The 111,578-nt window shown below is 65.5% G+C and carries 102 protein-coding genes, 1 tRNA gene and 1 pseudogene (1 of these 104 running past the window's edge); 27 read left to right on the top strand and 77 right to left on the bottom strand.

Annotation, left to right across the window (positions count from 1 at the left end; genetic code table 11):
• A protein-coding gene (locus U9J39_RS21150) for an MFS transporter (RefSeq protein ID WP_115710830.1) crosses the window boundary here: on the bottom strand, positions 1 to 1,089 show its 5' portion. It extends 246 nt beyond the left edge of the window; only the first 1,089 of its 1,335 coding nucleotides appear in the window; it begins with the start codon at positions 1,087 to 1,089; its stop codon lies beyond the left edge, outside the window.
• A 302-nt stretch (positions 1,090 to 1,391) separates the two neighbouring features.
• Between U9J39_RS21150 and U9J39_RS21145 the strand changes: the two genes are divergently transcribed.
• Positions 1,392 to 1,928: an ureidoglycolate lyase gene (locus tag U9J39_RS21145; protein WP_326347967.1), complete on the top strand. Its 537-nt coding sequence runs from the start codon at positions 1,392 to 1,394 to the stop codon at positions 1,926 to 1,928.
• 38 nt (positions 1,929 to 1,966) lie between these two features.
• Here U9J39_RS21145 and U9J39_RS21140 read toward each other — a convergent pair whose 3' ends face one another.
• On the bottom strand, positions 1,967 to 2,488 hold the full coding sequence (locus tag U9J39_RS21140) for a DNA-binding protein (RefSeq protein ID WP_115710832.1): 522 nt from the start codon (positions 2,486 to 2,488) through the stop codon (positions 1,967 to 1,969).
• Positions 2,489 to 2,704: 216 nt separating this feature from the next.
• Positions 2,705 to 4,246: a methyl-accepting chemotaxis protein gene (locus tag U9J39_RS21135; RefSeq protein ID WP_326347966.1), complete on the bottom strand. Its 1,542-nt coding sequence runs from the start codon at positions 4,244 to 4,246 to the stop codon at positions 2,705 to 2,707.
• Between the two features lie 206 nt (positions 4,247 to 4,452).
• Here U9J39_RS21135 and U9J39_RS21130 point away from each other — a divergent pair, with 206 nt between their 5' ends.
• Positions 4,453 to 4,962 carry a GNAT family N-acetyltransferase gene (locus tag U9J39_RS21130; protein WP_326347965.1) on the top strand — a complete coding sequence of 170 codons (510 nt, stop codon included), beginning with the start codon at positions 4,453 to 4,455 and terminating at the stop codon, positions 4,960 to 4,962.
• A gap of 91 nt (positions 4,963 to 5,053) precedes the next feature.
• Here the strand turns inward: U9J39_RS21130 and U9J39_RS21125 are convergent, their stop codons facing one another.
• The 10 genes from U9J39_RS21125 to U9J39_RS21080 all read right to left on the bottom strand — a co-directional run bounded on the left by U9J39_RS21125 (position 5,054) and on the right by U9J39_RS21080 (position 13,318).
• Complete coding sequence (locus tag U9J39_RS21125) at positions 5,054 to 5,857, bottom strand: enoyl-CoA hydratase/isomerase family protein (protein ID WP_326347964.1); 804 nt, start codon at positions 5,855 to 5,857, stop codon at positions 5,054 to 5,056.
• On the bottom strand, positions 5,854 to 7,098 hold the full coding sequence (locus U9J39_RS21120) for a CaiB/BaiF CoA transferase family protein (protein WP_115711730.1): 1,245 nt from the start codon (positions 7,096 to 7,098) through the stop codon (positions 5,854 to 5,856). Before U9J39_RS21120 ends, U9J39_RS21125 begins: the two co-directional genes overlap by 4 nt.
• Before the next feature lie 59 nt (positions 7,099 to 7,157).
• Complete coding sequence (locus U9J39_RS21115) at positions 7,158 to 8,123, bottom strand: Bug family tripartite tricarboxylate transporter substrate binding protein (RefSeq protein WP_115710840.1); 966 nt, start codon at positions 8,121 to 8,123, stop codon at positions 7,158 to 7,160.
• Positions 8,124 to 8,183: 60 nt separating this feature from the next.
• Entirely contained in the window at positions 8,184 to 9,122 is a 939-nt protein-coding gene (locus tag U9J39_RS21110; RefSeq protein ID WP_115704811.1) for a LysR family transcriptional regulator, read from the bottom strand.
• Positions 9,123 to 9,474: 352 nt separating this feature from the next.
• The gene (locus tag U9J39_RS21105) at positions 9,475 to 10,647 is read right to left on the bottom strand and encodes an MFS transporter (protein ID WP_326347963.1); all 1,173 of its coding nucleotides are present in this window, start codon (positions 10,645 to 10,647) and stop codon (positions 9,475 to 9,477) included.
• A gap of 45 nt (positions 10,648 to 10,692) precedes the next feature.
• Positions 10,693 to 11,421: an Imm52 family immunity protein gene (locus U9J39_RS21100; RefSeq protein WP_326347962.1), complete on the bottom strand. Its 729-nt coding sequence runs from the start codon at positions 11,419 to 11,421 to the stop codon at positions 10,693 to 10,695.
• An 8-nt stretch (positions 11,422 to 11,429) separates the two neighbouring features.
• Complete coding sequence (locus U9J39_RS21095; RefSeq protein ID WP_326347961.1) at positions 11,430 to 12,029, bottom strand: Tox-REase-5 domain-containing protein; 600 nt, start codon at positions 12,027 to 12,029, stop codon at positions 11,430 to 11,432.
• Positions 12,029 to 12,376, bottom strand: a complete 348-nt coding sequence (locus U9J39_RS21090; RefSeq protein ID WP_326347960.1) for a hypothetical protein — start codon at positions 12,374 to 12,376, stop codon at positions 12,029 to 12,031. Before U9J39_RS21090 ends, U9J39_RS21095 begins: the two co-directional genes overlap by 1 nt.
• Positions 12,360 to 13,028 (bottom strand): DUF4123 domain-containing protein, encoded by a 669-nt coding sequence (locus U9J39_RS21085; RefSeq protein ID WP_326347959.1) that lies wholly within the window; start codon positions 13,026 to 13,028, stop codon positions 12,360 to 12,362. The genes U9J39_RS21090 and U9J39_RS21085 overlap by 17 nt, the downstream gene beginning before the upstream one ends.
• A complete protein-coding gene (locus tag U9J39_RS21080) occupies positions 13,025 to 13,318 on the bottom strand; it encodes a YciI family protein (protein ID WP_326347958.1) in 294 nt (97 codons plus the stop codon). The genes U9J39_RS21085 and U9J39_RS21080 overlap by 4 nt, the downstream gene beginning before the upstream one ends.
• A gap of 242 nt (positions 13,319 to 13,560) precedes the next feature.
• Between U9J39_RS21080 and U9J39_RS21075 the strand changes: the two genes are divergently transcribed.
• The gene (locus U9J39_RS21075; protein ID WP_326347957.1) at positions 13,561 to 15,279 is read left to right on the top strand and encodes an ABC transporter ATP-binding protein; all 1,719 of its coding nucleotides are present in this window, start codon (positions 13,561 to 13,563) and stop codon (positions 15,277 to 15,279) included.
• 479 nt (positions 15,280 to 15,758) lie between these two features.
• Here U9J39_RS21075 and U9J39_RS21070 read toward each other — a convergent pair whose 3' ends face one another.
• On the bottom strand, positions 15,759 to 16,937 hold the full coding sequence (locus U9J39_RS21070) for an MFS transporter (RefSeq protein WP_326347956.1): 1,179 nt from the start codon (positions 16,935 to 16,937) through the stop codon (positions 15,759 to 15,761).
• A gap of 124 nt (positions 16,938 to 17,061) precedes the next feature.
• Complete coding sequence (locus U9J39_RS21065) at positions 17,062 to 17,346, bottom strand: hypothetical protein (RefSeq protein ID WP_116313091.1); 285 nt, start codon at positions 17,344 to 17,346, stop codon at positions 17,062 to 17,064.
• A 376-nt stretch (positions 17,347 to 17,722) separates the two neighbouring features.
• On the opposite strand from U9J39_RS21065, the gene U9J39_RS21060 reads away from it, so the two are divergent.
• Both U9J39_RS21060 and hisC read left to right on the top strand, forming a co-directional pair.
• The gene (locus U9J39_RS21060) at positions 17,723 to 17,863 is read left to right on the top strand and encodes a hypothetical protein (protein WP_198036002.1); all 141 of its coding nucleotides are present in this window, start codon (positions 17,723 to 17,725) and stop codon (positions 17,861 to 17,863) included.
• A 76-nt stretch (positions 17,864 to 17,939) separates the two neighbouring features.
• A complete protein-coding gene (gene hisC, locus U9J39_RS21055) occupies positions 17,940 to 19,010 on the top strand; it encodes a histidinol-phosphate transaminase (protein WP_116313093.1) in 1,071 nt (356 codons plus the stop codon).
• A gap of 363 nt (positions 19,011 to 19,373) precedes the next feature.
• Here the strand turns inward: hisC and U9J39_RS21050 are convergent, their stop codons facing one another.
• Complete coding sequence (locus U9J39_RS21050) at positions 19,374 to 20,591, bottom strand: oxygenase MpaB family protein (RefSeq protein WP_326347955.1); 1,218 nt, start codon at positions 20,589 to 20,591, stop codon at positions 19,374 to 19,376.
• A 334-nt stretch (positions 20,592 to 20,925) separates the two neighbouring features.
• On the opposite strand from U9J39_RS21050, the gene U9J39_RS21045 reads away from it, so the two are divergent.
• Positions 20,926 to 21,501 carry a TetR/AcrR family transcriptional regulator gene (locus U9J39_RS21045; protein WP_326347975.1) on the top strand — a complete coding sequence of 192 codons (576 nt, stop codon included), beginning with the start codon at positions 20,926 to 20,928 and terminating at the stop codon, positions 21,499 to 21,501.
• A gap of 5 nt (positions 21,502 to 21,506) precedes the next feature.
• Here U9J39_RS21045 and U9J39_RS21040 read toward each other — a convergent pair.
• Both U9J39_RS21040 and U9J39_RS21035 read right to left on the bottom strand, forming a co-directional pair.
• Positions 21,507 to 21,617 (bottom strand): annotated as a pseudogene (locus U9J39_RS21040) (methyl-accepting chemotaxis protein); the annotation flags it as partial.
• Between the two features lie 96 nt (positions 21,618 to 21,713).
• Entirely contained in the window at positions 21,714 to 22,172 is a 459-nt protein-coding gene (locus tag U9J39_RS21035; RefSeq protein ID WP_326347954.1) for a hypothetical protein, read from the bottom strand.
• A gap of 224 nt (positions 22,173 to 22,396) precedes the next feature.
• Here U9J39_RS21035 and U9J39_RS29470 point away from each other — a divergent pair, with 224 nt between their 5' ends.
• Complete coding sequence (locus U9J39_RS29470) at positions 22,397 to 22,609, top strand: SymE family type I addiction module toxin (protein ID WP_442784915.1); 213 nt, start codon at positions 22,397 to 22,399, stop codon at positions 22,607 to 22,609.
• 124 nt (positions 22,610 to 22,733) lie between these two features.
• On the opposite strand, the gene U9J39_RS21030 is transcribed toward U9J39_RS29470, so the two are convergent.
• The 12 genes from U9J39_RS21030 to U9J39_RS20975 all read right to left on the bottom strand — a co-directional run bounded on the left by U9J39_RS21030 (position 22,734) and on the right by U9J39_RS20975 (position 40,501).
• Positions 22,734 to 23,582, bottom strand: coding sequence for an OST-HTH/LOTUS domain-containing protein (locus U9J39_RS21030; RefSeq protein WP_326347953.1), 849 nt, complete (start codon positions 23,580 to 23,582; stop codon positions 22,734 to 22,736).
• Between the two features lie 201 nt (positions 23,583 to 23,783).
• Complete coding sequence (locus tag U9J39_RS21025; RefSeq protein ID WP_326347952.1) at positions 23,784 to 25,505, bottom strand: hypothetical protein; 1,722 nt, start codon at positions 25,503 to 25,505, stop codon at positions 23,784 to 23,786.
• Between the two features lie 98 nt (positions 25,506 to 25,603).
• Positions 25,604 to 27,064, bottom strand: coding sequence for a hypothetical protein (locus tag U9J39_RS21020; protein ID WP_326347951.1), 1,461 nt, complete (start codon positions 27,062 to 27,064; stop codon positions 25,604 to 25,606).
• Positions 27,065 to 27,653: 589 nt separating this feature from the next.
• The gene (locus U9J39_RS21015; protein ID WP_326347950.1) at positions 27,654 to 29,438 is read right to left on the bottom strand and encodes a hypothetical protein; all 1,785 of its coding nucleotides are present in this window, start codon (positions 29,436 to 29,438) and stop codon (positions 27,654 to 27,656) included.
• A 300-nt stretch (positions 29,439 to 29,738) separates the two neighbouring features.
• Entirely contained in the window at positions 29,739 to 30,923 is a 1,185-nt protein-coding gene (locus U9J39_RS21010; RefSeq protein WP_326347974.1) for a ribonucleotide-diphosphate reductase subunit beta, read from the bottom strand.
• Positions 30,924 to 31,068: 145 nt separating this feature from the next.
• Entirely contained in the window at positions 31,069 to 31,212 is a 144-nt protein-coding gene (locus tag U9J39_RS21005) for a hypothetical protein (protein ID WP_326347949.1), read from the bottom strand.
• 152 nt (positions 31,213 to 31,364) lie between these two features.
• The gene (locus U9J39_RS21000; RefSeq protein ID WP_326347948.1) at positions 31,365 to 34,304 is read right to left on the bottom strand and encodes a ribonucleoside-diphosphate reductase subunit alpha; all 2,940 of its coding nucleotides are present in this window, start codon (positions 34,302 to 34,304) and stop codon (positions 31,365 to 31,367) included.
• 493 nt (positions 34,305 to 34,797) lie between these two features.
• Positions 34,798 to 35,418 carry a 1,6-anhydro-N-acetylmuramyl-L-alanine amidase AmpD gene (ampD, locus tag U9J39_RS20995; protein ID WP_326347947.1) on the bottom strand — a complete coding sequence of 207 codons (621 nt, stop codon included), beginning with the start codon at positions 35,416 to 35,418 and terminating at the stop codon, positions 34,798 to 34,800.
• Positions 35,415 to 37,046, bottom strand: a complete 1,632-nt coding sequence (locus U9J39_RS20990) for a sigma-54-dependent transcriptional regulator (protein ID WP_326347946.1) — start codon at positions 37,044 to 37,046, stop codon at positions 35,415 to 35,417. Before U9J39_RS20990 ends, ampD begins: the two co-directional genes overlap by 4 nt.
• Before the next feature lie 24 nt (positions 37,047 to 37,070).
• Positions 37,071 to 39,233, bottom strand: coding sequence for a sensor histidine kinase (locus tag U9J39_RS20985; protein WP_326347945.1), 2,163 nt, complete (start codon positions 39,231 to 39,233; stop codon positions 37,071 to 37,073).
• Complete coding sequence (locus U9J39_RS20980) at positions 39,230 to 39,547, bottom strand: PP0621 family protein (RefSeq protein ID WP_326347944.1); 318 nt, start codon at positions 39,545 to 39,547, stop codon at positions 39,230 to 39,232. The genes U9J39_RS20985 and U9J39_RS20980 overlap by 4 nt, the downstream gene beginning before the upstream one ends.
• A gap of 6 nt (positions 39,548 to 39,553) precedes the next feature.
• On the bottom strand, positions 39,554 to 40,501 hold the full coding sequence (locus U9J39_RS20975) for a cytochrome C assembly family protein (RefSeq protein ID WP_326347943.1): 948 nt from the start codon (positions 40,499 to 40,501) through the stop codon (positions 39,554 to 39,556).
• Positions 40,502 to 40,643: 142 nt separating this feature from the next.
• Here U9J39_RS20975 and ffh point away from each other — a divergent pair, with 142 nt between their 5' ends.
• Both ffh and U9J39_RS20965 read left to right on the top strand, forming a co-directional pair.
• On the top strand, positions 40,644 to 42,038 hold the full coding sequence (gene ffh, locus U9J39_RS20970) for a signal recognition particle protein (protein ID WP_115710869.1): 1,395 nt from the start codon (positions 40,644 to 40,646) through the stop codon (positions 42,036 to 42,038).
• 52 nt (positions 42,039 to 42,090) lie between these two features.
• Positions 42,091 to 42,633, top strand: coding sequence for a hypoxanthine-guanine phosphoribosyltransferase (locus U9J39_RS20965; RefSeq protein ID WP_115681168.1), 543 nt, complete (start codon positions 42,091 to 42,093; stop codon positions 42,631 to 42,633).
• 100 nt (positions 42,634 to 42,733) lie between these two features.
• On the opposite strand, the gene U9J39_RS20960 is transcribed toward U9J39_RS20965, so the two are convergent.
• The 6 genes from U9J39_RS20960 to U9J39_RS20935 all read right to left on the bottom strand — a co-directional run bounded on the left by U9J39_RS20960 (position 42,734) and on the right by U9J39_RS20935 (position 48,424).
• Positions 42,734 to 43,348, bottom strand: coding sequence for a LysE family translocator (locus U9J39_RS20960; protein WP_326347942.1), 615 nt, complete (start codon positions 43,346 to 43,348; stop codon positions 42,734 to 42,736).
• Positions 43,349 to 43,452: 104 nt separating this feature from the next.
• On the bottom strand, positions 43,453 to 44,115 hold the full coding sequence (locus tag U9J39_RS20955; RefSeq protein WP_326347941.1) for a LysE family translocator: 663 nt from the start codon (positions 44,113 to 44,115) through the stop codon (positions 43,453 to 43,455).
• A gap of 88 nt (positions 44,116 to 44,203) precedes the next feature.
• Positions 44,204 to 45,085, bottom strand: coding sequence for an AraC family transcriptional regulator (locus U9J39_RS20950; protein ID WP_442784914.1), 882 nt, complete (start codon positions 45,083 to 45,085; stop codon positions 44,204 to 44,206).
• Entirely contained in the window at positions 45,049 to 45,939 is an 891-nt protein-coding gene (locus tag U9J39_RS20945) for a 2OG-Fe(II) oxygenase (protein ID WP_326347939.1), read from the bottom strand. Before U9J39_RS20945 ends, U9J39_RS20950 begins: the two co-directional genes overlap by 37 nt.
• A complete protein-coding gene (locus tag U9J39_RS20940) occupies positions 45,936 to 46,697 on the bottom strand; it encodes a lytic transglycosylase domain-containing protein (RefSeq protein WP_115710879.1) in 762 nt (253 codons plus the stop codon). Before U9J39_RS20940 ends, U9J39_RS20945 begins: the two co-directional genes overlap by 4 nt.
• A gap of 5 nt (positions 46,698 to 46,702) precedes the next feature.
• On the bottom strand, positions 46,703 to 48,424 hold the full coding sequence (locus U9J39_RS20935; RefSeq protein WP_115710881.1) for a proline--tRNA ligase: 1,722 nt from the start codon (positions 48,422 to 48,424) through the stop codon (positions 46,703 to 46,705).
• Positions 48,425 to 48,617: 193 nt separating this feature from the next.
• Here U9J39_RS20935 and U9J39_RS20930 point away from each other — a divergent pair, with 193 nt between their 5' ends.
• Positions 48,618 to 49,301: an RNA pyrophosphohydrolase gene (locus tag U9J39_RS20930; RefSeq protein WP_115681175.1), complete on the top strand. Its 684-nt coding sequence runs from the start codon at positions 48,618 to 48,620 to the stop codon at positions 49,299 to 49,301.
• Positions 49,294 to 49,875 (top strand): CNP1-like family protein, encoded by a 582-nt coding sequence (locus U9J39_RS20925; RefSeq protein ID WP_115681176.1) that lies wholly within the window; start codon positions 49,294 to 49,296, stop codon positions 49,873 to 49,875. The genes U9J39_RS20930 and U9J39_RS20925 overlap by 8 nt, the downstream gene beginning before the upstream one ends.
• Positions 49,876 to 49,948: 73 nt before the next feature.
• Here U9J39_RS20925 and proB read toward each other — a convergent pair whose 3' ends face one another.
• The 5 genes from proB to U9J39_RS20900 form a co-directional block, all read right to left on the bottom strand.
• Positions 49,949 to 51,067, bottom strand: coding sequence for a glutamate 5-kinase (proB, locus tag U9J39_RS20920; RefSeq protein WP_115681177.1), 1,119 nt, complete (start codon positions 51,065 to 51,067; stop codon positions 49,949 to 49,951).
• A 51-nt stretch (positions 51,068 to 51,118) separates the two neighbouring features.
• Positions 51,119 to 52,216 carry a GTPase ObgE gene (gene obgE, locus U9J39_RS20915; RefSeq protein ID WP_115710887.1) on the bottom strand — a complete coding sequence of 366 codons (1,098 nt, stop codon included), beginning with the start codon at positions 52,214 to 52,216 and terminating at the stop codon, positions 51,119 to 51,121.
• Between the two features lie 112 nt (positions 52,217 to 52,328).
• Positions 52,329 to 52,589, bottom strand: a complete 261-nt coding sequence (rpmA, locus tag U9J39_RS20910) for a 50S ribosomal protein L27 (protein WP_012353931.1) — start codon at positions 52,587 to 52,589, stop codon at positions 52,329 to 52,331.
• 39 nt (positions 52,590 to 52,628) lie between these two features.
• On the bottom strand, positions 52,629 to 52,940 hold the full coding sequence (rplU, locus tag U9J39_RS20905; protein WP_006576525.1) for a 50S ribosomal protein L21: 312 nt from the start codon (positions 52,938 to 52,940) through the stop codon (positions 52,629 to 52,631).
• Between the two features lie 196 nt (positions 52,941 to 53,136).
• Positions 53,137 to 53,346: a hypothetical protein gene (locus tag U9J39_RS20900; protein WP_326347938.1), complete on the bottom strand. Its 210-nt coding sequence runs from the start codon at positions 53,344 to 53,346 to the stop codon at positions 53,137 to 53,139.
• A gap of 86 nt (positions 53,347 to 53,432) precedes the next feature.
• Between U9J39_RS20900 and ispB the strand changes: the two genes are divergently transcribed.
• Both ispB and U9J39_RS20890 read left to right on the top strand, forming a co-directional pair.
• Positions 53,433 to 54,362 (top strand): octaprenyl diphosphate synthase, encoded by a 930-nt coding sequence (ispB, locus tag U9J39_RS20895; protein ID WP_115681179.1) that lies wholly within the window; start codon positions 53,433 to 53,435, stop codon positions 54,360 to 54,362.
• Positions 54,363 to 54,479: 117 nt separating this feature from the next.
• A tRNA-Pro gene (locus U9J39_RS20890) sits at positions 54,480 to 54,556 on the top strand.
• 60 nt (positions 54,557 to 54,616) lie between these two features.
• Here the strand turns inward: U9J39_RS20890 and U9J39_RS20885 are convergent.
• Complete coding sequence (locus tag U9J39_RS20885; protein ID WP_116313116.1) at positions 54,617 to 54,937, bottom strand: helix-turn-helix domain-containing protein; 321 nt, start codon at positions 54,935 to 54,937, stop codon at positions 54,617 to 54,619.
• Entirely contained in the window at positions 54,918 to 55,256 is a 339-nt protein-coding gene (locus U9J39_RS20880) for a type II toxin-antitoxin system RelE/ParE family toxin (protein ID WP_116313117.1), read from the bottom strand. Before U9J39_RS20880 ends, U9J39_RS20885 begins: the two co-directional genes overlap by 20 nt.
• Before the next feature lie 319 nt (positions 55,257 to 55,575).
• Between U9J39_RS20880 and pilB the strand changes: the two genes are divergently transcribed.
• The 6 genes from pilB (at position 55,576) to U9J39_RS20850 (ending at position 61,458) form a co-directional block, all read left to right on the top strand.
• Positions 55,576 to 57,300: a type IV-A pilus assembly ATPase PilB gene (gene pilB, locus U9J39_RS20875; RefSeq protein ID WP_115710891.1), complete on the top strand. Its 1,725-nt coding sequence runs from the start codon at positions 55,576 to 55,578 to the stop codon at positions 57,298 to 57,300.
• A gap of 65 nt (positions 57,301 to 57,365) precedes the next feature.
• Positions 57,366 to 58,637 carry a type II secretion system F family protein gene (locus tag U9J39_RS20870; RefSeq protein ID WP_062801799.1) on the top strand — a complete coding sequence of 424 codons (1,272 nt, stop codon included), beginning with the start codon at positions 57,366 to 57,368 and terminating at the stop codon, positions 58,635 to 58,637.
• A gap of 3 nt (positions 58,638 to 58,640) precedes the next feature.
• Positions 58,641 to 59,564 carry a prepilin peptidase gene (locus U9J39_RS20865; RefSeq protein ID WP_326347937.1) on the top strand — a complete coding sequence of 308 codons (924 nt, stop codon included), beginning with the start codon at positions 58,641 to 58,643 and terminating at the stop codon, positions 59,562 to 59,564.
• Between the two features lie 93 nt (positions 59,565 to 59,657).
• On the top strand, positions 59,658 to 60,284 hold the full coding sequence (gene coaE / locus U9J39_RS20860; protein WP_018006249.1) for a dephospho-CoA kinase: 627 nt from the start codon (positions 59,658 to 59,660) through the stop codon (positions 60,282 to 60,284).
• 209 nt (positions 60,285 to 60,493) lie between these two features.
• Entirely contained in the window at positions 60,494 to 61,252 is a 759-nt protein-coding gene (gene zapD, locus U9J39_RS20855) for a cell division protein ZapD (protein WP_115681185.1), read from the top strand.
• A gap of 17 nt (positions 61,253 to 61,269) precedes the next feature.
• A complete protein-coding gene (locus U9J39_RS20850; RefSeq protein ID WP_326347936.1) occupies positions 61,270 to 61,458 on the top strand; it encodes a DNA gyrase inhibitor YacG in 189 nt (62 codons plus the stop codon).
• Between the two features lie 22 nt (positions 61,459 to 61,480).
• Here the strand turns inward: U9J39_RS20850 and U9J39_RS20845 are convergent, their stop codons facing one another.
• The 5 genes from U9J39_RS20845 to secA form a co-directional block, all read right to left on the bottom strand.
• On the bottom strand, positions 61,481 to 63,520 hold the full coding sequence (locus U9J39_RS20845) for an OPT family oligopeptide transporter (protein ID WP_326347935.1): 2,040 nt from the start codon (positions 63,518 to 63,520) through the stop codon (positions 61,481 to 61,483).
• Positions 63,521 to 63,609: 89 nt separating this feature from the next.
• Positions 63,610 to 64,056 carry an NUDIX domain-containing protein gene (locus U9J39_RS20840; protein WP_115710898.1) on the bottom strand — a complete coding sequence of 149 codons (447 nt, stop codon included), beginning with the start codon at positions 64,054 to 64,056 and terminating at the stop codon, positions 63,610 to 63,612.
• The gene (locus tag U9J39_RS20835; RefSeq protein ID WP_116313122.1) at positions 64,053 to 64,958 is read right to left on the bottom strand and encodes an ATP-binding protein; all 906 of its coding nucleotides are present in this window, start codon (positions 64,956 to 64,958) and stop codon (positions 64,053 to 64,055) included. The genes U9J39_RS20840 and U9J39_RS20835 overlap by 4 nt, the downstream gene beginning before the upstream one ends.
• 86 nt (positions 64,959 to 65,044) lie before the next feature.
• Complete coding sequence (argJ, locus tag U9J39_RS20830) at positions 65,045 to 66,283, bottom strand: bifunctional glutamate N-acetyltransferase/amino-acid acetyltransferase ArgJ (RefSeq protein ID WP_326347934.1); 1,239 nt, start codon at positions 66,281 to 66,283, stop codon at positions 65,045 to 65,047.
• Positions 66,284 to 66,424: 141 nt separating this feature from the next.
• Positions 66,425 to 69,202 (bottom strand): preprotein translocase subunit SecA, encoded by a 2,778-nt coding sequence (gene secA, locus U9J39_RS20825; RefSeq protein WP_111519097.1) that lies wholly within the window; start codon positions 69,200 to 69,202, stop codon positions 66,425 to 66,427.
• Between the two features lie 257 nt (positions 69,203 to 69,459).
• Between secA and U9J39_RS20820 the strand changes: the two genes are divergently transcribed.
• Positions 69,460 to 69,963 carry a hypothetical protein gene (locus U9J39_RS20820; RefSeq protein WP_326347933.1) on the top strand — a complete coding sequence of 168 codons (504 nt, stop codon included), beginning with the start codon at positions 69,460 to 69,462 and terminating at the stop codon, positions 69,961 to 69,963.
• 69 nt (positions 69,964 to 70,032) lie between these two features.
• Here the strand turns inward: U9J39_RS20820 and lpxC are convergent, their stop codons facing one another.
• From lpxC to coq7, 18 genes are all read right to left on the bottom strand, one after another.
• Entirely contained in the window at positions 70,033 to 70,950 is a 918-nt protein-coding gene (gene lpxC / locus U9J39_RS20815; RefSeq protein WP_326347932.1) for a UDP-3-O-acyl-N-acetylglucosamine deacetylase, read from the bottom strand.
• Between the two features lie 153 nt (positions 70,951 to 71,103).
• On the bottom strand, positions 71,104 to 71,610 hold the full coding sequence (locus U9J39_RS20810; RefSeq protein ID WP_326347931.1) for a peroxiredoxin: 507 nt from the start codon (positions 71,608 to 71,610) through the stop codon (positions 71,104 to 71,106).
• A gap of 476 nt (positions 71,611 to 72,086) precedes the next feature.
• Complete coding sequence (gene ftsZ, locus U9J39_RS20805; protein WP_092306216.1) at positions 72,087 to 73,280, bottom strand: cell division protein FtsZ; 1,194 nt, start codon at positions 73,278 to 73,280, stop codon at positions 72,087 to 72,089.
• A 179-nt stretch (positions 73,281 to 73,459) separates the two neighbouring features.
• Positions 73,460 to 74,692 carry a cell division protein FtsA gene (ftsA, locus tag U9J39_RS20800; RefSeq protein WP_012353950.1) on the bottom strand — a complete coding sequence of 411 codons (1,233 nt, stop codon included), beginning with the start codon at positions 74,690 to 74,692 and terminating at the stop codon, positions 73,460 to 73,462.
• Complete coding sequence (locus tag U9J39_RS20795; protein ID WP_115681192.1) at positions 74,689 to 75,627, bottom strand: cell division protein FtsQ/DivIB; 939 nt, start codon at positions 75,625 to 75,627, stop codon at positions 74,689 to 74,691. The genes ftsA and U9J39_RS20795 overlap by 4 nt, the downstream gene beginning before the upstream one ends.
• 27 nt (positions 75,628 to 75,654) lie before the next feature.
• A complete protein-coding gene (locus U9J39_RS20790) occupies positions 75,655 to 76,638 on the bottom strand; it encodes a D-alanine--D-alanine ligase (RefSeq protein ID WP_326347930.1) in 984 nt (327 codons plus the stop codon).
• Complete coding sequence (gene murC, locus U9J39_RS20785; RefSeq protein WP_115681194.1) at positions 76,635 to 78,059, bottom strand: UDP-N-acetylmuramate--L-alanine ligase; 1,425 nt, start codon at positions 78,057 to 78,059, stop codon at positions 76,635 to 76,637. The genes U9J39_RS20790 and murC overlap by 4 nt, the downstream gene beginning before the upstream one ends.
• A 21-nt stretch (positions 78,060 to 78,080) precedes the next feature.
• Complete coding sequence (murG, locus tag U9J39_RS20780; RefSeq protein WP_115710909.1) at positions 78,081 to 79,151, bottom strand: undecaprenyldiphospho-muramoylpentapeptide beta-N-acetylglucosaminyltransferase; 1,071 nt, start codon at positions 79,149 to 79,151, stop codon at positions 78,081 to 78,083.
• A complete protein-coding gene (gene ftsW, locus U9J39_RS20775) occupies positions 79,148 to 80,389 on the bottom strand; it encodes a putative lipid II flippase FtsW (RefSeq protein ID WP_018006235.1) in 1,242 nt (413 codons plus the stop codon). The genes murG and ftsW overlap by 4 nt, the downstream gene beginning before the upstream one ends.
• Positions 80,386 to 81,900 carry a UDP-N-acetylmuramoyl-L-alanine--D-glutamate ligase gene (gene murD / locus U9J39_RS20770; protein WP_326347929.1) on the bottom strand — a complete coding sequence of 505 codons (1,515 nt, stop codon included), beginning with the start codon at positions 81,898 to 81,900 and terminating at the stop codon, positions 80,386 to 80,388. The genes ftsW and murD overlap by 4 nt, the downstream gene beginning before the upstream one ends.
• 64 nt (positions 81,901 to 81,964) lie before the next feature.
• Entirely contained in the window at positions 81,965 to 83,134 is a 1,170-nt protein-coding gene (gene mraY, locus U9J39_RS20765) for a phospho-N-acetylmuramoyl-pentapeptide-transferase (RefSeq protein ID WP_012353957.1), read from the bottom strand.
• Between the two features lie 13 nt (positions 83,135 to 83,147).
• Entirely contained in the window at positions 83,148 to 84,548 is a 1,401-nt protein-coding gene (locus U9J39_RS20760) for a UDP-N-acetylmuramoyl-tripeptide--D-alanyl-D-alanine ligase (protein WP_326347928.1), read from the bottom strand.
• Positions 84,545 to 86,110 (bottom strand): UDP-N-acetylmuramoyl-L-alanyl-D-glutamate--2,6-diaminopimelate ligase, encoded by a 1,566-nt coding sequence (locus tag U9J39_RS20755; RefSeq protein ID WP_326347927.1) that lies wholly within the window; start codon positions 86,108 to 86,110, stop codon positions 84,545 to 84,547. The genes U9J39_RS20760 and U9J39_RS20755 overlap by 4 nt, the downstream gene beginning before the upstream one ends.
• Positions 86,111 to 86,120: 10 nt before the next feature.
• A complete protein-coding gene (locus U9J39_RS20750) occupies positions 86,121 to 87,926 on the bottom strand; it encodes a peptidoglycan D,D-transpeptidase FtsI family protein (RefSeq protein WP_326347926.1) in 1,806 nt (601 codons plus the stop codon).
• A complete protein-coding gene (ftsL, locus tag U9J39_RS20745) occupies positions 87,926 to 88,237 on the bottom strand; it encodes a cell division protein FtsL (RefSeq protein WP_018006229.1) in 312 nt (103 codons plus the stop codon). Before ftsL ends, U9J39_RS20750 begins: the two co-directional genes overlap by 1 nt.
• A complete protein-coding gene (gene rsmH / locus U9J39_RS20740; protein WP_115710920.1) occupies positions 88,234 to 89,223 on the bottom strand; it encodes a 16S rRNA (cytosine(1402)-N(4))-methyltransferase RsmH in 990 nt (329 codons plus the stop codon). The genes ftsL and rsmH overlap by 4 nt, the downstream gene beginning before the upstream one ends.
• Before the next feature lie 7 nt (positions 89,224 to 89,230).
• A complete protein-coding gene (mraZ, locus tag U9J39_RS20735) occupies positions 89,231 to 89,659 on the bottom strand; it encodes a division/cell wall cluster transcriptional repressor MraZ (RefSeq protein WP_018006227.1) in 429 nt (142 codons plus the stop codon).
• Between the two features lie 437 nt (positions 89,660 to 90,096).
• Positions 90,097 to 90,720: a 2-polyprenyl-3-methyl-6-methoxy-1,4-benzoquinone monooxygenase gene (coq7, locus tag U9J39_RS20730; protein ID WP_326347925.1), complete on the bottom strand. Its 624-nt coding sequence runs from the start codon at positions 90,718 to 90,720 to the stop codon at positions 90,097 to 90,099.
• 336 nt (positions 90,721 to 91,056) lie between these two features.
• Here coq7 and U9J39_RS20725 point away from each other — a divergent pair, with 336 nt between their 5' ends.
• The 4 genes from U9J39_RS20725 to U9J39_RS20710 all read left to right on the top strand — a co-directional run bounded on the left by U9J39_RS20725 (position 91,057) and on the right by U9J39_RS20710 (position 94,478).
• Complete coding sequence (locus tag U9J39_RS20725) at positions 91,057 to 92,190, top strand: porin (RefSeq protein WP_115681201.1); 1,134 nt, start codon at positions 91,057 to 91,059, stop codon at positions 92,188 to 92,190.
• A 172-nt stretch (positions 92,191 to 92,362) separates the two neighbouring features.
• On the top strand, positions 92,363 to 93,364 hold the full coding sequence (locus tag U9J39_RS20720) for a Bug family tripartite tricarboxylate transporter substrate binding protein (RefSeq protein WP_115710924.1): 1,002 nt from the start codon (positions 92,363 to 92,365) through the stop codon (positions 93,362 to 93,364).
• A 164-nt stretch (positions 93,365 to 93,528) separates the two neighbouring features.
• A complete protein-coding gene (locus tag U9J39_RS20715) occupies positions 93,529 to 94,032 on the top strand; it encodes a MarR family winged helix-turn-helix transcriptional regulator (protein ID WP_062801825.1) in 504 nt (167 codons plus the stop codon).
• Positions 94,029 to 94,478, top strand: a complete 450-nt coding sequence (locus U9J39_RS20710) for a hypothetical protein (RefSeq protein WP_115710926.1) — start codon at positions 94,029 to 94,031, stop codon at positions 94,476 to 94,478. Before U9J39_RS20715 ends, U9J39_RS20710 begins: the two co-directional genes overlap by 4 nt.
• A gap of 75 nt (positions 94,479 to 94,553) precedes the next feature.
• On the opposite strand, the gene U9J39_RS20705 is transcribed toward U9J39_RS20710, so the two are convergent.
• The 4 genes from U9J39_RS20705 to U9J39_RS20690 all read right to left on the bottom strand — a co-directional run bounded on the left by U9J39_RS20705 (position 94,554) and on the right by U9J39_RS20690 (position 100,385).
• A complete protein-coding gene (locus U9J39_RS20705; protein WP_326347924.1) occupies positions 94,554 to 96,236 on the bottom strand; it encodes a long-chain fatty acid--CoA ligase in 1,683 nt (560 codons plus the stop codon).
• Positions 96,237 to 96,424: 188 nt separating this feature from the next.
• On the bottom strand, positions 96,425 to 97,087 hold the full coding sequence (locus U9J39_RS20700) for a TetR/AcrR family transcriptional regulator (RefSeq protein ID WP_116313128.1): 663 nt from the start codon (positions 97,085 to 97,087) through the stop codon (positions 96,425 to 96,427).
• Positions 97,088 to 97,155: 68 nt separating this feature from the next.
• The gene (locus tag U9J39_RS20695) at positions 97,156 to 98,289 is read right to left on the bottom strand and encodes an aminopeptidase (RefSeq protein WP_326347923.1); all 1,134 of its coding nucleotides are present in this window, start codon (positions 98,287 to 98,289) and stop codon (positions 97,156 to 97,158) included.
• The gene (locus tag U9J39_RS20690; protein WP_326347922.1) at positions 98,286 to 100,385 is read right to left on the bottom strand and encodes a molybdopterin-containing oxidoreductase family protein; all 2,100 of its coding nucleotides are present in this window, start codon (positions 100,383 to 100,385) and stop codon (positions 98,286 to 98,288) included. The genes U9J39_RS20695 and U9J39_RS20690 overlap by 4 nt, the downstream gene beginning before the upstream one ends.
• Positions 100,386 to 100,673: 288 nt before the next feature.
• Between U9J39_RS20690 and U9J39_RS20685 the strand changes: the two genes are divergently transcribed.
• Positions 100,674 to 101,876: an ABC transporter substrate-binding protein gene (locus tag U9J39_RS20685; protein ID WP_326347921.1), complete on the top strand. Its 1,203-nt coding sequence runs from the start codon at positions 100,674 to 100,676 to the stop codon at positions 101,874 to 101,876.
• A gap of 92 nt (positions 101,877 to 101,968) precedes the next feature.
• Here the strand turns inward: U9J39_RS20685 and U9J39_RS20680 are convergent, their stop codons facing one another.
• The 6 genes from U9J39_RS20680 to U9J39_RS20655 form a co-directional block, all read right to left on the bottom strand.
• Complete coding sequence (locus U9J39_RS20680; protein WP_115681210.1) at positions 101,969 to 103,030, bottom strand: ABC transporter ATP-binding protein; 1,062 nt, start codon at positions 103,028 to 103,030, stop codon at positions 101,969 to 101,971.
• Complete coding sequence (locus U9J39_RS20675; RefSeq protein WP_018003713.1) at positions 103,027 to 104,025, bottom strand: ABC transporter ATP-binding protein; 999 nt, start codon at positions 104,023 to 104,025, stop codon at positions 103,027 to 103,029. The genes U9J39_RS20680 and U9J39_RS20675 overlap by 4 nt, the downstream gene beginning before the upstream one ends.
• Positions 104,026 to 104,038: 13 nt before the next feature.
• Complete coding sequence (locus tag U9J39_RS20670; protein WP_115710936.1) at positions 104,039 to 104,971, bottom strand: ABC transporter permease; 933 nt, start codon at positions 104,969 to 104,971, stop codon at positions 104,039 to 104,041.
• A 3-nt stretch (positions 104,972 to 104,974) separates the two neighbouring features.
• Positions 104,975 to 105,952 carry an ABC transporter permease gene (locus U9J39_RS20665; RefSeq protein WP_012353976.1) on the bottom strand — a complete coding sequence of 326 codons (978 nt, stop codon included), beginning with the start codon at positions 105,950 to 105,952 and terminating at the stop codon, positions 104,975 to 104,977.
• A gap of 115 nt (positions 105,953 to 106,067) precedes the next feature.
• Complete coding sequence (locus tag U9J39_RS20660) at positions 106,068 to 107,654, bottom strand: ABC transporter substrate-binding protein (protein WP_116313130.1); 1,587 nt, start codon at positions 107,652 to 107,654, stop codon at positions 106,068 to 106,070.
• Between the two features lie 66 nt (positions 107,655 to 107,720).
• Positions 107,721 to 107,921, bottom strand: a complete 201-nt coding sequence (locus U9J39_RS20655; protein ID WP_147299319.1) for a hypothetical protein — start codon at positions 107,919 to 107,921, stop codon at positions 107,721 to 107,723.
• Between the two features lie 56 nt (positions 107,922 to 107,977).
• Here U9J39_RS20655 and U9J39_RS20650 point away from each other — a divergent pair, with 56 nt between their 5' ends.
• Entirely contained in the window at positions 107,978 to 109,171 is a 1,194-nt protein-coding gene (locus tag U9J39_RS20650; protein ID WP_115710942.1) for a M20 aminoacylase family protein, read from the top strand.
• An 87-nt stretch (positions 109,172 to 109,258) separates the two neighbouring features.
• The gene (locus U9J39_RS20645; RefSeq protein WP_115710944.1) at positions 109,259 to 110,284 is read left to right on the top strand and encodes a DUF2891 domain-containing protein; all 1,026 of its coding nucleotides are present in this window, start codon (positions 109,259 to 109,261) and stop codon (positions 110,282 to 110,284) included.
• 21 nt (positions 110,285 to 110,305) lie between these two features.
• Here the strand turns inward: U9J39_RS20645 and U9J39_RS20640 are convergent, their stop codons facing one another.
• A complete protein-coding gene (locus tag U9J39_RS20640; protein ID WP_116313132.1) occupies positions 110,306 to 111,253 on the bottom strand; it encodes a DUF3047 domain-containing protein in 948 nt (315 codons plus the stop codon).
• Between the last annotated feature and the right edge of the window lie 325 nt (positions 111,254 to 111,578).

Below are 111,578 nucleotides of genomic sequence, written 5' to 3'. Positions count from 1 at the left end.
GCCGCCGGCTGCCAGCGCCAGCGCGGCGAGCGACAGCGCGGTGTTGTGGCTGAACACGGCGCTCAGCACCAGGCCCGTGGCGGCGCAGCAGAACGGCACGATCAGGTGCCAGCGGCGTTCGCGCATGCGGTCGGAGCTGCGGCTGACCAGGATCATCGAACACACCGCCACGCCGAACGGGATCGCGGTGAGCAAGCCCACATCCAGCACGCTTTTCACGCCGGTCTGCTTGATCAGCGTGGGCAGCCAGAAGGTCAGCCCGTACTGGCCCATCACCGTGCAGAAGCAGATCATCGTCATTTTCAGCACGCGCGGATCCGTCACCACGTGGCGCAGCGACATGTGGGCGCTCTTGTGCGCATTCTCCGCGGCGATATTGCGCTCCAGCAGCGCCTTCTCGTCCGCCGTCAGCCAGCGCGCGGACTGGATGTTGTTGTCCAGGTACCAGAGCACCGCCACGCCCACCAGCAGCGACGGCACCGCCTCGATCACGAACATCCACTGCCAGCCGCGCAGGCCGTTGACGCCGTGCATGGCTTCCATCACCCAACCCGACAGCGGCCCGCCAAAAATGCCCGAGATCGGGATCGCGGCCATGAACAGCGCCACCATGCGCGCACGCCGGTGCGACGGGAACCAGTAGGTCAGGTACAGGATCATGCCCGGATAGAAGCCGGCCTCGGCCGCGCCCAGCAGGAAGCGCAGCACGTAGAACTGCGTGCTGGTCTGCACGAACATCATCGCCGCCGAGATCAGGCTCCACAGGATCATGATGCGCGAGATCGTGGCCTTGGCGCCGATGCGGTGCATCAGCAGGTTGCTGGGCACCTCGAAGAAGAAATAGCCGATAAAGAACAAGCCCGCGCCCAGGCCGTAGACCGCCTCGCTGAACTGCAGGTCGGCCAGCATGTTGAGCTTGGCAAAGCCCACGTTGACCCGATCCAGGTAGGCCACCACGTAGCACAGCATCAGGAACGGCAGCAGCCGCCAGGCCACCTTGCGGTACACCGCGTCCTCCCTGGCCTGGGCGTGCGGCTGCGGCGCGGCTATGCCATCCGGCCCGGCATGCGCGGTTTCAGTCGGAATCATGGAAGTCTCCCTTGGTTGTTCGAGTCTCGACGCAATGCGGTCGCAGCCGGTTTATCGTCATACCGGTCTGACCAGTTGATGCCGAATGGTAGGGAGCCACCTCGCCGGTGTCAAGGCGATGTCACGTGGGGAAAGCCCTCAGCGGCATGAAATCGGCCAATGGGAGGCCGCCCGGCGCTTGTGCTTCGCTATGACTTGCTGCAGAATCCGGCTCAACTGGTCTGACCAGTAGAGCCATTCACGGAATCGCTCGCGCGGCGTTCAACTGCTTGCCGGTGATTCTCAGATCTGGAGACTTATTGATGGAAACCACGCTTGCGCGCATGGCGGGCGCCCGCATGCGCCTGCACCCGCAGCCGCTGACCGCAGCTGCCTTTGCGCCCTTTGGCGACGTCATCGAGACCCGTCCTGCAGGCGATCCCGGCGCCTTTCCGATCAACGGCGGCATGGTCACGCGCCACCATGACCTGGCCACGGTCGAGCTCGGCGGCGGCCGTGCCCTGATCAACCTGTTCGAGGCCAGCCCCTACGCCTTTCCGATGGAGATCGCCATGCTGGAGCGCCATCCACTCGGCAGCCAGGCGTTCATTCCGCTTTCGGAGCGCCCTTTCCTGATCGTGGTCGCGCCGCCCGGGGACACGCTCGAAGCCGACTCCGTCAGCGCGTTCATCACCAATGGCAGGCAAGGCGTCAATTACCGCGCCGGTGTCTGGCACCACATGCTGCTGGCCATGGACGCGCCCTCATGCTTTGCCGTGGTCGACCGCGGCGGCGATGGCAACAACTGTGAAGAGCGCTGGCTGGCGCAGCCGCTGCTGCTTGAACTGCCAGGCGCCTGACAACGCGAAGGCATGGCGCGGTACTGCCCCGCGCTGGCTCATGCCACCAGCTTGCGCAGCCGTCGCTCCATCGCCGGGACGATGTTTCCGGCGCTCCTGGCCAGATTGACCTGCATCGCGGCCGCAGCGACGTCCCTGAGCGAGGGCTCGATCTCGTATCCCTTGCCGCTCATCCACAAGAGCACTTCCCACAAATGCCAGAGGGAACTTGCGCCTTCGTGCACCGGCGGGGGAAAGGAGGCCGGGTGGCCGAGCATCAGCTTGCGCATGTTCTGGCGCGACATGCCGAGGGTGTCGGCAATGTCCGTCAGGCCAACGAGGTCCGGTGCCGCTTCGATCAGCGTGGCGGACGGCATCGCGCGCCTGGCATTGGTAAGCGCGCTGACAATGGCGTCGGCCGCTGATTCCGCTTCCCGGTCGAACGTGAGCGCAATCCGGCCGACCACGCCGGTACCGACGGTCGCATCATCGCACCCGGCTTCATAGAGGCGTTCGACCAGCGTGTCGGGATCGCTGTCATCCGCCGACAACTGGTATCTCAAGGTGAACGCGTATTCCATGGCGGTGGTGTCTCCTTCAGCTCGACCGACATCACGACTTCGTGCCGATGCAAGCAGTTGACTAGCAGGCCAACAAGGCTAGTCGCACCAGAAAAGGTTGTCAGATGACAACTTTTTCCATGAGGCGTTCGTGGCCAGAAAGACGGTGGTAGTTCCGCGCGCACAACAACGACGACGTTCAGACCTGCGGTAGCGGAACGGGCATCGCCCCTTCGCTTACGCCACCGCCACCCCACCCAACCTGAACACCGCCACCGCCTCGCGCAGCGCGCGCGCCTGTTCCGCCATCGACTGCGTCGCCGCCGAAGCCTGCTCGACCAGCGCGGCGTTCTGCTGCGTGACCTCGTCGAGCTGGCCGACCGCCTGATTGACCTGCTCGATGCCGTGGCGCTGCTCGCCCGACGCCGCCGCGATCTCGTTGACGATGCGCGAGACCTGCGCCATCGCCGCCGTCATCTCTTCGATCGTGCCGCCGGCGTTGCCGACCAGTGCGTGGCCGGCCGCGACGCGATCGACTGCAACGTCGATCAGCGCCTTGATTTCGCGCGAGGCCACCGCGCTGCGCTGCGCGAGCGTGCGCACCTCGTTGGCGACCACGGCAAAGCCGCGCCCCTGCTCGCCGGCGCGCGCCGCTTCGACGGCCGCGTTCAGCGCCAGCAGGTTGGTCTGGAAGGCGATGCCTTCGATCACGCCGACGATATCGCCCACCTTGGCCGAGCGCTCCGCGATCTCCTGCATGGTGGCGACGACAGCGCCCATCACATCGGCGCTGCGCCCCGCGATATCGCGAGCCAGCGCGGTCTGCTGCGAGACCTGTTCGATGTTCTCGGCATTGGCGCGAACGGTCAGCGTCAGTTCATCCATGCTCGCGGCGGTCTCCTCCAGCGAAGCCGCCTGCTGCTCGGTGCGCGCCGACAGATCGAAGTTGCCGTTGGCAATCTGCGCGCTGGCCGCCGCTACGCCCTCGGCGTTGCGACGCACCAGTCCGACCACATCGGACAAGCTGTGCTGCATCTCTTGCAGCGCCTGCATCAGCGCGGCGATCTCGTCCTTGCCGCGCGTATCGATGCGGCTCGACAGGTCGCCCCTGGCAACGGTCTGGGCCACGTTCAGCGCACGGGACAGCGGACGCGTCAGGGCACGGCTGAACACCATCGCGCCTGCCAGCCCGCAGACGAACGCGGCAAACATCAGCGCATAGCTCAGCGTGGCGGCACGGCTCGCCTTGGCTGCCGTCTGCGCGGACACGGCCGCGGCGTCGGACGCGATCAGTCGCGCAGCTTCCTGCAGCAGCCGCGCCGGTTCGCGGTCCACACCAGCCACGACGCGGTCACCTGCAGCCGGTTCGAAACCAGCCGCCTTGAAGGACTCGAAGCCGCGCCGATAGCCCTCGCCCATCGCGGCGTGCGCGCTGGCGAACTGCGCGACCAGCTCCATCGATTTGCCGTCGGGCAGGCGCCTGGCCAGCACCGCGCCACGCTCGCGGATCGCCGCCTCGCGCGCGCCGAAGGCGGCCCAGTGCTTGTCGAGCCGGGCCGCGTCGCTGCCGCTCAGGATCGTGTTCTTCCACTCCTGGATCTGCTCCTTGAAATCCACCAGCATCGCCGTGACCAGCCGTTCTTCCTCGACCCTTTCGAGCACCACATGGTTGTAGTCGTCAATCGATCGGTTCAGGGTGCTCAGGCCATACAGCGCGCCGGCGAACATGACGATAAGCGCCGCCGCGAAGGCGAGCGGAAGTTTGACTGCGATCTTCATTACGGATTTCCGATGGGCATGGGGACGCCCCAGCGCAGGCGCTGGTTTGGCATGGCTCTTATCGGCAGGGAGATCCGTAAGTTGAGTCGGAAGTCGGAGTACGAGGCACGGGCTCGTGCCCTCGCATCCGGTACCGCAAGTGGGAGAACTGGGAGGCGTACACTGCGGCATAACTGGTTCGCAACCGGCCGAGCCAGCCTGCCCCCATGACTATGTCCGTCCCGCTGATCCACTCCGACCGCCTGACCTTGTCGCCCTTCTGCGGCCACGACGCGGCCGAGGCGTGGCCCTGCATCACCCCCACGCTCGCCCGCTACATGGAATGGGATCCCGCCCCGTCGCCCGAGGCGTTTCGCGACGTCTGGCAGGCGTGGCTGCCGGCTATGGAAAAAGGCACCGACTTCGTCTTCACCGTCCGTCGGAGCGGCGACGGTCTTTTCCTCGGCCTGGCCGGGCTGCATCATGCCGACACGCCGGCGCCGGAGTTCGGCATCTGGATCCGCGAAGACGCCCATGGGCACGGCTTTGGCAAGGAAGCGGTGCTGGCCGTGTGGGCGTGGGCGACGGCCACCCTGCGGCCGGCGCGCTTTGTATATCCGGCCGCCGAGCAGAACTGGAAGAGCCGCCGGATTGCGGAAGCGATGGGCGGCGTGGTGGTGGGCCGGCAGCCGGCGCCCAAGTTTGTGCGAGTGGTTTATTCGGTGCCGGTGAAGTAGCCGGCCCGCCGAACGGCAACAGGCAGCCGATCCGTACCGGCCAGCGAAGTGGCCCGACGCCTTTATCGATAGCCTCGGTCGAAGCGGGGATTCAACGCCCCTTCCACACCGGCGGACGCTTGCCCACGAAGGCTTCCACCCCTTCCCGGAAGTCGTCGCTGCCATAACACTGCCGCACCAGGTCATCGGTATCGGCCACCGCCGCTACGGTCTGGCGGCGCAATGACTCCTTGATGACCGCCTGCGTCACCGGCGCCAGTGCGCCAAGCCGCTCGCACAGCGCGGCGACTTCGGCTTCCAGCGCCTCGGGTGCATGCACGCCTTCAAGAAAACCGCAGGCCAGCGCCGCATCGGCATCGAGCACCTGCGCCAGCAACAGCATGCGCCGCACCGGCTGCAGTCCCCACGCCGCGCGCAGCTTGGCCAGGTTCTGCGCCGACAGCGTATTGCCCAGCGTCTTCGCGATCGGCACGCCGAAGCGGGCCTTGGGCGTCGCCAGCCTGAAGTCGCACGCGGTGGCGATGGCCAGCCCGCCGCCCACCGCCCAGCCTTCGATGACCGCAACCGTAGGCATCGGCAGCTGCTCGACCAGCGCGATGCCCTCGTCGATGCGCGCTTCATACGCGACCCCGTCGTCGCTGCCGGAAAACTGCCGGAACTGCGCGATGTCGGTCCCCGCGACAAAGGCCTCGCCGCCGGCGCCGCGCAGCACCGCCACGCGCGCGCCGGCGGTGCCTTCCGCGGCCAGCACGCGGCAGTGTTCGGCGAGCTGCCCGTACATTGCCCACGTCATCGCATTGCGCGCGGCCGGGCGGTCGAACGTCAGCGTCGCGATCCTGCCCTGCCTGGTCAGCGTGACCCGGCCTTCGCCGGCCGCCTGCAGCGGGGCGCTCATGCGCCGAACGCGCCGGCCGCGGCCAGCGACTGCTGTTCGTCCTGCGACATCCCCAGCTCGGCGAGGATCTCGGCGGTGTGCTGGCCCAGCAGCGGCGGCGGGCGCCGCACCTGCTGCGGCGTGCCGCCCATCTTCACCGCGAAGCCGATATTGGGCACCTTGCCCTCGATCGGATGATCGATCTCGATGCGCATCTGGCGGTGCCTGCCGTGCTCGCTGTCGAACGCCTGCGGATAGGTCAGGATCGGCCCGGCCGGAATGCCGACGGCTAGCAGTTGCTCGATCCAGTAGTCGGCACTCTGCTTGCCGAAGCTCTCTTCCAGCGCGCCGATCAGTGCCTGCCGGTTGGCCAGGCGCAGCGCGACCGTGGCAAAGCGTTCGTCCGCCAGCAGGTCGGGCCGGTCCAGCGTCTTGCACAGCAGCTGCCACAGCTTCTGGTTGGTCGCGCCCATCACGAAGTAGCCATCGGCGGCCTTCATCGCCTGGTACGGCGCGCTCATGCGGTTGGCGGTGCCGAGCGGCTCGGGCTCGCGCCCGGTGCCCCAGTATTCGCAGGTGTCCCACACCGAGAACGCCAGCGCGGAATCGAACAGCGACGCATCGACATACTGTCCCCTGCCGGTCTCTTTCGCGCCGATATAGGCGGACAGCATGCCGTAGGTCGCGAACAGCGCACAGCCGATATCGGCCACCGGCACGCCCGCCTTCACCGGCGCGCCGCCCGGATAGCCCGTCACGCTCATCACGCCCGACATCGCCTGCGCCATCAGGTCGAAACCCGGCCGCGTCGCCCACGGCCCGCTCTGGCCGAAGCCCGAGATGCTGCAGTAGACCAGCTTCGGGTTGATATGGCTGAGGGTCTCGTAGTCGATGCCCAGGCGCTTCATCACCCCGGGGCGATAGTTCTCGACCAGGATGTCGGCGGTTTCCGCCAGCCGGTACAGCACCTCGCGGCCGGATTCGGTCTTCAGGTCCAGCGTGACGCTGCGCTTGTTGCGGTTCATGTTGAGGAAACCCATGCTGTCCGGGCCCTTCATCTTGAACCCCATCGAGCCGCGCGTCTGGTCGCCGCCGTCGGGCGGCTCGATCTTGATCACGTCGGCGCCCAGGTCCGCCAGCAGCATGCAGGCGTAAGGGCCGGCCATGACCTGGCTGACATCGAGCACGCGTACGCCGGCAAGCGGCAGGCGCGCAGCGTTGGCGTGGGTTGTGTCGGCGCTTGCGTCGCGGGAATCCATCATCGGTTGCATCCTGGGAAATTGGTTCGTGCTGCGTGCATCGGTGCGTCGGCGGTCGCCCATCAGCTTTCCGCCTTCACGCCGGCGTCCTTGATCACCTTGGCCCATTTGGCCGATTCCGCGGTGATGTAGGCGGCGAACTGCTGGTTCGATCCGCCCGAGTCCTCGGCGCCGAAGCTCTTCAGCCGCTCCGCCACGTCCGGCATCGCCAGCACGCGGTTGACGTCTTCGTTCATGCGCTGCGCCAGCGCCGGCGGCATCCCCTTCGGGCCGACCAGCCCGTACCACGACGCCGCGTCCAGGCCCGGGAAGCCCGACTCCGCCAGTGTCGGCACGCTTGGATGGCTGGCCGCGCGCTTCAGGCGCGTCTGCGCGATCGCGATCACCTTGCCCTGCTGGACGAACGGCGTGGCCGCGGTCATGGTGTCGAAGGCATAGTCGATCTGGCCGCCGAGCAGGTCCGCCACCAGCGGGCCCGAGCCCTTGTACGGCACGTGGACCACGTCGATCTTCGCCTGCATCCGGAACAGTTCCAGCGCCAGGTGCTGCGCCGAGCCGATGCCCGAAGAGCCGAACGAGATCTTGCCCGGGTTCTTGCGGCACAGCGCCACGATGTCCGAAACCGTGCGCACCTTCTGTTCCGGACGGCAGGTCAGCATATTGGGCGTGACCCCGACCATCGAGATCGGCGTGAAGTCCGCGCGCGGGTCGTACTTGACGTCCAGCAACGCCGGCGCGATCGCATGGCTGTTGACATGCGCCATCAGCAGCGTGGTTCCGTCAGGCGGCTGCTTGGCCACATAGGCCGCGGCAATCGCACCGGTGGCGCCGGGCTTGTTCTCCACCACCACGCTGGTGTTCCACATCACGCCCAGCTTCTGCCCGATCACCCGCGCCAGCACGTCCGTGCCGCCGCCGGGGGCAAAGCCCACCACGATACGAACCGGCCCCGCCACATTGGCCGCGCGCACCAGGCCGGGCACCGCCAGCCCGGCCGCGGCCGCCAGAAGAAATTGCCTGCGCTGCATTGCGTGTCTCCTCTATCGTTTGGAGTCCATCTTGCGCAATGCACCGGCCCAGGGCTATCGCTATTTTCGGGATTCAGGTTTCGCGTTTTGCGCAAGCACCTGCAGCACGCTCAGCGCCGCCGACGACAGCACCCCATGAGGCCGATGGCACAGCACAAAATGCCGCGCCGCCCACTCCCCCGCGATCGGCAACCGCACGAAGCGGCTGCCCCCCGCCACCTCGCGCGCGATCGCCTCCGGCATCACCCCGCCGCCCAGGTTCTGCGCCACCAGCGCCGCGATGCTGTCGAACCCGCTCACCCGCATGCGCATCCGCAACACCCGCCCCGCATCTTCCGCCAGCCGCTCCAGCCCCACGGAAATCGCCGAACTCTCGCCCAGCACGATCAGGTCACAGTCCAGCACGTCCTCCGTCGTCACCTTCCTGCGCTTCGCCAGCGCATGGCCGCGCGCCACCACCAGCACCAGCCGGTCGCTCCGGTACGGCGCCGTCGGCAGGTCGACCACACCCAGGCTGCCTTCATAAATACCGATATCGACAGTGCCCCGGCGCAGCGACTGCTGGACTTCCTGGCTGTTCATTTCCTGCAGGTCGATCCGGACACCGGGGCATTCCGTGGCGCAGCGCTGGATGTCGAACGGCAGGAACTGGATCACGGCGGACTTGGGCGCGGCCACCCGCACCACGCCGAGGTCGCCGCCGACGAAGGACGCGGCGTCGTCCTGCATGCGCTGGACGGTGTGGGTAATGCCGCGGGCGTGGGCCAGCAGCGCGCGGCCGGCTTCGGTACAGGCCATGCCATGGGGCAGGCGCTCGAACAGGGAAACGCCGAGCTGGGATTCGAGCTCGAGGATGCGGCGGGAGGCGGCGGCCGGGGCCAGGTGGAGGCGTTCGGCGCCGCGGGTGATGCTGCCCTGGTCGGCGACCGCGATGAAGAGCTGGATCGTCGTGAGGTCGAAATGCAGCCGGGGTTGGCGCGAGTGGGCGGGGGACGTCACGATGGTCTGCGCGCGGGTCGGCGTCGTTGGGTCGAGCTACGGAAGGAAGTTGGAGAAACTGCCACGAGCAATAGCTGCGCGTGCTCGCCCATTTTCCGCTCAACATCGAGCCCCGGCAATTGCCGGTTTCCCGTGTCCAGACAAGGCCCCACCAACAATCACCGCAGCGTCCGCAACGCCTGCTTCAGGATCTTCCCGACCGCATTACGCGGCAGACCACCGAGGAATTCAACGGCTGTCCCCCGCTTGAATCCGGTGAGCCGTTCCCGGCAAGCGACCAGAATATCCGCCTCCGTCACCGGCGTCCCCCGGCTTGCATACTACGACGTCACGGGCATCTTGCACCCACCTATCAAGGGAGGCTTTGCCTTACTTTGGCCAAGGCAAGAAAAGTAAAACACCCCACCAACATCACGGCATCAAGGAGGATTGGGGCTTCCGGCGAAAAATATTCCGACAAGAAGGGAGTGATCGCTTGTCCGGCGGCCTGGCATAGAAAAGTGCTGGACCCCAGCATGCCATAGACGAACGGGATCTGCTCCAGTGAATAGCTGTCAGTCAGCAAGCGGTGAAAGCTCGTGAAGTAAATAGAGACCCCCAGCCCACCCACTGCGAAACCAAGGCCAAGCAACAGCGACCAATGCTGTGTGAATAGTGCTGCCAAGGGTTGGGTGCACAGTAAGGTCAAGGCCAGGGCCAATCTGTGTCGGATAGAAAGTCTCGACGTCCATGGACTGACGAGGAATAAGGCCAATCCTCCGGCCGCTGCCATCGTAAACGAATAGCCTAACTGCTCGGGCGAGAGCCGATGTGCTGCAACTGCATAGATTGGCCAGCCCGCCAGCCACAATCCCAGGCAGAAGAACTGCACATGGTGAACGAACAAGATGCTTTTTTGCTGCCGAAGGGCGTGAATCTGATCCGAGAACTTCGTTGAGCTTCGTTCCTTCCGGCTAGACTCGGCTCGGGTGGAATCTTGTCGATGGCTCGTAACCAGAAGGCATAACGAATACAGTAGCGCCGGAAAGACAAAGGCAGCCTGGATACCGAAGTGAGCCACAAGCACGCCGCCGATGGCAGGTCCAATCAACCGGCCGGTGTTCTGTGATAACACATAGCTTTCATTGACAGCGTCGAAACCGGGAAGGCCAGCCCTCCGGTTCAGCAACGTTCGCCAGGATACAACGAACAATGACAAGCCCACCCCCTCCACAAAGCGTGCCGATATCACCCAAAATGCATGGTCGCAGCAGGCCATCACAATGCTACTGACGAGAGAACATCCCAGGCCGGTCAGGTAGTAGCGACCCGCATTGCCCGGGCTTATGATCAATCCGGCGCAAGGCTGAAATAACGTTCGCCCGAGGGCGGCTCCGGCGAGGAACATACCTGCCTCAAAGGCAGACAGGCGCAGGCTCGCCGCCAGGATTGGAAAAAAGCCGGTAGCGGTAGTTGATGCAGTCCAGAACAGTGCACCCTGTAGGAAAACTAAGATAGCGGCGCTACTTGATTGGCTTCTTGTCACCTCATGTTCCTTACCGCCTGACAGGTCTGCAGCCGACAGTACTTTCTACAGGTCAATGTATCTCGGTAGCAAGTCTTGATCGACGAGCCGAACCTCAATGGCATTTGCCGCCCTGACGTGTTCCGGATCGGTGCCGGAAAAAGGCGCGTCGGTTACGCTCACGACAATCGTTCCCACTCGCTTGTTGTCCTCGTCGGGCACGCTAATCAGTGCGCGAGCTTCCGGAATTTGCTGCTCCGTGAGGAGCATCGGCAGGTAGAGCATCCAGCCTACAGCAGGACGATCCGGAAAGACTTGAACATACTTCTGTGTATCGACGGTAGCGACTAACGGGCGCCAGATCTTTACCGCCTCGCTCAAGACCTTGGCAACCGTGGACCAAGGGCCCAATCGACTCGCTGGAGGCTTAGACCCTAGAGTAAGACTCATCGCCGACGCCGCACCGTCAGCCCGATCAAAAAAGTAAGAAATGGACGCGCCTTGCGACTTCGCGAGCTGCCCATTCCATATGACGAAGGTCTTTATGGCATTCTCTCCTTCCAACTCCTGGTCCAGGACCGACAGTGCAGCCGTGGTGGGGCCTTGTCTGTCGAAGACCAAGTACCGGTAAGAGTCCTCTTTCGTGTCAGCTGCCAACAGCCACGCGGATTCATCGAGCAGCGCGTCTTGTGTTCCCAGAAATCGCGTTAGCTGCTGGACGAGGGACAGATGATCTTTCAAAGTGAGCCGTGGATCGGATGCGAGCCTAAATCGCAGCTTCAGTTCGTGTGACATAGCCAGTATCAGGGAATGAAGACGACCTCAATACGCGGCGCCGCTTCTCCGATCGCCTCTCGCATATACGCGAACGATATGGGCTCCATGAAATGCCACCGCAATCGCGTCGGTGGAATCGGCTGCGCTGCTTGTTCCTGCCGTACAGCACTGGCAGTCATTACTGCAAAGATCTTTTTTTGAAACGGATAACGAAACTCCCCATCCGCATCAAAAAACTGGTCATAGGTAGATTTCGCCTCTTTCAAAAGACACTGTCCTGATGCAAAACCATCGAACCTAACGCCGTTGAAGCTCCATTCGCACAGAAATCCTTCAGCCGCATCCGGCATACCAGAGACGCGGCGCTGATACGAAATAGCTTCGGCGCTCCACCCTGCTGTCGGCTGAAGCACAATCCCGCCATGATCAGGTGGACATTCTTCACATCTATCCTTTTCTTTTGCCGGAGACTCAGCACGTGAGATAGGAGTGGTTCTCGAGTTCTCAGCTTCCTCCGTCCGTTGACGCGCTGCCTCCGTTGCAGCGCCGGCCGCCGCTGCGGCTCCAAGCCACTGAAGCACTCTTGACGCGATCAAACGGATAGCAGGAATTGCAAGCGTCGCCATCAACCGGTCTCCTTGAGAACGAGCTTCATCACCGCCGACAGGTCATCCAGTCTTTGTTGCGGGGTTGCTCCCGGCTTCGAGAGATAAGCGCGGATTTGGCGATCCGTTGCTATCTGCGGTGCATCTGCGCAGAGATAGAGCAACTTCACGATGCATTGAGTCGACAGAAGACCTGACTCTGCCGCCAAGCTATAACCCGCTTGCATTCGGCTGCAGATTTCCTCTCTACCCGGGGTCCGCAACAATTCCGGACGATGGGCCAGAAACTGTTCGCATACCGCGCCGACGAAGTTCTGAATTTCTAAGTGCCGCAGCGCCTGCCATTGCGTCTCACTGAGCGTCAGCATGCTGTCTCCCTATCCAGACTCTGATGCCCTTGTCCAGGAAATGCCATTCGTGGATATGACCGAAGAATTCCGTCCGTTGATCGCCTGCCATCAATTGAAAAAGAGCTGCCAGCACACGTGGGTCCCAAAACCGCAAGAGCGCAGTTCGTCCGTCGGGCAGCTTAACGTCGAGTCTCACCTGCAGCAGTTGTGAAAGCCCCGTGAGATCAGCTTCGGCGATGAGCCAGGTGACGGCCGGCGCCGCCATTTCCAGTGAGATCAAGTCACGCAGGACTACTTCATTTGCCTGCGTCGCATCAACCAACCAAGGGCCCGCATGTGCGAGCGCGTCATCCGCTGTACCGGAGAACAAGGCAACCACCACGCCGGGCAGGTGTTCAAGCTGTCGCTCCCGATACTGCTGATACAGCGCGCCGTCCACCAGGGCATACAGATAATGCGCGTTGCATGCTTGCCCAAGGTAGTTGGCACAATGGGGTCGTGGCAACGGAGCAAATCCGCAAAGATATGCGGCCGATTCTGCAAAGGTGATGGAAACGGCTGCAGCCGGTAAGCGGACGTGGTCGCGTTTTTGGAAGCCCGAGTCGGCCGGTGCGCGTGCGACAGAAGAAGTAACGAGTTTTCTCAGTTTCAGGTCGAAACCAAGACTCAAAGCGTCATCGGTTCATCGAAAGCCCTTTGCCAGCTGTGGATCTCCACGCGCTCGCGTAGCCCTTGCGTCCAGAACGGGTCCGTTTGAATGAGGGCCTCGACCTCCGCTCGGTCCGCAGCCCGGACAATCCAGAGCCCGCCAACCGCGCCTTCATTCGGAGCTTCGCGCAAAGAACCGGCGATCGGGATCATGTCGCGATGCTGGGCTAGCCAATCGAGATGGGTCTGCAAAAAAGCGTTGCGCAGAGCCAGCTGGTCAGGCTTGTCGTGGAAGCGAACGGCAAAGATCATGGTTTTCCTCGATTACGGCGTTGATCTCGCTAGGCGTCTGCGAGGATTCTCGCTGCGTCGCAGCCAGCCTTCCCCGCATATCGCGAATCGACAGAAAATTCTTCTGCAATGTTCCGAATACTCTGACGACCATTGTCTGGCAACACACCTTAATCTGCGAGCAGATGGGTCTCGAACAGTGTGAAATGACCAAGTCTGGTCCAGAGACCCCGCATGACTTCGATCTCTGAAGGTGACCCGCGATGAGGTTTCTGTTGGATTTGTATAAGGACTGGATCTTCGCCTACCGAATCGCGGTCAGAAAGTACCCAGGCTTGCCAATGCACTTCTGCGGAGCAACCCTGTTTGTAGCGCTGTCCGCGGCATTATCAACGCTTGTTCCCTACCTCTTGCGTGAGACAACCAATGCTCTGTCTGTAGACGCCACGCTTGGCGCTACCGCCATGCCGGTGATTCTGGCAGCCGCGTACGGACTCGCCTGGACAACCGCGCGCGCCTTTGAGTGGCTGAAAGCGATGATTTTCACGGCCGTCCTCGCCAGGTGTGATGCCGCATTCCACGGCGCCATCTTTGCCAGACTGATCAGGGCTGACTACCCGCGCCTGAATGCGGAGGACCCAGGCAAGCTGGTCTCAGTCATTGCGCGAAGCCGGGCCGCTTTCAGTGCAATCACGTTTTCGGTGTTCTGGGCAATCATCCCGATTGTTCTCCAGCTGGTACTTTCCAGCGTCGTTCTGTGGCAACTGACCGACGGCGCGTTTGCTCTCGGATTTGCCGTCTCCGTGTTGCTTCTCTTTGCCGCGACATGGTTCCTCGCAGAGCAAAGCAAAAGCGCTCATGAAGAGATCTTCAGCGGTGTCGACATGCTGTCGAGCCATCTGGTTGAAAGACTCGGATTCATGCTGGACATCAAACTCAACAAGGCATATGCGAGAGAAGATGCCGCGTTGCACCGCACGCTTGATGTCTATATCGGCAAGATCACCCGCGGGAACATCAGGCTCGCACTTCTTCTCGCGGCGCAAGCCATCTGCACCGGCCTCTTGCTTACGCTTTTCTCGGTGACGACTGCATACGGCGTCACGCACTCCGTACTCCGTGCGGGCGATTTCGTCATGGTTGTTGGCTACGTCGTGACACTGGCGATGCCATTCACCAACCTCGCGGGATCGCTGTCCGATTTGCGCCGCAACCATCTCGCGCTGCGCGAGGGTTTTGGCCTGCTGGAGATGCCAATCGAGCGCAGTGAATCCAGCGTACACATCGACCATGCTGCGAAGGAAGTCTGCCGCATTGAGAACGTAATTGTCACGCAAGCCGGAAAGCAGATTCTGCGGGACGTGAATATCACTATCAGGCAGGGCGAGCTTGTCGCGCTCATCGGGCCATCGGGTGCGGGCAAATCGAGCCTGGTTCACCTGATGCTTGGACTCGCGCGCCCCGCGGCTGGCACAGTCCATCTATTTGGTGCGGAGGTCAGCAAACTGTCGGTCAGCGATATCGCAAGCGAAGTCGCTGTCGCACCTCAGGCGCCGATGATCCTGACCGGCTCACTCAGGGAGAATCTGACCTACGGCTGTGACAACCCGCCTTCAGAACGCGCGCTGCACGAACTCGTTGCCTTGCTTGAATTGAATGAGATCGCCGCAGACGGAAACGACGACATCCTGGATCGTCCGCTGGGCATTCAAGGCAGGGACCTGTCAGGAGGGGAACGCCAGCGCGTCGCGCTGGGTAGAGCGCTCGCTCGCCGCCCGGCGGTCCTCATTCTGGACGAACCCACCTCATCGCTCGATCCACAACGCGAGGAGCGCATCTTTGCGCGTGTCCGGGAGCGGGTGCCAACGCTGATCGTGGCAACGCATCGACATGCGCTGGTCCGGGCGGCAGATCGTGTATATCGCATTGCAGACGGTAGCGTCCAGGAGCACTCCCCTGAGTGTTGCAAACACCTAACTTGAGATGTTTCTTCGGCCGTCTTGGGAAAGTTCTGATTCCCCAAGCCGAAAACAAGAACCACTCTGTAAGTGCGCCCTTCTGGTCAACAGCGGATCCCGTCCGGCGAACCGCTCAGGTTCAGTGACATGCCCATCCGCGGGCCATGGTCCTTAGGGAGGTTCGCAATGCCTGCACTGCAGGGGTTATCCGGCGCACCAGCCGGTACGCTTATCACCATCTCGGAGTTGCATCGTCTGGCAACTCTGCTTGGTTGTGGTTACGACATTGACGCCACCATGAAGAAAACGGCCACTGGGTGGTTATCTTCACCATTGCCGATCGTCGCTACGGACTTAGTACAGTACGGGGCCAGTTAAGGCGCTGGCGCCGGCTCGAGTCTCTTCTGGCGTTCTTGAGATCACATTGCCAACACCACGACGCTATGCGTTTGCATACTGAAACATGGACTTTTTCTCGGTCCGGCGTGCTGAGCACCTGACTGTCAGCGCATGCGCCGCAGTGTTGCAGCTGAAACAAGCGTGGAAATCGTACAGACAACGGCGACCGGCAGTGCTGAATCGTTGTAGGCAAGACTCGCCAGGAACGCGACAGCCCCGCCGGTCAACGTCTGCAAGCCGCCCAACATGCCAGCGGCAAAGGCACGGTACTCGGCGGCGACATTCATGATCCACGCGTTGGCGATGGGTACGATAAGGCAGTAGCCCAGCTGGGCAGCAGCCAATGCTGCCAGGAAAAGGGGCAGCGCGTGCGCTTGGGTGATCGAGAGGAGCAATAGTCCAAGCGAGGAAAGGCCTAGACATAAAATGCCGGCCGCAACAAGGCTGCGCTCAGGTACGCGTGCCATCAACGCGCCGGAGCACAGGTAGCCGATTACGCCGACCCCTGCGAAGCCGGCAAAAACGATCCCTATCTCAGTGACTGACATGTTGAAGAGACTAGCCAACAGGAATGGTTTGACCACCAATAAAGTGGTATAGCCGCCTTGAGTCGCACACAGCAGGATCAGCGGGATCCTGGCTGTCATGCAAAGACTAGTCAAATCACGAAGCGACATCGTCCCGCGGGAGGGCCGGAGATCATGAGCAGCCGCGCCGGCCGGAGGCGGAAATATTGCGAATAGCACCGGCACCGCGAGCAGAGGCATGCAGAACGCTGCAAACATTGCGCGCCACCCCCACACAGCGGCGATCCATCCGGCAGCCAATGGAGCAATGATGCTGGTCGCTTCCAATGCGGCTTGCCCGTAGGCAAATAGTTTCCTGTATCGCTCATGGGCCAAGAGGTCACGCATTAGGGCCCGGTTTCCAACCGCGCCTATTGCATTTACCGCAAACATTGCCAGCAGCGCCGCCGCAAAGGCCAGGTAGCTTTGGGCAGCCGCACTCAGTAGGCCCAGCAAGCTGGCCCCCACGGCGCTCACGGTTACGCTGCGCAGTCTGCCAATATGATCGACCAGCCACGGCGCGACAAGGAAAACTGCCGCGCCCACCATCAAGGTCGCCGAGAAGAAGGTCTGAAATCTCGCCTGACTGACGGCAAGGTCGGCGCCAATCAGAGGAAGGACGGGGCTGAGCACATCGAATAGCGTCGCCACCAGTATTGTTCGGAAGACCAGGCAAACATAGACGATGGTTGTTTTTAATTTCTGGCGGTCGGTCATTTGCGGTCGGGAGACACCATCGCTGTTGCCAACGGCATCGTTCTCAATGGTGTCCCATATTGCAGTATGAGAAGTGCCATGGCATGGGGAATCGTCTCGGCGTGCCATGGCCGATCGCCGTATTTCAAGCAGCTAGAGCTTCATGCTGATCGAGGCAATGGAGCTTCCGCCCGCAAGATCTACGTTTTGCGCTGCCGGCGCACCAAATATCAATGATGTCTTTGTGCTCCGGATAGCGCAGGGAGAAGTAGTTGGAAAATTCCTCCCACTGGTCCTGATTAAGCATCTCATGCAGTCTGTCGAAATCCTCCTTCGGAAACGGAAGATCCATGTGCAATCGAAATGCCGATTCCTTTTCAGGGGTGGCATGATCGCAGAATACCTCGGCGTTGTATTGATACCTGCCCATCTTCAGTTTCTCCTTGATTCGAAAAGTTGGCGGCACTATCGCTGCCACTTTCAGCGTATGAGCAGACCTATAGATTGGCAAGTTATTGCATCGACAATTATTTCTATCGAAGCATTGTTGCCTTAACCAACAGATGACCCTCCGAAATGACGTGAAGAATCACGTAGCGAATAGCGCGGAGCGATACTGATGTTTGCGATCCAAGATTGATGTTTGCGCATCGAAGGAGAGCGCTGATCATGCCAACGCGTTGGTGCGTCGACGAAGATCTGTCGCGAACTTTTAGACCAGCTCTCAGAATTTCGCCTTCACGTACGGGATGTACTCGGTCTTCATATCGAATGATTCGAAGCATTTTGCCATCCTGGCCGCACGCATGGACGACGAGGATCAGGCAGAATTTGCGATCGGAATGAAGTACGCTTATGACGCATACATCCGCGGCAGCCTCATTGCGCACGTTGTGCAACGAACGAAGGCATGTATGAGCAAGGCAGAGCTGGAACTGCTGGTCTGAGTACTCTTCAATAGCAGATTGCCCACGCATGTGGTGCAAGCCGGATTGGACGACGCTCTCGATTCAAGGAGCTAGGATGAGTAAATTCTGGAGTCCGGGGTTGGATGGTTTGGCCCCATATACGCCGGGCGAGCAACCTCGGCAGAGCGGCCTGGTCAAGCTCAATACCAACGAGAGTCCATTCGGACCGTCTCCCGCCGTCGCCGATGTCCTTCGGACTTGGCCCATCGAGCAACTGAGGCGCTATCCTGATCCGGATTCGACCGCGTTGCGTGACGCACTGGCGCGCGAGCACGGCGTTCGCGTCGACAACGTGTTCGTCGGAAATGGCTCCGACGAAGTGCTGGCACATACATTCTGCGCACTGCTCAGACATGACCGGCCAGTTCTGATGCCGGACGTGACCTATGCCTTCTACCGGACCTACTGCGCGTTGTATGGCATTGCGTATAAGGCGATTCCGCTCGATTCCGAGTACCGCATCAATGTGTGCGACTACGAGCAGTCCTGCGGCGGCGTGGTCCTCGCCAACCCGAATGCGCCCACCGGCATCGCGCTGGCCTGCACCGACATCGAGCGCATGCTGGTATCGCATCTGGATCAGGTGGTCGTCGTCGATGAAGCCTATGTGGATTTCGGCGGCGAAAGTGCAATCGGGCTGATAGATCGCTATCCCAATCTTTTGGTCGTCCGTACCTTCTCCAAGTCCCGGGGCTTGGCGGGAATACGGGTCGGATACGCGCTCGGCCATATGGCATTGATTGACGGCTTGAACAGAGTCAAGAACAGCTTCAACTCGTATCCCTTGTCGTCACTGTCGGTTGCCGCGGCTATTGCTTCGCTGGGGGACGCCCACTGTTTTGCCAAGACCGTTGCCGAAATCGTTCGACTGCGCCAGCTGGTGACCGAGGAACTCAGACGCCCGGGGATGATCGTCCTTCCGTCATCGGCCAATTTTCTGTTCGCAGCACATCCGGCTTGTCCAGCTTCACGCCTGATGGCCGGACTGCGCCAGCACGGTGTCCTGGTCAGGCATTTCGTGAGCCCGCGGATTGAGAATTTCCTGCGCATCACCATCGGCTCGGAAAGCGATTGTGATGCGCTGGTGATGGCGCTGACGAAGGTGCTATCCGATCAGTCTGGATGAAGTTCCTAGCCGCCGTCGGGGCGCGATGCGCCCAGCTTGAACCTATGCGTTCCTCATTGAACGTTTTCGGCAAATTTAACGAGCCACCTATGTCAGATTGATTGTCGGTCGATACCTATGATTCGCCACAGTCCGCCCTATGTGGAGAAGCAAGCGTTGTCGATCTCTCGCGCAGATCGCGAACGGCTCAACGGTCACAAGGGAAGCGTCATCTGGTTTACCGGGCTCTGCCTTTTCTTTGTTAGTCGGCATTCCGATCAAGCGGTACACCTCCAAGGATGTCGATTTCGCGTTGATCTTCTACGCTCGGTCGTTTCGCCAACGTCGGCCAAGCCCAAGGTGGCTTCGGCAGTGTCGCCGCCGTCACGCACCCGCAAGCGTCCTGGGCATCCCCGCTCCCGAGTACGCACTCAGGTTGTGCTGATAAGTCGTCTCCCCCTTGAGCGCCGCGATCTGCTGATCGAACGCCGCCAGCGTGGCGGCGATCTTGCCCTGCCGGACCTCGGGGTCACTCCGCTCAAGCAGGCGCTGGTATCGGTTCGAATTGGCGAAGACCGGCATCAGCCCGCTCCACCAGTTGCGTTGCACGCCCAGCTTGTCGGCAAAGTCATCGCCGTGGAACAGCCGGCAGAAAGCGTGCATCAGACCCACCGCCGCGTCTGCGGGCATGCCCAGGGCAGGCCCCAGGCGTTGGGCGGCCGCATCCAGCATCTTGGCCGTCAGCGTCGCGGCGGCCTGATCGGGCTCGCCGGCGGCTGCATCGATCAGCGCCAGCATTTCCGCGCCGGACGCCTGGTCGGTCACCCGGCGGTAGTAGCGGTCTTCAATCCCCAGCAAGTGGGCCACCAGTTGCCACACGTGGTAGAGGTCGCGGAACTCGTCGGCATCAAATTCAATGCCGATCTTCTCCAGCGCGTTGAAGGGCACGTAGGTGAAATCCAGCCACGTGCGCAACATATCGAGCTGGCTGATGGGCATGCCGCGTTGCGTGGTGTCCCATCCGCGCGCCAGCAAGCCGACCCGGACGCGGGCGTGCAGAATGCGAACCTGCAAGGTATGTATATAGCCCGGCGCGCCGGCCGCCAGGCCGCCCGGGCGCAGCGTCTGCTGCTGCCAGACGGCCGTTTCCAGCAGGCGCCGCGGCGATTGCGCATCCAGGTTGCCGGTGGCCATCAGTACGCTGGCAATGGCCGGAGAACTATAGGTATGCGCCAGCGACCCCGGCCCAAGCGAGATGCTCGTCCACAGCGCGCCAATGCTCAGATAGGCTTCGGCCCCGCGCCGTATGCGTTCGGGATCCACCCACGGCGGAATCGATTCGGCCTGCCGGAGCAAGGTGTCGATGGCCTCGGGCGGGCTCGACAGGCTTGCGCGCCCTTCCCGCAGGCCCGCTTGCAGGATCGCCGGATGGCCGGCCTGTCCGCTGTTCAGCGCGGCGATGGCCGCATCGGCCAGCGGATCGGCGCTGGCGGCCATTTCCATCACCAGCGCCGCGGCTTCGGCGCCGAAACGCGCCGCAAGCGCGGCCTGGTCAATTGCACGGCCCGGCAACGCGGGGGACAGCCTGCCATCATGCGACATTCGGGTCTCCTGGATCGGCGGGAGAGCTGCATGCAGCCCTCTTATAATTCTTGGCCAAATGGACGGGTCGTTCTATAACAAGAACGATAAAGGAAACGACATCGTTTCCTTTATAGGACGCCCGATGCCGATGCGCAAGTCCATGCTTTCCCTATGCGCAGATGCGGGCCGCATCTGCCGTGGCACTCCCCCAATCAGGCCGACAGCGGAGAACAGTATTGCAATGCGCAAGGGCAGAGAAACCGCAATGACGGCGGCGCCATCCGGACAACCACCCGTGCGGCCATCCGGACGTCCCTCGCTGGAACGGGCCGGGCAGCTTGCCGACACCATCATGGATCACGCCACCCGGCTCTTCATCGAGCATGGCTTTGGTGCCACCAGCGTGGAGGCCATTGCCGCCGCCGCCGGCATTTCCAAGAAGACCTACTACACCCGCTTTGCCGGCAAGGCAGAAGTCTTCGAGGCGGCCGTGCTGCGCTACGTGGCGCAGAACCTGCGAACCGGACAGCCGGCGCAAGCCGACAGCGAGCCGCTGGAGGAACGCCTGGTCCGCATGGCCTGCGAGCTGCTCGAATGGATCCTGCGACCCGAGGTCCTGGGCCTGTATCGCGTGACGATTGCCGAAGCACCACGGTTTCCACAACTGGCCCGAACCGTAGTCGACTTCGCCATCCTCGGCGCGGCACGCTCATTCGAGCCGGTATTCCGCACATGGGCTGCCGGCAATCCGAGCGATGACGAGATCGCCTTCGTGGCCTCGCAGTTCCTGCAGAGCGTGGCGGCCGAGCCGTTCCATCGGGCGGTTCAGGGATTGGATGCGGCGGGGTTGGATGCGCCGCGGCGTGAGAAGGTGCGGCGTGCTGTTCGGTTGTTTTTGCGGGGGTTTTCGGAGCGGGGTGAGGGGTGACCGACCGCGTCGGCAAGCCGCATCAACGCCAGAAGATTGGTCTGGAAGGCAATGCCTTCGATCACGCCGACGATATCGGTCACCTTGGCCGAGTGGTCCGCGATCTCCTGCTTGGTGGGCCACCTGGAATCGGAATGAGTCGGCAATCCCAGGTGCTGCGATGGGAATTGCTGGCTAGGCTTGCCGTGGAAGCTGAAGGCGGGCGCAGGCGATCAGGGCTTTGGCGGGATCTGCGCGAGCGCGGCACTGAGCGCTTCGGATACATATCGTTTCAGCAAATCGGAGGACCGGGCCTGCATGGCGCGGCCGACCTCATTCTGCATACTCGCGAGCTTGGAGACGGATGGAGATGCCCTACCTAGGGTGGTCAGGGAGTGCAGTTCGTCTGCGGTGAATCGCTCTGCGCAGATCTGTGCGAGGTTCTGATCCCATTGCGGCTGGTATTTGGGCCGCACGCGTTTTAGCTCCGCGCTGACTACTGCGTTGGCACGGTCAGAGCCAAGAGACTTCTCGATAGCGCCGTAGGTGCCCGTCTTTTTGGAGACAGCCTCGGCAAGGGTCGTCATGTTGATGCCGATGTTGCGCTGGGTGATGAGAGCCAGCGCGGCATCGGTGGCGTCGCTTGCCATTGCTGACGAGCAAGTGAATACGATAGCCGCGATCAGCAGCATCCAACTGAAACGCCAGTGGGTCGCTGTCCGTAAGCGGCAGTAGTCTGTGCACATTGCGTCTTACTCCACCAGTTGGTAACGGCGTTGCTTCCCAGGCGTGCATCTATAGAGGGTGGCTGTCACCACGGCGAGCATGTAGGCTTCTTCTCGTCAAGTGCCGAACACACTCCAGCAACGGCTTTACCGCGCCCGGACAGCTTGCGGTGACTTTCTTCCAAGCCGCTATGACAAAAGAATTCTTGCCGTATGTTCGCACTCTTACGACGGGCCTCACTCACTTCCCTGTCACACCAAGTGGTAACAATGGCTTCACCGGTCTCCGAGCAGTTCCCTGGATCCGATTAAAGGGCATCTGGTTAGAGAGGGCGGGCTTTACTGTTGGGCGAACTGCCAGGATCGAGGTGCGGCAAGGTCAAATTATTATCTTCGCCGAATAGCTCCTCGTGGCGATGCGGGTCCGAAGTACCAACATGGCTGTGATCGGCATCGCCTTATCACCCGTTCACTTGAATTCAGCATAGGTTCTAGCGCCCTGCAACGAGCCCTTCGTTGCTCTGCCCACTACCTTTGCCTCTCGCGAATCCAAGGCGCGCGCGGAGCGCTTTCGTCCGCAAAGTACTGCAAATCAAAAACTCGCGACTCGTGAAGGACTTGCGGCCATGTCCTGCAACCGTATTTCGCTGGCACTTGCTCTGGCTGCTTGCTTTCGACTAGCGCGATCACGTGATCAAGTCTCGTCCACTCTCCGGAGTCGAGTTCTGAGATCGCATTGCGAAGCGCCTTGACAATTCCGGCCGCCTCCCAAGTGACTGTCCCATCGGGTGCTATACCGTTCATAACAAATTCACTGAACGCCGGTGTTTGCACGAAGGCCGCAGTCGCGAGTTTCGCCTCATCCATGCTTTTTGCCCAAGCGTGCAATAACTCATATTGCCTGCCAATCAGAGATAGGCAATCGTCTAGATGGACGCAAACAGCGGAACAGCCACCGACTGATTGGAGGTCAAATCTATCGAGGAAATGGTGTACAAGGTCGTTTCGTAAAGCGACCAGATGAGTTAGATCCGATGCTGCCTTTGCATAGGCATCAGATGACATTTCAATAGAGCACTTATAGCGAAGCGTGACCGATTCGATTGGCAGCTTGCTGTCGTCTTCGGTGATGGAAGTTGCCCCATCAATCGTGAGATACGATTTCAGAAGCACGCCTATCAGGGTTCCAAGCGTTTTCGTTGCGTATTCATCGGCACGCTGTGCATGGTTCTGCTCTAATTCGTGTGCCGGGCCACCAAGTTCATGGGTAACAACAACAGCCTTTGCTAGCCTCTCAAATTGCTGCAGCCGAAGCAGGCAGCGGCCGAGAAGTCGCTGAACTTCTTGCTGCAGCGTTGGCAGATCGTTAGTCTTCATGGTGCTGACTTGGCAGAAAGTTTTTACCCTCTTACAGTTCGGATCAGATTTTTCAAGAAAGCGAAAGGGGGACAGATCTATTTCCGAAATAGATCTGTCCCCCTTTTTTGTTGGAACCGCGGCGACGCTTTCCTCGTCGCCGCTTCTCGCCTCAATGCATTTCCGGTTCCGCGGCGCAAAAAGTCTACGCCGCTTCATTCGCTACGAGCCCTTCTGGTAATAGCCGGTGAGTTTCGGCGTCGTCTTGACGCCGCCTCCGGCTATCGTGGCCGCGCCGCCTCGCTCGATAAGCCTCTTGCGCGCCCCGCCCAGCGAGACGGCGATACGAGGATAATCTGGCTCCAACTCGGGATAGTCGTCATTGAGCCATTTCGGGAACGCCAACGACGGAACCAACCTGATCCTTTTTCCCCGCACAGTCATCTCTCCCTCGGCCAGCTCTCGCACCATTGGCAGATTCGCGCCGCCTCCGGTCAGCACAACCGTCAGATATCGGCTGGGATCGGCGACGATCCAGTCCGTCCAACTGTCGTCGACCTTTTCCAAAATTTGTTGCATCGTCTTTTTTAGAGAGCTGCCAAAGCTTTTCACTTGATCCAACGATCGATACTCTTCTAGCTCGATCATAACGTCGTCGATTTCAGGCAACGCGATTGTCACAAAGCCTTCGTTGAACAACGTCTCCTTGTGGTCGCGAATCGTAAGTTCGAGTTTGCGCTGGATTCGCACGCGGTCCGGATTCTCGGGCTCGATGCCGGCCTTCTTCAAGATGAACCGGATGAGCAACCTGTCCAAGAAATTGCCGGCCTCCGTGATGCCGATCGCCGCTCCATCCGCCTCCAGGGAGCTGTTTTTTCCGTGCTCCGGGTCGACGACGATTCGATAGAGACCGAGATCGCTGGTGCCCGCGCCGACGTCAACCACCATGACCATCGAGTCCATTCGACTTGTCGGCTTAAGCAGCGAGCCGGCAACGCCGAGAGGCTCGGTGATGTCCTCCCCGACATACGGATAAGTCTTTCCTCCCTTGCTGCGCAACTCGGCCAGCACGCTGACAAATTCTGTGAGATGCACCCCTTGCGTCAGCCTGTCGTCAAACGTGTCCGCCATCACTTGGGCCTCGCCAAGCAACAGACGAAGACGATGTGCGGTCTCTCGCGATTTGTCGGCTGGCAAACATGGCATCGCGAATCGCCTCTTGATGTTTCGCGGAAGCCCCAATTTGTCCAAGCACTTGGTCATCGCCCACGTCAAGAAGGTCAGGTAGGCTAAAACGACATCGTCATAGACAATCTGGACCTCCCCGGCTATTGGGTTGAACACTTCGCCAACCCGTTCGTTCAAACCGTCCTCGGACAATCGCCGCTTCATGTTGTCGAGCCGCTGGCGCGAGCCGTCAGCGGCTTCAATCAACGAGCGGTCCACGGCCGCCTTACCAAACCATATGAGACCGTGGTTGTCGATATATACGGACGAAATCAGCATCGTCAGGCTGATCTCCTCTTGGTCTCCCGGAACGCCAAGGTTCAGCACAGTGACATCTTCGAACCCCGATCCTGTATCGTCCTCGACGAGGCTCGCCTTCGACATCGCTGTCCCGAAGTCCAAGCAAACTCGCACGTTGCCAGCGGGCGGCGGGAGGCTCAAAACACTCAGGTCCAGATCCGGGGCTTCGCGCAGGATCATGCTCGGAGTTGCGGCAACGACCTCGGCGACAGCAACATCGGCATTTTCGACGGCCGTGTCGGCAACAAGCGCCTTGACGTGCCCCGCGTCGGCAGTGGTGGCGACCTCTATCGCTTTAATGCACTCCGCGTCGAGCAAAACCTGTGTTGCCGGAGGGCTCAGCACCGCCGCAACCGCCGATGCCCCCGAAAGAGTGTCGAGGGCGAACCGCAGTGCCGCCATCTCCTCTTTTGTCACCACCCTCCTAATTGGTAATCCCCGTCTTCCGATTGCTTGATCCGGTTCAGCAGATTCCTGAAAAGAATCTTGGCTTCGATCGCATCCATATCTTTTCCTTATTCTTCGGGCTCTACCCATGGCTTGACCAACGTTTTAATCTTCCCCGCGAACTCCTTTTGAACCCCGTCCCGCACGACCTTCACTCTTCGGACCCCCGGCTGATGGCCTCCCAGCATTTCGTGTTCAAGCGGGTTGTATTCGACCCGCGCTCCCCGAAGGCTGGTCGTGGTGAGCTTGCGCATTCGCGCCAACCGTCGGGCGATTTGAGCCATTTCCATATACCCGGACACTGCTTTCTTTAAGGTCGAAGCGAGAACCGAATCGTCGATTTCAAGCAGAGGAATCGCGTCGCGGCCCAGTTTTTCCATCGCGTCCTTGTTGCTCTCGACCTCGACCAGCAGAGCCCCAATCTGCTGGTCTTCGGTGTTGCCGACCTTGTGCTCGACGGTCCTGCGACTGCTCGTCGTCTCGCCGCCGGAGTTCCACCACTCCCGAACATCCGGATCGAGATCGCGGGCGTCCTTGAAGTGCCGCTTAATCGCCACACCGACTTGGGCTCGCGAACCGAAGGCCGCTGAGAGGGCGGCCATTATGCGAATGTCTGTCCGGCTTTGCCTCGCGATGACCAAGGCCGCTTCGAGCATGTCCACCCGCAGTCGAACGATGGCTTCTGATTGAGCGATAAATTCGCTCCATGCGGAGCTCCCGACCGCCTTCTTACCCTGCTCGACCGCAGCATACATCTCCGCGTGCAGCGCATGAGAGAAGCGCATCTCGATCATCCGTGCGAGGACGACGAAGGCCCCTTCGAGCACCGAGAACGAGACGTTGGAGCCGGCCGCCTCATAGTTGCCTCGAAGAAAAACCTCCAAGCAATCTGAAAGCGCCAAGCCGGGCGCTTCGCCGACCGCCCCCTGCCACTCCCTTAGCGCGTCCGAGAGTTGCGCGAAGACGCGTCTAACCCGCCTGTATCTCGTTTCCGTGTTTTCGATGGAATTAAGCAACGAGGCGTGATTTGCCAGGGCCGCGAGCGTGCTGCCGACCGAGTCGTAGCACGTCAGGGCCGTAAGAAGGAGTTCCTTACGCGCGTTCTCGGCGGTATCGAGAGCCAACGACTCTCGGATGCAGTAGTCCGCCAGCCAATCGCCACGAGCGTGTCGAAGGCTTTGTGCGGCGTATGTCCGCTCGTCGCCCTTTAGCGCATCAAGCGAAGGAGGCTCAGACGCAAGCATTTCCGGCAACCGGCCGAACACCTGACCCTCGCGAGTCCTCGCGACAGCCGCCAGGCGGCCCAAAACTGCTGCTGCGGTCAAGCGAGTCTCTTGGTCGCCTGTCTCTGCGAGCTCGTAAATTCGATCGCATAGGCGATCAAGATTGGCGCCCTTTATCAGCGCTTGAATCCTTTGCTGCGCCATTTCCGCAGTCAGAATCTCCTGCACCCGACGCAAGTCAGTTGCGCCCAGCACGCCCCGGAGAATCGCGCCTGTGTTGGTTCCGTCATCGTGCGCGTCTGCCATTCGCCGCCTTGCTTCCGTTCGTTGTTTGTTGGATTGACTATCTAGCGGGCTCGTTGAGCCTTTCTATCGCGCCATCGCCGCTGACCAGAGAGCAAATCGATTTGGCGCCGAATTGCTGCAGACTGGCCCGCGAACTGCGGCCCAACGAGCTATTCTATCGCCGCTCTTCGGTTTTCCAATTGCCGCTTGCCCTTATAGTCTCCGTCGCTGAGACGCGTTTGCGTGCCAGAATCGGAATAGGAGAAGACGCCAGCAGTAGAGTTCAGCGAACGTAATCGGGTCTAGGCCGCTCATCGAAATCAACCGCTGGAAAAAACGGCTCAGTGAGCCTTTCGGGAATCGTCATGACGGCGGCCTCGAGCCAGCGTTCCTGCGTCCGCGCTTTTCGGCTCTTTTGGTTAGCCGATCCTTCAGCATTCCTGAAGTCCAGGCGTCCGGTTCAGGCTCTTCAGCGGCCACCGGAGCGGGTGGCTAACGTCTGAACAAAAGGGGACAGATCGATACTGCCCCTCTCTCCTTGAAGTAAATCTGCCCCCCTTCCCCCCTTGTTTAAATAGATCTACCCCCTTCCCCTCCAATAGAGCAACGACTACGGCTGACAATACACGATCGGGATGACGTTATACTCTTTCGCTGCGTGCGCAAACGAGGAAAGTATCCAGAATAATTGGGTGATATTTCCCCGTACCGCTTGCCCTGCCGCCATACGCCCAAACTCGTGGGCAATTTCCGCCTTAGATATAAACGAGCACGCCAAAATACACTTTCGGATTACACGATAATCCGCAAGGATATCTTGAATGTAATCTCCAATATTTTGCAGCGACGCCTGCCTCCTTATTCTTGCTATCGCAGACGCCACATTGTCGCGGGAGTAGCTTGTTATAAATTTTTCATTGTATTTCTTCTCAAACGCCTCCTTGGTAAAGTACATATTCCCAAGGTTCTTAATGCCTTGACCGACAACGTCGTGGAGTTTGCTCGCGGAGGTACTAGTGGAATCGGCGTGTTTAGAGTGGATGAATGTAATGCACGGATCTGCCTTACTAAGGGTTATGTGGTCAGCCCACTCGACGCCCAAGTCGTCACAAAAAACCCAATCATCATTACCATGAGTGTTCTCTACAACCCCGAAAACGCTGCCAGCATCGAAAGAACCATGCGCAGCGGAGATCGTCCCTTTTTCCGAAGTAGCCGCACAGATATCTTGCAATGGGTGCAGAATATTGAGGATACTACCGATCTCTGAAGTTCCTGCAGCATCCTCATAGCATCTCCCCATAAAATACATGTACTTGGGATCCATGAAGCTAATGCTGTACAGACCATGTTTTATAATGTATTTTTGAAGAGAAACCTCTTTTCCCTGGCTGAGCAGCCTAACCCTCTGCAGCGGCTTTGATATAAAAGTAATGGATTTTTCGTTAACCCTTAGGCGCGAACCTTTTGGAGCCCCCTCAATGGCACTTTGGACGTTGACGTCATAAACCCTTTCCAAAAAACGAAATATTACCCGCTGACGTTGTCTCGAAAGCTCAGATATACTTCCATCCTTCCTCTTGTAACGAAGCTCTAACCCGCCCAAGACTATTCGATCATAAAGGGTTGCAGCCTCAATCAATAAGGCATTAGGTTGGGTAGCAGCAAGAACTGCAGAAAGAATAGCCTGCTTCGCAAAAGACCGCAAAAAGTCCTTGTCCTGTGCCGGGTTCGATAGCAAATCAACTTGTTGGTTGATCCAAACAGCTATTTCGTTCATTGACGACCTATCGGCAGCCTCAACAATACGTCCCGACGAGGTAGATATGGTCTTGATGTTGTCGCCGTCACGAATCTTCAGAAAATATGGAATCGAGCGGCCAGCCGCATGGGACGACAGCAGGCCCTTGAGGTCTGCCGCCTCATACGATCTCGCTCTCAGGGCTCTATCGGAAATAGTCATATTTCTGATAGAAATTTTCTGGAAATCAACTTTACTGTCTTCGAAAGACGCATTCAGTACATCTGAATCCACTGAATCGAAATTCACCTCGACTGCGGAAGATATATTCGCACAAGATTTTTTCAATACAACGATGAATCCGCGAATCTCTATGATTATGATGAAGGAATAAATAATATCCCTCAATTCATCATTATCAGACCAGAAATACACCTCCCGATCGGACTTGAAAACACGCACCGAAAAAGAGTACGGAACATCCGTTTGAGGAACCACTGAGGCCTGGCGATAAGTGTCGACCAAATAATCGCTACCAGCCACTATATTGTGCGACGCTGCTTCCAAGACCGCCGTTACAGCCTGCTCGACGCCCACTCCGTTCTTAAGAGTAAAGAACTGAGCATTTCGCGTCAGCTTCAGACGATGAGGCATAATCTTCGACCCTTTATTCTATACTTCGTACAAATATCGGCGTCCTGCCTTTCTATACTGACCAGCAGTATCTAGCTATTCAAACCCTACGACGGTTGTTTGTTGACCCGGCAAAGCGAAAAAAAGGTGCGTCGATCAAACGACCGCCGCACCTTCTGAATCCTCGAGGAGTTCCGTACCAATCGCCACATGCGGCGAAATGCGCTGAAGGCACTACGCCGTCATTGCAAAGGCGAATCTGCTGAGAAAAAGCAGTTCATCTGCCGTTCGTCGCCACAACAAAAGTCAGCGTCAGCAGCCTCAATCCCAGCTCAACGCCCCACCCGTCTGATACTCAATAACCCGCGTCTCAAAGAAGTTCCTCTCCTTCTTCAAGTCAATCATCTCAGACATCCACGGGAACGGATTCTCCTCATTCGCGAACAACTGATCCAACCCAATCTGCTGGCACCGCCGATTGCAAATGAACCGCAGGTACCCCTTAAACATCGGCGCATTCAACCCCAGCACCCCACGCGGCATCGTGTCCTCCGCATAGCGATACTCCAGGTCCACCGCCTTCTTGAACAGCTCAGTAATCTCAGCCTTGAACTCTGCCGTCCAAAGATGCGGATTCTCCAGCTTGATCTGATTAATCAGGTCGATACCAAAATTGCAGTGCAGCGACTCATCCCGCAGGATGTACTGATACTGCTCCGCAGCCCCAGTCATCTTGTTCTGCCGCCCCATCGCCAGGATCTGCGTAAAGCCCACATAGAAGAACAGCCCTTCCATGATGCAGGCAAACACGATCAGGCTCTTCAGCAGCTTCTGGTCATTCTCCGGCGTGCCGGTCTTGAACGACGGGTCGGTCAGCGTGTCGATGAACGGGATCAGGAACTCGTCCTTGTCGCGGATCGACTGCACTTCGTGGTACGCGTTGAAGATCTCGGCTTCGTTCAGGCCCAGCGATTCAACGATGTACTGGTAGGCGTGCGTATGGATGGCCTCTTCAAAGGCCTGGCGCAGCAGGTACTGGCGGCATTCCGGCGCGGTGATCTGGCGGTAGGTGCCCAGCACGATGTTGTTGGCGGCCAGCGAGTCGGCGGTGACGAAGAAGCCGAGGTTGCGCTTGATGATGCGGCGCTCGTCTTCGGTCAGGCCGTTGGGGTCTTTCCACAGGGCGATGTCGCGGGACATGTTGATTTCCTGCGGCATCCAGTGGTTGGCGCAGCCGGCCAGGTACTTTTCCCACGCCCACTTGTACTTGAACGGGACGAGTTGGTTGACGTCGGTCGAGCCGTTGATGACGCGCTTGTCGGCGGCGTTGACGCGGCGGTTGCTCTGCGCGGCGGCGGCGTTGGGGTTGTTGCCCAGGATGCCGGCTTGCGTGGCGCTCGGCGGCAGGACGCCTTGCTGGTCGGCCGTGGTGGTGGCGGCAGCGGGTTGCAGGGCAGGCTGCTGTGCGGCCTGCGGGGTGGCGTCAACGTCGTCCCAATTTAGCATCGTCATATTCTCCTATTCAGTCCAATCGCATTCTGTGAGCTACCAAGCGTCTACAGGGGCGCATCTCTACATCTCTTTCCTTCGCAGTCTTCAAAAAAACTGCAAAGGAAAGAGAAGGGCCTTGCGGCCCTTCCGTTACTTCTGATTACTTCGAAGGCTTAGCCGGCGTGCGCCTAATCGTCTCCACCGTAGTGGTGTTGGGACGGCGCTGCGCCTCACGCACCGGAATGAACTGCCCATTTCCTGCGTCGCGGCCAATCTTCTGAGGGGGCGGGGTCTTCTTGGACATCCCAATCTCCTTCAAAAAGCTTCGCACTAACTTGGCGTGCTCCGGTGCTAAGATCCGTTTGCCCAACGATGCCGGAGGGCCAAAGGTCTAGTGCCTTAACCTTCAGCCTTGTTGCAAAGCCCGCGGTGTTCCACCACCGCGGGCTTTTTCTTTTACTGGCAGGCTTCGCACTCTTCAAAGCCAGGATCACCCGGGCGCATCGTGCAGACCGCGCCTTCGGCTTCCGGCATGGCCGGGGCCGATGCGGCCGCCGCATCCAGGGCGGAGCCGCTGTCGCTGCCCGACGACACTGCGTTCAGCGAGCCGCGCGACACGGTGGACTTCTCCACGTGCGTCGCAGCCATGGTGCGCAGGTAGTAGGTGGTCTTCAGGCCGCGCAGCCAGGCCAGCTTGTAGGTGTCGTCCAGCTTCTTGCCCGAGGCGCCGGCCATGTAGATGTTCAGCGACTGGGCCTGGTCGATCCACTTCTGGCGACGGCTTGCAGCTTCCACCAGCCAGGTCGGCTCCACTTCGAACGCGGTGGCGTAGATGTCGCGCAGGTCTTGCGGAATGCGGTCGATGCGCGACAGCGAGCCATCGAAGTACTTCAGGTCGGCAACCATCACTTCGTCCCACAGGCCGCGTTCCTTCAGGTCGCGCACCAGGTAGTCGTTGACCACGGTGAACTCGCCCGACAGGTTGGACTTGACGTACAGGTTCTGGAAGGTCGGCTCGATGCAAGCGGACACGCCGATGATGTTCGAAATGGTCGCGGTCGGGGCGATCGCGATGCAGTTCGAGTTGCGCATGCCGTGCTGCTTGATGCGGGCGCGCAGTGCATCCCAGTCCATCGTGCTGGACAGGTCCACTTCCAGGTAGCCGCCGCGCTCTTCGGCCAGCAGCTTGAGCGAGTCTTGCGGCAGGATGCCACGGTCCCACAGCGAGCCTTCATAGGTGCTGTAGCGGCCGCGCTCTTCGGCCAGCTCGGTCGAAGCCTGGTAGGCGTAGTAGCACACCGCTTCCATCGAGGTATCGGCAAACTTGACGGCGGCGTCGCTGGAGTACGGCGTGCGCAGCACGTGCAGGCAGTCCTGGAAGCCCATGATGCCCATGCCGACCGGACGGTGGCGCAGGTTGGAATTGCGCGCCTTGTCCACGGCGTAGTAGTTGATGTCGATCACGTTGTCGAGCATGCGCATGGCGGTGCGCACGGTCTTCTGCAGCTTGGCGTGATCCAGCGCGTAGGTGCCGTCGGCCTGCTTCGCCATGTGGGCGACCAGGTTGACCGAGCCCAGGTTGCACACGGCGATCTCGCTCTCATTGGTGTTGAGCGTGATTTCCGTGCACAGGTTGGAGCTGTGCACCACGCCCACGTGCTGCTGCGGGCTGCGGATGTTGCACGGATCCTTGAAGGTGATCCACGGGTGGCCGGTTTCGAACAGCATGCCCAGCATCTTGCGCCACAGTTGCAGCGCCGGCAGCTTCTTGAACAGCTTCAGTTCGCCGCTGGCGGCCTTGGCTTCATAGCCCAGGTAGGCCTTTTCGAATTCCTTGCCGACCTTGTCGTGCAGGTCCGGGCAGGTGGCGGGCGAGAACAGGGTCCACTCGCCGCCTTCCATCACGCGCTTCATGAACAGGTCCGGAATCCAGTTGGCCGTGTTCATGTCGTGGGTGCGGCGGCGGTCGTCGCCGGTGTTCTTGCGCAGCTCCAGGAATTCTTCGATGTCCAGGTGCCACGTTTCCAGGTAAGCGCAGACGGCGCCCTTGCGCTTGCCGCCCTGGTTCACGGCCACGGCGGTGTCGTTCACCACCTTCAGGAACGGGACCACGCCTTGCGACTTGCCGTTGGTGCCCTTGATGTGCGAGCCCAGCGCGCGCACGTTGGTCCAGTCATTGCCCAGGCCGCCGGCAAACTTGGACAGCAGCGCGTTTTCCTTCAGCGCTTCATAGATGCCTTCCAGGTCGTCCGACACGGTGGTCAGGTAGCACGACGACAGCTGCGAGCGGCGGGTGCCGGAGTTGAACAGGGTCGGCGTGGATGACATGAAGTCGAACGACGACAGCAGCTGGTAGAACTCGATGGCGCGCGCTTCGCGGTCCTTCTCGTTCAGCGCCAGGCCCATGGCCACGCGCATGAAGAAGGCCTGCGGCATTTCGATGCGGGTTTCATCGATATGCAGGAAGTAGCGGTCGTACAGGGTCTGCAGGCCCAGGTAGTTGAACTGGAAGTCGCGGCCGGCGTCCAGCGCGGCGCCCAGGCGGGCCAGGTCATAGGTGGCCAGCTTTTCGTCCAGCAGCTCGGCTTCGATGCCGCGGGCGATGAACTTGGGGAAGTACTCGGCGTAGCGGGCCGACATCTCCGACTGGGTCACTTCGGTGCCCAGGATTTCCTTGCGGATGGTGTGCAGCAGGATGCGGGCGGTGACCTGGCTGTAGTCCGGGTCCTTTTCGATCAGGGTACGCGCGGCCAGGATGGCGGAGTCGTACACCTGCGTCATCGGCACGCCTTCGTACAGGTTCTTCAGGGTTTCCTTCAGGATCGGCTCGGCGCTGACGGCATCGCCCAGGCCGGAGCAGGCGTTGTCGATCAGGGCGTGCAGCGCGACGATGTCCAGCGGCTTGGTCACGCCGGCGTCGGTCACGTTGATGCTGATGCCGGCTTGCTGGACGCGAGCCACGGCCTCGGCGCTGGCACTGGCGCGCTCTGCCTTGCGCTTTTCGCGGTACAGCACGTAGGCGCGTGCGACTTCATGCTCGCCCGAGCGCATCAGCGACAGTTCGACCTGGTCCTGCACGTCTTCGATATGGATGGCGCCACCGCTCGGGCGGCTGCGCACCAGCGCGCGCACCACGTTGTCGGTCAGCTGCTCGACGATCTCGCGCACGCGCGCGCTCGCGGCGCCCTGCCCGCCGTTGACGGCGAGGAAGGCCTTGGTCATGGCAACGGCGATCTTGGACGGCTCGAACGCCACCACGGCACCGTTGCGACGAATGATCTTGTGATCCGGGTAATTCGTGGTCGCGGCGCTGGGGGTCTGCTGCGTGGTCGAAGCCTGGTTGGCAACGCCGGCGGCGGCGCCACCCGTGGTGATTTCGTTCTGGGCCGTTTGCATGAGAACTCCTGTTTTTACCCTGGCAATAAGAGACAAAAGAGTCCCTGGCGAAATGCGGCGAAAAAGAACGTCCCTCCCGGCTGCATAGCGGGTGCGACAGACTGCCTTTACGTGAACATTTCGCCAGGGACTCTTGTGATGCCGACCTTGCGGGGAGGTTTGCAGTCGATGCGCGAACTTCGCGGCTGCTGCCTCGCTCTTGGGGCCGGCTCCCCGGTTTGACTACTAGATATAGTGTGTGACGCGGAAAACTGGGCTAAGTATAGTGAAACGAATCCGAATGACCAGTCTTGACAACCGCTATTTCGGGAACGCCGGCGGCTGTGCGGCAGCGCCACATGCCCGCAAGCCTAGTACTCGCAAGGGTTTCGGCCAGACCGTTCGCAACTGCACATTTCACAAAAATTTTTTTGATTGTTGCTAGGTTGCGATAGCCCCACACGGACGTGGGGCATGTGTGCCGGGATGGGGCGCACTAGGGCGGGGAATGACGTCACGAATCCGTCACATGCCCTGTGGCACCCGGGCATTGGTAGGGCAGCATGCCCGGCGCCACGCCGGCCTGTCTGGCAAACCGCGCCCAGTCGAAATGCGGGCCGGGATCGGTCTTCCGGCCCGGCGCGATGTCGCTGTGGCCGGCAATCGCGCGGACCGGGTAAGCGGCCATCAGCGCGGGCACCAGCGCGGCCACGGTGTCGTACTGGGCTGTGGTGAACGGCAGGTCGTCGCAGCCCTCGATCTCGATGCCGATCGAAAAATCGTTGCAGCGCGCGCGGCCGAAGAAGTCTGACTGCCCGGCATGCCAGGCGCGCTGCGTGCACGGCACGAACTGCACCAGTTCGCCCGTGCGCGTCACCAGGAAGTGCGCCGACACCTGGACCTGGTGGATGGTGGCAAAGAACGGGTGCTTGTCGGGATCGAGCCGGTTCTGGAAGAAGGCCTCGATGTCGCCGCTGCCGAACTGGCCGGGCGGCAGGCTGATGTTGTGCAGCACCACCAGGTCCACCGGCATGCCGTCCGGGCGCGCGTCGAAATTGGGCGACGGCACGCGCCGGGCGGCGGGCACCCAGCCGTCGGCATCGGGCAGATAGGACGAAGGCGCGGGCGCGGTCATGGCGTGCCCTCGCCTTCCACGGCGCCGCGGTCGCCAGCGTCCATGGCCTCGCGGATGCCCAGCTGCTGGATGCGGTAGCGCAGCTGGCGCAGGTTCAGGCCCAGCAGCGGCGCGGCCGCGGTGCGGTTGAAGTTGGTCTGCGCCAGCGCCTGCAGGATCAGTTCGCGCTCTACGGCTTCCAGCCTGGCGGGCAGGTCGATCGGGAAGACGATGCCGCGGCAGGCGCGCTCGGCGGGGTCGCCGGCAGGCTCGGGGTCGGGCACGGCGGCAGCGGCCGCCGGTGGCGGCTCGGCCGGAACCAGCGCAGGCGTGGCGGCGGCCGGCGCGGCGCCGCCCGCTGCCGTGCCCCATGGCGCATAAGGGTATGGCGCCACCGGCTGCGGCACCATCGCCGGCGCCGGCGCCGGCATCAGCCCGGCGCGCCCGGCGCCCGCGTCCAGCGGCCCCAGGTCGGCCAGTTCGATGTCGTCGCTCTCGGCAAACGCGTAGGCGCGCTCGAGCAGGTTTTCCAGCTCGCGCACATTGCCCGGGAACGGATAGGCCGCCAGCCGCTGCAGCGCCGCCGGCGACAGCCGCTTGGGGTGCGCATCGCCGTAGCGCACCGCCAGGTGGTCCAGGATGGCGCGCGCCAGCACCGGGATGTCTTCGCCGCGCTCGCGCAGCGTGGGCATGCGCAGCGCCAGCACGTTCAGCCGGTAATACAGGTCTTGACGGAACTGCCCCGCCGCCACCATCGCGGCCAGGTCCTTGTGGCTGGCGCACATCACGCGCACGTCGACGGCGTCTTCGCGGCTGGCGCCGATCTTGCGCACGCGGCGCTCCTGCAGCGCGCGCAGCAGCTTGACCTGCATCGGCAACGGCAGGTCGGCCACTTCGTCGAGCAGCAGCGTGCCGCCGTTGGCGGCCTGGAAGAAGCCGCCGCGCTCGGCATCGGCGCCGGTGAACGCCCCTTTGACGTAGCCGAAGAACTCGGACTCCATCAGGTTTTCGGGGATGGCGCCGCAGTTGACGGCGACGAACGGATGCGCGGCGCGCGCGCTGGTGGCGTGGATGGCGCGCGCGGCGCGCTCTTTGCCGCTGCCGGATTCGCCGCTGATCACCACCGGCGCCATGCTGCGCGCCAGCCGCGACAGCGAGCGGCGCACCTCCTGCATCGCCGCGGAATGGCCGGGCAGCAGCGCCGCGGCGCGGTCGGCGGCCTGCTCGGCCGCCGCTGCGGCGTCGGCATCGGCGTTGTCGCGCGGTTGGCGGCCCAGTGCATTCAGCACCAGGCTGCGCAGCTGCTCCAGCGACACCGGTTTGGCGATGTAGTCGAAGGCGCCGGCCTTGAGCGCTTCCACGGCGTTGTCGGCGCTGCCGTAGGCGGTGATCACCGCCACCGGGATGCGTTCCGGCGCGGCCGACAGCTGGCGCACGATCTCGATGCCCAGCCCGTCGCCCAGGCGCATGTCGGTCAGCACCAGGCTGTAGGGGCCCTGCGCCAGCTTTTCGCGCGCCTCGGCCAGCGAGCCGGCCAGCACCACGTCATGGCCCATGCGGCGGATGGAGATGTCCAGCAGCTCGCGCAGGTCGGCCTCGTCGTCGATGACCAGGATGGGATCGGGCGCGCGGGACATTCGGGGTGGCATGGGTGATGGCGGAATGGAGACGGGTCAGACGGCGGCCGCCGCGGCAGCCTCTGCGCTCTCGATGCGCAAGGTCAGCACGAAGGCCTTGCCCGGCAGTGTATCGCGCGCGCTGGAGGCCAGCATGCCGGTGCGCTCGATCAGCGCCGGCAGCGAGATGGTGCCGTAGCGCACCTGCGCGTCATTGGCGCCGCACAGCTCGCGCGCCATGAACAGGCCCAGCCCGGTGCCCTGGGCGTTGCTGGTGAAGAACGGCTCGAACAGGCTGCGCTGGTGTTCGCGCGCCACCTCGGCGCCGTCGTTCCAGACGATCAGTTCGGCATGGTGCTGGTCCAGCGCGTGCGCCAGCAGCCGGATCGAGCCGGGCAGCCGGCTGCAGTAGCGCCAGGCGTTGTCGAGCAGGTTGCCCAGCACCTGCTGCAGTTGCGAGGCATCGAACACCACCGGCTGGGCCACGTCGACGGTCAGGCGAATGGCATTGGCGTTGACGTCGGCGCGGCCCGCCGGGCGGGTCTCGCCGGCGCGCGGGCGGCGCTGGCGCATTTCGGCGCGCCAGCGCTCGACGATCTCCGGCAGCGCCTGCGCCAGGTGCACGGTGCTGCGGCCAGTGCGCGGGCGGCGCGACATCTGCAGCACGTCGGACACCACCTGGTCCAGCCGGCGCACGTTGTCGTGGATGATGCGCAGCAGGCGGGCGTCGATATCGACATCGGCGGCGCCCGGCTCCTGCGCGGCCAGGTCCTGCGCGACCGGATGGTGCCGGCCGGAATCGCCCAGCAGTTCGCTGGCCTGGCTGATCGCCGCCAGCGGGTTGCGGATCTGGTGCGCGATGCTGGCCACCAGCCGGCCCATGGCGGCCAGCTTTTCCTGCTGCACCTGCTCGGCGATGCGTTCCCAGCTTTCGATATGGACCAGCACGGTGTCGCGCATCTCGCTGCGCAGCAGCGCCTCATCCTCCTGCGACCACGCCATCGCCTCGTTCTGGGCGATGGCCAGGCGCAGGCGCGCGGCGGCTTCGGGCGACAGCTCGTTCCACGCGGCGGTATCGAGCGCGGCCGGCACGGTGCGGCCATGCGCCATGGTCGAACGCAGCCCGGCCAGGCCCGGCAGCACAAAGCGCAGCCGCAGCCGGGTATGCTGCATGGTGCCGTCGGCCAGCGCGGCGCCGGAAGCCATCGGCAGCAGCTGCAGGATGCGCGGCACGTCGTCCTTGCTGCGCAGCCAGTCGCGCAGCATTTCCATCAGCGGCTGCAGGCGCGGGATGCGGCGCAGGTCGAACAGCACGGTATCGCCGCCGCCCGGCCCGGTTTGGCCGCCGGGCGCGCCACCCAGCTTGCGCGAGTAGATGCGCTCATGCGGCTGCACGCCCAGCAGCACCACCGCGGCGGGATTGGCGGCCACCACCGCGCCGTTGGCACGCACCAGCATCACGCCGTCCTGCATGTCGTTGACCATCAGCCGGTTGACCAGCTGCTGCAGGCGCAGCTCCTGCTCGCGCGCCAGCGCCAGGCGCTCCTGTGCAAGCTGCCGGTTGGCCAGCATGTACATCAGCAGCGCGGCGATCATGAACACCAGGCCGAACAGGCCCGAACCCAGCAGCCCGGCATCGGCCTGGCGCAGCAGGATGGTGTGCATGAAGGGCCCGCTCATCACCACCAGCGCGGAAATCGCCGCGGCAAACAGCGCGAACAGCAGGCTGGTCAGCGCGCCGGCTTCCAGCGCCGGCAGCAGGAAGATCATGGCCAGGCCCTCGGCGTGTCCACCCCGGCCCAGCACGCTGAAGACCAGCGCCAGCAGCGCCAGGTCGGCCAGCACCTGCACCCGCACGCGCAGGTGGAAATGCCGGCGCCACAGCGTGCCCGCCAGCATCGCCAGGGCAATGCCAAGGTAAGGGACGGCGACGGCCATGGCCGCCGCATGCTCGATCCCGCCCATGGCCTCCAGGCCGAAAGGCAAGGCGGGGATGGCGGCAGTGAAGGGGGAAGCGGCCGTACCGGCAACGCCGGCGGGCGGCTCGCCGCGCCGCATCAGCGCAAAGCCGACCAGCAGCAGGCCCACGGCGACGCGGGTCCAGCAGAAATAGCGCAGCAGGCGCCAGTGGAAGTCAGGCGGCTCGGGCTGGCGCCACAGCCGCGCCAGGCCGCGCCAGGCGTTCAGCCGCTGCCAGGCCGACGGCGCCGGCTGGGTCATGGGCGCGGGCCGCTGCTGCCGCTGCCGCTCTCGCTGCCGTCGCTGCTTTCGGTGCGGCTTTCGTCGGGCAGGTGGCTGCGCCGGCAGTAGTGCAGGCCGCGCCAGGCAATGGCGTCGCCCTGCGGCAGGTGTACGCCACACTGGGCGCACTGGACCATGCGCTCGGCGGCGGCGTCGGGCATGCCGGCCGCGGCGTGGTCGCTGGCCTCGCGCGCCTGGCGGGCGCGATGCTCGGCCAGCCGGGCCTCGGCGCGGGCGCGCAGCCACCAGAAGACGCCCAGCACCACGGCCAGCAGGATCAGGATACGTGCCATGGCAAATCAGAGCCGGTGCAGGACGACTTCAATCACGAAACGGCTGCCGACATAGGCCAGCAGCAGGATGCCGAACGACGCGATGACCCAGCGCAGCGCCACCTTGCCGCGCCAGCCGCGGAAGATGCGCCCGGCCAGGATGCCGCCGAACATGGCCCACGAGACCAGCGCGAACACCGTCTTGTGGTCCAGCCGGAAGGCGCGCCCGAACAGCTCTTCGGAAAACAGCAGGCCCGAGCCGATGGTCAGCGTCAGCAGCACGAAGCCGGCGCCGATCAGCCGGAACAGCAGCTTCTCCAGCGTCAGCAGCGGCGGCAGCAGGTCCAGCCAGCGCCCCAGCCACTGGCTGGGCTGCGGCGCCGACGGCCGCGCCGGCGCGTGGCGGAAGCCGTGCAGGCGGCGCTCGGCCAGCAGCATCAGGAAGGCATGGAAGGCGGCCAGCGTGAACAGCCCGTAGGCCACGTTGGCGATGATGAAATGCAGCTTGAACAGCGGCCGCGCCGCGTAGCCCAGGATCTGCGAGCCGGGAAAGGCCAGCGGCATCAGGCTGGCCACCAGCGCCACCGGAATCACGATCAGTCCCAGCCCCGCCAGCGAAAAGAAGAAGCTCTCGATCCAGTAGATGCCCACGCCCAGCCACAGCATGGCCGACAGCGCGAAGGCGAAGCCGAACATCATGCGCTCGGCCGGGAAGATGGTTTCATGCAGCAGCATGCCGTGGCTGGCCAGCGCGGCCAGCATCAGCACGTGCCACCACGCCGGGCGTCCCTCGCCGTGGGCGCCGCCGGCCGGGGGGATGGGGCCGCCGCCCGCCACCAGCACGGCCGCGGCCGAGTTGCCCGCCGGGCCGGTGGAGCCGGCAGCAGCGGCCACGCGCGGATGGCGCGTGGCCCAGCCGTGCCAGGCCAGGCCGCAATAGAGAAGTGCCGTCAGGGCATACAGTACAATGACCATTTACGCAGTTTACCTTAGTGCCCACGGACGGTGGCGGCCCGCTTGAACCGGTGTGACCGGTGTTCCAGGCCTTCCCCGTGTGCCGGACCGCGTCCGATTTTCAGCCCCGAGCCCTGCTCCGACTTCTCCCCCGATTCCTGCCATGCTGGACAATCTCACTCAACGCCTGGCGCGTGTGGTCAAGACCATGCGCGGCGAGGCGCGCCTGACCGAGGCCAACACCGCCGAGATGCTGCGCGAAGTGCGCCTTGCCATGCTCGAAGCCGACGTGGCACTGCCGGTCGTGCGCGAATTCGTGGCCCGCGTGAAGGAAAAGGCCATGGGCGAAGAGGTGGTCAGCAGCCTGACCCCGGGCCAGGCCCTGGTCGGCGTGGTCCAGCGCGAGCTGACTGCGGTGATCGGCGGCGCCGAGGCCGCCAGCGGCAACAATAAAGAGTCCGAGCTGAACCTCGCGGTGCAGCCGCCCGCCATCATCCTGATGGCCGGCCTGCAGGGCGCGGGCAAGACCACCACCGCCGGCAAGCTGGCCAAGTGGCTCAAGGAAAACAAAAAGAAGAAGGTGCTGACGGTCTCGTGCGACGTCTACCGCCCCGCCGCCATCGCCCAGCTCAAGACCGTGTCCGAGCAGGTCGGCGCCGAGTTCTTCCCGTCGCAGCCCGACCAGAAGCCGGTCGACATCGCCCGCGCGGCGGTGGACTGGGCGCGCAAGCATTACCACGACGTGCTGATCGTCGATACGGCCGGCCGGTTGGGTATCGACGAGGCGATGATGCAGGAAATCGCAGCGCTGCACGCCGAACTGAAGCCGGCCGAAACCCTGTTCGTGGTCGATGCCATGCTCGGCCAGGACGCGGTCAACACCGCCAAGGCCTTCAATGACACCCTGCCGCTGACCGGCGTGGTGCTGACCAAGCTGGACGGCGATGCGCGCGGCGGCGCGGCACTGTCGGTGCGCCATATCACCGGCCGCCCGATCAAGTTCGTCGGCGTCGGCGAAAAGCTCGATGGCCTGGAGCCCTTCTTCCCGGACCGCATGGCCCAGCGCATCCTGGGCATGGGCGACATCCTCGCGCTGGTCGAGGAAGCCCAGCGCGGCGTGGACATGGAAGCGGCCGAGAAACTGGCCAAGAAGATCAAGAAGACCGGCGACTTCGACCTGGAAGACTTCAAGGCCCAGATCGGCCAGATGAAGAAGATGGGCGGCCTGGGCAGCCTGGTCGACAAGCTGCCGGCGCAGTTCGCGCAGCAGGCGCAGGGCGCCAACATGGACCAGGCCGAGAAGCAGGTGGCGCGCATGGAAGGCATCATCAACAGCATGACGCCGGCCGAGCGCGCCAAGCCGGACCTGATCAAGGCCAGCCGCAAGCGCCGCATTGCCGCGGGCGCCGGCGTGCCGGTGCAGGAGGTCAACCGCCTGCTCAACCAGTTCGACCAGATGCAGTCCATGATGAAGAAGCTCAAGGGCGGCGGCATGATGAAGATGATGCGCCAGATGGGCGCGATGAAGGGCGGCATGAAGGGCCTCTTCAACCGCTGAAGCCCGCCGCGCAAGCCGAACTGCCTCCCCGCAAAAGAACAGGAAAGACATCATGATGAGCGCCGAACAGGCCCGCGAGCTGTGGGCCAATTCCGAAGAAATCGTCTCCGCCGAAGAAGTCCAGGCTTCGCTGGACCGCATGGCCGCGGACATCACCGCCAGGATGGGCAATGACTTCCCGCTGGTGCTGTCGGTAATGGGCGGCGCGGTGGTCTTCACCGGCATGCTGCTGCCCAAGCTGGCGTTCCCGCTGGAGTTCGACTACATCCACCTCTCGCGCTACAACAACAAGACCGTCGGCGGCGAGATGCAATGGCGCGTGGCCCCGCGCGAATCGGTCAAGGACCGCGTGGTGCTGGTGCTGGACGACATCCTCGATGAAGGCGAGACCATGGCCGCCATCCGCCAGCGCATCATGGACATGGGCGCCCGGGAATTCCACGCGGCGGTGCTGTGCGAGAAGACACTGCGCAAGCCCAAGCCCATGCACCCGGATTTCTGCGGCTTTGCCGTGCCGGACCGCTATGTGTTCGGTTGCGGGATGGATGCCAAGGGGTATTGGCGGAACCTGGATTCGATCCGGGCGCTGGTTTGATTTAGAGGGCGTGAGCGCGAGGGTTTCTCCCCTCTTCCGCTTGCGGGAGAGGGGGCACCCCGATGGCGGTTAATGGTCCGCCAGTGTTTGCTTGAAGCCGTCAGGACCCCAGAATCGGCCACAGCGACGCCAGCAGCAGCACCGCCATCCCGATATTGAACACCCGCAGCACCTTCGGCCGCGCCAGCCAGCGCCGCAGCGCCGAGCCGCACAACGCCCACATCGCCACGCTGGGCAGGTTCACCACCCCGAAGATCCCCGACAGCAGCAGCACGTTGAGCCACAGGTTGCCGTGCAGCACATAGGTGCTGCACGCGCCGACCGCCATCACCCACGCCTTTGGATTGACCCACTGGAACGCCGCGGCGGCCCAGAAACCCATCGGCCGCGCCACCTGCTGGTCCTGCACGCCGCCGGCCGTGGCCAGCTTCCAGGCCAGCCAGACCAGGTAGACCGTCGCCACCACGCGCAGCACCTGCCAGGTCCACGGGAACGCGTGGAACAGCGACCCCAGGCCCAGCCCGACCAGCCCCACCATCAGCGCGAAACCGATGCTGACGCCCAGCAGGTGCGGCACGGTGCGCAGGAAGCCAAAGTTCACGCCCGACGCGAGCAGCATCGTATTGTTCGGACCGGGGGTGATCGACGACACCAGGGCAAAGCCGGCAAAGGCGGCAAAGACACCGGTGCCGGCGGCGAGTTGGGACACTTCCATGACTGACTCCAGGGGCGTTCATGTGCTTTCGGGAAATCAGTCTACGGCCACTCAACGGTACAGTACCGGTACACTTTGCAGGAAATGCGCCGATACAGGGCCGCTCACCGTAGCGCATGCCAGGCGATACCCAGCGCCAGCAGCCAGAGGACAACCCCGGTCAGGCGCTCGACCCACCGCACCGACCGCCCGAAGCGCGCGGCCATCGCCGGATGGCCGATGCCGTAGGCCACCAGCAGGTCCCAGCCGAGCACGACGGCGAACATCCAGACTCCATAGGCCAGTTGCACCGCCGGCGGCGTGCGGCTGGCGGCCAGCACCGAGAACAGGCTGGCGTAGAACAGCCCGTTCTTCGGGTTCAGCACGGCGGACAGGAAGCCGCTGGCGAGCTGGGCCAGCCAGGCGGCGGGCGCGGGCCTGGCGGCAGCATCCGCCGCCGGCATCGACAGTTCGCCGCAGGCGTTCAGCAGGCGCCAGCCCAGCCACGCCAGGTAGGCACAGCCGGCCCACTGCAACGCCGCGAACAGTTGCGGCGAGTCCCGCATCGCGGCGACGCCGGCCAGCGCCAGGCCGATAAAGACACCATTGCCCAGCGCGATGCCCAGGCACACGGCGCCGGCGCGTCGCGGCCCGTGCAGCAGCGCGCTGCGCACCACCAGGAAGAAATCCGGCCCCGGGCTGAGCAGCGCCAGCGCATGCGCGCCGGCCACCATGGCAAATTGCTGCCAAGGCAATGCCCCGCGGGCGAGATCGAAAGCCATGTCCATGCCGACCCTCCGTAAAGAGTCCGCAGTGTGGTGCGCACGGCGGTGGCCGGTCTTGAAGAAAGTTGCGGTGTCGCGCCAGGCCGGCGCCTCAGGCGGCGCGTTGGTACCCGCGCGGTGTCATGGCCACGCGCTGCTTGAAGGCGCGCTGGAAATGGCTCTGGTCGGCAAAGCCCAGCGCCAGGGCGACCTCGGCCAGCGCCGCGCCCTGCCGCAGCAGGCGGCGCCCATGCTGGATGCGCAGGTCGAGCTGGTAGGCGTGCGGTGTCATGCCGGTTTCGGCGCGGAAGGCCCGCACCAGGTGGTAACGGCTCAGGCCGCAGGCGCGCGCCAGCTCGGCCAGCGGCAGCCGCTCGGCATGGCGCTCGCGCAGCAGCTCGCACAATTGCGCCACGCGGGCGGAGACGGAGGCCGGCACCGGCAGTGTGCGGGTGCTTGCGCCGTTATCGATGGCGGCATGCAGGTCGCCGATGAAGGCCACCAGCGCGGCCTCTTTCTCGACGCTGTCGGCGGGCGAGAACAACGCGCCGTTCAACTCGCAGACCAGCCGGTAAACCTCCGGCGACGTCATCACGCGTGCCGGCAGCCAGGCCCGCGCCGCGCTGTCCTCGTCGAGCACGGCCGCGACCCAGGCCGGGTCGAAATGCAGCATCTGGTAGCTCCAGCACCCGTCCGGCACGGGATTGCAGGCATGGACCTGGTGCGCCGGGATCACCACCACCGCGCCCGCTCCGAGCACGGCGCTTTCATCGCCGCAGGCAAAGCGGCTGGTACCGCCGTCGACGGCGCCGACCGACAGGGTGGGATGGCTATGCGGCAGGTAGCTGGCGCTGCTGTAGCTGGCGCGCCGGCTTTCGGCAAAGGGCAGCGCGGGATCCGCCCACCAGCGGCTGGCGGCCGGTGCGGCCGGTGCCCCCGGCCTGGCTGCGGGGCGGCTCACGCCGCGCTGCGGTACGGCCGTTCGCGCAGCCATTTGGTGGCGATCCACTTTTCGCCGGCGGCCACCGGCAGGCCGGCGTGCAGGGTGCGGTCGTCGAGCGTGCCGTCGGGCAGCAGGTAGCTGAAGTAGACCGCGTTGCCCTTGACCGGCGCCACCTCCAGGCCCACGCGCGGGAACGCGGTGGCGCCGCCCGCCTCGGGCGTGTTCAGGTAGATCACCAGCGTGGCGATGCGCTGCCCGCCGACGGACAGCTGCCGCGCTTCGCCGGGACGCTGCGGGTTGAAGTAGTCGAAGTGTGGCTGGTACTCGCCGCCCGGCTTGTAGTTGAGGATCTGCAGCCCTTCGCCATGCTCGGCCGGCACTCCGGTGACCGCGGCGATGCGGGCTTCGATGCGCGCGATCAGGGCGTGCTCGGCCACCTGGAACATCGCCCCCATGCTGGTGCGGGCGTCGATCAGGTTCTCGTCGCCGGTGTCGGGATTGACCACCGGCGAGCGCGCCAGCCGGCCGCGCGACAGCGCCACCAGCGCATCGCACTCGTCGTCGCTCAGCAGCTGCTGGAACAGCTGCACCTGCGGCGACGCCAGCCGGAACAGGACGGGTACCCGGCGGTCGCCGCCATCGGCGGCATAGACCGCGGGCATGCCGGCCGCCGCAGGTTCAGCTTGCGCGGGCCGTGCCGGCGCCGCGTCGCCGTTGTCCTGGGCAAACGCCGCAGCCACCGACCGGCGCGCGAAGGCGTCGTCGTAGCCCGAGCGCAGCATCGACAGCACCAGCGCATCGGCGGCAAAGCCCTGGGCGATATGCCGGGCCAGCCATTGTTCGAGTTCGGGCGAGGATTCGGTGTAGCCGGCCTTGCCGCCGGCTACGGATGCTTCGCGGATCATGACGGATTGGCTGCGACGCGCTGCGACGAGAACGGGTTGCGGGCCGGCGGCTCCGCCACCGGTGCGCGCGGGCGCGACGGCGCGATCTCGGCATCGCCGGCCACGGTGACGGTGGCTTCGGAATACTGCCAGCGCTTCCACGCCGCCAGCACCGCGTTGGGATATTCCGGGCGGCCGCGGCTGCCGTTGTAGCGGCCCAGCGCCAGGTACAGGTCGCCCTGCTCGCGGTCCAGGTAATAGCGCAGGATGGTGCAGCCGTAGCGCAGGTTGCTCTGCAGGTGGAACAGCTTGCGCGCATCGCTGTCGCCGATGGCGCGCACCCAGAACGGCATCACCTGCATCAGCCCGCGCGCGCCGGCCGAACTGATCGCGTACTTGCGGAAGTTGCTTTCGACCTGGATCAGGCCCAGCACCAGCGCGGGCTCCAGGCCGGCGCGCTTGGCCTCGTAGTAGGCCACCTCGATCAGCTCGACCCGCACCTGCGGCTCGGGGATGCGCGCGGCCAGCCGCGCCGACATCTCGCCCAGCCACTTCAGGTAGGCCAGGCGCTCGCCGCCGGACGCGAACACCGGCCGCAGCGGCCGGTCATCGGCAATGGCCGCGGCCAGCGCGCCGCGCACGGAGTCGGCCAGGTCTTCTTCCTTCTGCGCGCCGGCATGCGCCGCCGTGGCCGCCAGGGCCAGCAGCGCTACCAGCAGCGCGCCTGCCAGGCGGCGCGCGGCGGCTGCTGCGGCGCTCAGGCCGCGGACGACGCGCATGGGCCTCAGTTCGCCAGCAGGTTGCGCACGTGGCCGACCACTTCGGCCACGCTGACGGCGGTGGCCTGCGCGTCGCGCCGGCCCTGGTACTCGACCTTGCCCTCCTTCAGGCCGCGGTCGCCCACCACCACGCGGTGCGGCACGCCGATCAGTTCCCAGTCGGCGAACATCACGCCCGGGCGCTCGCCGCGGTCGTCGAGGATCACGTCCACGCCGGCGGCAAGCAGCTCGGCATGGATCCGGTCGGCCTCGGCCTTGACGGCTTCGGAGCGGTCGTAGCCCACCGGGCAGATCACCACGGCGAACGGCGCGATCGCGGCCGGCCAGATGATGCCGCGCTCATCGAAGTTCTGCTCGATCGCCGCGCCCAGGATACGGGTGATGCCGATGCCATAGCAGCCCATCTGCATCGGCTGGGTCTTGCCGTTCTCGTCGAGGAAGGTGGCGTTCATCGATTCCGAGTAGCGCGTGCCTAGCATGAACACGTGGCCCACCTCGATGCCGCGGCAGATCTCCAGCGTGCCCTGGCCGTCCGGCGAGGCGTCGCCCGCCACCACGTTGCGCAGGTCGGCCACGATCGGCTCGGGCAGGTCGCGGCCCCAGTTGACGCCGGTGTAGTGGTAGTCGCGGTAGTTGGCGCCGCAGACAAAGTCGCTCATGTTGGCGACGGTGCGGTCGGCCACCACCTTGACCGGCTTCTTCATGTCGATCGGGCCCAGGTAGCCGGGGGGCGAGCCAAAGGCCTCGACGATCTCGTTCTCGGTGGCGAAGCGGAACTCGGCCAGCCCCGGCACCTTGGAGGCCTTGACCTCGTTCAGTTCGTGGTCGGCGCGGATCAGCAGCAGCCAGATCTGGACGCCGGCGTCGCCGTCGGTGGCCAGCACGATCGACTTGACGTTGGTCTCGAGCGGCAGGTTCAGGAATTCGGCGACCTGCTCGCACTTGACCTTCTCCGGGGTGAAGGTCTTGACCAGGTCCTGCGTGGGCGCGGCGCGCCCGGCCACCAGCGGCAGCGCCTCGGCGGCCTCCATGTTGGCGGCGTAGGCCGAGGTCGGGCAGTAGACGATGGCGTCTTCGCCGGTTTCGGCGATGACGTGGAACTCATGCGAGCCGGAACCGCCGATGGCGCCGTTGTCGGCGGCCACGGCGCGGAATTCCAGCCCGAAGCGGCGGAAGATGCGCACGTAGGCGTCGTACATGTTCTCGTACGACTTGCGCAGGCCGTCGGTGTCGCGGTCGAAGGAATAGGCGTCCTTCATGGTGAACTCGCGCCCGCGCATGATGCCGAAACGCGGCCGGCGCTCGTCGCGGAACTTGGTCTGGATCTGGTAGAAATTGACCGGCAGCTGCTTGTAGCTGCGGATTTCCGAGCGGGCGATATCGGTCACTACCTCTTCGGAGGTGGGCTGCACCGCGAAGTCGCGCTCATGGCGGTCCTTCAGGCGCAGCAGCTCGGGGCCCATCTTGTCCCAGCGGCCGGTTTCCTGCCACAGCTCGGCCGGCTGGATCACCGGCATCGACAGTTCCACCGCGCCGGCCCGGTTCATTTCCTCGCGCACGATGTTTTCCACCTTGCGGATCACGCGCAGCCCGATCGGCATGTAGTTGTAGATGCCGGCACCCAGCTTCTTGATCATGCCGGCGCGCATCATCAGCTTGTGCGAAACGATTTCCGCGTCGGCGGGCGCTTCCTTGAGGGTGGAAATGAAGAATTGCGAGGCTTTCATCCGTAATTTCTCTCTGGGCCGCCGAGGTCGGAAAAATCCGTCCCGGCACAATCCGGGGGACCGGCGGCGCTGAATTATGCGCACGCGCCTGAAACTGCCCTTCCGCTCGGGGAAAACCACCATCCCCCGGTCCGGGCCCGGCTGCGCGCTTCCTTTATAATCAGCGTAATTCTAAAGGATTCGAGGTGCAGTCATGCTCGATCGTGAAGGCTTTCGCCCGAACGTCGGCATCATCCTCCTCAACGCAAGAAACGAGGTTTTCTGGGGCAAGCGAATCGGCGAACACTCCTGGCAGTTCCCGCAAGGCGGCATCAAGTACGGCGAAACGCCGGAACAGGCCATGTACCGCGAACTGCATGAGGAAATCGGCCTGCTTCCGGAGCACGTCAGGATCGTCGGTCGCACGCGCGACTGGCTGCGTTACGAGGTGCCGGACAAGTTCATCCGCCGCGAGATCCGCGGCCACTACAAGGGCCAGAAACAAATCTGGTTCCTGCTGCGCATGGCCGGCAGGGACTGCGACATCCACCTGCGCGCCACCGAGCACCCTGAGTTCGATGCCTGGCGCTGGAGCCACTACTGGGTGCCGCTCGAGGCCGTGATCGAGTTCAAGCGCGATGTCTACCAGATGGCGCTGACGGAATTGTCACGCTTCCTGAACCGGCACCCGCGCGTGCCGCTCAGCCCGTATGGCACGCACGGCAACCACGGTGCGCATGGCGTGCACGGGCGCCACGGCGGGCCGCGCGGCCAGGCGCTGAGCCGGGCGCAGGCCGCCCAGCAGGCCGACGCCGACGGCAATGTCGAAGCCCCGGCCACGGCCGACTACGTTTCGCCGGCGACGCCGGTATCCACTACACGGAGCACTGATGACTAGTTTGACCGGCGTGGGCCGCCGCGGCGGCCTGAGCGCGGCCGCATTGCTGCTTGCCGCGGCCAGCCTGGCCCTGGCCGGCTGCAAGACCACCGGCAAGGAGATGGCCGAGGAAGAAAGCACCTGGAACAACCCGTTCGCGCCCAAGACCTTCGAGGAAGCCAAGGCCATGCTGCCGGCCTTGCCGCAAGAGGCCAACCTGATCCCCTTCTCGGTGGCGGGCACCGGCACGCTGTCGTTCGCGGTGGACAGCAAGTCGATCTCGGTAGGCAAGGACAATGTGGTTCGCTACACCGTGGTCACCACCAGCCAGAGCGGCGCGCGCAACGTGACCTTCGAAGGCATGCGCTGCGACGCGTTCGAGCGCAAGCTGTACGCGACCCTGCCCCCGGGCGCCACCGAGTGGGTGCCCAACAGCAGCGACTACGGCGAGACCTGGCACCGCATGCAGGCCGGGGTGCGCAACGCCTACGCCGCCACGCTGGCGATCGATTTCTTCTGCGAGGGCCGCACCGTGGCCGGCAAGCCCGCCGACATGGTGCTCGAGCTGCAATCGCGCGCGCCGCACAAGCGCTGACGCAACCTGTGCAGGTATAAAAAAAAAAGGCGGGACTGCCTGGCAGTCCCGCCGTTTTTTTTGCTCGCATCGATCAGACCAGCACCAGGTTGTCGCGATGGATCAGCTCGGGCTCGTTCAGGTGGCCGAGCACGGATTCGATCTCGGACGACGGCTTGCGCGCGATCAGCCGCGATTCCGCGCTGGAATAGTTGGTGATGCCGCGCGCCACCTCCTTGCCTTGCGCATCGACACAGGCGATCACCTCGCCGCGGGCGAACTCGCCCTGCACTTCGACCACGCCGATCGGCAGCAGCGACTTGCCGCCGCTGGTCAGCTTCTCGACCGCGCCGTTGTCGATCACGACGCGGCCGCGCAGCTGCAGGTGGTCTGCCATCCATTGCTTGCGTGCCGTCAGCCGGCCGGTCGGCGCCAGCAGCTGGGTGCCGATCGCCTCGCCGGCGGCCAGGCGCTCCAGCACGTTGGCCTCGCGGCCGGAGGCGATGGTGGTGTGCGCGCCCGACTTGGCCGCGCGCTTGGCCGCCAGGATCTTGGTCAGCATGCCGCCGCGGCCGATCGACGTGCCGGCGCCGCCGGCCATGGCTTCCAGCTCGGGCGTGCCGGCCAGGGCCTCGTCGACGAACTGCGCGGCCGGGTCCTTGCGCGGATCGGCGGTGTACAGGCCGCGCTGGTCGGTCAGGATCACCAGCGCGTCGCCTTCGATCAGGTTGGTGACCAGCGCGCCGAGCGTGTCGTTGTCGCCGAACTTGATTTCGTCGGTGACCACGGTGTCGTTCTCGTTGATGATCGGCACCACGCCCAGGGACAGCAGCGTCAGCAGCGTCGAGCGGGCGTTCAGGTAGCGCTCGCGGTCGGCCAGGTCGGCGTGGGTCAGCAGCACCTGCGCGGTGCGGATGCCATAGCGGCCGAACTGGCTCTCGTAGACCTGCGCCAGACCCATCTGGCCGACCGCCGCGGCGGCCTGCAGCTCATGGATTTCCTTCGGGCGGCGCGCCCAGCCGAGCCGCTGCATGCCTTCGGCAATGGCGCCGGAACTGACCAGCACCACTTCCTTGCCGGCCACGCGCAGCTTGGCGATCTGGGCCGCCCAGCGGGCGATGGCGTCGTGGTCCAGCCCCTTGCCGTCGTTGGTGACCAGGCTGGAGCCGACTTTGACGACGATGCGCTTTGCCTGCGCGATGACCGATTGCATGGTGGAAATCCTGTCTCCGGAGATCGTTCGGAACCGCTGATTGTTTGTTGTCTATGCCTCGCGCTGGTCCTGGTCGACGTTATGCAGGCGGTCGTCCAGGCGGATGTCCGGCTCTGCCAGCGCCGCGGCCTCTTCGGCCTTGATCGCCTGCAGGTGGTCCTTGATCGCATAGATCAGCTCGCGGCAGCCTTCGCCGGTGAGCGCCGAGATCTGGAACACCGGGCCCTTCCACTTGTAGCGCTTGAGGAAGTCCTTCACCTTCGCCGCGCGCTCGTCCTCGGCCACCATGTCGAGCTTGTTCAGCACCAGCCAGCGCGGCTTTTCAAACAGGGTCTCGTCGTATTTCTTCAGTTCGTTGACGATGGCCTTGGCCTCGGCCACCGGATCGACCGCCTCGTCGAACGGCGCCAGGTCGACGATATGCAGCAGCAGCCCGGTGCGCTGCAGGTGGCGCAGGAACTGGTGGCCCAGGCCCGCGCCCTCGGCGGCGCCCTCGATCAGGCCGGGGATGTCGGCGACCACGAACGATTGCTCATGGTCCACGCGCACCACGCCCAGGTTGGGATGCAGCGTGGTGAACGGATAGTCCGCCACCTTCGGGCGCGCGTTGGAGATATGCGAGATAAAGGTCGACTTGCCGGCATTGGGCATGCCCAGCAGGCCGACATCGGCCAGCACCTTGAGCTCGAGCTTGAGCATGCGGCGCTCGCCCGGCTTGCCGTCGACCTGCTGGCGCGGCGCGCGGTTGGTACTGGACTTGAAGTGCAGGTTGCCCCAGCCACCCATGCCGCCCTCGGCCAGGCACACGCGCTGGCCGTGCTCGGTCAGGTCGGCGATGACCTCGCCGGTGTCCATATCGGTGATCAGCGTGCCCACCGGCATGCGCAGCGTGATGTCTTCCCCCGCGGCGCCGTAGCAGTCGGAGCCGCGGCCGTTCTCGCCGTTTTTCGCCACGTGCTTCTTGGCGTAGCGGAAGTCGATCAGCGTATTGATATTGCGGTCCGCCACGGCGAACACGCTGCCGCCCCGGCCGCCGTCGCCACCATCCGGGCCGCCGAAGGGCACAAACTTCTCGCGCCGGAACGAGGCGCTGCCATTGCCGCCGTTGCCGGCGATGGCTTCGATTCGGGCTTCGTCGATGAACTTCATGATGGGTTTTCCGTGATGGGATCGGCAGATCGGGGGCCGGCGTAGTTTACTTCGCCAGAAAAGAAAAAGCCCCGCAAGCGTTGCGGGGCCTTTCGTCCTGCAAAGGCTGTTATCAGGCCGCCGGAACGACGCTGACTTGCTGCTTCTTGGCAGGGCCCTTGACGGCGAACTGCACGTGGCCGTCGATCAGGGCGAACAGCGTGTGGTCCTTGCCCACGCCGACGTTGTCGCCGGCATGCACGCGGGTACCGCGCTGGCGCACGATGATGCCGCCGGCGTTGATGGCCTGGCCACCAAACACCTTCACGCCCAGACGCTTCGATTCGGAATCACGGCCGTTCCGCGTGGAACCGCCGCCTTTTTTCTGTGCCATGTCTTACTCCTGTCGCTTTACCGGATTACGCTCGATCGATCAGGCAACGATCGCTTCGATGCGCAGTTCGGTGTAATTCTGACGATGGCCCTGACGCTTCTGGTAGTGCTTGCGACGGCGCATCTTGAAGATCTTCACCTTGTCGTGACGACCCTGGGAGATAACGGTAGCCTTGACGGAAGCCCCGCTCACCAGCGGCGTACCAAACTTGATTTGGTCGCCGGCGCCCACTGCGAGCACCTGGTCGAGCGTGATTTCTGCGCCAATGTCTGCCGGTATCTGTTCTACTTTCAGTTTTTCGCCAGCAGCAACCTTGTATTGCTTGCCGCCGGTTTTTACGACCGCGTACATTGTCGAACCTCTCGGATGTGAATAAAACGCCGAAACCGCGCGATGCGGCCCGGTTATCTCCCGCCGGCAAGGACCCGCAAGGCGAGCGACTACCGGAGGAAACCGGGAATTGTAAACGAGATTGGGGAAAACCGCAAAGAAAACAGGCACATAGCCTGTGAGCGGCGCGCCCGGCACAATCGGTGGGCCGCTTCGCTCAGGTCAGATCGGCGAGCAGGAACCCCGCCAGTGCGGCAAACGCCACCCACCAGGCGGTGCGGCGCAGTTGGCGGCGAGGTATGGGCTTGTCCATGAACGGATTATAGTGGGGCCAGCCACCAACGCCCGCTGCGCGCATACCCTGAGCCCATCGCCCGGCAAACAGCCCGTCAAACAATGCGGGGCATGCGTAGAACGCCGCCTGCATCGCATATAATCGTCCGGTTTTGCGTAACGGTGATCATCTTGTCCCAGCCTTCCGCCACTGCCTTGCTTGCCCCGGTCGCTGCAGACATGCGCGCGGTCGATGCAGTTATCCGCCAGCGGCTGTCTTCTGAAGTCCCGCTGATCGAGCAGATCGGCGAATACATCATCGGTGCCGGCGGCAAGCGCCTGCGCCCGGTGATCCTGCTGCTGACGGCACGCGCGCTGGGCTACGACGGCAACCGTCACCATGAGCTGGCCGCCGTGGTGGAATTCATCCACACCGCCACCCTGCTGCACGACGATGTCGTCGACGAGTCCGAGCTGCGGCGCGGGCGCGACACCGCCAACGCGGTGTTCGGCAACGCCGCCAGCGTGCTGGTGGGCGACTTCCTCTACTCGCGCGCGTTCCAGATGATGGTCGATGCCGGCAGCATGCGCATCATGGAGATCCTCTCCAACGCGACCAACGTGATCGCCGAAGGCGAGGTGCTGCAGCTGCTGAACATGCACGACCCGGATGTCACCATCGAGCGCTACCTGCAGGTGATCCGCTACAAGACCGCCAAGCTGTTCGAGGCCGCCGCGCAGCTGGGCGCCGTGCTGTCCGGCGCCGACGCGCAGATGGAAGAGGCGGCCGCCGAATACGGCCGCCGCATCGGCACCGCCTTCCAGCTGATCGACGACATGCTGGACTACACCGCCAGCGCCGAGCAAATGGGCAAGAACGCAGGCGACGACCTGCGCGAAGGCAAGCCCACCCTGCCGCTGCTGCACCTGATGGAACACGGCACGGCCGAGCAGCGCCAGCTGGCCCGCGACGCGATCGTGCAGGGCGGCACCGAGCATTTCGACGCGGTCTTTGCCGCGATCCATGCCAGCGGCGCGCTCGAGGTCACCTTCGAGGCCGCACGGCGCGAGGCCGAAGCCGCCGAGCAGGCAGCCCGGCAGTTCCCGCCGTCCGAGCTGAAGGAAACGCTGATCCAGCTCTGCGCCTTCTCGCTGCAGCGGCAGTCCTGAGCCGGGAAGCGCCGCGGGATGGGGGCGTTTTCCTCCGCCCTCTTCCATTCCCAAAAAAACGCTGCTAAACTTACGTTCTTTGCTGCTGACGCTAAAACGTCTGCCGGCAGACCAAATCGGGGTGTAGCTTAGCCTGGTAGAGCGCTACGTTCGGGACGTAGAGGCCGGAGGTTCGAATCCTCTCACCCCGACCAGATTTAAGAAGCCGAATCAACGAAAGTTGGTTCGGCTTTTTGTCTTTCTACCCCTCCTCCTTAGCCCTTGATGGCTTTGCGCTGTCGCTTGAAAGCTTTAAGCTCGGCTACGGCGAAAAGCTGGCTGCGCCCGACTTCCGCCCGTGGAGCCACCTTGCCATCGCGCACCAGCCGGCGGAAGGTCGCCATCGAGATTTCGAGGTATTGGGCAGCCTCTGCCGCGGTGAAATCCTCCTCCGCGAGATGGCCGAAGACTTCCTCATGCGAGAAATTCTCATCACCAAAGGCCTGCTGCCCGATCAGTGTGAAAAACCTGACGCGCTCCCGCGGGGGCAACGCGCCGAGGGCATGCAGCAGGTCTTCAGCGGTCATCGTGTCCATTCTTTTCTGCCCTCAGGTACTTCTTGAGCTCGTCATAGAAGTTCTCATGCGAGCCGACCTTATAGAAATCGATCCATAGCACCTCAAGTGCCACGCCTTTCACGTTCAACTCCTGCGGCAGTGGCCGGTAGGCGATCAGGTATTCCTGCCGGTTGAACCTGAATTTATGCACCCGGATGCCAGCCAAGTCCCCAATCTTCGCTTCGCCCAACTCGGGCACGGCACAGAGCTCCTCGACCTCGTCTTCGATCGCCAGTTGCAGCGGCTTGTGTGCTTTCTTGACGAACTGAACGAAAGGCTTCTTGTAGTTTCGCCTCATGCGACGTTATGCACTCGTTTTTGATTCTATAACAGATCAGACCACGCCGGGCGCCGGCGAGCCACCATGCCGAGAAGCATGGCTGGCTAGCGACCAGTGGGGATGGAGGCAATTCTCAAATTGCCGTCTGCTGTGTTCGCCGCCCCCGGGGCGGAGCCCCGCGCAAGTAGGGTTGCGCCGGTGTCGCGCAAACGCCAATACGACCCGCCGTCGCCTTTACAAAAAGTGACCCCATCGGCAAACTGGCCCGATCCCAAGAAGCGGGCTCGTCTCGTCCTGCCCTGTCCGCGGACACTGCTCCAACCACTGCGCACTTGCCATGACACTCGGACTTGCCCTGGCCCAGAGCCGGCGTATCGCGCCCGCCCTGCTTGCTCAGCTGGAGCAGGCCGCGCGTGAAAAGCAATCGCAGCTGATCGACGAGATCATCGGCAGCGGCACCATGAGCGCGCATGACGTGGCGCTGTTCGCCGCGGACAAGTACCAGTTGCCGCTGCTCGATCTGGCCCAGTACAACCTGGCCAAGGTGCCGTCGGCGCTGGCCGGCAACCGTGAGTTCCATGCCCACCGGCTGCTGCCGCTGGGCCGGCGCGAGAACCGGCTGGTGCTGGCGCTGTCCGATCCGTCCAACCAGGCCGGCCTGGACGCGATCCGCGACAAGTACAAGCTGCCGGTCGAAGCCGTAGTGGTCGAGCACGACAAGCTGATGAAGCATGTGCGCGCCGCCGGCGAGGCGCTGGGCACGCTGAAGAACATCTCGCCGGTGCAGGCCGAGCGCAAGATGATCGAATACGATCCGGTCGCCGCCGCCGCCAACCCGCGCAACCGCACCACGGCCGACAACATCGACGACGCCCCGGTGGTGCGCTTCCTGCAGAAACTGCTGACCGAGGCCTTCCACCGCGGCGCCTCGGACCTGCACTTCGAACCGTTCGAAACCTTCTACCGCATCCGCTTCCGCGTCGATGGCGTGCTGCAGGAGGTTGCGCGTCCGCCGCTGGATATCCGCGACAAGATCGCGACCCGCATCAAGGTGCTGTCGCGGCTGGATATTTCTGAAAAGCGCGTGCCGCAGGACGGCCGCATGAAGCTGCTGATCGCGCTGCCCAAGGACAAGGATGCCAAGGAAACCGTCGAGAAGGCGGTGGACTTCCGCGTGTCGACGCTGCCCACGCTGTTCGGCGAAAAGATCGTGATGCGGATCCTGGAATCTTCGTCCGACAAGCTCGACATCGACCAGCTCGGCTATGAGCCAGAGCAGAAGGCGCTGCTGCTGGACGTGATCAAGCGCCCCTACGGCATGGTGCTGGTGACCGGCCCCACCGGCAGCGGCAAGACCGTGTCGCTGTACACCTTCCTGAACCTGCTGAACCAGGGCGACATCAATATTTCCACGGCCGAGGACCCGGCCGAAATCCAGCTGCCGGGCATCAACCAGGTCAACGTCAACGACAAGGCCGGGCTGACCTTCGCCACCGCACTGCGCTCGTTCCTGCGCCAGGATCCGGACATCATCATGGTCGGAGAAATCCGCGACCTGGAAACCGCCGACATCTCCATCAAGGCCGCGCAGACCGGTCACCTGGTGTTGTCGACGCTGCACACCAACGACGCGCCGACCACGCTGACGCGCCTGATGAACATGGGCGTGGCCCCCTTCAATATCGCGTCGAGCGTGCTGATGATCACCGCGCAGCGGCTGGCGCGGCGGCTGTGCAGCTGCAAGCGCGAGGGCGAGATCCCGCGCGAGGCCTTGCTGGAAGCGGGCTTCCGCGAGCGCGACCTGGACGGCAGCTGGCAGCCCTACCATCCGGTCGGCTGCGAGCGCTGCAACGGCAGCGGCTACAAGGGCCGCTGCGGCATCTACCAGGTGATGCCGATCACCGAGGCCATGCAGGAAATCATCCTGACGCACGGCACCGCGCTGCAGATTGCCGAGCAGGCGCGCAGGGACGGCGTGCTATCGTTGCGCGAAGCAGGGCTGCTGAAGGTCAGGCAGGGCGTCACGTCACTCGAAGAAGTGCTGGCGACCACGAACACGTAGGGAAGCAAGACACAACGTAAAGACAAGACGCACAACAAGCGTCATTTACATCGGGGGTCAATAACATGGCGACGCGCGCACCAGCAGCGGGCGCCCGGACGGGGGCACCGTCACGGGCCAAATCAGGGAAGGGGCGCAAGGCCCCCACCCAGTACATCTTCGAGTGGGAAGGCAAGGACCGCAAGGGCAAGACCTTCACCGGCGAGCTGCGCGCCGAAAACCAGGCCGAAGTCACCGCCACGCTGCGCAAGCAGGGCCTGACCATCGTCAAGCTCAAGAAGCGCAAGGCGGCGCGCGGGCGCAAGATCACCGAGAAGGACATCGCCTACTTCACCCGGCAACTGTCGACCATGCTGAAGGCCGGCATCCCGCTGCTGCAGTCGATCGACATCATCGCGCGCGGGCACGTCAACCCCAACTTCACCCAGCTGCTGTCCGACATCCGCTTCGACATCGAGGCTGGCAGCAGCATGGCCGCGGCGTTCCGCCGCCACCCAAGATACTTCGACACGCTCTACTGCAACCTGATCGATGCCGGCGAACAGGGCGGCATCCTGGACTCGCTGCTGGAGCGCCTGTCGCTCTACATGGAGAAGACTATCGCGCTGAAGGGGCAGATCAAGTCCGCGATGATCTACCCGATCGCGGTGCTGACGGTCGCCTTTGCCGTCACGGTGATCCTGATGCTGTTCGTAATCCCGGCGTTCAAGGGGGTGTTCTCCAGCTTCGGGGCCAACCTGCCCGCGCCGACGCTGCTGGTGATCGCAATCTCGGACTTCTTTGTCCAGTACTGGTACCTGGTGATCGGCGCGCCGGTGGCCGGCATCAGCTTCTATCTGCGCGCGCTGAAGAAGTCCGAGAAGGTGCAGCGCGCCACCGACCGCGCGCTGCTGAAGCTGCCGATCTTCGGCAGCCTGTTCCGCAAGGCCGTGATCGCGCGCTGGACCCGCACCCTGGCAACGATGTTCGCGGCCGGCACGCCGCTGGTCGAGTCGATGGAGTCCGTGGCCGGCGCCGCCGGCAACTGGGTCTACTACGACGCCACCCGCGAGATCGAGCAATCGGTGCGCATCGGCACCAGCCTCACCAACGCGATGCAGGCGACCCATGTGTTCGACAACATGGTGCTGCAGATGACGCAGATCGGCGAGGAGTCCGGCGCGCTGGACAACATGCTGCTGAAGGTGGCGGAGTTCTACGAGCGCGAGGTGGACGATGCCGTCGCCGCCATTTCCAGCCTGATCGAGCCGCTGATCATCGTGGTGCTGGGCGTGCTCATCGGCGGCATGGTGGTGGCGATGTACCTGCCGATCTTCAAGCTGGGACAGGTGGTGTAAGCGATGCAGCCGGTGTGGTCCGCTACCCCCTATCCGACCGGAGCCGCGACCGGAGCCGCGACCGGCACCGCCCCGCTGCTGCACGCGCTGGCGGCGCTGCCGCCAGTCTTTCTGGTGGCGGCAGCAGGGCTGCTGGGCCTGGTGGTCGGCAGCTTCCTCAATGTGGTGATCCACCGCGTGCCGCGCATGATGGAGCGCGACGAGGCCAACTACATTGCCGAGCTGCGCGGCGATCCGCTGCCCTACCCCGGCCGCTACAACCTGATGGTGCCGCGCTCGGCCTGCCCGCATTGCGGCCACGCCATCGCCCCATGGGAAAACGTGCCGGTGCTGAGCTACCTGTTCCTGCGCGGCCGCTGCTCGGCGTGCAAGGCGCCGATCAGCGTGCGCTATCCGCTGGTGGAACTGGCCTGCGGCGTGCTGAGCGCGCTGGTGGCATGGCGCTTCGGCCCGAATGCGCAGGCGCTGGCCGCGCTGGTGCTGGTGTGGGGGCTGCTGGCGCTGACCATGATCGATGCCGATACACAATTGCTGCCAGACCAGATCACGCTGCCGCTGTTGTGGATCGGCCTGCTGCTGAACGTCGCCGGCCTGTTCGTGGCGCTGCCCGACGCGGTGATCGGCGCCGCCGCAGGCTACCTCGTGCTGTGGCTCGCCTACTGGCTGTTCCGGCTGCTGCGCGGCAAGGAAGGCATGGGCTTCGGCGACTTCAAGCTGATGGCGGCGCTCGGGGCCTGGTTCGGCTGGCAGGCGCTGCCGGCGCTGGTGCTGCTGTCGTCGGTGGCCGGCGTGCTGTTCGGGCTGGCCAATATCGCGCTGCACCGCCAGGACCGCGACACGCCGTTCCCGTTCGGGCCCTTCATCGCGCTGGCCGGCGTGGTGGTGCTGCTGTTAGGTCCCGGGGTGCTGCCGGTGTTTGCCTGGTGATGGCCGCGCGGCTGTGATCCGGCCACGGCCGAAGCGGCCGAAGCGGCCGAAGCTGGTATCGTTGCGGCAACAACGTCTGACAGAAACTATCACATGCTGGAAATCGGACTGACCGGCGGCATCGGCAGCGGCAAGACCCGCGTGGCCGACATGTTCGCCGCGCGCGGCGCCGCGATCATCGATACCGACCTGCTCGCGCATGAGATCACCGCGCCGGGCGGGCGCGCCATCCCGGCGCTGGTCGAAGCCTTCGGCCCCGCCTGCCTGCGCCCGGACGGTGCCATGGACCGCGACGCGATGCGCGCGCTGGTGTTTGCCGATCCCGCCGCCAAGGCGCGGCTCGAAGCCATCACGCACCCGCTGATCCGCGCGCTGACCACCGAACGCGCGCAGTCGATCCGCGCTGCGGGCGCGCACCCCTACCTGATCTACGTGGTACCGCTGCTGGTGGAGTCGGGCTCGTGGCGCGAGCGCGTCGGCCGCGTGCTGGTGGTCGACTGCACCGAAGCCACGCAGGTGGCCCGCGTGATGTCGCGCAACGGCTTCAGCCGCGAACAGGTGCTGGCGATCATGGCCAGGCAGGCCACGCGCGCCGCGCGCCTGGCATGTGCGGACGACGTCATCGACAACGACGGGCCGGTGCAGGCGCTGGTGGCGCAGGTCGACCGGCTCGACCGCTACTACCGTGAACTGTCGGCCGCGGGCACGGTCCATCCATAACGCGCCAGGCCGGCGCGGTGGCGCATGGCATCATGCGCGCGACATTGTCCTCGGACCTTGTCTCGCATAGAATGCGCTGGAACATGCCGGGAAATCGCCGCATAGTGCCGGCATTCCACACGCATAGATCGCCCTTTCCGGTATTTCCCGGGCCTCATTCTGCACCGGGCCGCCCCTGAAGCGCCCGACGCCCTGCACGGACACAGCACTTGATTCTGTACGAATACCCTTTCAACGAACGCATCAGGACTCTCCTGCGCCTGGAAGACCTGTTCGATCGGCTGGAATACTTCCTCGGCCAGGATCATGCCCAGCAGCACCACGTCGCGCTGACCACGCTGTTCGAGATCATCGACGTGGCCGGCCGCGCCGACCTCAAGACCGACCTGATCAAGGAACTGGAGCGCCAGCGCCAGGCCCTGGCGCCGCTGCGCGCCAATCCGCAGATCGACCAGGACGCGCTCGACTCGGTCATCGGCGAGATCGAGCAGGGCATCGCCATGCTCAACCAGACCGTGGGCAAGGCCGGGCAGTTGCTGACGGATAACGAGTGGCTGACCAGCATCCGCAGCCGCGCCATCATCCCCGGCGGCACCTGCGAGTTCGACCTGCCTGCGTACTATGCCTGGCAACATCGCCCCGCCGAAGACCGCCGCGCCGACATCCTGAAATGGGCGCGTCCGCTGGTGTCGCTGCGCATGGGCACGACCATCGTGCTGCGGCTGCTGCGCGAAGCCGGCCAGAGCGGCAAGGTGATCGCCACCGGCGGCAGCTACCAGCAGATGCTGTCGGGCCGCAGCTACCAGCTGATGCAGGTCTGGCTGGACGATTCGCTGCTGGCCTTCATCCCCGAGATGAGCGCCAACAAGTACATGCTGTGGGTGCGCTTCACGCAGCAGGACGGCGACCTGCGCCCGCGCTCGGTCGATGCCGATATTCCGTTCCTGCTGAAACTCTGCAATTTCTGAAGCCTGCGCTGAACGCCATGCCTGCTGTCGTCAAATGCCCCACCTGCGGCACCGAGGTGGCCTGGGTAACCGAAAACAAGTTCCGCCCCTTCTGTTCCGAGCGCTGCAAGCAGATCGATCTCGGCGCCTGGGCCTCGGAGAAATACGTAATCGGCGGCAAGCCGGGCGAGACCTCGCCCGACCGGTCCGAAAACGAGGACGACTGAAGGCGCTCCGGCGCCGCCGTGCTCAGTGCGCCGCCGCCAGCACGCGCCGGTAAAAGCCCACACACACCAGCACGAACACCGCCAGGCCCAGCCACTGCGCGGTCGCTTCAAACCCGCCACCGACCACCGCCAGCGGGGCATCGCTGCCTGACAGGCCGATCACCGCGGCCAGCATCACGCCGACCAGGCTTTCGCCGACGATCAGGCCGGACGCCAGCAGCGTGCCGCGCCGTTCGGCGTGCTCCAACGCCAGCCGCACGTCGTCGCCGCGCGCGGTGGCGCGGCGGCGCTCGGCGCGCAGCAACAGCCACGACAGCACCGCCCCCACCACCAGCGCCGAGCTGATCGTCGGCGGCAGGTAGATGCCGATGCCCACCGCCAGCACCGGCAGCCGCGCCGCGCCGCCACGGCGGCGCAGGACCTCGTCGATGGCGATCAGCACCACGCCCAGCCCGATGCCGATCAGGATCATGTTCCAGTTGAGCTGGTGGGTGAAGATGCCGGTGGCGATCGCGGTCATCAGTGTCGCCTGCGGCGCGGCCAGCGCCTGGTTCGGGTCCATGCCGGCGCGCGGCAGCGCGCCGGCGAAGCCATAGGCGTTGTAGAGCAGCTCGAGCACGGGAGGAATCACCGCGGCGCCGACCACGCAGCCGATCAGCAGCGCCACCTGCTGGCGCCACGGTGTCGCGCCGACCAGCCAGCCGGTCTTCAGGTCCTGCAGGTTGTCGTTGGCGATGGAGGCCACCGCCACCACCGCGGAGGTGGTGAAGATCGCCAGCGCGATCGCGAACTTGCCGCCCTCGGGCGTGGCCAGCAGGCCGTCGGCCTGGCCCGCCAGCAGGATCAGCAGCGACACCAGGATCACCGCGATGATGCCGATGCCCGAAATCGGGCTGGCCGACGAGCCCACCAGTCCGGCCATATAGCCGCACGCCGCCGCCACCAGGAAGCCGAAGATAAAGGCGAACACCACCGCGTAGACCACCAGGCGCCAGCGCGCCCCGCCACCCAGCGGCGCCGGTGCGAGGAACCAGGCGAACACCGTCACCAGCACCGCCAGCAGCGCCAGCATCACCAGCCCGATCCACTTCGCCGGCATGTCCTGCTGCGTGCGCGGCACGCTGCCCTGCCCCGCCGGGCCGGCCTGCAGCGCGCCGAACGAGGCGCGGATGCCATACAGCATGGGCTTGGCCAATGACAGCAGCGTCCAGATCGCGGCGATGCCGATGGTGCCGGCGCCGATAAAGCGCGCCTGCTGGCTCCACACCATGGTGCCGAAGGCCGACAGCGTGGCGCCGTCCGGGCGCGGCGTGACCGCGGTCAGCCACGGCACCGCGACGCCCCAGGTCAGCACCAGCCCGAGCAGCATGGCCAGCCCGCCAACGATGCCGACCAGGTAGCCCGCGCCCACCAGCGCCAGCGAGAAGCCCATCGACAGCCGCACCACCGAAGCGCCCGCCGACAGCCAGAAATTGGCGCCCTCGGCCAGCACGCGCAGCCCGCCTGCGGCGAAGCTGAACAATCCCGCGACCAGGCCCCCGGCCATCAGGTCGGCGAGGCCGGTCGCCTGCGGCTTCTGGCCCGGCGCGGCTTCGGCGGGCGCGGCGCTGCCCACGCGCAGGATTTCCGCCGCGGCCACGCCCTCGGGATAAGGCAGCTCGCTCTGCACCACCATGGCATGGCGCAGCGGAATGCTGAACACCACGCCGAGCATGCCGCCCGCCGCGCAGATCGCCAGCGTCTGCCAGAACGGGAAGCCTTGCCAGTGGCCCAGCATCACCAGCCCGGGCAGGATAAAGATGATCGACGACAGGGTGCCGGCGGCCGAGGCCTGCGTCTGCACCATGTTGTTTTCGAGGATATTGGCGCCGGGGAAGAGCCGCAGCACGGCCATCGAGATCACCGCCGCGGGGATCGCCGACGAGAAGGTCAGGCCGACCTTCAGGCCCAGGTAGATATTGGAGGCGGTGAACACGACCGTGATCAGCGCACCGAGGATGATGCCGCGCAGGGTCAGTTCAGGCAGGGAAACGTCGTCGGCGATACGATCGACACGTAGCATGCAGGTTCCTTTCCTGTGGGCCGGGCCGGCCGGCCCGGGCGGCGCACAAGCGGGCGCCGCGGCCGCTTGTCGGTGACGCGGACTGCTGGTCAGCCGTTGCGCGCTTCCTCGTCCAGCCACGCCACCACGGGAATGGTGGCGGGCAGCAGCGGCCCCACCGTCACCGGCGTGCCCTGCCACGAGAACGCCTGGCCTTCGCGGCCGACGGGCTCGCCCTGCCAGGCCGTGACCTTGCAGAAATGCAGCCGCACATAGGCGTGCGGGTAGTCATGTTCCAGGATGTGCCAACGCTCGCATTGCGTGACATCAAGCCCCAGCTCTTCGTGCAGTTCGCGCGCCAGCGCTGCCTCCACCGACTCACCCGGCTCGAGCTTGCCGCCGGGGAATTCCCAGTAGCCTTCGTAGGGCTTGCCCGCCGGACGCTGCGCCAGCAGGAAGCGGCCGTCGGGCTGCACCAGCACGCCGACCGCCACCTCGGTCACCTTGCGCGGCGGGTTGCCGCCGGTGGCCGCGGGGTTCTGCGTCGCCGCGCTCATGCCTTGGCGTCCCCGGCAACATCGGCGATGTACGGCTTGCCGTGCTTGCCGCCCCAGTCGCGCGCGAACTGCCAGGCCACCCGGCCCGAGCGCGAGCCGCGCTCCAGTGCCCACACCAGCGCATCGCCGCGCGCGGCGGCGATGTCCTCGTCGGTGCAGCCGAAGTGCCGCAGCCAGTGGCCGACGATGGCCAGGTACTCGTCCTGCTTGGGCGGATAGAACGACAGCCACAGCCCGAAGCGCTCGGACAGCGAGATCTTCTCTTCGACGACTTCGCCGGGGTGGATCTCGCCGTCGTCGGTGTGGCGGTAGCTCTCGTTGTCCTTCATGTACTCCGGCAGCAGGTGCCGGCGGTTCGACGTGGCGTAGATCAGCACGTTGTCCGATTGCGCCGCGACCGAGCCATCCAGCGCCGACTTGAGCGACTTGTAGCCCGACTCGCCTTCCTCGAACGACAGGTCGTCGCAGAAGATCACGAAGCGCTCGGGCCGTTGCGAGACCAGCTCGACGATATCGCCCAGGTCACCGAGATCGTCCTTGTCGACCTCGACCAGCCGCAGCCCGTCCCGGACGAAGGCATTGAGGCAGGCCTTGATCAGCGACGACTTGCCGGTGCCGCGCGCGCCGGTCAGCAGCACGTTGTTGGCGGGCAGGCGGTTCACGAACTGGCGCGTATTACCGACGATGGCATCCTTCTGGCGCTCTATGTTCTTCAGGTCGTCCAGGTGGATCGGCGGCAGCTGGCGCACCGGCTGCAGGTAGCCGATATTGCCGAACAGGCTCTGACGCTTGCGCCAGCGGAACGCGACCGCCTCCTGCCAGTCCGCGTCGCTCAGTTGCGGCGGCAGCCATTGTTCGAGTCGGGCGAGGAAGTTGTCGAGGCGGGCGGCGAGGTCAGACATGGCAGCGGGGCGTCAGGGAATGTAGGGTGCCGATGGTCTCTTGCTCCCTCTCCCCTCGGCGGGAGAGCGGAGCAAAGCGGCGGTGTTCAGGAACGGTAGTCGGCGTTGATCGACACGTAGTCGTGCGACAGATCGCAGGTCCACACGGTGGCTTCGGCGTTGCCGCGGCCGAGCGCGATGCGCACCGTGATCTCGGCCTGCTTCATCACGCGCTGGCCGTCTTCCTCGCGGTAGTCGGGATTGCGGCCGCCGTCGCGGGCGACCCAGACATCGTCCAGCCACAGGTTGACGCGGCCGACATCGAGATCATCCACGCCGGCGTAGCCCACCGCGGCCAGGATGCGGCCCAGGTTGGGGTCCGAGGCATAGAACGCGGTCTTGACCAGCGGCGAATGCGCGACCGCATAGGCGATCTGCCGGCACTCGGCCACGTCCTTGCCGCCTTCGACGCGGATGGTCATCAGCTTGGTCGCGCCTTCGCCGTCGCGCACGATCATCTGCGCCAGCTCCTGCGCCAGGCTCGTCACAGCTTCGCGCAGCGCGTCAAAGGCCGGACCTTCGGCGCGGTCGATCACGGCGCCCGACTTGCCGGTGGCGATCAGCACGAACGAATCGTTGGTCGAGGTATCGCCATCGATGGTGATGCTGTTGAAGGAGTGGTCGGCGGCGTGCGTCACCAGTGCCTGCAGCACCGGCTGCGCCACGGCGGCATCCATGGCGATGAAGCCCAGCATGGTCGCCATGTTCGGGCGGATCATGCCGGCGCCCTTGCTGATGCCGGACAGCGTGACGGTCTTGCCGTCGATCTGCACCGTGCGCGACGCGACCTTGGGCTGGGTGTCGGTGGTCATGATCGCTTCCGCGGCGGCCAGCCAGTTGTCGGCGCCGGCGTTGGCGATGGCGGCGGGCAGCCCGGCCAGCAGGCGGTCCATCGGCAGCTGCTCGAGGATCACGCCGGTCGAGAACGGCAGCACCTGCGCGGCCTCGATGCCCAGCCGCGCGGCCAGCGCGTCGCAGGTGGCGCGGGCGTTGGCCAGGCCCTGTTCGCCGGTGCCGGCATTGGCATTGCCGGTATTGACCACCAGCGCGCGGATGCCCTTGCCCGCTTTGTCCGCAGCCGCCAGGTGCTCGCGGCACACCTGCACCGGCGCGGCGCAGAAGCGGTTGCTGGTGAAGACGCCGGCCACGGTGCTGCCTTCGGCCATGCGCACCACCAGCACGTCCTTGCGGTTGGCCTTGCGGATACCCGCCTCGGCCCAGCCGAGCTCCACGCCGGCGACGGATTTCAGGTTCTCTGCCTGGGGCAGCGGAAGATTGACGGGCATGCAGGACTCCTCGATGTTGCTGCTTGCGACTTGCTGGTCTCAGACGAACATGCCCGCGAAGGGCGGGCATGTTCGATTCCTCTTGCGCCACTCCGGTGCTGCGCGGAGCGGCGTCATACCGGATGCCCGGCCTGGCTCAGTTCAGCTGAGCTTGCCGTGGCACTGCTTGAACTTCTTGCCCGAGCCGCACGGGCACGGGTCGTTGCGGCCGACCTTGGGCATGCCGGCCAGCGCCAGCTCGGCGGCGGCCATGGCCGTGCCGGTGCGCGGCGACGGCGCTTGCTCGACCGGCTCGCGGCCTTCGGCGAACTCGTCGTGCTTGTACTGCACGTTCTCCAGGTGCGACAGGCCTTCCTCGATCTGCTCGGAAGCCTGTTCCAGTTCTTCCGGCGACTGGATCTGCACATTGAAGGTCACGCGCGTGACTTCGTTCTTGATCACGTCCAGCAGGCGCGCGAACAGCTCGAACGACTCGCGCTTGTACTCCTGCTTGGGATCCTTCTGCGCGTAGCCGCGCAGGTGGATGCCCTGGCGCAGGTGGTCCAGCGCGGCCAGGTGCTCGCGCCAGTGCGTGTCGATGCTTTGCAGCATGACCGAGCGCTCGAAGCCGGCGAACGACTCACGGCCGACCATGGCCACCTTGCTGTCGTAGCGCTCCGTCGCCGCCTTCATGATCAGGTTGAGCAGCTCTTCGTCCTCGATGCTCTGCGCGCCCTCGATGGTCTTTGCCAGCGGCACTTCCAGGCCCCAGTCCTCGCGCAGTCGCGTTTCCAGGCCGGCGATGTTCCACTGCTCTTCCATGGTGTCGGCCGGCACGTGGTCGCGGAACAGCTCGATCAGCACGCTTTCGCGCAGGTTGGTGACCATCTCGCCGACATCATTGGCCTCGAGCACGTCGTTGCGCAGCTTGTAGATTTCCTTGCGCTGGTCGTTGGCAACGTCGTCGTACTGCAGCAGCTGCTTGCGGATGTCGAAGTTGCGGCCTTCCACCTTGCGCTGCGCCGATTCGATCGAGCGCGTGACGATGCCGGCCTCGATCGGCTCGCCCTCGGGCATCTTCAGGCGCTCCATGATGGCGCGCACGCGGTCGCCGGCGAAGATGCGCAGCAGCTGGTCGTCCAGCGACAGGTAGAAGCGCGACGAGCCCGGGTCGCCCTGGCGGCCGGCACGGCCGCGCAGCTGGTTGTCGATACGGCGCGACTCGTGGCGCTCGGTGCCGACGATATGCAGGCCGCCGGCGGCCTTGACCTGCTCGTGCAGCGACTGCCATTCGTCCTTGAGCTGCTGGATGCGCGCGGCCTTGTCGGCGTCGGACAGGCTGGCGTCGACCTCGATGAAACCGGCCTGCTTCTCGACGTTGCCGCCCAGCACGATATCGGTACCGCGGCCCGCCATGTTGGTGGCGATGGTGATCATCTTGGGGCGGCCGGCCTGCGCCACGATCTCGGCTTCGCGCGCATGCTGCTTGGCGTTGAGCACCTGGTGCGGCAGCTGTTCGCGATCGAGCAGGCCCGACAGGTATTCCGAGGTCTCGATCGAGGTGGTGCCCACCAGCACCGGCTGGCCGCGCTCGTAGCAGTCGCGGATATCGCGCACCACGGCGTCGTAGCGCTCCTTGCCGGTCTTGTAGATCTGGTCCTGCAGGTCCTTGCGCTGGGTCGGGCGGTTGGTCGGGATCACCACCACTTCCAGGCCGTAGATCTCCTGGAACTCGTACGCTTCGGTATCGGCCGTGCCGGTCATGCCGGCCAGCTTCTCGTACATGCGGAAGTAGTTCTGGAACGTGACCGTCGCCAGCGTCTGGTTTTCCTGCTGGACGGTGACGCCTTCCTTGGCTTCCACGGCCTGGTGCAGGCCATCGGACCAGCGGCGGCCGGTCATCAGGCGGCCGGTGAATTCGTCGACGATCACGACTTCGTCGTTCTGCACCACGTAGTGCTGGTCGCGGTGGAACAGGCTGTGCGCGCGCAGGGCCGCATACAGGTGGTGCATCAGCGTGATGTTCTGCGGCGCGTAGAGCGATTCGCCTTCGCCGATCAGTCCCAGCTGCGACAGGATGTCTTCGGCCTTTTCGTGGCCGGCCTCGGTCAGGTAGACCTGGTGGCCCTTCTCGTCGACGTAGTAGTCGCCCGGCTTCTCGACCCCGGTGCCGTCGGCTTTTTCTTCGCCGATCTGGCGCTCGAGCAGCTTGGGGATGCCGTTCATGCGCTGGTACAGGTCGGTCTGGTTCTCGGCCTGGCCGGAGATGATCAGCGGGGTGCGGGCCTCGTCGATCAGGATCGAGTCCACCTCGTCGACGATGGCGTAGTGCAACGGCCGCTGCACGCGCTGCGACGGGTCGTAGACCATGTTGTCGCGCAGGTAGTCGAAGCCGAACTCGTTGTTGGTGCCGTAGGTGATGTCGGCGTTGTACGCCGCCTGCTTCTGGTCGTGCGCCATCTGCGACAGGTTCACGCCCACCGACAGGCCCAGGAAGTTGTACAGCCGGCCCATCCACTCGGCATCGCGCTGCGCCAGGTAGTCGTTGACGGTGACCACGTGCACGCCCTTGCCGGTGATGGCATTCAGGTACACGGCCAGCGTCGCGGTCAGGGTCTTGCCTTCGCCGGTGCGCATTTCGGCGATCTTGTTGTCGTTCAGCACCATGCCGCCGATCAGCTGCACGTCGAAGTGGCGCATCTTCATGACGCGCTTGCTGGCCTCGCGGCACACGGCGAAGGCTTCGGGCAGCAGCGCCTCGAGCGATTCGCCACCGGCGTGGCGCTGCCGGAAGGCCTCGGTCATGCCGCGCAGCTCGTCGTCGGAGAGCTGCTCGAACTTCGGCTCCAGCGCATTGATCTGCGCCACCGTGCGGCGGTATTGCTTGATCAGCCGCTCATTGCGGCTGCCGAAGACTTTCTTGAGAAGGCCCGTGATCATCGATTGCTTTCACCTGCGCGGAACCGGGTGGCATCCCCAGGGAAGGCGGGCTGCCCCGGCGGCCGGGCGCGGTAATGGATAGATTGGCGCAAAACGCCGAGTTTATCATGTGCCGGGGTCGCGCCCGGCGGCGCGGGGCGCTGGCGCGGGCCCGGCTGCAAGCAGTTTGGGATGGTTGCGCCGGCTTCAATCCGGCCGCCCTCGCTTTCGGCCCGCGCTGCCTGCGTGCACGCGCTGCCCCTTGCTAGAATGGACCCATGCGCCGCTTCACCCATCCCGCCCTGCAGACCCCCGCCGCCAAGCCGCTCAACGACTGGCTGGACAAGGCCGGCCCGGTGTCGACGCTGCTCCAGACCGCGCGCCAGCTGTCGGTGCTGGAGGCGGAGGTGCTGGCGCTGCTGCCGGCCGGCATGCGCGCCGGCCTGGCCGTGGCCGGCATCAAGCGCGACCCGTCCGACCCCAACGGCCAGGTCCTGCTGTTGCTGGCGGCTCACGGCGCGGCCGCGGCGCGGGTGCGCCAGGTCGTGCCGACGCTGCTCGGACGACTGCAGCAGCGCGGCTCGCCGGTCACCTCGATCCGCGTGCGGGTGCAGCCCGAGGTACAGCGCCATTCCGACTGGGACGTGGAGCCGGTGGCACGGCCGCGCACCAGCGGGCGCATGACGCCGACCGGGCTCGCCAATCTCGACCAGCTCGCGCGCAGCCTGCCCGATTCGCCGCTGCGCGACGCGCTCAATACGCTGCTGTCCCACCACCGCTGAGCGCCCGCGCCGCGTCCAAAGCAAAAGAGCCGACCTGTGCAGGTCGGCTCTTTTTCTATGCGAGGCCGCTCAGGCGAAGGCCGGCTGGGCCTGCGGCAGGAACGCCGCCGGGGCTTCCTCGACGCGCTCGAAGGTGACCAGTTCGTAGGCTTCCTGGTCGGCCAGCAGCGCGCGCAGCAGCTGGTTGTTCAGGCCGTGGCCGGACTTGTTCGCCACATAGGCGCCGATCAGCGGATGGCCGACCACGTACAGGTCGCCGATCGCATCGAGGATCTTGTGGCGCACGAACTCGTCGCCGTAGCGCAGTTCCTCGTTGTTGAGCATGCGGTGCTCGTCCAGCACGATCGCGTTGTCCAGGCTGCCGCCGCGCGCCAGGCCCATCTCGCGCAGGGCCTCGACCTCGTGCGCGAAGCCGAAGGTGCGGGCGCGGGCGATCTCGCGCACATAGCTGGTGTCGGCGAAATCGATCGAGAAGGTCTGGCCGGTCTTGTCGACCGCGGGGTGGCGGAAGTCGATGGTGAACGACAGCTTGAAGCCGAAGAACGGCTCCAGCCGCGCCAGCTTGTCGCCTTCGCGCACTTCCACCGGCTTCTTCACGCGGATGAAGGTCTTGGGCGCGTTCTGTTGTTCGATGCCGGCCGACTGCAGCAGGAACACGAACGATGCCGCGCTGCCGTCCATGATCGGGATTTCTTCGGCGTCGACGTCGACATAGAGGTTGTCGATGCCCAGGCCGGCGCAGGCGGACATCAGGTGCTCGACGGTGGAAACGCGCGCACCATCCTTCTGCAGCACCGACGCCAGGCGCGTGTCGCCGATGGCCGATGCGGCCACGGGAATCTCGACGGCCTCGGGCAGGTCGACGCGGGTGAAGACAATGCCGGTACCCGCCGGCGCCGGTCGCAGCGTCAGCGTGACCTTGCGGCCGGAGTGCAGGCCGATGCCGACGGTCTTCACCAGGGATTTGATCGTGCGCTGTTTGAGCATGACAGCCTCAACAATTATAAAAATCTATCGTGTTATTTTTTTGATTAAGGGATTTTACCACCACATGCGGGACGCTGCAGCCGGCTTTTGTTTCCGGCTGTTAACACGCCTGTCACAAGTTACGTATTATCCACGTTTACCCGGATGACTGTGTCAGCCACGCAACGCCGCCAGCACGGCCTCGGCGCTGCTGACGCAGAATTCGCCCGGCGCCTCGACGTCGAGCCGGGTTACCACGCCGTCCTCGACCACCATGGCGAAGCGTTTGGCCCGCACGCCCATGCCGCGCGCGCTCAGGTCCTGGTCCAGGCCCAGCGCGCGGGTCCACTCGGCGCTGCCGTCGGCCATCATGCGGACCTTGCCGGCCACCTGCTGCTCGCGGCCCCAGGCGCCCATCACGAAGGCATCGTTGACCGAGACGCACCAGACCTCGTCCACGCCCGCCTCGCGCAGTGCCTCGGCATGCTGCACGAAGCCCGGCACATGCTTGGCCGAACACGTCGGCGTGAAGGCGCCGGGCAGGCCGAACACCACGATCTTGCGCCCGCGGACCAGGTCGGCCACCTTGAACGCATTGGGGCCGAGCGCGCAGCCGTTGCTTTCGGTCTCGAAGAATTCCTGCAGCGTGGCGTCGGGGACGCGGGAACCGACAGTGATCATGGCTTTCCGGTTTTCCTTGGGTGTCTGGGCGGGTCTATGAAGGATAGGACGAATGCGGGGCCGCATGGCGGCGCGTTGCCGCTGGGCAACCTAACGATCATAGGCGCCCGGCCAGCGCTGCCAAAGCCGGATCACATCCGCTTACGTTCGAACCAATATTCGGACGAATTCCGATACACCTGAAGACGCTACAAAGACGTCCGCGCGGCGCACCTTTTGGGTGCGCCGCGCGGACGGCGATACATCCCGACCGGGAAGGCGGGAAACCAGTCCGGGGAGGCGGCCAGCGGCACGCCCGAACCCGGCAACGGGATGCGGGTGAAGTCAGTCCGGCGCAGGCGCGGCGCCGCCAGCAGCCCGGCGGTTCACGTCAGCCATGCAAGGCACGCGCGGATGGGGAGCGCACGTGCATCGCGACCAGGCGAAGCGTTCCGTCAGGCGGCCGGTGGAGGCACCGATGCCGCGCCAGGCAGGCTTCAGTCTGCCTGCTTGCGCAGGAAGGCCGGGATGTCGTACGTATCCACACCCTTTTCCTGCAGCGCCGCCACGTGGGCCGATGCCGACTCACGCGAGCTGCGCCACACTGCCGGCGTATCCAGGTTGCTGTAGTCCGGCGAGCTGTGCTGCGCGGCGGTGGCGGCCATGTTGGCCATCATCTGAACCGGCATGTTGTCGGTGCCGGTCTTGAGCAGCGTCATCGGCTGTTGCTTCTTGGCCGAGCGGCCCAGGCCGGTCGCGACCACGGTCACGCGCAGCGCATCGCTCATCGAATCGTCGTACACCGTACCGAAGATCACGGTCGCATCTTCCGCGGCGTAGCTGCGGATGGTGTTCATGACTTCCTTGGTTTCCGACAGCTTGAGCGAACGGCTGGCGGTGATGTTGACCAGCACGCCGCGCGCGCCGGACAGGTCCACGCCTTCCAGCAGCGGGCTGGCCACGGCCTGCTCGGCCGCCAGGCGGGCGCGGTCGACGCCCGACACGGTGGCCGTCCCCATCATGGCCTTGCCCTGCTCGCCCATCACCGTCTTGACGTCTTCGAAGTCGACGTTGACCAGGCCGTCAACGTTGATGATCTCGGCAATGCCGGCCACCGCGTTGTGCAGCACGTCGTCGGCGCACTGGAAGCACTTGTCCATCTCGGCGTCGTCGCCCATCACTTCGAACAGCTTTTCGTTGAGCACCACGATCAGCGAGTCGACGCTCGATTCCAGCTCGCTGGAACCGTGCTCGGCCACCTTGGCGCGGCGCGCGCCTTCGAAGTCGAACGGCTTGCTGACCACGCCCACGGTCAGGATGCCCATCTCCTTGGCCACCTGCGCGACGATCGGCGCGGCGCCCGTGCCGGTGCCGCCGCCCATGCCGGCAGTGATGAAGACCATGTGCGCGCCGCGCAGCGCGTCGGCGATCTGCTCGCGGGCCTGATCCGCGCAACCGCGGCCGACTTCCGGCTTGGCGCCAGCGCCCAGGCCCGTATTGCCGAGTTGAAGCACGCGCGAAGCGGTGGAACGCTTGAGCGCCTGGGCGTCGGTATTCATGCAGATGAATTCAACGCCCTGGACACCGCGGCTGATCATGTGCTGCACGGCGTTACCGCCCGCGCCGCCCACGCCGACCACCTTGATGATGGTGCCGTCCATCACTTCCGTTTCGATCATGTCAAAGTCCATCACTGCCTCCGAGAAAAATCAGTCCCCAGACGATGCGGCCTCCCCGCCGCAACCCCTGGTTTCTGAACAAGAAACCAAAAAAAGAAAATCAGAAAACTTCCATCTGGCACGCCGGCCTGTCCGGTAGACCGCCCTGCCCGCGCGCCGTTGCATCGTTAGCGCGTCAATTTCCGCATCGATCAGAAATTGCCGACAAACCATTCCTTCATGCGGGTCCACACCTGCTTGACCGACCCGCTCTGCACCGCCACCTTGCGCCCGCGCATGCGCTGCACGCGGCCTTCCAGCAGCAGGCCCATCACGGTCGCGTAGCGCGGGCTCTTCACCACCTCGTGCAGGTTGCCGCGATACTCGGGCACGCCGACGCGCACGGGCTTGAGGAAAATGTCCTCGCCCAGCTCGACCATGCCCGGCATCATCGCGGTCCCACCGGTGATGACCACGCCCGACGACAACAGTTCTTCATAGCCGGACTCGCGCACCACCTGGTGCACCAGCGAGTACAGCTCTTCGATGCGCGGCTCGATCACCGCGGCCAGCGCCTGGCGGCTGAGCGTGCGCGTGCCGCGGTCGCCCACGCCCGGCACCTCGATCATGTCTTCCGGGTCGGCGATCGCCTGCTTGGCGATGCCGTACTGGATCTTGATGTCCTCGGCGTCCGGTGTCGGCGTGCGCAGCGCCATCGCGATATCGTTGGTGATCTGGTCGCCGGCGATGGGGATCACGGCGGTATGGCGGATCGCGCCTTCGCTGAAGATGGCGATGTCGGTGGTGCCGCCGCCGATGTCGACCAGCACCACGCCCAGTTCCTTCTCGTCCTCGGTCAGCACCGCCAGGCTCGACGCCAGCGGCTGCAGGATCAGGTCGTGCACTTCCAGCCCGCAGCGGCGCACGCACTTGACGATGTTCTGCGCGGCGCTGACGGCGCCGGTGACGATATGCACCTTCACTTCCAGGCGGATGCCGCTCATGCCGATGGGCTCGCGCACGTCTTCCTGGCCGTCGATGATGAATTCCTGCGTCAGGATGTGCAGGATCTGCTGGTCGGTCGGGATATTGACCGCCTTGGCGGTCTCGATCACGCGCGCCACGTCGGTCTGCGTGACCTCCTTGTCCTTGATCGCCACCATGCCGCTGGAATTGAAGCTGCGGATATGGCTGCCGGCAATGCCGGTGAAGACCTCCGAAATCTTGCAGTCGGCCATCAGCTCGGCCTCTTCCAGCGCCTTCTGGATCGACTGCACGGTGGCCTCGATGTTGACCACGACCCCTTTCTTCAGACCCTTGGACTCAGACTGGCCCATCCCGATCACCTCGTAGCTGCCGTCGGGGCGCAGTTCCGCCACCACGGCCGCCACCTTCGAGGTGCCGATATCGAGACCGACCAACAGGTCCTTGTATTCCTTGCTCATCGGGTTTTCTCCGCGTTCTTGCTCTTCAGTCGCGTCGGATTGTTGTTGGATGTACCTGAAACCGTTGCGGCCGCCCCCGGCCGGGCGGCGCTGGTCGCCGCGCTCGCCGCCTTCGCCTTGGCCGCTCGCTCGGCCTTTTCGGCCCGCACCGCCGCCGCGATCTGCGCCTCGGTCAGGAAGCGCGCGTTGGCGGCACGGATGGCAAAGCCGTTCGGATAGCGCAGGTCGGCATATTCGATCTGGCTGCCCCACTGCTGCGTGACCTGCGGCCAGGCCGCGACGAAGCGGCGCACGCGCTGGTCCATCGCGGTGCGGTCCTCCTCGTTCTGCTCCCGGCCCAGCTCGACCTCCATGCCGTTGGACAGGCGCGCCCGCCAGGCGTAGCGGCCGGACAGGGCCACCGCCAGCGGCTCGGCCTTGAGCGGCTTGAACCACTGGCGCATGACCTCGAGCTTCTCGATCACATCGCCTTCGCTGTCCGGCGGACCGTCCAGCGCCAGCAGCTGCGCGTCCTCTTCCGCCTCGGCGGTGTTGGCGACAAAGATCTCGCCATAGGTGTTGATCAGGCGGCCGCTGTCGGGCGCGCCCCAGGTTCCCAGCGCCTCGTGTTCCTCGACCTCGACCGCCAGGCCGTTGGGCCATTCGCGCCGCACGCTGGCGCGCCGCACCCACGGCACCGACTCGAACGCCTGGCGCGCCGCGTTGAGGTCCAGCGTGAAGAAGTTGCCGCTCAGCTTGCCCAGCGCGCTGGCGCGCACGCTCGGCGCGTTCACGTGGCGCAGGGCGCCGCCGTCCATCGGCCCGATCTCCACGTGCGTGATGGCAAACACCGGCCGCTGCGCCAGCCACAGCAGGCCCGCCGCGAGCGCCATCAGCGCCACCACCGCATACAGCGTGGAGGCGATCAGGTTGAGCAGGCGTGCGTTATGCCACATGGTCCGGTGCGGTCCTGTCGGGTGAAGTTATTCGGGTTTCCAATGCTCGTTGGGATGCAGGTCCAGCGTGGCGGCGGCCACCACCTGCAGCACGAAGTCCTCGTAGCTGATGCCAACCGCGCGCGCCGCCATCGGCACCAGCGAATGGCCGGTCATGCCGGGCGAGGTATTCATCTCGAGCAGGAAAGGCGTGCCGTCGGCGCGCAGCATCACATCGGCGCGCGCCCAGCCGCGGCAGCCCAGCACGCGGTAGGCCTGCACCGCCAGCGCCTGCACCTGCCGTTCGACTTCGGCATCCAGGCCCGACGGACACAAGTATTGGGTATCGTCAGTAAAGTACTTATTTTGATAGTCGTAGTTGGCTTCGGGCGCGACGATGCGGATCACCGGCAGCGCTTCGGCGGTATCGCCCTCGCCCACCACCGGGCAGGTCAGCTCGGCGCCGTCGACAAAGGTCTCGGCGATGACGTCGTTGTCCAGCGCCGCGGCCTTGTCGAAGGCGGCGCGCATCTGGTCCGCGGCGGTGACCTTGGTCAGGCCGATCGACGAGCCTTCGCGCGCCGGCTTGACGATCAGCGGCAGGCCCAGGTCGGCCGCCACGGCGTCAAAGTCGGTGCCGGCATGCAGCATGGCGAAGCGCGGCGTGGCCAGGCCGTGCGTCATCCACAGGCGCTTGGTGGCCTGCTTGTCCATGGCCAGCGCCGAGGCCAGCACGCCGCTGCCGGTGTACGGCACGCCCAGTTGCTCGAGCAGGCCCTGGATGGTGCCGTCCTCGCCGTAGCGGCCGTGCAGCGCGATGAAGACGCGGTCAAAGCCGGCCGCCGCCAGTTCGGCCACGCCCTGCAGGCCGGGGTCGAAGCCGTGCGCGTCGACGCCGCGCGACTGCAGCGCGGCCAGCACGCCGTTGCCCGACATCAGCGAGATTTCCCGCTCGGCCGAGCGACCGCCCAGCAGCACGCCGACCTTGCCCAGCGACTTGGGATCGATATTGGGATGGGCGACGAAGCTCATGCCTGGCTCCCTTGCAGCGGTTGCTGGTGCGACACCAGTTGGCCGGGCACACCGCCGATCGAGCCCGCGCCCATGGTCACGACCACATCGCCGGGCCGTACGGCATTCAGGATGGCCTGCGGCATCTCTTCCATCTGCTCCACGAAAACGGGTTCGACCTTGCCGGCCACGCGCAGCGCGCGGGTCAGCGCACGGCCGTCGGCGGCGACGATCGGGGTCTCCCCGGCGGCATAGACCTCGGACAGCAGCAGGGCATCGACCGTGCCCAGCACCTTGACGAAGTCTTCAAAGCAATCGCGCGTCCGGGTAAAGCGATGCGGCTGGAACGCCAGCACCAGGCGGCGCCCGGGGAAGGCGCCGCGCGCGGCGGCCAGCGTGGCGGCCATTTCCACCGGGTGGTGGCCGTAGTCGTCCACCAGCGTGAAGGTGCCGGCGCCGTCCGGCGTAGCCACCTCGCCGTAGCGCTGGAAGCGGCGGCCGACGCCGTGGAATTCACGCAGCGCCTTGACGATGGCGGCATCGGGCACCTCCAGCTCGGTGGCGATGGCGATCGCCGCCAGCGCGTTCTGCACGTTGTGCATGCCGGGCAGGTTCAGCACGATCTCCAGCGGCGGCTCGGCGTGCTGGTTCAGCTGGCGCAGCACGGTGAAGTGCATCTGGCCGTCGACCGCGCGCGCATCGACGGCGCGGATCTGCGCGTCTTCGGCAAAGCCGTAGCGCACCACCGGCTTGGACACGAACGGCAGGATCTCGCGCACGTTCGGGTCGTCCACGCACAGCACCGCGATGCCGTAGAACGGCAGCCGCTGGGTGAATTCGATGAACGCCTGCTTGAGCCGGGCGAAGTCGTGCCCGTAGGTGTCCATGTGGTCGGCATCGATATTGGTGATGACCTCGATCACCGGGAACAGGTTCAGGAACGAGGCATCCGATTCGTCGGCCTCGGCCACGATGAAATCGCCGGTGCCCAGGCGCGCGTTGGCGCCGGCCGAGTTCAGCCGGCCGCCGATGACGAAGGTGGGATCGAGGCCGCCTTCGGCCAGCACCGAAGCCACCAGGCTGGTGGTGGTGGTCTTGCCGTGCGTGCCGGCGATGGCCACGCCCTGCTTCAGCCGCATCAGCTCGGCCAGCATCACCGCGCGCGGCACCACCGGGATGCGCTGGCTGCGCGCGGCCAGCACTTCGGGGTTGTCGCCGCTGACCGCGGTCGACACCACCACCGCGTTGGCGCCGCTCACGTTGGCGGCGTCGTGGCCGTGCATGACGGTGGCGCCCAGCGACGCCAGGCGCCGCGTGGCGGCATTGTTGCCCACGTCCGAGCCCGAGACCTTGTATCCCAGGTTCAGCAGGACCTCGGCGATGCCGCTCATGCCGGCGCCGCCGATGCCCACGAAGTGGATGTTCTTGACGATATGCTTCATTGGATTGCTGCTTCGCTCACTTCAGTCCCTGGCCAGCTCGCTGCATACCTCGGCGACGCGCCGGGTTGCCTCAGGCTTGGCCAGTCCGCGCGCCAGGCGCGCCATGTCCTTTAACTGCGGCCGGGTCAGGCTGGCAATGGTCTGCGCCAGGCCCGCGGCCGTCAGGTCTTGCTGCTGCACGAGCAGGGCCGCGCCCTGGCTCGACAAAAACTGTGCGTTGGTGGTCTGGTGGTCGTCCACCGCATGCGGGAACGGCACGAACAGCGCCGCCACACCTGCGGCGGCCACTTCCGACACCGTCATCGCGCCGGCGCGGCAGATCACCAGGTCGGCATCGGCATAGGCGCGCGCCATGTCGTCGATGAACGGCAGCGTCTGCGCCGGCACCTGCGACGCGGCATAGTTGGCGCGCAGCGTGTCGATCTGCTTTGCGCCCGCCTGGTGCGTCACCACCGGGCGCTGGTCCTGCGGCAGCAGCGCAACGGCCTTCGGCACCACCTCGTTCAGCGCCGCGGCGCCCAGGCTGCCGCCCACCACCAGGATGCGCAGCGGGCCGGTGCGCTGGTCGTAGCGGGACTCGGGCGCGTCCAGGCGCGCTAGTTCCTCGCGCACCGGATTGCCGGTCCATTCGCCGCCGGGGAGCGTATCCGGGAACGCGCACAGCACGCGGTCGGCCACCTTGGCCAGCACCTTGTTGGCCAGCCCGGCGATCGAGTTCTGCTCGTGCAGCACCAGCGGCCGCCCCAGCAGCGAGGCCATCATGCCGGCCGGGAAGGTGATATAGCCGCCCATGCCCAGCACCACGCTCGGACGCACCCGCCGCAGCGCGGCGATGCTCTGCCAGAACGCGCGCAGCAGGTTCAGCGGCAGCAGGAACTTGGTCACCAGCCCCTTGCCGCGCAGCCCGCCGAACTGGATGAATTCCATCGGGATGTCGTGCTTGGGCACCAGCGTGGCTTCCATGCCGGTGCGGTTGCCCAGCCAGACGATGTTCCAGCCCTGCTCGCGCAACGCGTGCGCGACCGCCAGCCCCGGGAACACATGTCCCCCGGTGCCGCCGGCCATTACGAGCAGGGTACGCGGCTGCGTCATACCTTGCCTCCGCGCATCAACACCCGGTTTTCATAATCAATGCGCAGCAGGATCGCTAGCGCCACGCAATTCATCAGGATGCCCGAGCCGCCATAGCTGACCAGCGGCAGCGTCAGCCCCTTGGTCGGCAGCAGGCCCAGGTTCACGCCCATGTTGATAAAGGTCTGCCAGCCGATCCACACGCCGATGCCCTTGGCCACCAGGCCGGCAAAGGTGCGGTCCAGCTGCAGCGCGGTGCGGCCGATATTGAAGGCGCGCCGCACCAGCCAGTAGAACAGCACGATCACCACCAGCACGCCGATAAAGCCGAATTCCTCGCCGATCACGGCGAGGATGAAGTCGGTGTGCGCTTCGGGAAGGTAGTGCAGCTTTTCGATGCTGCCGCCCAGCCCCACGCCGGTCCACTCGCCGCGCCCGAACGCGATCAAGGAATGCGTCAGCTGGTAGGCCTTGCCCAGCGCGTTGCTCTCTTCCCATGGATTCAGGTAGGCAAAGATCCGCTCGCGCCGCCAGGGCGACGCGGTGATCAGCAGCGCGAACGCGCCCACCGCCACCCCGACCAGCCCGGCGAACAGCTTGCCGTTGATGCCGCCCAGGAACAGGATGCCCATCGCCACCGCGGCGATCACCAGGAACGCGCCCATGTCGGGCTCGAGCAGCAGCAGCAGGCCCACCACCACCACCGCCACGCCCATCGGCAGGAAGCCCTTGGACACGGTCTGCATCCACTCCTGCTTGCGTACGGTGTAGTTGGCGGCGTACAGCACCACCGCCAGCTTCATCAGCTCGGACGGCTGGAAGTTCATCACCCCCAGCGGAATCCAGCGCCGCGCGCCGTTCACGCCCTTGCCCACGAACGGCACCAGCACGATCACCAGCAGGATCAGGGCAAGGATGAAAAGCTTGGGCGCGTAGCGGTCCCATACCTTGACCGGCACCTGGAACGCGGCCAGCCCCACCGACAGCCCGATCCCCAGCGCGAACGCGTGGCGCAGCAGGAAGTGGCTTTCGCGATAGTTGGCGTAGCGCGGCGAGTCCGGCAGCGCGATCGAGGCCGAGTAGACCATCACCAGGCCGAGCGCGAGCAGCACGATCGAGACCCACAGCATGGGCTGGTCGTACTCCATCATGCGCGAGCGGGTCGGCTTGACGCCCGACACCGCGTCGCGCAGGCCACCCCAGGCATTGCCGATGGTGGCGCCGATAAAACCGCTGCGCTTGACCTGTGCATCGCTCATGGCAGGATCCCCCGGGACAGCGCCAGTTCTTCCACCGCGCCGCGGAACACCTCGGCGCGATGCACGTAGTTGCGGAACATGTCGAGGCTGGCGCACGCCGGCGACAGCAGCACCGCATCGCCGGCCTGGGCCAGCGCGGCGGCCTGCGTCACCGCCTGTTCCAGCGTGGCGGCGTCGACCAGGCTGGCGCCGCTGCCCTGCAGCGCATCGCGCAGCTCGGCCGCGGCGCGGCCGATCAGCACCACCGCGCGCGCGTACTGCGCCACCGGCGCGGCCAGCGGCGAGAAATCCTGCCCCTTGCCCTCGCCCCCGGCGATCAGCACCACGCGCTTGTCCAGGCCCGACAGCGCGGCCACGGTGGCGCCCACGTTGGTGCCCTTGCTGTCGTCGAAATACTCGACGTCGTCGATGGTGGCGACCCACTCCACCCGGTGCGGCTCGCCGCGGTATTCGCGCAGGCCGTGCAGCAGCGCGTTCAGCGGCAGGTCGATGGCACGGCACAGCGCCAGCGCCGCCATGGCGTTGGTGGCGTTGTGCATGCCGCGGATATGCAGCGCGTCGGCCGGCATCAGGCGCTTGTGGCGCACCGGCACCGCTTCCGGCGCGGCCTCGGCCACGGCTTTGCGGCGGCGCGGCTTGCCCTCCCCTTCCGCGTCGGGATCGGGCTCGGCCAGCACCAGCCAGGGCATGCCGCCCTCGCGCAGGATGCCGAAGCTGCCCGGCACTTCGGGCAGATCGATGCCGAAGGTCACCGGGGTCGAGCCCGGGCGCGTCATGTCCAGCGTCAGGCGGTCGTTGCGGTTCAGCACCTGCACGCACGCGTGACCGGCCGGGCCGAAGATGCGCGCCTTGGACGCGGCATAGGCTTCCATCGAGCCGTGCCAGTCAAGGTGGTCCTGCGTCACGTTGAGCACGGTGGCGGCATGCGGCGCCAGCGTATGGGTGGTTTCAAGCTGGAAGCTCGACAGCTCCAGTACCCAGACCTCCGGCAGCGACGCCGAGGCGATGCAGGCCGACAGCTTGTCCAGCGCCGACGGGCTGATATTGCCCGCCACCGCCACGCTCTTGCCGGCGCGCTCGACCAGGCGGCCGGTCAGCGCGGTGGTGGTGGTCTTGCCGTTGGTGCCGGTGATCGCCAGCAGCTTCGGCGCATAGCCGGACTCGGCTTCGAGGTGGCGCAGCGCGCGCACGAACAGCTCGATCTCGCCCCACACCGGGATGCCGCGCGCCTGCGCCGCGGCCAGCAGCGCGCCGGTGGCGGCCTCTAGCGGCGACAGGCCGGGGCTGATCGCCACCAGGCCGATGCCGTCGAGCAGGCTCTCGGCGAACGGGCCGCCGACGAATTCGGCCGAAGTCAGTTCGGCCTGCAGGAACACAAGGTTGGCGGGCGCCTCGCGCGTGTCGGCCACGCGCACCGCGCAGCCGTTCAGGCCACACCAGCGCGCCATGGCCAGCCCCGACTCGCCGAGGCCCAGTACCAGCACATGAGGTTTTTGCAGCTCGCCAAACACTTCGATTTCCTGCCTTTGGTTTCCTGTAACGATAAAGCCGCGCCTCTTCAGCGCAGCGCCTTCCTTAACGCAGCTTCAGCGTCGACAACCCGATCAGCACCAGCAGCATGGTGATGATCCAGAAGCGCACCGTAACCTGCGTTTCCTTCCAGCCGCCCAACTCGAAATGGTGATGCAGCGGCGCCATGCGGAACAGCCGTCGGCCTTCGCCATAGCGCCGCTTGGTGATCTTGAACCACGTGACCTGCGCCATCACCGACAGCGTTTCCACCACGAAGATGCCGCCCATCACGAACAGCACGATCTCCTGCCGCACGATCACCGCCACCGTGCCCAGCGCGCCACCCAGCGCCAGCGCGCCCACGTCGCCCATGAACACCTGCGCCGGATGCGCGTTGAACCAGAGGAACGCCAGCCCCGCTCCACCCAGCGCCGAGCAGAAGATCAGCAGCTCGCCCGCGCCCGGGATATGCGGGAACAGCAGGTACTTGCTGTAGACCGCGTTGCCCATCACATAGGCAAACACGCCCAGGCCACCGCCGACCAGCACCACCGGCATGATCACCAGTCCGTCCAGGCCGTCGGTCAGGTTGACCGCGTTGCTCGAGCCCACGATCACCAGGTAGGTCAGCACGATGAAGCCGGCCACGCCCAGCGGGTAGCTGATCTCCTTGAAGAAAGGCACGATCAGGTTGGACTTGTACGGCATGTCCAGCGACAGCCCGCCCTCGACCCAGTTCAGGAACAGCTCCCAGACCCGCACATTGCTGCTCTCGGACACCGAGAACGCCAGGTAGACCGCGGCCACCAGGCCGATCAGCGTCTGCCAGAAAAACTTCTCGCGGCTCGACATGCCGCGCGGGTCGCGATACACCACCTTGCGGTAGTCGTCGACCCAGCCGATCGCGCCATAGCCGAACGTGACCAGCATCACCACCCAGATAAAGCGGTTGCCCCAGTCGCACCACAGCAGCGTCGACACGGCGATCGACACCAGCACCAGCACGCCGCCCATGGTGGGCGTGCCGGACTTGACCAGATGGGTCTGCGGGCCGATGGTGCGCACCGCCTGGCCGACCTTCAGCTCGGTCAGCTTGCGGATCACCCACGGCCCGAACGCCAGGCCGATCACCAGCGCGGTGACGTTGGCCATCACCGCGCGGAAAGTCAGGTAGTTGACGACCCGGAGGAAGCTGTAGTCGTTTTGCAGCCACTGGGCCAGAGCCAATAACATCGTGTTGTCTTATTTAGTGTGCGGAAGTGTCTGCGACCAGCGCCGCGACCATCCGTTCCATGCGCATGAAGCGCGATCCCTTCACCAGCACGGCGCCCGCTTGCGCCACCATGCCCCCGCTGTCTTCCTCCAAGGCCTTTGCCAGGTCTTGCGCGCTGCCGAAATGGCGGCCGTTGGCGCCGAACGCCTGCACCGCGTGCAGCGCCAGATCGCCGGTGGCCCACAGCACGTCGATGCCGCGCGCCTGGGCGTAGGCACCGATCTCTTCGTGGAACGCCGGCCCCTGGTCGCCCACTTCGCCCATATCGCCCAGCACCAGCACGCGCGGCGCGGCAAAGCCGGCCAGCACATCGATGGCGGCGCGCATCGAGTCGGGGTTGGCGTTGTAGGTGTCGTCGATCACCACGGTGCCGGCCGGCGTGTACTTGACCTGCAGCCGCCCCTTCACGGGCTTGAACTCCGCCAGGCCCGCCTGGATGGCCGGCACGTGCACGCCCGCGGCGAGCGCGCAGGCGATCGCCGCCAGCGCGTTGCGCACGTTGTGCTCGCCCAGCAGCGCCAGCCGCACCTCGAAGGCATGGCCCGGCGCGCGCACCTTCATCACCTGCACGCCGTCGACCAGTTCCACGGTGGCATGCACGTCGGCCTGCTGCGAGGTGCCGAACGACAGCACGCGGCGCGTGCCCGCGGCCGCGCGCCACACCGGGGCGTAGGCGCCGCCGCTTTCCGCGTCGAGCGGGAATACCGCCACGCCGTCGGCAGGCAGCGCCGCGATCGCGGCGGCGTGCTCGTGTGCCACCGCTTCCACGCTGACCATGAACTCCTGGTGCTCGCGCTGCGCGTTGGTGATCACCGCCACGGTGGGCTGGGCGATGCCGGCCAGGTAGACCGTCTCGCCCGGATGGTTCATGCCGAGTTCCAGCACCGCCAGCCTGTGCGTGGCGCGCAGGCGCAGCACCGTCAGCGGCAGCCCGATATCGTTGTTCAGGTTGCCGCCGGTGGCCAGGCGCTGGTCTTCGCCGACGGCCGCGGCAAAGATCGCCGCGATCATTTCCTTGACCGTGGTCTTGCCATTGCTGCCGGTCACCGCCACCGCCGGCAGCGTGAACTGACGGCGCCAGCCGGCGCCCAGTTGGCCCAGCGCCAGGCGCGTGTCCGGCGCGACGATGGCCGGCACCGCGGCGTCGACCTCGCGGCTGACCAGCACCGCAGCCGCGCCACGCGCGACCACGTCGGCAATGAAGTCGTGCGCGTCGAAGCGCTCGCCCTGCAGCGCCACGAACAGATCGCCGGGCTCGACGCTGCGGCTGTCGGTATGCACGCGTGCAAACGGCACGGCGCCGTCGCCGCGAATGCGCGCGCCGGCGATCCAGCCGGCGGCCTGCTGCAAGGTGGTCATGGTGGTCTGGCTCATGCCGATACTCCGCGCGTGGCCAGTGCCAGCCGTACGTGTTCGCGATCCGAGAACGGCCGCTTGCGGCCCTGGATCTCCTGGGTGGCCTCGTGGCCCTTGCCCGCCACCAGCACCACGTCGGCCGGCGCGGCGTGCCGCACGGCATAGAGGATGGCGGCGGCGCGGTCTTCGATCTGGCGCCCGCGCGCGCGCTCGGCCATGCCGTCGGCAATCGCGTCGAGGATGTCCTGCGGGTCTTCGCTGCGCGGGTTGTCGCTGGTCAGCACGACCTCGTCGGCCAGGCGCTCGGCCACGGCGCCCATCAGCGGGCGCTTGATCGGATCGCGGTCGCCGCCGCAGCCGAACACGCACCACAGGCGGCCGTTGCGCGCCTGCGCCACCGGGCGCAGTGCAGCCAGCGTCTGGGCCAGCGCGTCGGGGGTGTGGGCATAGTCGACCACCGCCAGCGGCGCCTGCGCGGCGTCGTGGCCGGCGCCGAACAGCTCCATGCGTCCTTCCACCGGCGCGAGCGCGCGCAGCGCGGCAATCGCCGCGTCCCACGCCACGCCGTTGGCCAATGCCGCGCCCAGCACCGCCAGCAGGTTGCTGACGTTGAAGGCGCCGATCATCGGCGTCGCCATCTCGGCGTGGCCGAAGCTGCCGTCGATATGGAAGGCGGTGCCGGTGGCCGTGGCGCGCACGTTGGTGGCGCGCAGCCATGCGCCGCGCGGGCCGCGCACCGGGGCGCCGGCGGGGCCATCGATGCCGTATTCGATCACGTGCGGCGCGGCCACGGCCACGGCGTCGGCCGCCAGCAGGCGCTGGCCCATGCCGTCGTCGCGGTTGATCACCGCGGTGCGCAGGCCGTCCCAGCGGAACAGGCGCGCCTTGGCGGCCTCGTACTCGGCCATCGAGCCGTGGTAATCGAGGTGGTCCTGGGTCAGGTTGGTCAGCACCGCCACCGAGAAATGCGTGCCGGCCACGCGCTCCTGCTCGAGGCCGTGCGAGGACACTTCCATCGCCACGGCGCGCGCGCCGGCATCGTGCAGCGTGGCCAGGCTGGCCTGCAGCTGCACCGCGTCGGGGGTGGTGAAGCCGGTGGCCTGCAGCGCGTCCGGGAAGCCGGTGCCGAGCGTGCCGATGGTCGCGCAGCGCGTGCCGGCGGCCTGCAGCACCCGCGCCAGCCACTGGCTGCACGAGGTCTTGCCGTTGGTGCCGGTGATGCCGGTCACGGCCAGGCCGCGCGCCGGGTTGCCGAGCCAGCCGGCGGCGATCGGGCCGGCCAGCTGGTGCAGGCGGCTTACGGCGAGATGCGGCACGACGTCGCCGAAGGGCCAGTCGAAGCCGTCGGCCTCATAGACCACGGCGCCGGCGCCGGCGGCGATCGCCTGGGCGATATAGGGCCGGCCGTCGGTGGCGAGGCGGTTGTTGCCCAGCACGTAGGCGAAGAACACATCGCCGCGCGCCAGGCGCCGGGTATCGCCGCTCAGCTGCGCCGAGGCGGCCACGTTGGTACGCAGCCAGGCCAGCGCGTTGCTGGCCTGGGCGGTGACCTCGAGGGGGAGCAGGGGCTTGGCCGTCATCGGGTCGATCTCATTGGGTCGAACTCCACGGTTCGCTTTCCTGCACCTTGTCGCTGACCACCAGCTGGCGGATCGGCGAATCGGGCTGGACGTTCAGCGCGCGCAGCGTGCCGCCGGTGATGGCGGCGAACGCCGGGCCGGCGACCAGGCCGCCGTAGTGGCTGCCGGCGGTGGGCTCGTCCACGCTGACGGCGACGATGATGCGCGGGTTGGACATCGGCGCCAGGCCGATGAACGAGGCGCGGTACTTGCTGCGGTTGTAGCCGCGGCCTTCATGCTTGTAGGCGGTGCCGGTCTTGCCGCCGACGCGGTAGCCCATCACCTGCGCCTCGGGGGCGGTGCCGCCGGGCGCGGTCACGGTCTCCATCATGGCGCGCACGTCGCGCGCCACCTGGGGCGACAGGATGCGCTCGCCGGTGGCGGGGCCGCCGGTGCGGAACATCGACACCGGGATCAGCTCGCCGTCATGCGCGAAGATGGTGTAGGCATGCGCCATCTGGAACAGCGACACCGACAGGCCGTAGCCGTACGACATGGTGGCCTGCTCGATCGGGCGCCAGCTCTTGTATGGGCGCACGCGGCCGGCCACGGCGCCGGGGAAGCCGATCTTGGGCGCCTGGCCAAGGCCTATGCTGGTGTACATGTCCCACATTTCCTGCGGCTTCATCATCATCGCGATCTTGGTCGTGCCGATGTTGCTCGACTTCTGGATCACGCCGCTCACCGTCAGCGCCCCGTAGTTGTGGGTATCGCTGATGGTGGCGCCTTCGAAGTTGTACTTGCCGGTGGTGGTGATCACCGTGGACGGCGTCACGCGCTTGAGCTGCAACGCCAGGCCGACCGTGATCGGCTTCATCATCGAGCCGGGCTCGAAGGTGTCGGTCAGCACACGGTTGCGCAGCTGCTCGCCGGACAGCCGGGTGCGGTCGTTGGGGTTGTAGGTGGGCCAGTTGGCCAGCGCCAGCACTTCGCCGGTCTGGGCGTCGAGCACCACCGCGCTGGCGGCTTTGGCCTTGTGCTTGTCGACCACGGCCTTGAGCTCGTTGTAGGCCAGGTACTGGATCTTGGCGTCGATCGACAGCTGGATGTCCTCGCCGTCGCGCGGGGTCTTGAGCACGCCGATGTCCTCGACCACGCGACCGAGCCGGTCCTTGATCACCTGGCGCGCGCCGGCGCGGCCGGCCAGGCCGCTCTCGCGCGCCAGCTCGACCCCTTCCTGGCCGCGATCCTCGACGTTGGTGAAGCCGACGATATGCGCCATCGCCTCCCCTTCCGGGTAGAAGCGCTTGTATTCGCGGGTCTGGTGGATGCCGTCGATCTTGAGCGCGGCGATCTTGTCGGCGACGTCGGGCAGCACCTGGCGCTTCAGGTAGACAAAGCCCTTGTCCTCGGACAGCTTCTTGCCCAGTTCCTTCTCGGACATGCCGAGCAGCCTGGCCAGCTGGCGGATCTTGGCCGCCTCGACCTGGTTGGGCACGTCCTCGGGCACCGCCCAGATCGCCTTGACCGGCAGGCTGGTGGCCAGCACCAGGCCGTTGCGGTCGAGGATCTTGCCGCGCGTGGCCGGCAGTTCCAGCGTGCGCTGGAAGCGCTTCTTGCCCTCGGCCTCGTAGAACTGGTTGCCCGGCCCCTGGATCCACGCGGCGCGCACGGCCAGCGCGACAAACGCGGCGAACATCAGGAACACCACCAGCTTGGAGCGCCACATCGGCAGGCGCAGGCCCAGCACCGGGCTGGCGGCGAACTGGCCGCTGCGCGGGCGCGAGGCGGTGCCGTTACGGTCACGGCGGGGCGGGTTGGGGCGGGCCATGCTCATCAGCGCGCCTCCGCTGCGCTGGCCGGCGCGGACGGTGCCGGCGGCAGCACGATGCCGGACAGGTACTGGGTCTTGCCGGGGTTGACCGGCGCCATCTTCAGCTGCGCGCGCGCCGCATCGGCAATGCGCGCGCTCTTGCCCAGCGCGCTCTGCTGGTATTGCAGGCGCGACCAGTCGATATCGAGCTGCCGCTCTTCCGCCTGGGCGCGCTCGAGCGCGACGAACAGCGTGCGCGCCTGGTGCTGCGCGCTCACCAGCGACAGCGCGCACAGGATCAGCGCGGCCAGCAGGAAGAAGGTCAGGCGGTTCATGCGCGCGCACCTCCGCCGGCCGGGGCCAGCTTCTCGGCCACGCGCATCACCGCCGAGCGCGCGCGCGGGTTGGCGGCCACCTCTTCGGCGCCCGGCTTGTAGCGGCCGAGCAGGCGCAGCGTCGGTTGCGGCAGGTCGGCCGCACGCAGCGGCGCACGGCGCAGCGCCGGATCGGCATCCTGCTGGGGACGGGCGTGCGCCGTCATGAACCGCTTGACGATGCGGTCCTCCAGCGAATGGAAGCTGATCACCACCAGGCGTCCCCCTACCTGCAGCAGGTCATAAGCCGCCTTCAGCCCTCTTTCGAGGTCCTCAAGCTCTTGATTGACGTGAATCCGTAGAGCCTGAAAGGTGCGGGTCGCAGGGTCCTGACCCTTCTCGCGTGTTTTGACGGCTTTCGCCACGAGCGCGGCAAGGTCGGCAGTAGTGGCGACGGGTCCGCCATCGCCGGATTGGCTCCGGCGAGCAACAATCGCCTTTGCAATCTGTACAGCAAACCGTTCTTCCCCATAGTCTCGTATCACCCTGGCAATGTCCTGCTCATCCGCCTGCGCCAGCCACTGGGCGGCGGTGATGCCGCGCGTGGTGTCCATGCGCATGTCCAGCGGGCCCTCGAAACGAAAGGAAAACCCCCTCGCCGCCTCATCGATCTGGGGCGAGCTGATCCCCAGGTCGAGCAGCACGCCGGCGACATGGCCGCGCCCCGACAGGCGCTCGGCCATGGCCGCAAAGCTCGCGTGCTCAATGGAGAAGCGGGCATCCTTGATGGTGCCCGCTTCTGCGATTGCTGCTGGGTCCTTGTCGAACGCAACCAGGGCCCCGTCTGGCCCCAGCCGGGCCAGTACCGCCCGGCTGTGCCCTCCCCTGCCGAAGGTGCCGTCGACATACACCCCGTCGGGCCGCCAGACCAAGGCGTCGACGGCCTCGTCCAGCAGCACGGTGCGATGCTGCAAGGCGGGGGTTGCCGGGGTTCCGGTAGGACTCATGACCTCTTCAGAAAGAGAAATTCTTCAATGCTTCGGGCATGCCCTGCGCCATCGCCTGCTGTTCCTTGGCGGCGTAGGTCGCGGCATCCCACACTTCGAAATGGCTGCCCATGCCGAGCAGCATGACTTCCTTGTCGAGCATGGCGGCACTGCGCAGCTCCGGTGCGATCAGCACCCGGCCCGCGCCGTCCATTTCCACGTCGGCGGCGTTGCCCAGGAAGATGCGCTTCCACCAGTGCGCATCCATCGGCAGCGCTGCAATGCGCGTGCGGAAGTTTTCCCACTCGGGCCGGGGAAACAGCAGCAGGCAGCCATCCGGGTGCTTGGTCAGCGTCACCCGGCCCTCGGCCTGCTGTTGCAGCGCTTCGCGATGCCGCGACGGAATCGACATCCGCCCCTTGGCATCCAGCGACAGCGCCGATGCTCCCTGAAACAAGCTCGCTCCCGGTCCACGCCGGCCCTGCGAACGGTTCGCCGGCCGGCCTGCGCGTGAATCCTTCCGTTCCGACTATGGTGAGAATCATCCCATGGCCGGGGCCCAATTTCACACAAAAATACACTTCCTCACACTATTTCCCACTTTAGAGGAAGCGATATGGGCGGTCAAGGCTGCAGGCGGGGCTGCAAACGAGATTTTTTTAATCAGAACAATGACTTAGCGCGCACACCTCACGCACCGCGAAAGTGAATCCTTAATGAAATGAAGATCTTAGGGAGGAAAGCAGAGAAACCACCTGAGAACCACTTGCGGAGGAACTGCCGACCGCGCGGAAAAGACCTGTCCCGGCGCGCGCCCCGAGGATACAACAATTGCCCGCCAGCCCTGCTGAATTCAGGGCTGGGCGGGAGACGCCGGATCCCGGGCGGCGGACCTCAGATGCGGTAGGCGGCGGTGGTCATCACGCGCGAGGCACCGCGCATCAGCGCCCGCACCGGCGCCGGCAGGGGCAGGCCGCCGGCCTCGCGCGCGGCATCGCCGTGGCGGATCTCGTCGTCGCGCATCTGCTCGAGGATGGCGCGCGAGCGGCCGTCGGACTCGGGCAAGCGGTCCAGGTGTCCGCCGAGGTGGTGCTCGACCTGGCGCTCGGTTTCGGCCACGAAGCCGAGGCTGACGCGATCGCCGGCGCGGCCGGCGACCCAGCCGATGGCGAAGGCGCCGGCGTACCAGAGGGGATTGAGCAGGCTGGGACGCGAACCCAGCTCGCGCAGGCGCTCGGCGCACCAGGCCAGGTGGTCTTCCTCTTCGCGCGCGGCGGCGTCCATCTGGGCGCGCACGGCGCCGTTGCGCGCGGTCAGCTTCTGCGCCTGGTACAGGGCCTGGGCGCAGACCTCGCCGACATGGTTGATGCGCATCAGGCCGGCCACATGGCTGCGCTCCTCGGCGCTCATCTGTTCGGTGTCCGGCGCCAGCCGGTCGGCCGGGTTGGCGCGCGCCGAGCGCGTGGCGCCGGCAATGGCGCGCAGGGCCACGTCGAATTCTTTGATCAGGGTGTCCATGTCGCAGAGGCGGTTGGAATCGGTGCCCGGGCCAGCCCCGCCATGGTGGGGTGCGCGGCCGCGGCGCGGCACGCCGGGGCGCCATCGGGATTACCCGTATTGTAGCTTGCCTCTAATCGCCGCCAGCCCGCATCCCGCCTTGCGCTGATACGCCCGGCTACTCAGAAACCCTGAGTTGTTAAAACAAGACAAGGGGTTGGGCCCCAATGGTGAACGAAAAGTTGTTTGTTACAGTACTTCGCAACTTCGAAGGAAGTTTGACGCACGGGAGATGGAGACCATCAGGAGGTTCTCCCGCGCCGTCACCAATAATTCTTACAGTGGAGATCAACGAGCATGAAGAAATCGCTTCTGGCGCTGGCAGCGCTTGGCGCATTTGCTGGGGCGGCGCAGGCCCAATCGAGCGTGACCCTGTACGGTGTGGTCGATGCCAACATCGAATACGTGAGCAACATGTCCAGCGTCACGCCGTCGCTCGCCAACGGCCTCGCAGTCGGCCCGGCGGAAAACGTCTTCCGGCTGACCTCTGGCGGCCTGTCCGGTTCGCGTTGGGGTCTGCGTGGCGTGGAAGACCTGGGCAGCGGCATGAAGGCGCTGTTCGTGCTCGAAAGCGGTTTCGGTCTCGATGACGGCAGGTCGCAGCAAGGCGGCCGACTGTTCGGTCGTCAGGCTTACGTCGGCCTGGAAAGTGCCCAGGTCGGCCGCTTCACCTTCGGTCGCCAGTACACCACGCTGTTCGACATGATGGCCAACTTCTCGCCGACCGGCTACGCCACCCAGTATGAACCGGTGGTGGCGCAACTGGGCCTTAACTTCCGCTCGGACAACACCGCCAAGTACACCGGCAAGTTCGGTCCGGTCACGGGGATCGCCCACTGGTCGTTCGGCAACGGCGTGGCCGGCGCCGGCGAGGTCCCGGGCCAGTTCCGCCGCGACACCGGCTACGGTGCCGGCCTGGCGTGGGCAGCAGGCCCGTTCGGCATTTCGGCGGCCTACGACCAGTACAACCCGACCCTGAACGCCGCCGGCGGCACCGGCGACTTCAAGAAGGCGGCCGTCGCCGCCAGCTACGCCTTCGGCCCCGCCAAGCTGATGGCCGGCTACCGCTGGGGCATGAACAAGGCTCCCAACGACAACACCATCCTGAAGGACAACTACTACTGGGTCGGTGCCAACTACCAGGTCAGCCCGGCGCTGGGCCTGACGCTCGCCTACTTCTACGACGACGTCAAGAACCTGAACCTGGCCGCCACCGGCACCACCAACAACATCAAGAACCCCTGGCAGATCTCGTTTGTCGCGGACTACAACCTGTCCAAGCGCACCGACGTCTACCTGACCGCTGCCTTCTCGAAGAACGCCGGCCTGAACTTCGACACCTCGGCAATCAGCTTCGCCAACGGTTACTTCCTGGGTACCGGCGAAGACAAGATGATTGGCGCCGCCATCGGCATCCGCCACAAGTTCTAAGCAGTCCAAGCTCGAACTGGAAAGGCACCTCCGGGTGCCTTTTTTCATTGGCAGGACCGCGCCCCACGATACGCCATAGGGCATCACCTCATCGGCTCCGTCGCGGGTGCCAACTAGAATGCACTGACCATGCCGCCGTCAGGTGCCGCGGCCAATCCCAGGGAGACCAAGCATGCAACCCACTCGCCGGCGCGTCGTTGCGCTGCTGCTGTCCGCCAGCCTCGGCGCGCTCGCCGGCCAGCCGGCGCTGGCCGCCGACCCGTATCCGGCCAAGCCGATCCGGCTGGTGGTGCCCTTTGCCGCCGGCGGCACCACCGACATCCTGGCGCGCGCGGTGGCGGCCGAGCTGGCCAAGCTGCCGGGCTGGAACGTGGTGGTCGACAACAAGCCGGGCGCCGGCGGCAATATCGGCGCCGACATCGTCGCCAAGGCCGCGCCCGACGGCTACACGCTGCTGATGGGCACGGTCGGCACCCACGGCATCAACCAGTCGCTGTACGGCAAGCTGCCATTCGACCCGATCAAGGACTTCGCGCCGATCACCGAGGTGGCGGCGGTGCCCAACGTGCTGGTGCTCAATCCGGCGTTTGCGCAGCAGCACAAGATCGACAGCGTCAAGGACCTGATCGCCTATGCGCGCGCCAACCCCGGCAAGATCAACATGGCCTCGAGCGGCAACGGCACCTCGATCCACCTGGCCGGCGAGCTGTTCAAGACGCAAACCCGGACCTTCATGGTGCACTTCCCGTACAAGGGCAGCGGGCCCGCGCTGACCGACCTGGCGGGGGGCACCATGCAGGTGATGTTCGACAACCTGCCGTCGTCGATGGCGCTGATCAAGAGCGGCAAGCTCAAGGCGCTGGCCGTGACCAGCGCCCGGCCGTCGCCGGCGCTGCCGGGCGTGCCCACCATCGCCCAGGCGGCCGGCCTGCCGCAGTACGAGGCCAGTTCCTGGTTCGGCATGCTGGCGCCGGCGGGCACGCCGCCGGACGTGATCCAGCGCATCCATCAGGAAGTGGCCAAGGCGCTGGGCGCCCCGGCGGTGCGCGAGCGGCTGCAGGCACAGGGCGCCGAGCCGGTCGGCAACACGCCAGAGCAGTTCGCCGCCTTCATCCGCGCCGAAACCGCGAAATGGGCCAAGGTGGTCAAGGATTCAGGCGCCAAGGTGGATTGAGGCAGGACTCGGCCGGATCGGCTTGAATTGATCGCCGGCAGGGCCGCGGCGCTTGTCGGGTACATATCGCGCATATACTTGAGGCATCAAATGTCAGCCGCCCGCAGCGTGGGGCGGCCCCGGCGGCGCTTGCCGCACACCTGCCACCCCAGGCCGCACCGAAGATGCCAAACCTGTCTCCTGCGGCCGGCGCCGAGAGCGCGCCGGTCGACCTCGAAACCCGCGCCGACCACACCGAGCACGAGGCCCTGCGGCTGTGGCTGCGGCTGCTGACCTGCACCAACCTGATCGAAGCCGATATCCGCTCGCGGCTGCGCCAGGACTTCGCCTGCACCCTGCCCCGCTTCGACCTGATGGCGCAGCTCGACCGCCATCCCGAGGGGCTCAAGATGGGCGAACTGTCGCGCCGCATGATGGTGACCGGCGGCAACGTCACGGGCATCACCGACCAGCTGCAGCAGGAAGGGCTGGTCTCGCGCGAGGCCCTGCCCACCGATCGGCGCGCCTACCTGATCCGCCTGACGCCGGCCGGGCGCGCCGCGTTCTCGCGCATGGCGCGCGCGCACGAGGACTGGATCGGGCAACTGTTCTCGGGCCTGGCCGAGACCGACCGGCGCGCCTTGTTCCGACTGCTGGGCCGGCTCAAATCCGGCCTGATCTCGCCATGAAACCGCTTGCCATCCTTACCCTGTGCGGCGCGCTGCCGGTGCTGGCCGCATGCGGCAGCACGCCGCAGCCACCGCAGGTCACCCCGGTGAACGCCACCATCAAGCTTGGCCACGTCACGGAAAGGGTGTTCCTGACCCGCCTGGACGTGGCCCAGGTGCCTTCCTACTACGGCGGCGGCACCAGTGTCGGCGTGGGTGCGGCGAGCGGCAGCCACGGCGGCGGCGGCGTGGGCGTGGGCTTCGCCTTCGACCTGAGCCGGCTGTTCAGCAAGCCGGCGCCGGTGCAGCAGGTGGACCTGTTCCAGTACAAGGTGCGCACCCTGGACGGCGCGATGGTGTCGGCCAACGCACCGGCGGCGCCGGGACTGGAGCCTGGCGCCTGCGTACGCGTGATCTACCCCGACGGCGGCCAGGAGGCGCGCCTGGCGCCGTCGAACGAGTGCTGAGCCTGAACGGCCCCGCCTGAACGCACAACGGCCTCCAAGGAGGCCGTTGTCGTTTGCCGTGGCGGAAGGGCCGGATCAGGCTGCCGCGCGGCTGTCGCGCAGTTCGCGCCGCAGGATCTTGCCGACGTTGGTCTTCGGCAGCTCGGTGCGGAACTCGACGTACTTGGGCCGCTTGTAGCCGGTCAGGCGCTCCTTGCAGAATTCGATCACGTCGGCCTCGGTCAGCCCCGGGTCCTTCTTCACCACGAACAGCTTGACCACCTCGCCCGAGTGCGTGTCCGGCACGCCGACCGCCGCCACTTCCAGCACGCCCGGGCACTCCGCCACCACGCCTTCGACTTCGTTCGGATAGACGTTGAAGCCCGACACCAGGATCATGTCCTTCTTGCGGTCGACGATCTTCGTGTAGCCGCGCTCGTCCATCACGCCGATGTCGCCGGTCTTGAAGAAGCCGTCCGGAGTCATGACCTTGGCGGTCTCGTCCGGGCGGTTCCAGTAGCCGGCCATCACCTGCGGGCCGCGGATGCAGATCTCGCCGGGCTGGCCCAGCGGCACGTCGTTGCCGTCGTCGTCGCGGATCACGACTTCGGTCGACGGCAGCGGCATGCCGATGGTGCCCGAGAACGCGTCGGTGTCGGTCGGGTTGCAGGTGGCCGACGGCGAGGTCTCGGACAGCCCGTAGCCCTCGATGATGGGGCAGCCGGTCTTGGCCAGCCATTGCTTGGCCACCGCCTCCTGCACCGCCATGCCGCCGCCGTTGGCCACGCGCAGGCCGGAGAAGTCGACCTTGCCGATCTCCGGGTTGTTGAGCAGCGCGTTGTACAGCGTGTTGACGGCCGGGAACATGTTGAACTTGTACTTCTGCAGTTCCTTGATGAAGCCCGGGATGTCGCGCGGGTTCGGGATCAGCACGCTGGTGCCGCCGCTGCGCATGTCCAGAAGGCAGCAGACCGTCAGCGCGAAGATGTGGTACAGCGGCAGCGCGGTGATGGTGATGGGCTGGTCGATATGCGCGCCCTTGTTCAGCGCCGGCTGCATCCACGCCTCGGACTGCAGCACGTTGGCGACCACGTTACGGTGCAGCAGCACCGCGCCCTTGGACACCCCGGTGGTGCCGCCCGTGTACTGCAGGAAGGCGATGTCGTCGGGGCCGGTGGTGGCCGGCTGCAGCGTCAGCTTGCGGCCTTCGGCCAGCACGCTGTTGAAGCGCACGCAGTTGGGCAACTCCCACGCCGGCACCATCTTCTTGACATTGCGCACGACGAAATTGACGATCGCGCCCTTCAGCCCGCCCAGCATATCGCCCATGCTGGCCACCACCACGTGCTTGACCGGGGTCCGGGGCAGCACCTGCTGCAGCGTCGCGGCAAAGTTCTCCAGGATCACGATGGCTTCGGCGCCGCTGTCCTTGAGCTGGTGCTCGAGCTCGCGCGGGGTGTAGAGCGGGTTGACGTTGACCACCACGAATCCCGCGCGCAGCACCGCGGCCAGCACCACCGGGTATTGCAGCACGTTGGGCATCATGATCGCCACGCGCGCGCCGGGACGCAGCCCGCGTGACTGCAGCCACGCGGCAAAGTGAGAGGAGAGCCGGTCCAGTTCACCGTAGGTGATGGCCTTGTCCATGCAGATGAAGGCCTTGCGGTCGGCATAGGTGTGGAATGACGCCTCGAGCAGCGCAGCGAGCGAGCGGAACTGGCTGGCATCGATCTCGGCAGGGACGCCGGCCGGGTAGTGTTTCAGCCAAATTCTTTCCATAGCACCGTCTCCTGAATTTCTGAATGGTCGTTCGATTTTGCCGAGATGCTAAACGTGCGTTCCGGTTAAAACAACAACTTAGACGAAGTCCTCAGGGTCGTCCGCCCATTCTTTGCGCCCATGGCGAGCATTATGCGCCACCGACCGGACATAGGCAGCGGGATAACCCCTAGGTGCCCGCGCCGCGCTCAACCGTCGCTGGGCAGCACCAGCTTCATCATGCTGGCGGCGAGTTCCCGCGCCAGGGTTTCGGGGTCGGTGCGCCCGGGTTCGTGCCAGGTGTAAAGGAACCCGACCACACTGCCGATCGAATGCGCGGTCACGCGTGCATCGCCAAAGGCGAACACGCCCTCGCGCTTGCCTTCGTCCAGCAGCGCATAGAGGTCGCGATAGAACTCGCGCGCCATGCTGTCGAGCCAGGACACGGTGTCCGGGCGCAGGTACTGCCGGTCGCGGAAGCTCAGCGTGGCCGGCACGTGGCAAGCGATGCAGCGCCGCGCCATCTCGAGCAGGCAGGCATGCAGCCGGGCCAGCACGGGTTGCGCCGGGTCCGCGGTCTCGCGGATCACGGGCAGGCAGGTCTGGGCCGACTCGCGGCACAGGATGTCGAAGATCTCGTACTTGTCGGTGAAGTAGTAATAGACCGCCGGCTTGGTCACGCCCAGCGCACGGCACAGGTCGTTCATGGTCATGCCGGGGTAGCCCTTGCTGTAGAACAGCTGCGCGGCGGTATCGAGGATCTGCCGGCGGCGCGCCTCCTGACGCTCGGCGATATGCGGGCGGGCCGGCTGGGGCTCCGGCGGCGCGCCCGACGGCGGCGCCAGCGGTTCGGATCTTGGAGCAATCGACATGACGGCATTCTCGCACGCGGCGCGGGGAGCGCAGCACCGTGGTTACCCGCCCAGGGAGCGCCTGCGGCCTAGTTGACGGCGGCCTTGCCGCCCGCGGTCAGCGTGTCGGTGCGGGTCGCCGGCGGCGCCAGCCGGCGCAATGCCGCCTCGCGCTCGCGGGCGGGCAGCGCGCCGATGCGGCGCGCCTCGTCGTAGAAGCGCTGCCAGTCGCCGTCGCAGCGCGCCAGCAGCGCGGTAAAGGCCGGCACCCATTGCTGGTAGGTCGCCACCGCGGCCAGGTGGGCGTTGGTCAGCGGCTGGTCGAACCAGCGGTCATAGCCGCTGTAGCCGCCCCACTCCACGCGCAGCCGCGCATAGCCGGCGCGCAGGTCGGCAAAGATCTTGGCCTTGCCCTCGCGCTTGGCGGCGTCGTCGAGCGGGGTCTGGTACAGCGCCACCAGCCGGTCGCGCGTGCCCAGCAGCAGCGCGCGGAACTGCTGGCGCCGGGCATCGTACTGGCGATAGCTGGTACGCGCGTCCTCCGACGCATCCTGGTCCAGCCAGCGTTCCACGCCGGCCGCTTCGACCGCGGTGGCGAAGGACTCGTTGAACGCGGTGTCGTTGCGCACGTACACTACCTGGTGCGCCAGTTCATGAAAGATCAGCCGCGCCAGCTCGCCCTCGGGCAGGTAGACGAAGGTGTTGAGCAGCGGGTCATCGAAATAGCCCAGCGTCGAATAGGCGGGGACGCCGGCCACATAGGTCTCGAGCCCGTCGCGGCGCAGGCCTTGCGCGTACTGCTCGGCGTCGGACTGGGCGTAGTAGCCGCGGTAGCTGATGCAGCCGACGATGGGGAAGCACCACTTGCGCAGTTCCATCGACAGCTCGGGCGTGGCGAACACGCTCCACACCACGTAGGGCCGGTGCAGGTTGGCGTAGCGGCGGTAGCTGCCGTTGTCGGGCAGCTTCAGCTCGCGCGAGGCGAAGTCGCGCATGCGGCCGGCCAGCGCCAGCCGCTGCGCCAGGCGCGCATCGTTGGCGTCGCGCGCGCTGGCGATGGCGTCGGTGAGCGGCTGCGCCTGGGCCATCACGCCGAGATGGCCGCCGATCGACTGCGCGTAGTAGCCGACCGCCTCGCATCCCGCCGTCACCACCACCAGGGCCGACAGCACCGCCGCCCCCACGAGTGCCGCCCAGCCGCGGCGGCCGCGCGGCCGCGTCATGCCGCCTCGACCGCCCCTTGCGCGCAGGCTTCGACCTGCACCAGGCAGTCGTAGAACACCGGCGCGCGGCCCAGGTCGGTCAGGCGCTGGCTGGTCAGCTCATTGGCGTTCTTGCCGTCGGACGCAAGCTTCTTCCACCAGATCGACAGCCCCACCACCAGTCCGCGCCGGGCGCGATCGGTGACGCGTGCGCGTGCCACCATGCTGCCGCGGTCATTGAAGGCGCGCACCAGCGCGCCGTGCACGATGCCGCGCTCGGCGGCGTCGGCGGGATGGATGTCCAGGTGCGGCTCGCCCTCGGTGGCGCGCAGGCTGTCGACGTTGACGAACGAGCTGTTGAGGAAATTGCGCGCCGGCGGCGAGATCATCGCCAGCGGATAGCGCGCCGCCAGTTCCGGCGCGGTCTGCGGCGCTTCGTATTGCGGCACGTAGTCGGGCAGCGGGTCGAAGCCGTCGCGCGCCATCGGCTCGGAATAAAACTGGCACTTGCCCGATGCCGTGGGGAAGCCGCCCTCGGCGAACGGCGCCGCCGGCAGCGCCAGCTTCTGCCAGCCCTGCGCTTTCAGCGAATCCCAGCTGATGCCGGCCGCGCGCGCATCGTCCGGCAGGATCGCCTGCGCGGCAATCGCCTCGTCGCTGTCGGCAAAGCAGTCCTCGGTAAAGCCCATGCGCTGCGCCAGCCGGCGGAAGATCTCGGTGTTGGGCAGGGCCTCGCCCAGCGGCGCGATGGCGGCGTTGTTGGCCAGGAAATAGGTATGGCCGTAGGCCTTGTGCACGTCGGTGTGCTCGAGCTGCGTGGTCGCGGGCAGGATGATGTCGGCATAGTCGGCGGTATCGGTGCGGAAATGCTCCAGCACCACCGTGAACAGGTCCTCGCGCGCGAAGCCGGCCGCGACCTTGCCGGATTCCGGCGCCACCGCCACCGGGTTGCTGTTGTAGACCACCACCGCCTCGATGCGCGGCGCGCCCCCGGCCAGCAAGGCATCGCCGATGGTGCTCATGTTGACCAGGCGCGGCAGCTGCTGCGGCCATCCCGGCAGCAGGTCCGGGCGCTGCAGCGCGGCTTCGTTGATCGGGAAGAAACCCGAGGTCGACAACTGCAGGCCACCCGCCGGATGGCGCCAAGCGCCCACCAGCGAGGGCAGGCACGCCACCGCGCGCACCGCCTGGCCGCCGCCGTGCACGCGCTGCATGCCGTAGTTCAGCCGGATCGCCACCGGCTGGCGCTCGCGCACCGCGAGCTGGCCGTAGAGCCCGGCCAGCCATTCGATGTCCTCGACCGGGATGCCGCAGATCTCGGCGGCGCGCGCCGGCGGATAGGCCTGCGCGCGCTCGCGCAGCGCCTCGAAGCCCACGGTGTGGCGTTCGATGTAGTCGTGGTCGAGCAGGTCGTCGCGGATCAGCACGTGCATCAGCGCCAGCGCCAGCGCGCCGTCGGTGCCGGGCATCGGCGCGATATGGCGGTGGCACTTCTCGGCGCTGAGCGAACGGTACGGGTCGATCGCCACCAGCGTGGCGCCGCGCCGCTTGGCCTCCTGCGCGCGGGTCCAGAAGTGCAGGTTGGAGGCAATCGGGTTGCCGCCCCAGATGATCACCAGCTTGGCATCGACCACGTGCTCCATGTCCATGCCCACGCTGGCGCCGTAGGTGTAGCGCAGTGCGGTGGCGCCGGCGCTGGCGCAGATGGTGCGGTCCAGCCGCGACGCGCCCAGCTTGTTGAAGAAGCGCGCCGCCATGCTCTCGCCCTGCACCAGCCCCATGGTGCCGGCATAGCTGTACGGCACGATCGCCTGCGGATCGCGTGCGGCGATCGCCTGCAGGCGCGTGGCGATGGTATCGAGCGCCTCATCCCACGAGATCGGCGCGAACTTGCCCTCGCCCTTCTGGCCGACGCGCTTCATCGGCGTCAGCAGGCGGTCCGGGTGGTAGGTGCGCTCGGTGTAGCGCGACACCTTGGTGCAGAGCACGCCTTGCGTGCCGGGATGGTCGGGATCGCCCGCTACCTTGACGGCGCGGCCGTCCTCGACGGTGACGAGCAAGGCACAAGTATCGGGGCAGTCATGCGGGCAGGCGGCGCGGACGATGCGGGAAGCCATGGGGTCTCCGGGCGGGGCTGTGTTGTTTTCGTTCGGTCGTACGGAACGGGAGATGCCGGCGCAGGCCGCGGATGGCAGCGCCTGCGTCGCGCCGGCCGGCGGCGCATTCCCCCGGGCGTGCGGGGCGACGGCGGGGAGTATCTCGTCCCGATTGTATTCGATTATGATGTGCCGGCGCGCTCGCGGCACAGACCGGGACGCGCACCATGCCGCACGATCCAGCAGCTCGCCGGCGCAGACCGGCCAACGCGGCGAACGGGTAACCGAACCATCATTCGCGGGGGGTTTATGTCTTTCCGATCCGGGGTCAACGGCCGGCTTGCCGGCCTGCTGGTGGCGTGCGCCATCGGCACCGGCGGCGCGTCCTGCGCCGCCTTGGCGGCGAACACCGCAACCACTGCTGCCACATCCGAGCAAGGCGTCACCGCCGACACCATCCTGCTGGGCCAGTCCGCCGCGCTGACGGGCCCGACCGCCGTACTCGGCAAGCAGATGAACTCTGGCGCGCGGCTGTACTTCGACCACATCAACCAGCAGGGCGGCATCCACGGGCGCAAGATCCGGCTCGAGGCGCTGGACGACTATTACGAACCCGAACCAGCGGCCAAGAACACGAAGAAGCTGATCGAAGAGGATCGCGTCTTCGCCCTGTTCGGCTATGTCGGCACGCCCACCAGCCAGGCCGCGCTGCCGCTGGCGATCCAGGCCAGGGTGCCGTTCTTCGGTCCATACACCGGCGCGCAGTCGCTGCGCGAGCCGCGCAGCCGCTACGTGTTCCATGTCCGCGCCGGCTACAACGAGGAAACCGCGGCCATCGTGCGCCAGATCCAGACCACCGGGCTCAAGCGCGTGGCCGTGGTCTACAACGAGGATGCCTACGGCAAGGCCGGCCTGGACGGGCTGGAGCGCGCGCTCAAGGCCGCGCCCGACAGCGGCGTGGAGATCGTCGCGCGCGAGCCCGTGGTGCGCAACACCACGGAGATCGGCGACGCCATGCAGGGCTCGATGAAGGCAAAGCCCGACGCGGTGGTCATGATCAGCGCCTACCGCACCGCCGGCGCGTTCGTGAAGGAAGCGCTGCGCCGCGGCTACAACGGCCAGTTCTACAACGTGTCCTTCGTCGGCACGCAGGCGCTGGCCAACGTGGTCGGCGCGCAGGGCAGCGGCGTGATCATCTCGCAGGTCATGCCGCACCCGGGCAACGCCACGCTGCCGATCGTGCGCGAATACCTGCGCCTGCTGCAGGCCGCGGGCAAGCCCAGCGAATTCGACTATGCCAGCATCGAGGGCTTCATCGCCGCCAAGACCTTCACCGAAGGCCTGCGCCGCGCGGGCAAGGACCTGACGCGCGAGAAGCTGGTGACCGCACTGGAATCGATGCGCAACTACGACCTGGGCGGCTTCATCGTCAACTTCACGCCCGAGAACCATGTCGGCTCGAAGTTCGTGGAGATGACGATCATCAATTCGAAGGGCCAGGTGATCCGCTGACGCGCTCAGCGTGACCGCATGTTGTCTCCCCTCTCCCCCGCCCCTCTCCCATAAATGGGAGAGGGGAGCAAACCAACGCCGGTTGAAACGCCCTACTTCATGTCATTCAAATGGCATGCAGAGAACCGCAGCGGCGCAATCTCCTTGAGCAGCGGCTGCTCTTCGCGGCAACGCGGCATCGCGTGCGGGCAGCGCGGATGGAAATGGCAGCCGCTCGGCGGGTGCAGCGGCGACGGGATCTCGCCGCGGATCGCGACGTAGTTCTTGCGCGCCACCTCCAGCTTGGGCGCCTCCGCCAGCAGCGCCTGCGTATAGGGATGGTTGGGCGCGGCGAACACGTCTTCGGTCGGTGCGGATTCGACCACCCGTCCCAGGTACATGATCACCACCCGGTCGCTGATGTGCTTGACCACGCCCAGGTCGTGGCTGATGAACAGGTAGGTCAGGTTCAGTTCTTCACGCAGGCGCATGAACAGGTTCAGCACCTGCGCCTGGATCGACACGTCCAGCGCCGCCACCGATTCGTCGCAGACCAGGAACTCGGGCTTCACCGCGAGCGCGCGCGCGATGCCGATGCGCGCGCGCTGGCCACCGGAAAACTGGTGCGGAAAGCGGCGCAGCACGGTCGGGTCCATGCCCACGCGCACCAGCATGTCTTCGACATAGCCCTTTTGCGCGCCGCGTTCGACCATGCCGTGCACCACCGGCGCCTCGCCGACGATATCGAGCACGCGCAGCCGCGGGTTGAGCGAGGCGTACGGGTCCTGGAAGATCATCTGGATCGCCAGCTGCTTTTCACGGCGCTTGTCGGGCGGCAGGTGATCCAGGTTGGTGCCGCGCCACAGGCGCTCGCCTTCGGTCAGCGAGTGCAGTCCCACGGCCATGCGCCCGAGCGTGGATTTGCCGCAGCCGGATTCGCCCACCAGCCCGACCACCTCGCCGGCGCGGATGCTCAGGTCGACGCGGTCCACCGCATGCACCACCTCTTCGCGCGCATGCGCGCCGAACAGGTTGGCGATGCGCGCCGCCGCATCGAGCGACTTGACGAAGCGCTTGGACACGCCGCGCAGTTCGAGGATCGGCGCAGCGGGCGTCGCGCCTTCCTGCCCGGCCGGTTCGGTCATCGGGCGGGATTGCAGTGCAGTGGCGTTCATGCCGCCTCCTGGTTGGCGAGCACCGGATGGAAGCAGCGCAGGCGGCGCCCGTCCGCGGCGGTTTCCAGCGGGGGTTCGGTCTTGCAGGCCGCGGTCGCATAGGGACAGCGCTCGCGGAACGAGCAGCCGCCCGGCAGGTTCAGCAGCGAAGGCGTCATGCCCGGGATCTGCCGCAGCGGCGCGCCGCGCGGATTGCGCGACGGCGCCGAACTGATCAGCCCGTGCGTGTAGGGATGTTCGGGGTGCTCCAGTACCTGGCGCACGTCGCCGGCCTCGACGATCTTGCCGGCATACATCACGCATACCGAATCGGCCAGTCCCGCCACCACCGACAGATCGTGCGTGATCCAGATCAGCGCAGTGCCGGACTCGCGGCACAGGGTCTGCATCTCGTACAGGATCTGGCCCTGGATGGTGACGTCGAGCGCCGTGGTCGGTTCGTCGGCAATGATCAGGTCGGGCTTGTTCAGCAGCGCCGTGGCAATCGCCACGCGCTGGCGCATGCCGCCCGAGAACTGGTGCGGATAGGCCTGCAGGCGCTCGTCCGGCGACGGAATGCCGACCCGTGCCAGCGCATTGCGCGCGCGCTCGCGCGCCACCGCCTTGCTCACGTTCTCATGTGCCAGCACCGCCTCGATCATCTGCGTGTCGATGCGCAGCACCGGGTTGAGCGTCATCATCGGATCCTGGAAGATCATCGCGATGCGGTTACCGCGCACGTCGCGCTGCTGCGCCGGCGTGAGCGCGCGCAGGTCGCGCGTGACGCCGTCGCGGCTGGTCAGCGCGATGCGCCCGTCGACGATCTTCCCCGGCGGGTCGATCAGGCCCATGATCGAATAGCCGGTCATGGACTTGCCCGAGCCGGACTCGCCGACCAGCCCCATGATCTCGCCGCGGCCCACGGTGAAGGACACGTCGTCGACGGCCCGGGCGATGCCGCCGCGCGTATAGAAATGCGTTTTCAGGTGTTCGACCACCAGTGTCGGTTGTGCCATGTTGCGCTCCCGGTTATTGCGTCTGCAGGCGCGGGTTCAGCACATCGCGCAGCTGGTCGGCGACCAGGTTCATCGCCACGATGGTGACCACCAGCGCGATGCCCGGGAAAAAACTGATCCAGTACTTGCCCGACAGCATGTACTGCTGGCCGTTCGAGATCAGCGAACCGAGCGACGGCTCGGTGATCGGCACCCCCAGCCCGAGGAAGGACAACGTGGCCTCCAGCGTGATCGCCGAGGCCACCTGCAGCGCCGCGATCACGATCAGCGGCGGCAGGCAGTTGGGCAGCAGGTGGCGGAACATGATGCGCGCGGGCGGCAGGCCCAGGCAGGTGGCGGCTTCGATGTACTCCTTGCGCCGTTCGACCAGCGCGGCGCTGCGCGTGGTGCGCGCATAGTAGGCCCACTGCACCGCGACCAGCGCGATCACGATATTGCCCAGCCCCGGGCGCAGGAAGGCCAGCAGGATCAGCGCCAGCAGGATCGGCGGGAACGACAGCTGCAGGTCCGCCACGCGCATGATGAAGGCTTCGGTGCGCCCGCCCAGGAAACCGGCCAGCAGGCCGAGCGTGGCACCCAGCAGCAGCGCGATCAGGGTGCTGACCACGCCCACGCCGATGCTGATGCGCAGCCCGTACATCACCGCCGACAGGATGTCGCGGCCCTGCTCGTCCGAGCCCAGCAGGAAGGTCATGCCGCTGCCAGCCTGCTCGCCCGGCGCCAGGCGCGCGTCGAGCACGTCCAGCGTGGCCAGGTCATACGGGTTCTGCGGCGCCAGCCACGGCGCGAAGATGGCGATCAGGATGATGATCACCAGCGTGGCCAGCCCGGCCACGGCAATCTTGCTGGCGAAGAACTCGGCGGCAAAGCGCCGCCACGGGGATTGCTCGCGCGCCGCGGCGGGCGGCGGCGTCTTGTCTTCGGGTTCGACAGTGACGGCGGTCATGGCTCAGCCCTTGTTGTCGGCAATGCGCACGCGCGGATCGAGCATGCTGTAGATGATGTCCACCACCAGGTTGATCAGGATGAACAGCGTCACGATCACCATCAGGTAGGCGACGATCACCGGCCGGTCCAGCAGCTGGATCGAGTCGATGATGAGCTTGCCCATGCCGGGCCAGGCGAAGATGGTCTCGGTCACGATCGCAAAGGCGATGATCGAGCCGAACTGCAGCGCGATCACGGTGACGATGGGGATCAGGATGTTCTTCAGCACGTGCACGCCGACGATGCGGGTATTGGACAAGCCCTTGGCGCGCGCGAACTTGACGTAGTCCTGCAGCATCGCCTCCTGCGTGCCGGCGCGCGTGAGCCGGATCACCATGGCGATGTTGAGCAACGACAGCGTCACGGCGGGCAGGATCAGGTGGCGGATCCCGTCCGCGGTCAGGAAGCTGAGCGGGATGCCCAGCACGCGCACGGTTTCGCCGCGGCCGTTGGACGGCAGCCAGCCCAGCTGCACCGCGAACACCATGATCAGCATCAGCCCGACCCAGAAGGTAGGCAGCGAAAAGCCGAGGATCGACACCGTCATGATCGACTTGCCGGCAATGCCCTTGGGCCGCAGCCCGGCCCACAGGCCCAGCGGGATGCCCAGCACGATCGCCAGCAGGATCGCGCAGACCGCCAGCTCCATGGTCGCCGGCATGCGCTCGAAGATCAGCTTGAGCGCCGGCGTGCCATGCGCGAACGACGTGCCCAGGTTGCCTTGCAGCGCGTTCTGCAGGAACACCCAGTACTGCTCCCACAGCGGCTTGTCCAGGCCCAGCGCCGCGATGGTGCGCTTGATGTCCTCCTGGTCGGCCTGCGGGTTGATCAGGATGTCGACGGGATTGCCGATGGCAAAGACGCCGAGGAAAACCAGCAGCGACATGACGAAGAGCACGACCACGCTCTGCATCAGGCGCCGGATGATAAAGACCAGCATATTCGAACCACTTTCCTTTCGCGCGGGAATGCGCACGCCGCCCGGAAGCGCGTGGCGCTTCCAGGCGGCGCGGCAGCCATGCGCGGCACCGCGAACTCAGCAGCAGGCAGCCTGCTTACTGGGGCTTGAAATTATGCGCGTACGTGCGCTCGTCGGTGCGCGGCACGTAGACGATGCCCTTCTGCGTGGCCCAGGTGGTGACCTGCTGGTGGATCGGGATGATACCGCCATCGTTGATCGCGATCGCGGTGGCTTCCTGCAGCAGCTTGGAGCGCTCGGTGTCGTCCACCGTCGACAGCGCCTTTTCCAGCACCACGTCCATCTTCGGGTTGCAGTACTCGCCCCAGTTGGTGGTGCCGAAGCCCTTCTTGCTGTCTTCGCACGCCAGCAGCGCGCGCAGCGGCGAGCTGACCTCGCCGGTCTGCGCGCCCCAGCCGAGCAGGCCGAACGACCACTCGTGCTTGATGCCCTTGGACGAGTACGTTGCCATCGGCATGCCCTCGACCTTGGTCGCGATGCCGATGCGGGTCAGGTTCTGCGCGATGGTCTGGGCAATCTTCTCGTCGTTGACGTAGCGGTTGTTGGGCGTGTGCAGCGTCACGCCGAAGCCGTTGGGGAAGCCCGCCTCGGCCAGCAGCTTCTTCGCGCCCTCGGGGTCGTACTTGACCGTCTTCAGGTTGGGGTTGTAGCCGAACAGCGTGGGCGGCACCAGGTTGTTGGTAGGCTCGGACAGGCCTTCCATCAGCCGGTCCTTGATGCCCTGCCGGTTGATCGCCATGCTGATGGCGTTGCGCACGCGCGTGTCCTTCAGCGGGTTCTTGTCCAGTGGCGCGCCTTCCTTGGTGGTGACGTAAGGCGACTTGTCGCGCTTGGCATCGAAGTACAGGTAGATCACGCGGTGCGAGATCTTGGAGAAGAACGCCAGCTTGGGATCCTTGCGCACCTTGGGCAGGTCGGGCGTGGGCACGTTCTCGATGGCCTGCACATCGCCCGACAGCAGCGCCGCCAGGCGCGTCGCCGGGTTGGGGATGAAGCGCAGCGTGACCTTGTCCCAGGCCGGCTTGTTGCCCCAGTAATCGTTGTTGCGCACCAGCTCGACCCGGTCGTCGCGCGCATAGCTGACGAACTTGAACGGGCCGGTGCCGACCATGCCCTTGCCCTGCGCGAAGTCATCCGAGCCCAGACCCTGCGTGGCCTTCTTCTGCACGATGAAGATCGAGGTCAGGTCGTTCAGCATCAGCGGATACGGCTGGGCGGTGGTGAGCTGGATGGTGTGCTTGTCGATGATCTTCTTGTTGACGATCGCCTTGGTGTAGACGTCGAACTTGCCCGGGCTGTTCTGGATCGTGGCGGGGCGGTCGAGCGACCAGATCACGTCCTCGGCGGTCAGTTCGGAGCCGTCGTGGAACTTCACGCCCTTGCGGATCTTGAATTCCCACGTGAGGTTGTTGACCAGCTTCCACGACTCGGCCAGGCCCGGGATGATGCGGCTGTCCGGGTCCATCTTGGTCAGCGAGTCGAAGATATGCTCGGAAACATTGATGTTGGAGAACAGGTTGTAGAAGTGCGGATCCATCGAGGTCGGCGGCGAACTCATGGCCAGTTTGAGGTCCGCGGCCTGGGCGGTACCGGCCAGCGCGAGGCCAAGGGCCCCCGCCACCGCCACCGCGCCAATTGCCTTCTTGAAAGTGCGAAGGGACATCGCGCAATTCTCCCTGTAGGAAGTGAAGCAGACGTTTTAGGATCGGCAATGCGCGCGCGCAGCGGGTCACGAGCGGCGCTGCTTTTTGGTGCGATGGGGCATCACAAAGCGACGGTATTGCCGGCCGGGCACTTCAAGCATGAACTGTTCCAGCAGTGCACATGCCACGGCAATGCGGGGAAACCCACCCGCGCCGGCATATTGCACTGCGCCAAGGCGACGATCGCGCAGCAAATCGTCGCGTTTTGGCGCTTTCGCGACAGGCATCGTATGATCCGGGTATCCAATTGCTAACGCCTTCGACTCCAAGGCCGCCCGGCATCATGAAGCTGATCCCCGAAATCCTGCAGGCACAAGCCGAAATCCGCGCGATCCGGCGCGACATCCACGCCCATCCTGAACTCTGCTTCGAAGAGCAGCGCACCGCGGACGTAGTCGCGCGCAACCTGGAAGCGTGGGGCATCGAAGTCCACCGCGGGTTGGGCACCACCGGCCTGGTCGGTGTGATTCGCAATGGCAGCAGCACGGGCACCATCGGCCTGCGCGCCGACATGGACGCATTGCCGCTGCAGGAAGCCAATACCTTCGACCACCGCTCGCAGCACACCGGCAAGATGCACGCGTGCGGCCATGACGGCCACACCGCCATGCTGCTGGGTGCGGCGCGCTACCTGGCACAGCACAAGCCCTTCGACGGCACCGTGCACCTGATCTTCCAGCCGGCCGAAGAAGGCGGCGGCGGCGCGCGCGAGATGATCAAGGACGGCCTGTTCGAGCGCTTTCCGTGCGACGCGGTGTTCGGCGTGCACAACTGGCCGGGCATGCCGACGGGTGCCTTCGGCACGCGCGCGGGCCCGCTGATGGCCTCGAGCAACGAGTTCCGCATCGTCGTGCGCGGCAAGGGCGCGCATGCGGCCATGCCCAACAACGGCAACGACCCGGTGTTCACCGCGGCGCAGATCGTGTCTGCGCTGCAGGGCATCATCACGCGCAACAAGCGCCCGATCGATACTGCGGTGATCTCGGTCACGCAGTTCCATGCCGGCGATGCCACCAACATCGTGCCGGACCAGGCCTGGATCGGCGGTACCGTGCGTACCTTCACGGTGCCGGTGCTCGACCTGATCGAGCGGCGCATGGAAGAGGTGGCGCGCGCGGTGGCGGCCGCATTCGACTGCACCATCGAATACGAATTCCACCGCAACTATCCGCCCACCATCAACAGCGAGGCCGAGACCGGCTTTGCCGCCGCGGTCGCCGCCGAGCTGGTCGGCGCGGACAACGTCGACAGCAACGTCGAGCCCACCATGGGCGCCGAGGATTTCTCGTTCATGCTGCAGCACAAGCCCGGTTGCTATCTGTTCCTGGGCAATGGCGACGGCGGCCATCGCGATGCCGGCCATGGCATCGGGCCTTGCATGCTGCACAACCCCAGCTACGATTTCAACGACGAACTGCTGCCGGTCGGCTCGACCTTCTTCGTGCGGCTGGTGGAGAAGTGGCTCGCACCTGCCTGATGGCAGGTAGTTGATGGCATAGACCAGAGCGTGCCCGAGCACGCCTGCCTGAGCAGGGCAATACGATCACAAAGGGGAGCTTCGGCGATGGGGCGTTCGGCGCTGGATCGCGAGACCGCGCGCAGCTTTGCGCGCGTGGCGCTGGAGAATATCCTGCGCCGTTATCCGTACAAGCTGGACCACATGATGGCGGGCGCCGGCGATCTCGCCGGGCCGGCCGCCTGGCATCCGGTGTTTTGCGGCAGCTACGACTGGCACTCCAGCGTGCATATGCACTGGCTGCTGGTGCGGTTGCTGGCACTGCATCCGGACCTCGAGGAAGGGCCGCGCATCCGCGCCATGCTGGACGCCCAGTTGCGTCCGGACGCGATGGCCGCCGAACTCGCGTATTTCCGCCGGCCCGACTCAAGCACCTTCGAGCGTCCCTACGGCTGGGGCTGGATGCTGAAGTTGCAGGCCGAGCTGCTGGCGCTGGCACGGCACGACCCGCATGCCACGGCCTGGGCCGAGGCCTGCGCGCCGCTGGCCTCGCACTTATCGCAGCAATTGGCGGATTTCCTCGATGCGGCAGCGTTTCCGGTGCGCACCGGGACCCACTACAACAGCGCCTTCGCGCTGGTCATGGCGCTTTCCTATGCGCGCGCGCATCAGGATCTGGCCTTGCGGCGCGCCATCGTACGGCGCGCCCACCGCTGGTTCGGCCACGACCAGAAGTATCCGGCCCGCTACGAGCCCGGCGGTGACGAGTTCCTGTCCGGCGGACTGACCGAAGCCGTGCTGATGCACGCCGTGATGGACGGCTGCGCGTTTTCGGAATGGTGGGAGTTGTTCGTGCCGGGCCAGGCCGAACTGGCCAACTGGCTGACACCGGTCACGGTGACCAACCGCGGCGACCCCAAGGCCGCACACCTGGACGGCCTGAACCTGTCGCGTGCGTGGTGCTGGCGCATGCTGGAACCCGCCCTGCCCGATCCGCTGCGGCCGCTGGCAATCCGCGCGTGGTCTGACCATATCGAGGCGTCGCTGCCCCAGGCGGTGGAGGGCGAGTATGTGTCCACGCATTGGCTGGCCTCGTTCGCGGTGCTCGCGCTGGCCGAGCCGATCGGCGGCTGAGGGCGCCGCCGGCGCGGCAACCTAATCCAGCGCGATGTCGCCGTACCAGGCTTCGGCCTTGCTCTTGGTATTGTCGGTATCGGTCATGATGCCGACTGCGATGACGCGGCCGGGGTCGGTCCCGAACGCCTTGCGGTAGTCGGCGCGCAGATCGCGCTCGTGGCAACGCCACTCATTGGCGTGCTTCATGCCGCTATCCACTACGATCATGCGCACGCGATCGGTATGCGGGTTTTTCACCACCGCGCCTTCCGCGCGCTGCCCGCCCCAGATATACATCAGCGTCGCGTACGGCATCTCGCGCCCGGTGGTCAGCCGCGCCATCTCGTACATCAGCTGGTCCTTGAGCGGCAGCGCGCCCTTGTCGCCGTCGAACGCGACAAAAAGGCGCAGCGGCGAATCCTCGCGCGGGCCATGGCTGTTGTCGGCGTTGCGGATGATGCCGCTGGTCTTCCAGGTCCAGCGCAGCATGCCGGCGTCGCGCTCGCGCAGCGGCACATAGAGGCCGGAGGCCGAACTGTCGGCCTTGGCGTGCACCACGACACGCTGGTCGACCTCGGCCATCGAGTAAGTGGTGGGAATCTTGTTGCGGTTGATGGTCCACGGCTGCCAGCCAACGGGCAGCCGGTTGCCGCGTGGGGAAACCGAAAACAACGGCAGCGTGGCGAGGGTGGCCGGCGAGGCGTCGGCGGGTTCGCCATCGTCCCCTGCTTCCGCATCGGCCGCCAGCGGGTTGGCGGCGGCCAGGGCATCGGGTTCAATGACCGCGGTCTCGGCCTGCGCGGCGGCGTGGGCGGCCATGCGCTCGGTGAAGGCCTGGCAATCAATGGCGGAGCCCGAGGCAATCGGGGCGGTGGGAGCCGAGCCGCCTTGCGGTGGGGAAGGTTGAGGGGAAGTGGAAGCGCACCCTGCCAGCAGCAGCGCGCCGGCGGCGCCAGTCAAAACCAGCCGGAACCTCTTGGCCGTCATGTAACCCCTCGAAACCCGAAATCGCGGACCCGCTCTGTCGGCATCGGCCCGCTCTATTGCTCACTGCTTGCTGCAAACGCGTGTTGCAACCGCCTTCGTGCCACCCGTTGGCACTTGAGGGTCGAACATAGCAGAAGGCGGACCGGGCAGGAATGCGCCACGACCCGCAATGCAGCATGAAAACAACGGGGATCGGCGTGCCGGCGTTAGGGCAATAGCGAGCGCAGCATTTCCGCCGCGCCAAAGACAAAACCCCTCGCAGCACACGCTGTCGAGGGGTTTTGCACAATAAGAGCCTGGCGATGACCTACTTTCACACGGGAAT

Source organism: Cupriavidus sp. SS-3 (assembly GCF_035818815.1).
GTDB lineage: Bacteria > Pseudomonadota > Gammaproteobacteria > Burkholderiales > Burkholderiaceae > Cupriavidus > Cupriavidus taiwanensis_C.
Note: the sequence above shows the minus strand (reverse complement) of the source record. Positions and strands in the feature narration are given on the sequence as shown.

What these genes read in the sequence shown, in the direction of transcription:
- rplU (WP_006576525.1), bottom strand. Translation starts at nt 52,940, where the DNA reads ATGTACGCGGTCGTAAAAACCGGCGGCAAGCAATACAAGGTTGCTGCT.
- U9J39_RS20845 (WP_326347935.1), bottom strand. Translation starts at nt 63,520, where the DNA reads ATGCTACGTGTCGATCGTATCGCCGACGACGTTTCCCTGCCTGAACTG.
- coq7 (WP_326347925.1), bottom strand. Translation starts at nt 90,720, where the DNA reads ATGGACACCCTGATCAAAGAATTCGACGTGGCCCTGCGCGCCATTGCC.
- U9J39_RS21140 (WP_115710832.1), bottom strand. Translation starts at nt 2,488, where the DNA reads ATGGAATACGCGTTCACCTTGAGATACCAGTTGTCGGCGGATGACAGC.
- U9J39_RS21045 (WP_326347975.1), top strand. Translation starts at nt 20,926, where the DNA reads ATGGATCACGCCACCCGGCTCTTCATCGAGCATGGCTTTGGTGCCACC.
- U9J39_RS21130 (WP_326347965.1), top strand. Translation starts at nt 4,453, where the DNA reads ATGACTATGTCCGTCCCGCTGATCCACTCCGACCGCCTGACCTTGTCG.
- U9J39_RS20640 (WP_116313132.1), bottom strand. Translation starts at nt 111,253, where the DNA reads ATGACGGCCAAGAGGTTCCGGCTGGTTTTGACTGGCGCCGCCGGCGCG.
- U9J39_RS20690 (WP_326347922.1), bottom strand. Translation starts at nt 100,385, where the DNA reads ATGGCTTCCCGCATCGTCCGCGCCGCCTGCCCGCATGACTGCCCCGAT.
- U9J39_RS20945 (WP_326347939.1), bottom strand. Translation starts at nt 45,939, where the DNA reads ATGATCCGCGAAGCATCCGTAGCCGGCGGCAAGGCCGGCTACACCGAA.
- rpmA (WP_012353931.1), bottom strand. Translation starts at nt 52,589, where the DNA reads ATGGCACAGAAAAAAGGCGGCGGTTCCACGCGGAACGGCCGTGATTCC.
- U9J39_RS20655 (WP_147299319.1), bottom strand. Translation starts at nt 107,921, where the DNA reads ATGCCTGTCGCGAAAGCGCCAAAACGCGACGATTTGCTGCGCGATCGT.
- U9J39_RS20760 (WP_326347928.1), bottom strand. Translation starts at nt 84,548, where the DNA reads ATGAGCCAGACCACCATGACCACCTTGCAGCAGGCCGCCGGCTGGATC.
- U9J39_RS20685 (WP_326347921.1), top strand. Translation starts at nt 100,674, where the DNA reads ATGTCTTTCCGATCCGGGGTCAACGGCCGGCTTGCCGGCCTGCTGGTG.
- U9J39_RS20900 (WP_326347938.1), bottom strand. Translation starts at nt 53,346, where the DNA reads ATGCAGGCGGCGTTCTACGCATGCCCCGCATTGTTTGACGGGCTGTTT.
- U9J39_RS20725 (WP_115681201.1), top strand. Translation starts at nt 91,057, where the DNA reads ATGAAGAAATCGCTTCTGGCGCTGGCAGCGCTTGGCGCATTTGCTGGG.
- U9J39_RS20820 (WP_326347933.1), top strand. Translation starts at nt 69,460, where the DNA reads ATGCGCCGCTTCACCCATCCCGCCCTGCAGACCCCCGCCGCCAAGCCG.
- U9J39_RS21005 (WP_326347949.1), bottom strand. Translation starts at nt 31,212, where the DNA reads ATGTCCAAGAAGACCCCGCCCCCTCAGAAGATTGGCCGCGACGCAGGA.
- U9J39_RS20700 (WP_116313128.1), bottom strand. Translation starts at nt 97,087, where the DNA reads ATGTCGATTGCTCCAAGATCCGAACCGCTGGCGCCGCCGTCGGGCGCG.
- hisC (WP_116313093.1), top strand. Translation starts at nt 17,940, where the DNA reads ATGAGTAAATTCTGGAGTCCGGGGTTGGATGGTTTGGCCCCATATACG.
- U9J39_RS20935 (WP_115710881.1), bottom strand. Translation starts at nt 48,424, where the DNA reads ATGAAAGCCTCGCAATTCTTCATTTCCACCCTCAAGGAAGCGCCCGCC.
- U9J39_RS20660 (WP_116313130.1), bottom strand. Translation starts at nt 107,654, where the DNA reads ATGTCCCTTCGCACTTTCAAGAAGGCAATTGGCGCGGTGGCGGTGGCG.
- U9J39_RS20865 (WP_326347937.1), top strand. Translation starts at nt 58,641, where the DNA reads ATGCAGCCGGTGTGGTCCGCTACCCCCTATCCGACCGGAGCCGCGACC.
- U9J39_RS21050 (WP_326347955.1), bottom strand. Translation starts at nt 20,591, where the DNA reads ATGTCGCATGATGGCAGGCTGTCCCCCGCGTTGCCGGGCCGTGCAATT.
- U9J39_RS21125 (WP_326347964.1), bottom strand. Translation starts at nt 5,857, where the DNA reads ATGAGCGCCCCGCTGCAGGCGGCCGGCGAAGGCCGGGTCACGCTGACC.
- U9J39_RS20960 (WP_326347942.1), bottom strand. Translation starts at nt 43,348, where the DNA reads ATGGAAGTGTCCCAACTCGCCGCCGGCACCGGTGTCTTTGCCGCCTTT.
- U9J39_RS20790 (WP_326347930.1), bottom strand. Translation starts at nt 76,638, where the DNA reads ATGAGCTTCGTCGCCCATCCCAATATCGATCCCAAGTCGCTGGGCAAG.
- U9J39_RS21070 (WP_326347956.1), bottom strand. Translation starts at nt 16,937, where the DNA reads ATGACCGACCGCCAGAAATTAAAAACAACCATCGTCTATGTTTGCCTG.
- ispB (WP_115681179.1), top strand. Translation starts at nt 53,433, where the DNA reads ATGCGCGCGGTCGATGCAGTTATCCGCCAGCGGCTGTCTTCTGAAGTC.
- U9J39_RS20885 (WP_116313116.1), bottom strand. Translation starts at nt 54,937, where the DNA reads ATGGACACGATGACCGCTGAAGACCTGCTGCATGCCCTCGGCGCGTTG.
- U9J39_RS21060 (WP_198036002.1), top strand. Translation starts at nt 17,723, where the DNA reads ATGGACGACGAGGATCAGGCAGAATTTGCGATCGGAATGAAGTACGCT.
- argJ (WP_326347934.1), bottom strand. Translation starts at nt 66,283, where the DNA reads ATGCCCGTCAATCTTCCGCTGCCCCAGGCAGAGAACCTGAAATCCGTC.
- U9J39_RS21035 (WP_326347954.1), bottom strand. Translation starts at nt 22,172, where the DNA reads ATGCTGCTGATCGCGGCTATCGTATTCACTTGCTCGTCAGCAATGGCA.
- ftsL (WP_018006229.1), bottom strand. Translation starts at nt 88,237, where the DNA reads ATGAACCGCCTGACCTTCTTCCTGCTGGCCGCGCTGATCCTGTGCGCG.
- U9J39_RS20940 (WP_115710879.1), bottom strand. Translation starts at nt 46,697, where the DNA reads ATGCGCGTCGTCCGCGGCCTGAGCGCCGCAGCAGCCGCCGCGCGCCGC.
- U9J39_RS20645 (WP_115710944.1), top strand. Translation starts at nt 109,259, where the DNA reads ATGGGGCGTTCGGCGCTGGATCGCGAGACCGCGCGCAGCTTTGCGCGC.
- U9J39_RS29470 (WP_442784915.1), top strand. Translation starts at nt 22,397, where the DNA reads ATGACAAAAGAATTCTTGCCGTATGTTCGCACTCTTACGACGGGCCTC.
- U9J39_RS20835 (WP_116313122.1), bottom strand. Translation starts at nt 64,958, where the DNA reads ATGTCTGACCTCGCCGCCCGCCTCGACAACTTCCTCGCCCGACTCGAA.
- coaE (WP_018006249.1), top strand. Translation starts at nt 59,658, where the DNA reads ATGCTGGAAATCGGACTGACCGGCGGCATCGGCAGCGGCAAGACCCGC.
- U9J39_RS21000 (WP_326347948.1), bottom strand. Translation starts at nt 34,304, where the DNA reads ATGCAAACGGCCCAGAACGAAATCACCACGGGTGGCGCCGCCGCCGGC.
- U9J39_RS21065 (WP_116313091.1), bottom strand. Translation starts at nt 17,346, where the DNA reads ATGGGCAGGTATCAATACAACGCCGAGGTATTCTGCGATCATGCCACC.
- U9J39_RS20930 (WP_115681175.1), top strand. Translation starts at nt 48,618, where the DNA reads ATGCTCGATCGTGAAGGCTTTCGCCCGAACGTCGGCATCATCCTCCTC.
- U9J39_RS21100 (WP_326347962.1), bottom strand. Translation starts at nt 11,421, where the DNA reads ATGTCACACGAACTGAAGCTGCGATTTAGGCTCGCATCCGATCCACGG.
- U9J39_RS20715 (WP_062801825.1), top strand. Translation starts at nt 93,529, where the DNA reads ATGCCAAACCTGTCTCCTGCGGCCGGCGCCGAGAGCGCGCCGGTCGAC.
- U9J39_RS20705 (WP_326347924.1), bottom strand. Translation starts at nt 96,236, where the DNA reads ATGGAAAGAATTTGGCTGAAACACTACCCGGCCGGCGTCCCTGCCGAG.
- U9J39_RS20840 (WP_115710898.1), bottom strand. Translation starts at nt 64,056, where the DNA reads ATGAGCGCGGCGACGCAGAACCCCGCGGCCACCGGCGGCAACCCGCCG.
- U9J39_RS20755 (WP_326347927.1), bottom strand. Translation starts at nt 86,110, where the DNA reads ATGACGGCCAAGCCCCTGCTCCCCCTCGAGGTCACCGCCCAGGCCAGC.
- U9J39_RS20870 (WP_062801799.1), top strand. Translation starts at nt 57,366, where the DNA reads ATGGCGACGCGCGCACCAGCAGCGGGCGCCCGGACGGGGGCACCGTCA.
- U9J39_RS21015 (WP_326347950.1), bottom strand. Translation starts at nt 29,438, where the DNA reads ATGCCTCATCGTCTGAAGCTGACGCGAAATGCTCAGTTCTTTACTCTT.
- U9J39_RS20880 (WP_116313117.1), bottom strand. Translation starts at nt 55,256, where the DNA reads ATGAGGCGAAACTACAAGAAGCCTTTCGTTCAGTTCGTCAAGAAAGCA.
- obgE (WP_115710887.1), bottom strand. Translation starts at nt 52,216, where the DNA reads ATGAAGTTCATCGACGAAGCCCGAATCGAAGCCATCGCCGGCAACGGC.
- U9J39_RS21090 (WP_326347960.1), bottom strand. Translation starts at nt 12,376, where the DNA reads ATGCTGACGCTCAGTGAGACGCAATGGCAGGCGCTGCGGCACTTAGAA.
- U9J39_RS20675 (WP_018003713.1), bottom strand. Translation starts at nt 104,025, where the DNA reads ATGGCACAACCGACACTGGTGGTCGAACACCTGAAAACGCATTTCTAT.
- U9J39_RS21135 (WP_326347966.1), bottom strand. Translation starts at nt 4,246, where the DNA reads ATGAAGATCGCAGTCAAACTTCCGCTCGCCTTCGCGGCGGCGCTTATC.
- mraY (WP_012353957.1), bottom strand. Translation starts at nt 83,134, where the DNA reads ATGTTATTGGCTCTGGCCCAGTGGCTGCAAAACGACTACAGCTTCCTC.
- U9J39_RS21075 (WP_326347957.1), top strand. Translation starts at nt 13,561, where the DNA reads ATGAGGTTTCTGTTGGATTTGTATAAGGACTGGATCTTCGCCTACCGA.
- U9J39_RS20720 (WP_115710924.1), top strand. Translation starts at nt 92,363, where the DNA reads ATGCAACCCACTCGCCGGCGCGTCGTTGCGCTGCTGCTGTCCGCCAGC.
- U9J39_RS20965 (WP_115681168.1), top strand. Translation starts at nt 42,091, where the DNA reads ATGATGAGCGCCGAACAGGCCCGCGAGCTGTGGGCCAATTCCGAAGAA.
- ftsZ (WP_092306216.1), bottom strand. Translation starts at nt 73,280, where the DNA reads ATGGACTTTGACATGATCGAAACGGAAGTGATGGACGGCACCATCATC.
- U9J39_RS21120 (WP_115711730.1), bottom strand. Translation starts at nt 7,098, where the DNA reads ATGATGGATTCCCGCGACGCAAGCGCCGACACAACCCACGCCAACGCT.
- U9J39_RS20980 (WP_326347944.1), bottom strand. Translation starts at nt 39,547, where the DNA reads ATGGCACGTATCCTGATCCTGCTGGCCGTGGTGCTGGGCGTCTTCTGG.
- ftsA (WP_012353950.1), bottom strand. Translation starts at nt 74,692, where the DNA reads ATGAGCAAGGAATACAAGGACCTGTTGGTCGGTCTCGATATCGGCACC.
- proB (WP_115681177.1), bottom strand. Translation starts at nt 51,067, where the DNA reads ATGCAATCGGTCATCGCGCAGGCAAAGCGCATCGTCGTCAAAGTCGGC.
- rsmH (WP_115710920.1), bottom strand. Translation starts at nt 89,223, where the DNA reads ATGAGTCCTACCGGAACCCCGGCAACCCCCGCCTTGCAGCATCGCACC.
- U9J39_RS21095 (WP_326347961.1), bottom strand. Translation starts at nt 12,029, where the DNA reads ATGGCGACGCTTGCAATTCCTGCTATCCGTTTGATCGCGTCAAGAGTG.
- U9J39_RS20850 (WP_326347936.1), top strand. Translation starts at nt 61,270, where the DNA reads ATGCCTGCTGTCGTCAAATGCCCCACCTGCGGCACCGAGGTGGCCTGG.
- U9J39_RS20925 (WP_115681176.1), top strand. Translation starts at nt 49,294, where the DNA reads ATGACTAGTTTGACCGGCGTGGGCCGCCGCGGCGGCCTGAGCGCGGCC.
- U9J39_RS20650 (WP_115710942.1), top strand. Translation starts at nt 107,978, where the DNA reads ATGAAGCTGATCCCCGAAATCCTGCAGGCACAAGCCGAAATCCGCGCG.
- U9J39_RS20665 (WP_012353976.1), bottom strand. Translation starts at nt 105,952, where the DNA reads ATGCTGGTCTTTATCATCCGGCGCCTGATGCAGAGCGTGGTCGTGCTC.
- U9J39_RS20680 (WP_115681210.1), bottom strand. Translation starts at nt 103,030, where the DNA reads ATGAACGCCACTGCACTGCAATCCCGCCCGATGACCGAACCGGCCGGG.
- U9J39_RS20795 (WP_115681192.1), bottom strand. Translation starts at nt 75,627, where the DNA reads ATGTGGCATAACGCACGCCTGCTCAACCTGATCGCCTCCACGCTGTAT.
- U9J39_RS21080 (WP_326347958.1), bottom strand. Translation starts at nt 13,318, where the DNA reads ATGATCTTTGCCGTTCGCTTCCACGACAAGCCTGACCAGCTGGCTCTG.
- ampD (WP_326347947.1), bottom strand. Translation starts at nt 35,418, where the DNA reads ATGACCGCGCCCGCGCCTTCGTCCTATCTGCCCGATGCCGACGGCTGG.
- U9J39_RS20670 (WP_115710936.1), bottom strand. Translation starts at nt 104,971, where the DNA reads ATGACCGCCGTCACTGTCGAACCCGAAGACAAGACGCCGCCGCCCGCC.
- murG (WP_115710909.1), bottom strand. Translation starts at nt 79,151, where the DNA reads ATGACGCAGCCGCGTACCCTGCTCGTAATGGCCGGCGGCACCGGGGGA.
- U9J39_RS20955 (WP_326347941.1), bottom strand. Translation starts at nt 44,115, where the DNA reads ATGGACATGGCTTTCGATCTCGCCCGCGGGGCATTGCCTTGGCAGCAA.
- lpxC (WP_326347932.1), bottom strand. Translation starts at nt 70,950, where the DNA reads ATGCTCAAACAGCGCACGATCAAATCCCTGGTGAAGACCGTCGGCATC.
- U9J39_RS21020 (WP_326347951.1), bottom strand. Translation starts at nt 27,064, where the DNA reads ATGGCAGACGCGCACGATGACGGAACCAACACAGGCGCGATTCTCCGG.
- U9J39_RS20750 (WP_326347926.1), bottom strand. Translation starts at nt 87,926, where the DNA reads ATGAGCATGGCCCGCCCCAACCCGCCCCGCCGTGACCGTAACGGCACC.
- U9J39_RS20990 (WP_326347946.1), bottom strand. Translation starts at nt 37,046, where the DNA reads ATGCCACCCCGAATGTCCCGCGCGCCCGATCCCATCCTGGTCATCGAC.
- U9J39_RS21115 (WP_115710840.1), bottom strand. Translation starts at nt 8,123, where the DNA reads ATGCAGCGCAGGCAATTTCTTCTGGCGGCCGCGGCCGGGCTGGCGGTG.
- U9J39_RS20695 (WP_326347923.1), bottom strand. Translation starts at nt 98,289, where the DNA reads ATGACGCGGCCGCGCGGCCGCCGCGGCTGGGCGGCACTCGTGGGGGCG.
- murC (WP_115681194.1), bottom strand. Translation starts at nt 78,059, where the DNA reads ATGAAGCATATCGTCAAGAACATCCACTTCGTGGGCATCGGCGGCGCC.
- ftsW (WP_018006235.1), bottom strand. Translation starts at nt 80,389, where the DNA reads ATGAGCGATGCACAGGTCAAGCGCAGCGGTTTTATCGGCGCCACCATC.
- U9J39_RS21010 (WP_326347974.1), bottom strand. Translation starts at nt 30,923, where the DNA reads ATGCTAAATTGGGACGACGTTGACGCCACCCCGCAGGCCGCACAGCAG.
- U9J39_RS20950 (WP_442784914.1), bottom strand. Translation starts at nt 45,085, where the DNA reads ATGGCTGCGCGAACGGCCGTACCGCAGCGCGGCGTGAGCCGCCCCGCA.
- pilB (WP_115710891.1), top strand. Translation starts at nt 55,576, where the DNA reads ATGACACTCGGACTTGCCCTGGCCCAGAGCCGGCGTATCGCGCCCGCC.
- U9J39_RS20985 (WP_326347945.1), bottom strand. Translation starts at nt 39,233, where the DNA reads ATGACCCAGCCGGCGCCGTCGGCCTGGCAGCGGCTGAACGCCTGGCGC.
- U9J39_RS20710 (WP_115710926.1), top strand. Translation starts at nt 94,029, where the DNA reads ATGAAACCGCTTGCCATCCTTACCCTGTGCGGCGCGCTGCCGGTGCTG.
- ffh (WP_115710869.1), top strand. Translation starts at nt 40,644, where the DNA reads ATGCTGGACAATCTCACTCAACGCCTGGCGCGTGTGGTCAAGACCATG.
- U9J39_RS21145 (WP_326347967.1), top strand. Translation starts at nt 1,392, where the DNA reads ATGGAAACCACGCTTGCGCGCATGGCGGGCGCCCGCATGCGCCTGCAC.
- U9J39_RS20975 (WP_326347943.1), bottom strand. Translation starts at nt 40,501, where the DNA reads ATGGTCATTGTACTGTATGCCCTGACGGCACTTCTCTATTGCGGCCTG.
- U9J39_RS20810 (WP_326347931.1), bottom strand. Translation starts at nt 71,610, where the DNA reads ATGATCACTGTCGGTTCCCGCGTCCCCGACGCCACGCTGCAGGAATTC.
- U9J39_RS21030 (WP_326347953.1), bottom strand. Translation starts at nt 23,582, where the DNA reads ATGAAGACTAACGATCTGCCAACGCTGCAGCAAGAAGTTCAGCGACTT.
- secA (WP_111519097.1), bottom strand. Translation starts at nt 69,202, where the DNA reads ATGATCACGGGCCTTCTCAAGAAAGTCTTCGGCAGCCGCAATGAGCGG.